Genomic DNA, 115,343 nt, shown 5'->3' with positions numbered 1-115,343 from the left:
CCAGGATCAGCTTCGTCTGGACGTCCTGCACGCTTTGCAGCAGCGTCAGCCGGCCCTTGTCGGCAAGGTACCTGTCGACTGTCCCGGTTTCCCCGCGGAAAATGCTGTAAACAGGCACCCCAAGTGCAGCTGCCTCTCGATTCATCGTCCCACCGCCGCTGATCACCACATCCGAGTGCCAGATCAGGTTTAACCCGTCGACAACAAGTTCAGGGATCAGTACTTTGCCGCTGCGAAAAAGTTCCGGCCACTTCTCCCTGATCTCCGCACCCTGGCGCTCGTTTCGCGGCAACAGAACCATGCGCACTTCATCACGGGCTGTCACCTGCTCCATCACCGCTTCAAAAAGCTCGTCAGTCTGATGCCTGTGATAATGAGCCTCCGTTGCAGGCGGTCGGACAGTAACGGCGATTTCCCCTGACTTTATCCCGAGTTGTTGCAGGATTCCAGCTGTCGGCGTGAAGTCAGGTACATAGACATCTTCCTTGATCCCTGGATACTTGCCGACATAGGAATGCTTGCGAAGGGAATGCTCCGGTATCACCTCGGGCACTATCACGGCATCGGGATGAACAAACGGCAGCCGTTTGGCATGCTCGTAATCAAATATCAGTGCCGACGGGATGCCCAGCATGTTCGCCACCAGCAACTGGGAGCGCGAACCATGGGACAGAGCGAGATGGGGTTTCTCGCGTATTGCCGTTGGTCCCAGTTGTATGGCTCTCACTGCAAGGCCAAGAACTTTAATCAACTTGTTTTTGCCGTAATGACGCCCTATCCGCCTGTATGGGACTTTCAGGAGATCAGCAAGGCCGCAAACCTGGAAACAGTCTCTGGCTGTAACAACCACCCCATACCCCTTTCTTTCCAGTTCCTTGATTATCGGTCTGAAAAATGGGACGTGGGGCGAATTATCAAGGTCGATCCATATCTTTTTACGAGTCCTCATAACAACGCCTCGTGGGGTATAACATTATGATGCTCCTCAACCTCAATGTCCGAACCAAACCATGATCCGGTGCCTTTCGTGGAAGCTTTGGTAATCGGTGATCTTTCACATTTGTTCGCGCCCCTCTTTTCTATTTTTCCGGAGCAGCTACGAAGCTGGCCAGAACTCTCACGGAATCGACGCATCTCTTGATGAAAGGCTTGAAATCATTGAGGGCAAAAACGGCAAATACATGGGGTGCCAGGTAAGGACGCGCAAAAGAGAGAAGACTGCACCCTGGTTTTCCGGTCAGTCGCCCCACATCCTTGAACTCGTCGATCCAATAGATGTTTTCCCGCAAGATGGGCGGGAAATCGATAGAAGGCACCTTTCCATCAACCAGGTGCCGGTACTGGAACCAGGGAAAGTTGATGCCGCAGCGGAGAGCCAGCAGGGCCGAGCGGTTGTGCCGTCCATTGATCTCCATGAGTTTGTATGTTCCATCCCTGGGGTCTTTTTTGAATTCAGTGCAGGCATAACCGCGAAACCTCAACGCTCGCAGGAGCCTGCGTCCGTATCCCGCAACCTCAGGTACATCCTTGCTTTTTACAACGGAAGGAACACCAAAGCCAGGAGGTGCCAGCCTTACCTTCTCGGCTGTAAATTCAACCAATGCTTTGCCCTCCCAGAAATAGGCGTTATAGTTGATCCCCCTGGTATCGTCACCGGGGATATACTCCTGAAGCATTACGCCGATTCCCGCGTTTGCAGCCTCATCATAGGCTGCAACGAGTTCTCCCTTGCTCTCCACCTTGACCATCTTCTTTCTGAAGGCTTCAAAATAGCGGTGGCTCTGTCTTGGTTTGACCAGACACGGATATATCACCTTCGAGGCAAAGCGCTCCACATCCTCCTTGCTTGAGGGAACGAGGGTTCTCGGAACCGGGATTCCCTCTCGCTCTGCCAACTCGTAGGTATACTTCTTGTCAATGAAAAGTTCGGCAACGCTCCAATCGGTACATGCAACAATGTAATGCTTCTCCAGCACCGCCAGGTACCGTGAAACAACCGACAGTGTTGCATCATCCGCAGGCACGAGAATCTGCTTTTCGCTCGTAGCCAGGCTCACCAACAGGGCAATGAACTGCTCCTCGTTTCTTTCCGGATGCGGAGCAGATACACGCTTACTCACATATCTGGAAACATAGCCCATGTCCTGCCGCTGGTAATAGACATTGGTAATCGGAACCCCCATCATGCCCAGGGACCTGATCACGCCAAGGGCTGTAGTATGGGATGAAAGAATGACTGCGGCGACCTCAGGCCGGTGCTGCCCGTCGCAGTCGCCCTTAGCCTTCGTCATGTCCATTGAACCACCGCCTTGTTCATCGATGATTCACAGGAAACCTGGTCGGCTGCAGAGATTGTCCGTTTGACGAGACGTCCGTAACAGAAGCTGGAGACGTCCCTGGGCAGCACGTGCCAATATGCCCCCCGGTATCTCGATGCGACATACTCCAGCAATTCCTCGTAAAAAGCGACCGGGTACTCATCGCAAGCGGGCCTGGTCCCATTTAAACTCATATAATCCGGGTGCACGTTAAGCAGAGCCATCCCCCCCTGTGCAGCAATCCAATCCAGCTTCCTTTTCCATATGTCTATGGTCTTTTCCTTGAGGAGGACAAACAGGGTGAAGTCCTGGGGCAGTGTATATGGCAGCTCCATATAGCCTTGCCCACAGCCGTTGCCCGGCACATGAAAGGGGAAAATGGTACCCACGCCATCGGGCTGCGGTTCAAAAGGATCAGTGTCGAATGTAGAGGAGTCATACTCCATATCCAGTTGGCGAAGCCAGTCAAGGTTGTGATACATGCATGGCGAGCGAAAGCCAACGGCTCCCCATGCCTTCAAAATCCTGTTGATCTGCACGGCTTGCTGCCTGAAGGAATCCTCTGATTCGTACAGTTGATGGTCATGAACAAGCCCATGAAGCCCCACCTCGAATCCTCTGGCAACCAGACGACGGCGAAGGATCTTTGAAACCGGGTAACCCTTACCGACAAAGTTGAAAGAGGAGCGAAAACCAAGGCCGCTTTCAAGGTTCGCAAGCATCATGCAGCGGTCACGGCCCCGAACAGCCTCCACATCATGGGTTAAGACAAAAGCAAACCGCTTTCCCTGAGGCCATCCTGTCCACCCCGCAGGCTTCTGACCGGTATTATGGTCTATGGGCCAGATATCACTGCATTGCCTGAGTCTGCCGGCCATATTCAATCGCCTGATCCAGATCTGCAGCTCTCTGGGAATCCACGGTTTGAGCTTATAATAGACTCGGCGCGTGACCGGTTTTGTCGTAGAAATCATGATCAGCCCTTGTGCCGGTACAACAGTGACCCCAGCGTTTTCAGCAGGGGGATGGGAAGCTTGCCAAGCAGCCGGGTGTAACGGCTGTCCAGCTCGATTTCTCCTGGCACGAAACTGTCTCTGCGCAGATCATATCTGTAGTAATGTATGGTAGTTTCCCTTGTGCCCCAGCCGTTTTTGAACTGTCGCAACCCGTTGTTTCCCGGGTCCGTCCTGCCAAAACAGAAAGACTCGAACCCATTTCTGCAGAACCATTTGATCGCCTCCCATATCACCAGGTTATTAGGCCTGAGATGCTGATGGGTATCGTCCGATGCCCCATATTTGTAAACTCCGGTCCTGCCGAAATGAAAAAAGACCGAAGCTGCGATCGGCTTTTTCCCGCAGCTCGCCAGCACGATGAACCCTTTTCCCTTTGCTATCACGTGTTCACCTACGTTCCTGAAGAAACGGTCCGGCTGTGGTGGCATTCCGTGCTTTTTGCGGGTGATGCAGTTAAGACGTTGGAACACCTCCAGGGCAGCAGGTGTGTCACATATGTTAATTTCCACTCCTGCCGCATTCGCTTTCTTGATGTTTTGCTTCGTGCTGCCCCTGAAGCGTCTGTAGACTTGCTGTTCGTCTGGGGAGAGCTCCAGCACATGACCCAGATAGGAAGCCGATGCCGTTGCAGACGGGAGAAATTCCCCCGCTCCCCTTAACTCTATAGTTTGCCATCCTGCCTTTTTGCCGTAGGCGACAATGGATTTGAGCAAATGGTCAAACTGTCGCTGATCCCCGGCAATGGGCCTGCAATAATCGGTAAAGGCCAAAGAAACCCCCCGACATCCGGTAAGGATGCTTTTCACCTCCATGACAGGAATGACCGCTTCGAGCCTGTCACTGCCATACAAGACAAAGTAGAGGGGAGTGTAATCGTACGATTCCGAGAGAACGCGGGCCCAGCCGGTGGTGTGAAAAAAGGAGCAGCCCTCCAGAGAAAGCAGCAGATCGTCCCATTGTGGGTGTTGGAGAGGATCGATAATAGCCAGGGAAAGCTGGGACCCGTTCGCACAATCACCTGTTGAATCGGGTATCGCCAATGCCTTCTCCGCCTGATTGTCCCGCTGATAAGGCATTATCTCCCACCCGGCGAGCGACGTATGAATTTTTTGATCACATCGGCCGTATGTTCGATCTGTTCCTCCTTCAGCTCCGGGAACATGGGCAGGGAAACTGTTTCATCCGCGCATTTTTCCGCCACCGGAAAGCTCCCTCTCTTCTTGCCCATGAATTTGTAGGCACCCTGAAGATGGACCGGAACAGGATAATGAATGCCGCTGGCAATGCCCTGTTCCTTGAGGGCATCCATGAATGCTTCGCGATTCTGCACGCGGACCGCGAATATATGGTAGATGTGACGGGCGTAGTCCAATTTTTCGGGCAGCACTACGCTGTCTACCCCCGCCAGATGCCGTCGATAAAGCCCGGCGTTCCTGGCGCGCCCATCATTCCAGGAGTCGAGGTACTTCAGCTTCACGCCCAGCACGGCGCCCTGGAGCCCGTCCATCCTGCTGTTCACCCCAATCATGGCGTGGGAGTATTTCTTTGACTGGCCATGGTCGCGCAACATCTTGATCTTCGCTGCCAATTCGTCATCATGGGTCACTACTCCGCCGGCTTCACCGTAAGCCCCCAGGTTCTTGCCGGGATAGAAGCTGAAGCAACCGGCATTGCCAATGGATCCTGCCCGTCTGCCCCGGTATTCTGCCCCGTGCGCCTGGCATGCGTCTTCTATCACATAAAGGCCGTGCGTATTGGCAATCGCCATGATCGGGTCCATGTCAGCCATCTGCCCGTAGAGATGTACCGGAATGATCGCCTTGGTTCGCGGCGTGATGGCCCTCTCAAGCTGGGCAGGGTCCATCGTATAGCTCCGTTCATCGACATCGACGAAAACAGGGGTGGCGCCGCAAAGACTAATGGCCTCGACCGTGGCTATAAAGGTATTCGGAACGGTAATGACCTCGTCCCCCCGACCAATGCCCAGAGCCATGAGCGCAAGCCAGATCGCTTCGGTACCGCTGCCCACACCAATGGCATGCCGGCATTGGCTGAATGCGGCAAATTGATCCTCGAAACGCTCCACGAATGGTCCTCCGGAGAATGCCGTTGCATTCAGGACATGGCGGATTGCGGTTTCAATTTCTTCAGATATTGATTGATATTGGCTCTTGAGATCGAGAAACGGGACGTTCATGTTTTGACTCCTCTTTCCCCAGTATTTTCAGAAGTCGCGCCGGATTCCCGGCAACGATCGCGTTAGCAGGAACATCTTTGGTCACCACGCTGCCTGCTCCGACAATGGCATTCTCACCAATGGTTACTCCGCATAGAAGGGTCGCACTGGAACCAATGGAGGCCCCCTTTTTTATCAGCGTGGTATTGCATTGCCAATCCGCCTCTGTCTGCAGTTTTCCGTCGCCGGTAGTCGCCCGTGGATAGAGGTCGTTGATGAAAGTCACATTGTGTCCAATGAATACATCATCTTCTATGGTTACGCCTTCACAGATGAATGTATGGCTGGATATCTTGCAGTTGCTGCCGACAAAGGCATTTTTCTGTATTTCCACAAATGCGCCGATCTTTGTATTGGCACCTATGGTACAACCATACAGATTTATGAATTTTGAAAGCTTGACGTTACTGGCCAGTATTACATCGTCGGCTATGCAAAGAAATTCTGTCATAGGGACATCCTCCATTGTAGTGATCTAAAATACTTCAGAGGTAAAAGTCATAGATAAGCAAGTTCACCCCCTTTTTTCAGGGACTTGATTATAGCTTCCAGTATCTTCACCGTTCTCAAACCTGCCGCACCATCGTTTATGGGAGTAAGGTCGTTTTCAATACATTGAATGAAATATTCTGCCTCATGGCTCAATGCCTCTATCTGGTCAATTTTCGGTGCCCACATATCACCTGAACGGTAGTTGATCCGGGTTTTATAGGACATTTCTTTCGTCAAATCTCCTTCGATGCCCTTGTCGTACACTCGGATCTTTTCGTCAGAGACAAGATCGTTCCATACAAGCATCTTTTTCTGGGCCCCTAGCAGAGTGGTCCGTATCTTGACGGGCGAAAGCCAGTTGACATTGATGTGGGCCAGGAAGTTATCGGGGTAATACAGGGTGATGAAGGCCAGATTCTCGAGTTCATCGTAAAAGTGGGAAATACCTGTGGCTGTCACTGCACTTGGCGATTTTCCCGTGAGAAAATCAAGTATGGCAAGATCATGAATGGCCAGGTCCCAGACAACATTTACGTCCCTTTGGAAAAGGCCAAGATTGATTCTGGTCGAGTCGAAATAGTAGAGTTCGCCCAAGGTATTGTCATCTATGAGTTCCTTTATCTTTTTCACCGCACCGGTGAAAATGAACGTGTGATCAACCATCAGTTTCAGATTTTTCTTTTCTGCCAGTTCAAGCAGTTCTTCTGCCTGTTCAACGGAAGCAGTGAAAGGCTTTTCGATGAAGACATGCTTCCCATTATTCAGTGCCATCCGGGAAAGCTCGAAGTGTGTTGAAACAGGTGTCGTCACAGCTACGGCATCAATGTCCTTGTCCGCCAGAATCGTTTTGTAATCCTGTGTCGTGACCATTCGGGGATACTTTTTTGCGGCACGACTGAGAGCCTTCTCTTCCAGATCGCATATGGCCACGACTTTTGCTCCGGGAGCTTCATTCAGGTTGCGGACGACATTCGGCCCCCAGTAGCCGTAGCCGATAACACCGATGTTCAGCATCTAGATGCTCCTTTCTTTCTTAGCAGTGTAATTAAAACCATGTCAGCATGCCCCCTTGCCCCTGACCACTGCCATTGGGGTCAGGAGCATGAGTTTTAAATCAAGCCAGAGGGACCATTCCCTAATATATTTGAGGTCGAGACGCACCATGCCGTCAAAGGTCGTGGAGCTGCGCCCTTTCACCTGCCACATGCCGGTCAGTCCCGGCTTTATTCCCAGGATACGGTGGCGGTGCCATAGCGCATAGTTTTCCAGCTCATAGGGAATCGGCGGTCGTGGCCCCACCAGAGAGATGTCTCCCATGAGAACGTTGAAAAATTGGGGAAGTTCGTCAAGGCTCGTTTTTCGCAAAAATCGTCCTACCGCCGTTACCCGTGGGTCATGCTTGATCTTGTAAAACTTCTGTGAGCCGCTGCTATCATTGCTCCGGTCATCGCCTTCCTCGATGAGTCTTTTTACATACTGACGGTGAATGGCATCATCGTTATTGACATACATTGACCTGAACTTGAGGAAGGTGATCTTTTTCCCGTACTGTCCGTACCGTTCCTGTCTGAAAATGACCGGCCCCTTGGAATTGAGCTTAATCGCCACCGAAATAACCGCAAACAAAGGAGAAAACAGTATTAGCCCCGCAACACTGCCGATAATGTCGATCAGACGCTTAATGATGGCCGACCCCTTGCGCGAATCATTGCTTTTGAGAACATCGGGATAGAACAGCAGACTGAACGGTTGGCCCTGCTCAGATATATTGTTTTCGGGAAAAATCTGGAAGGAAATGGAGATGTGTTTCAACGGAATTTTATGCAACTTTTCGGCGACCTTAGCCTGGATCTTCTTTGTTACCGGGGCTATGGCGTCCATGGCAATATCCGTTATAAGCACACCGATTGTGGAGGATCGCTTCACCCAGCCTCGCACATCCGTTTCACGGACTGATTCCGATACTATGTCAACTACTTTGCCGGCTATGCCAGTTCCAGCCGTTACGAGGCGATCCTTGAATTCCACCAACATGAGGACGAACGGTCTGTTTGAACGTTCCGATCTTTTCCGCTCGCGGCATAATGCCTCAGTGAAATACTCCTCGCTGTAGATGCCATACTCACGATCTATGAACCCAACACCGCTTGTCAGTTGCATGTCTTCCTCCTGGCCTTTCCAGGGATCCGGTGCTGCCTGGATTTAGACGGCGCAAACCTTTCTCAGAGACGCTTGTAAATGAACTCCGGTATGTGGAATCTTCGCCTGTTGAGGATGATCCCCATCAAGTTCCCGCCATTTCGGCTGATTTTTTCCTTCAGGCTCTCTGCCACCAGCCTTGATGTTTTATCTGCCTCGACGACCATGACAACGCCGTCTGCATAGCGTGACAGCGCGATGCTGGTGGGGGAAGTCGTTCCCGGCGAAGAATCGATGAGCACCATGTCGAATTGTTCCCGCAGCTGGGCGAATACTCCCAAGGTCTCCTCACGGTCATGGACCCTTGGGATCAATGCATGCTGAGCCGACAGTGGTGAAAGAAAAAGGCTTTTGTCAGCCACAGGAAAGCAGACAGTTTGCTTCTGTCCATAGCGGGCTGCGGAACAATCAACCTTGAAAAAGAGGTGCTGCGTGGGGTTATGGTGTGCAGCATCTATTATAAGTACCTTTTTGCCGAAATTTGTGATGGCTGTCTGGGCAAAACGGCGGACGATGGTCGAGACCCCTTCCCTCTCCCCGGCGGCAATAAATTGAATTATCTTCCTTGCCGGTTCGGGAAGCAGGTAATCGATGTTCTGATGGAGATTGTACATCTCAGCATCGGTGCCAATTGTCTTGTAGTCACTTTGATTGGCAAACCCTGGCGCCGATCCAGGCAGTGGCGGCTTCACATCCGAACCGGGGAAGATTTCGGGTCTCTTATCATTGTTTGCCTGCTGCAACGCTTCATAAATATTGCTCATCACGGTTCTCCTGACATAATGCAGCTGAGTGTTCTGAACTGATCAGTTATCAGGGGGAGGAAATGCGATCTTTTCCCCCTCTTTGATCTGGTCTCTGTCAAGAATCTGCGGATTAATATCCAGCACCATCCCGATCAGCCGGTCATTGACGGAGCCATAAGTCTGGTTGACAAGACGCGCCAGTGTGTCCCCTTTTCTGACAACCTTGGAAACAATCAGTTTCTTTGGCTCTTCCAGTGACTGCACATTGGCACTACCAGGCGGCAATGGGGCAACTGGAGCAGCCGGCTGCGTCCTTATCTGGCCCTGCATGTTCTTCGCAGCAAAGGCTGACTGCACCACTCGCGCCACATCATCGGCAAAGACGAACAGGACCATCATTGCCGCCACCAGCGACACAACAGCAAGATTTCTCCTTGATGCGTTGTTAACAGGCCTTACGCTGGCTGTTTCCCTAATGATCTCTCTGGCTAACTTCTGTGTCACCCTTCTTTCCTGCCTGCCGAAAGAAGTAATGAGACAGTTGTCGCACAGGGTGTTGATGACCCGTGGAATGCCATTTGCTTTGCCGATGATCTCCTTCAATGCTCCAGCGGTGAATATTTCGGCACCATGGACAGCTGTTTTTGACAGCCTGTGCCGAATGTACGCAAGGCTTTCTTCTTTCGTCAGCGACTGAATAATCGCCCTGATGGCAATCCGCTGTTTGAGCTGCCGCAATAAATGACCGTCCAGAATGTCATCCAGTTCAGGTTGACCGCATAAAACGACCTGGATCAGCTTGTCCGCTGTCGTCTCCAGGTTTGAGAGCATGTGCAATGCTCTCAAGGTCTCAACCGGCATGTTCTGAGCTTCATCAACTATCAGAACGACGTTCGCCCCACGCTTGTACAGGTCAATCAATATCTGATGAAGCTCGTTAACCATCTCGAAGACTTCTTCCGAACCGGGAGAAAGGCCCAGGTTCCGGAATATGGTCTTCAGCAGCGCTTTGAAGGAAAGGTTCGCGTTGAAGATATAGATGATCTTCAGGTTCGAGCCATACTTGCTTTCCAGGAACGATCGAATGATGGTAGTTTTGCCCACCCCGATTTGCCCGGTAATTGCCACAAAGCCCTTTCTCTGGACGACCCCGTAGATGATCGCTGCCAGAGCTTCCTTATTTGAATTGCTCAAAAAGAGCAGATCTGGGTCAGGGGTTATGTTAAACGGCTCTTTTTGCAGATTGAAAAAGTCCAGGTACATGTCCTAGCCTTCCTCATTGCAGACGACCGCAAGGACCGGCACTCCCAGGAGTCTTTCGACGGCAAGGGGATTGGAGAACGTTCGTGCTCTGGACTCGGACAGGAAGGCGACCCCGACACCAGAAATGCACCCAAATACAATACCGATTGCCGAGTATAAAAGTTTATTGGGTTTGACCGGGTTCCCCGACACAGCTGCATCCTGAATGACACTGATGTTGGCAATTTTCAGCCGGTCCATGTTTTCCGCTATACGGGCCTCCTCGGTTTTAGTCAGATAGATCTGGTAGTTCTTCTCATTCAACTGCTGATCGCGCTTCAATTCCTGTAGTCCTTTTTCGCTCAAGTCCAGTGATTGAATGTTCTTGTCGACCTGGCGCAACTGCTGGCGCAATGAGGCAAGTCTTCCTTTCTGTGAAGTGAGTTCCGTTTCCGCCTTGATAAGTTCCATTTCAACGTTCTGATAAATGACATTACTGCTTTTGGCCTTTCCGTATATGTCTTCTTCCTGTTCCTTTATGAAATTTTTTACCAGTTCGGTTTCTTTGCGGATATTTGCCACCAGTACATTATCGTCCTGATATTTTTTCAATAATTCGTGCTCTTCCAGTTGCAGTGCCAGTAACCGTGACTTTGCGTCCACCACTATGCGATCACGCTCCGAGTTGGTATATCGGGTTTTGCTCTCCGAAATACCCTTCAACTGCCTTTTCAGATAAGCGATCCTCTTTTCCGATTCATAGATGGAGTGTTCTGAGTTCTTGAGCAGTGTGTCCAGACCGAACCGCTGTTCCAGCAGCAGGGTGCGCTGTTCGTCGAGGGAATACACCATGTGGGCCTGTTTGTATGCCTGAAGATTCTGTTCCGAATCTCTCAGTCTTGTCTGATAGGTTGCCAGCTGCTTTTCAAGGAATGAGGATTTCGGGTCGCTGTATACCTGGAGATGCTTTTCCTTGAAAAGCTCGATCAGAGTATTGACCACCTTGGCCGCCACTGCGGGATCTGTGTGTTGAAAAGACACCATCAGCACATTTGATTTTTTTACCCCTTCGACAGTGATCTGTTTTTCCAGATTCTCAGCCGCAACATCAAGCGGATTCATATTGCCTGACACATTTTTTGAGAGCTCAGGATATATCTTGTCTATTCCCACTCTCGTAACCACATTTTTCATCATTGCGTTATTTTTCAGTATCTGAATTTCGGATGTCGTCAGCTCTTCTTGGTTCACTGATAGTACAGGTTTACTGCTTTCACTAAGTTCAGATCTGTTAAGATATTCACGACCGATCTTTAGCAATACGCTCGCCTTTGCTTCATAGACTGGAGGTTGCATGAATGCAATGCCAATTGCAGTTGTGGTGACAATAGTAAAGACAATAAGTATTACTGTCTTGTACTTGAATATCACAGTTAGAGCTTCCTTGAGAGTGAAGCTGGAATTTTCATGGCCATAAATCGAGTTTTGCATAATGATCCTTTTTGTTTTATTCGCTGATCACGGACCTACGCCGACACCGAACGGCACCGGTACCAGTTTACGAATGTGCTGATCCACCCATAGATCGATGCTGGCTATATTCGATTTGGGCACCAGGACCACGTCATTGGGCAAGAGAACGATATTCTGCATGTTGTCACCATCTTTGAGGATGCGTTTCAGATTTACAGGTGTGGTCACGAATGAATTATCCCCACCCCTTCTGATGATGAAAACCTCATCAAGGTTGGCTGTATCCTTGAATCCTCCTGCCTGTGATATTGCCTGAATGACAGTCATGGAGTCATTTAGCCCTATAAGCCCTGGTTTATTGACTTCACCATCGACGAATACTTTCTGAGCTGTAAATGATCGGACTATAATGGATATTTCCGGCTTTCTGATCAGGGGGGCATACTTGGTGGTGAGTTGTTCATTAAGTTGAGCCGGCGTCATACCTGCAACCATAACTTCTTTCACCAGTTGCAGAGAGATCCGTCCATCAGGACGAACTGCAACCAGCTCATTAAGTTCCGGATTGTAGAAAAATTTGATATCTAGCTGGTCACCCCGTTGAATAACATACTCCTGAAGAGCATTGGCGGGTGAAAGGACTGGTAACTGGGCTGAAGGAGGCTTACTGCGGCCGGACATGCATGCAGATAAAAGAAGCAGGACAAAGAGCAGGCTGAAGAAATGAGTCCGTTTCATAAGTTCCTTTACAAATGTCGGGAATTTTTAGCGGAACGCCGTAAAACCGGGACAAATGGAGCGCAGTCAATTAAATTAGAGAATAATAATTTAACTATTTTTCATACTACTACCATATAAGCCCATGTCAAGGAATCCAGGACTGTTGCAGAAACTTCGCGAAGAATCAGCAAGTTCGCCAAATCCCTCTCTGCCGCAAAAGTGACTTCCGTCACATCAAATTAAAGGCCCTCCCCGTACTCTTGTAATCTCTACTCTGCCCAACAAAACCCTGTGCCACAAACGTCTGGAGGTATCACCAACGTGCTCGTATCCAAAAAGCTTGGGTTCAAAGGTGTTCTGCGTCTCTCTCTGATATTAAGTGCATTGTTTCTCATGGCATCGTCTCTTTGTGCCGGGCATGCCATGGCAGCCCAGACAACACTGGCCTGGGATCCACCCACCACCTATGTGGATGGAACACCCCTGACCGCTGTGGGAGGCTACCGAGTCTACGCCGGAACTGCGCCGGGCAACTACTCACTCAACTTCGACGCAGGCACCGCCACCTCCTACACCTTCACTACCTTAAGCGATGCCACCACCTATTACTTCGCCGTCAGCGCTTACGATACTACCGGGCTCGCCAGCGCCCTCTCCAATGAACTGCTCTATGCCACCCCTGCGGCTCCGGTCCCCGTCTTTACCCTGACTGCCTCAGCCGGTGCTGGAGGTTCCATAACGCCGCCAGGCTCCACCATCATCTCCCAGGGGATGTCCCAAACCTATACCATCACCCCCGCCGCCGGCTATTCCATTGCCGCTGTGCAGGTTGACGGAGCCTCAGTGGGTACCGCCTCGAGTTATACCTTCAGCAACGTGAACGCCAGCCACACCATCCAGGCCACCTTCACTGCGGTCACAGCCGCCACATCCTTTGCCGTTGACTGTGGCGGAGCAGCGTACACCGATGCCGCCGGAACGATATATGGCACCGATAAAGCCTTCAGTGGCGGCAGTACCGGCAAAACCACCGCAGCCATTGCCGGCACGACGGATGACCTCCTGTACCAGAGCGAACGCTGGGGAAATTTCTCCTACAGCATTCCCGTGGCCAACGGCAGTTATACCCTGACGCTTAAATTTGCCGAGATATACTTCTCCTCAGCCGGCCAAAGGGTTTTCAGCGTCACTGTCAATGGCCAGACCGTGATCAGCAACCTGGACATCTATGCCAAGGTGGGCAAAAACACGGCCTATGATGTGGTTATTCCGGTGAATGTCACCAACGGCGCCATCAACATCGGGTTTACCAGCACCAAGGACTACGGCAAGATCAGCGCCATCAGGATCGTCCCTTCGGCGCTCCTGTTTGCCACCAACAGCGGTGGTGCCCAGTTCACTGACTCCACCGGCAACCCCTATCAAGCAGACGGCAATTTTAAGGGTGGCTATGCGGCCAAGACAACAGCAGCCATCGCCGGCACAACCGACGACACCCTCTACCAGAGCGAACGCTGGGGAAATTTTTCCTACACCATCCCGGCCGCGAACGGCAACTACCTGGTGACGCTGAAGTTCGCGGAGATATATTTCTCCGCCGCCGGCCAACGGGTATTCAACGTGGCCATCAATGGGCAGACGATGATCAGCAACCTGGACATTTATGCGAAGGTGGGCAAAAACACTGCTTATGACGTTTCGGTGCCGGTGGTGGTAACTAACGGAGCCATCACCATCACCTTCACCAGCACGAAAGACTACGGCAAGGTGAGCGCCATCCTGATCCAAAAGATGTAGACCTGCGATGCAATGCACTAGCCCCCTCGGTTCGCCGAGGGGGTTTTTTATTCTTCAGCATTTGCAAGGAAGGCAGTCGGGCGTGGGGAGTGAGCGACGAGCCGCAACGGCGAGCGGACACCCGCCGTGTATGGAACGGAACAGGGTTAGCCTAAGCATCGTGCGGCATGACGCGGACAGCACCGCAAGCTCCGCAGCTGTGGCGACAGAGCAAACGGACGACGTCGCGACTGCCTTCCATTTTCCATGAATTCCAACAGAGGCCTCTTATCATTTGCCATGTCTCATCTTTTTGGCTATATTCCCACCAGAAACGCCAAAGGTGAGAAATGGCAAAAAAAGACTACCGCAACAATCTTATCGAAACGGCCACCCGTCTCTTTGCCGAGCGTGGCCTCAACGGAGTCAGCATCCGCGAGCTTTCCAAAGCCGCCGAGGTCAGCATTTCCATGATCTCCTACCACTTCGGCGGCAAGGAAGGGCTCTATTCCCTGGTTCTCCAGGAGCAATTCGCCTGTTTCGAACAGATCGAGGCTATTAGGGAAATGCAGGATAGCCCCGTGGCAAAGATCGAGGCCTACATCCGCTGGAGTATCAGGCGTTTCAGGGAGTATCCCTATCTGATGCGCTTCTACACCAGCGAGCTCACCAATCCCACCCCCTATTTCGCCACCATCGTAGATCCGGCCATCAAGAAGATCATCCGTATCCTAATGGAAATCATCGAGGAAGGAACCTGCCTGGGCCATTTCCGCAAAGGGCTCGGGGCCGGAGATACGGTGCTGGCCATAGTCGGCATGGTCAATTACTATTTCCTCAGCACCCTTGCCACCCGCGAGATCGTCAGTCATTCGCCTGAGCGCGATGATGAAGTGATCCGCCACTACATGGACCTCTTCGGCAAAGGAATCCTCGCCTAATAGCAAAGCGTTGCACACCGCGGCCATAGCCCGCCCGCTACCTTGTCAATTGTATACAATTTCATTGCAGCCTCTTTTTTAAGATGTTAATATCCCAGAATTCGAACGAACGTTCGACCTGCAATATGATGCAGAAATTTCTTTCGGAAGAGGAGTAGGCAGATGTCGGAAATTCATGACAGAATCAGAAAAACAAGCCTCCACGCCAAGATCACCACTGTGGATAAGGTCATTCCCCTGTTCAAGAACGGAATGAACATCGGCTGGTCCGGCTTTACCCCGGCAGGTTACCCGAAACAGGTGCCCATAGCCCTGGCCGACCATGTGGAAAAAAACGGCCTGCAGGGAAAACTGAAATTCAACCTTTTCATCGGCGCATCCGTTGGAGTGGAGACCGAAGACCGCTGGGCATCGCTCAACATGATCGACCGCCGCTGGCCGTACCAGACCGGCAAAAATATCCAGGCAGGCATCAACGAAGGGCGCATCCGCATGGGGGACCGTCATCTCTCCATGTTCGCCCAGGATCTTGGTTACGGCTTCTACACCAAGGACAACGGCGGCCGTCTCGACATAGCCATCCTTGAATGTTCGGCCATAACCGAAAACGGCGGCCTGGTTCTCACCGCCTCCTGCGGTGCAGTACCGGAGATTGTGCAGATTGCCGACAAGATCATTATCGAAATCAACACCGCCATCCCCAACTTCGAGGGGCTTCACGACATCATCGAACCGGTCAATCCCCCCCACCGTCTCCCGTTCCTGGTCAGCCGGGTCGATGACCGCGCCGGTTCGCCCTATGTGCGCATCGACACCGATCGCATCGTCGCCATTGTGGAATCCAAGAACCCCGACAACGGCCGTTCCTTCAGCGAACAGGACGATACCTCCAAAGCCATCGCCGATAACATCATCGATTTCTTCAAGTTCGAGGTGGATAACGGCCGCCTGCCGAAAAACCTGCTGCCGCTGCAATCGGGGGTCGGCTCCATCGCCAATGCCGTCATCGGCGGCCTGGCCAATGGACCGTTCAGCGGCCTCAACGTCTGGACCGAGGTGCTCCAGGATACCATGCTCGATTTCTTCGATTCCGGAAAGCTGGACTTCGCTTCCACCGTCTCCCTCTCCTTCTCAGTTGAAGGTTTCAAGCGCTTTTACGCCAACTGGGACAAATACAGCAAGAAAGTCATGATGCGCCCCCTGTCCGTAGCCAACCATCCGGAGCCGATCCGCCGCCTGGGCTGCATCGCCATGAACACCCCGGTCGAGTTCGACATCTACGCCCATGCCAACTCCACCCTGGTGGGCGGAACCCGCATGATCAACGGCATCGGCGGCTCCGGCGACTTCCTGCGCAACGCCTACCTGTCCATCATGCACACCCCGTCGGCCCGCCCCACCAAGACCGATCCGACCGGCATCACCTGCGTTGTGCCCCACGTCCCACACGTGGACCACACCGAGCACGACCTGGATGTACTGGTCACCGAGCAGGGTCTTGCCGACCTGCGCGGCCTCGACCCGAAAAGCAGGGCAAAGCTCATCATCGACAAGTGCGCCCACCCCGATTACAAGCCGCTCCTCCAGGAATACCTGGACATGGCCACAAAGGATTGCATCGCCAGAAAAGCCGGCCACGAGCCGCAACTCCTGGACCGGGTCTTCAAGATGCAGGTCAACCTGGCCAAGAACGGCACCATGAAGATCGACAACTGGGACATCTGAGAATAGATTACAAACAGACAAAAAAAGGAGCGTTCCCGCGGGAGCGCTCCTTTTTTGTTTTGCAACCGTTAACACACAGGCGTCAACTCTTACATTCTCCCTGGATTGCTTCCAGCCCCTTGCAGATTTGACCAGATATTGCTTCCACCTCTGCCAGCCGTTGCAACGCCTCTTCCTGCTGGCCTTTCCGCGCGGCGATAACCGCTTCCTTGGCCAGGGTATGAATCCTCTCGTGGGGAGCTTCAATGGCTCTGAAGCTAGCAGTTTTGCCGCACGACTCCATACCCTCGCTGTAATACCATTTGCCGAAGCGACAGTTACGGTGGTCGGGAAGCTGCGCAGGATCCAGCTCCTGATGACCGTTGACGGCAGCTCCCACCTTGCCGACGAATAGCTGGTGGTCTGATTTTGCCAACTGCAGGATAAGCAGCTTGCTCCCCTTTGTCTTAAAGGCAGCAGTGCCGTTTCTCAGGCTTTCGCTGGTCTGGTTCAAAGCACTCGCCTCCCGCAGCACATCTGCCGACATTATCTCCATTTCACGGGCTATAGTGCTTGTCCTTTCCACATTGGCCGCCACATCGGAAGCTGTCGCCGACTGTTCTTCAACGGCCGTGGCAATCTGGACGATCTGGTCACGCACGGTCTGGACTTGGACAACGATGCCGTCCAAGGCCTCCTCCACCTTGCCGATAAAGCCGGTGGCCCTTTCCACCTCCGCTGAGGCGCTATCCATGGATACGGCAGTTCTCTGGGATTCGTCCTGGACCATGGTGATCTTTGTGCCGATCTCCCGTGTCGCTTTAATGGTCCGCTCGGCCAGCGCCCTTACTTCGTCTGCGACAACGGCGAATCCCCGCCCCTGTTCCCCGGCCCTTGCCGCTTCTATAGCCGCATTCAATGCCAGGAGGTTGGTCTGGTCGGCAATATCGGAGATCACTTCCACCACCCCGCCGATTTCAGTGACCCGGTCGTTCAGCCCGCTGACCATGTCGGCCAGTTCCTTATTGCTGACAAGAACGCGATTTATGGCTTCAACTGCATCGGCAGCCACGGTTTTTCCTTGTTGAGCTGTCTGTAGGGCGCTTCCGGAAATATTGGAAGCGTTGGCAGATGTCTGGGAAATCTCGGCTATGGTAAGGCTCATCTCTTCAGCGGCGGTGGCGATCTGGGTCGCCTGCTCCGTCTGACGCCTGGCCCCGTTGGAGGTGTTCTCTGCACGGTTTTTCAGGATGGCTGTGGTGCCGCCCAGACAAGCTGTCGTTTGCACGACTTCATCGACCACATCATGAAACTTGCCGACAACACCTCTGAAGGATTGTTCGAGCCGTTCTATCTCGTCCTTGCTGCCTAACGTTCCGTTCTCTTGACCCTCAACGATGAGACATCCTGCCTCAACGTCGGCAGCCATTCCCTGCATCTGGTTCACCGCATTCATGATCGACCGTCTGATCATGAATGCCGCCACCAGGACAAACAGACCGGCGACTATGACGAATACCATTGTTGCCAGAACATATACAGAGGTCTTGCGTGTCTCTACGATCTGTTGGGCCATGCGCTTTGCCACCTGCAGCTGCATTTCCTGGGTTAACCGACCTTTTTCCACAATTTTCCCCACAACATCCGTCTGCTCGCTGATTGACCTTAGACCGCCGGCAACCATGGAAAAGGATAGGATGTTGAGAGCAACCATGATGGCTGCAAGAAAAATGATCAGATACAGTTTTTTCCCCAGGGTAACCTGCATTACTACCTCCGATAAAAGTTATTACTGGACCTTGTTTCATCAATCGGAAGAAAATGAGCAACGCTTGAGGGAATAATCGCAGGAAATCGTAACCAGAAAGAAATGAATCAGAGGCAGAGAGCAATATTCAGCCCATGCTCCCCATGCTGGCCAGGGCATATATGAGTTGGGGCTGGTATGAGGGCAAGGCTCCTCGATACATGAGGATCGTCCCGCTGCACGGAGCAAAACCCCACTTGCGCAGGAGGAAGGCCGCATCGTCATTGGAATCGGGCACATCGAGAAATATCTCTGCTGGGCCTGCCACCGTCAAAGCCTGTTCCAGCAGGTCTTCCGCTGCTACAGTATTGCGGCAGCTCCATGGCCCCAGTTGCAGCGCCCCTTCCGTACCCTGTACCATGCAGAAACCATCGGCAGTTCCCACCACCGTCGCCTTCGCAGCTATTGTGTCCAAAATGAGGCGCCTCGTATCCCCCCATGCATGGCGATCGAGTGATTCAATGTCATCCGGCAAGTAGTTGGCCGGTGTGGCTGCGGCATCGGGGATACCGCTCCCACGCCAGCGGCTGATCCGGTCTATGGCAATGAAGCCCAGCTTTTCATAAAGAGGCTGCCCGGCCCGGGAAGCAGTCAGCCACATGGTCTTCACTCCCGCCCGATCCAGGGAGTCCATGGCCTGCTCCATGAGAAGGCGGCCGTACCCACGGCCCCGGCAATCCTCCCGCACGAGGAGATTGCCGATCCAGCCGCTGTTTACATACTTCACCGAGGTAATGAAGCCGGTCGCAATGCCGTCGGTGCTTGTCGTCCAGCACCCCTGCGGAAAATGCTCCAAGAGGAAGTCGAACTCCCATGATCCGCATCTCCAGCCCTCTTCAGCCGCCCACGAGAGGAAAAGGGGCACATTACCGAAGCGAAATGGCTCAAGCATCACTTCAGGCCGCACAACCCACCTCAGCAGGCTTGAAATCGTTGCCGATGAGGCCAACCGCATCGGCACGGCACTGGCGGCAATGCCGGAACTGACCGATGATCTTTTCGTTTGCTGCCCGTACCTCCTCAAGCTGTGCGGTGGTCGGCGGTTGATGGGAAGCAAAATCCGCTTGTGGTATAAGTGGCAGCACGTTCATGACCATGGCCCCCAACTCCTTGACTTTCGCGGCAATCAGCGGCACTTGGTCTTCGTTGACCCCAGGAATGAGCACCGTATTCACCTTGATAGTCATGCCGTACTCAGCGGCCTTCCTGAGGCCGGCAAACTGGTTGGCGATGAGCATCTCCACCGCATGGGGACCGCTCAGCTTTCGCCCCTCGTAAAGAATATGGGAATATATCTTTGCGCCGACCACAGGATCGACGGCATTGATGGTCACCGTCAGGCTGTGCAGCCCAAGTTCGTTGAGGAGGCCGATCTTTTCCGGCAGGAGCAGTCCGTTGGTGCTCATGCACTTGATAAGATGGGGGAATTCCTTGCCGATGAGGCGAAAGGTCTCGAATGTCTCCCCATTGGCCAGGGGGTCGCCGGGACCGGCAATGCCGACCACCTTGATCATGGGGCCGAGCAACTCGCTTGCCATCACCTCCCGCACCTTGACCAGGGCCTCCTCTGGGGTCAGTAGGCGGCTGGTGACACCGGGACGGGATTCATTGGCGCAGTCGTGACGGCGGGAACAATAACCGCACTTGATGTTGCAACGCGGCGCAACGGCCAAGTGCATGCGACCGTTTTTCTGATGGTTGCCACCGAAACATGGATGACCCTGAATATTTTTTCGCTCCGAACATAAATGTGCCATAGGCCTTCCTCTCCTTTGAACGTTCACAAAAAAAGCCCGGCAGGATATCTCCCACCGGGCTTCATTGCGCTCTTATTCGGAATACGCCGCTGTATTCCTGTATTCAGTTTCTCATTATATTGCCAGGATCATGCCAGCCGCTCCACATGGCGGTTTTACAGCAAACCGGTAAAACAGCACCGGGAATCGCCTGCTGAAATCCACCATCCTGCCGGATTTGCCGTCAGAAATGATCATTCTTTAAGCATTTCATGGTTCCGCAGGAGATTTCTCCTTTGCGGACAGGGGCCGTCCACACGGCATGTTAAATGTAAGGGATGGATGGGAAAGGAGACCACCATGGCAAAAACAATGGACGGAACTGCATTCGTGACTGCCGACGAAGCGGCAGAGCTATTGGGAACGACGGCCGTGCAGGTGCTGATGTTGATACGACAGAAGGCCGTGATCGGAAGCCTGGTCGAGGGGGAATGGCTGATAAACGCCGATTCGGTGCGGCAATGGCTGGCTGCCCCCGCCGCGAAGAAGCAGCTGAAAAGCTGTGCCGGCTCCTGCGCAGGTTGCAACTGCTCATGAATTATCAGCAGCAGGAACTTTTTTCCCGCAGCCAGGCGGCTTTTGTGGGCCTTGCCATCGGCGATGCATTGGGAGCGCCGGTGGAGTTCATGACTGCGGGAGAGATCAAGACGAAATACGGCATCCTAAAGGATATTGTCGGTGGCGGCTGGCTGCGCATCAAGGCCGGACAGGTTACCGACGATACCCAGATGACCCTCTGCGTTGCCAGGGCCATGGTTGCGGAAGGTGGCATGTCTCTCCGGGCCGTCGCCGACAATTTCGCCGCCTGGCTCAAATCCAGGCCCATCGATGTGGGAGACACCTGCCGCAAGGGGATCAGGAACTACATGCTGAAAGGGACACTGGAAACCCCATTCAACCAGTGGGATGCCGGTAACGGCGCCGTAATGCGCATCCTGCCGGTGGTTCTGGCAAACTTGGGAAATGATGGGGAACTGGAAAGCCAGGTGGTCGCCCAGGCCCATCTCACCCACAACCATCCCCTCTCCGACTCGGCCTGCATCTGTCTGGGCAGGATGGTGTCCCACGCCGTCTGCGGGTACTCCAAGTCACGCCTGCGCAAGGAGGTGGATGCACTGATCGCGGCCCACCCCGCATTCCGCTTCGATCCATACAAGGGACTGGCCACCGGCTACGTGGTGGATACCATGCAGACCGTGTTTCATCATTTTTTCCGGGGTAGCAATTTTGAAGAATGCCTGGTGAGTACGGTGAACCAGGGGGGGGATGCCGATACCACCGGCGCCATCATGGGCATGCTGGCCGGCGCCTATTACGGTATGGAGAACATACCGCGACGCTGGCTGAAGAAGCTGGACAGGAAAGTGAGGGAGGAGGTAACGATGCTGGCCGGGCGCCTGGTGCGGCTGTCATCGGCTGTCGATTTACCGTCCATCCGGCATACGCTGGAGGGCAGCTGAACGGAAAGCGGCCGCCAATATTACTGCGCAAGATTGAGTCGCGCCTGATGATTTAGCAAAAGCCTGGGAGCATGCTCCTGGGCCTTTTGCGTTTTGGGGATTACGGGCCTCTTTTATTTTTTCCCATTGAGTTGGGCAAATATTTGGTGTAGTGATGGTGGTGCTGCTGCAGGCGACCGGCATCTGTATGGTGGGTTTGAGGAAAAGAATCTATCTGTAGATGCAATGGATAAGCAGCAAAAGGTCAATTTTCATCTATGGGTAGATACTGGATTGGCATCTAAATGTAGATCCTTGCATATACATATAGATACTTGCATCTAGCTGTAGATGCATCACTCTAACTGGTCAATAACTTGTTATATGAAGAAAAGAGGAGAATGTGATGGAATCTACAGAAGGCTTTTTCTCGGAAGAGCGAACTCGACGTGCAATACAAACATTTCTAGCTAACTTGAAGGAATTACAAGCGACTGACCAGTTTGAACAGGAGCGGAATAAACATATTAGCTTAATCCTAAACAACATGTTTCGTAACGCAGGTCAGTGGGAAAGCTATAGTTCCGTCAACATCGGCTGGATTGGCAGACATTTTGTCTCCGATCTGTTAGATGAAAAGGCTACTCAAAGCAAAGAAGCAATAGATGACATCTATGCCATATGCTACAGATTCTTGTTAGAGTTATATCTCACAATGAAAAGCGATCTAGCCTTGGAGTACGAAGAAGCAAGAAGATTTGCTACTCAAAATCTTGAATGTTTCTCTGCTAATGCAAGACGGCAGATTGAATTTGCTACAAAGGACATGCCTATAGGCATTCTCAAAAGTCTAATTAATCATGAAAACATCGAAAGTATCATTAATTTCAATTCAACTATCGAAAATGCCAAAAACCTTAAAAAGGATTGGGACAATGAGCTAGAGTTAAAATTAAAAGAAGTAGAACAATTAAAAAACAATCTTGAACAGTATAAATCTGCTTTTAATTTTGTTGGGTTGTTCCAAGGATTTGATGACTTATCAACAGAAAAGAAAGCTGAAAAAAGATCACTACTCTGGTGTCTAAATGGTCTCGGAATGTTAGTAATATTGCCTGTGGCCTTTGAAATTACATATATCCTAAGTAATATAGAAAAACTTGATCAACTAAAAGGTTCATTAATTATTTTATTAATGCCAACATTATCTTTGATGGCTATTCTTATTTACTATTTCAGAATTTTACTTATGAATTTCAACTCGGTTAAATCACAATTACTTCAACTTGAACTGAGAAAAACGTTATGTAGATTTATTCAGAATTATGTTGACTATTCAACTGAGATCAAGAAAAAAGATAAAGAGTCACTAGCAAAATTCGAAAATGTCGTGTTCTCAGGGCTGGTTATGAGTGATGAGAAGCTACCGAGCACTTTTGATGGAATTGACCAGTTAGCTGCACTCATAAAGTCAGTCAAATCAGGCTGAATATAACTAAGCGCAAGACCGGCCCTAAATCAGGCCGGTCAGCTCTCACACGTTATGCAAATTGGGAACGTAGAACAGAAAGAAGCAATAAGTTGAGCACGGAAACTGCTAATGCCAGAAAAAAACACCAATGTAACTGATCTAGTTGTGTCAGTTTTTACCTCCAAGGAAATTATTATTGCAGCTATAGGCGGCGTCATTGGAACATTTGCAGCTCCATGGACTAAGTGGAAGTTTGAACAAGAAAAAATACGACTCGAAAACAGAAAAGAAAAAATCAGAAAGTGGCGCGAAGAGATCGACAGATCGGAAAATTATGTTTCCTTCCAAGACACCGAGACCTTTCATTATCTTAAAACAAGAATTCCAAGTAGTGAGCTTGAAGGATTTAGCTCTATCTGGAGAACATAGGCTGCCGATCGCATTAATCCAAACCCTGAAAAAGAAAAGCTTGGGCGCTTCCATGAAGAGGTCTCCAAAATAGAAAAAGAGTGGAAGATAATTTGAGAAATGTGCATAGCCAAGTCCTTTGACCTGAAGAGATAAAAGGGCCAAGTCCCAAATCTCTAATTTTGACTTTGGAGACGCTTGACCCCTAGTAGTACGCCAGAGCCGTTATCCCAGTGAAAGATAAACATAAAATCGATTTAAATCAAAGCGGTTGCAGTTGGAGTCCTAGCACACACATCGCTGCCAAAATGACCTTGAACCCCTTCAAATTCGGCATTTGCCTCACACCGTACAAGGCACAACCCGCACCCGGTACTCCCCGCCAATCACCATATACTCCCCCTCCCCTTTCATGATGCTGTTAGGAAGCAGGTCATTGTAAAAGAAGACCTTGCTCAAGGGCACCTGCACCTCCCAGACGGTGAAGCCGAATTCCCAGGCCCGCTCCTCCACCGAAGTGAACGATGAAAGGTTGTTGATGCGCACCAGCTGCTGCCTTTTGCCCATATTTTCCAGCACGTCGTGCTCATTGGCATCGAAGGTACCGCGGTAGAGGGTAAGCAGGCGCTTTTCCGGGTAGCGCCTTGCCAGTTCGTACTGGCCGTACTCGTAGAGAAGATCCAGCTGGGAGTTGATGGCATTGGTGCGGGCGCTTCCTTTGGTCCGATCCATGACAAAGACCATGTATTCTTCGCTGTGAATCCCGGAGATGCGTATCTTGTGGAACGTTGGGGGAAGTCCCATGCGGCTCTCAACCCAGCCCTTGAGGACGGCACCTTCCACGGAGTTGGAGTCCATCATCCACCCCCGCAGAAAGCGGAGATAGCTGTTCTTGATGCTTTTCCTGGCCATGTCCGTGGACTGGCTCTGCCACTGGTGGAGCTGGAACTTCACCGACATGTAGTCGTTGAAGACCAGCGCCCGTTCTTCGGGAGAAGTGAGGGCATCGAGCTTCTGGAAGAGAAAGCGGTTCGCCTGCCTGACTCCCTGGATTTCCAGCGGCTGCGGGTGATCGTTGAAGTGCCGGGACGCAATGACCCAGGGGGGGAGATTGCACTGATTGAAAGAGGTATTTTCCATTGATAAAATAACGTTCGAAGTTCGAGGTTGAAAAGCCTTTCACTCTTCACTCTTTAAAGCATCTTGGCCAGCTCAAGCAGGGTCGGCTTGATCGCTCCGTCGGCCACGAATACATCCAGCCCGAGGCGCTCCATCTCCATTTGCGGTGCCTGGCCGATCTGGGTGCAGACCACCGCCCGACACCCGGCCAGGGCCTCGGCAATGGCGGACAGCAAGTGGCCGCGCATGGGGTGGTCCTGGTCCAGTGAGCAGTACCGCTCCACCTGCTTTTCATCCACCAGCTTCGCCTCGCCGTCGGCAACGTCATAAATAAGGAAGCGCTCGGCATGGCCGAAGTGCTGGTTGATTTCTTCTTGGTCTTTCGAAGCTACGGCGATCAGCATATCTCCTCCTTCAAGGGACGAAGATTTCCGGAACCTGGTGGCGTTTTTGCTGCGAAGCCCGTTGTGCGACGTGGCGCTGCCACGCCTCCGCCAGCCTCCTCGCAAAGCCTTGCCAGAACCCGAAACTCTTCGTCCCATTGGTGTTTTTTAGCTTTTAACTCCGGCTGCGGATTTTGCGGCAAGAGCAAGGCAGACAAGTCCTGACGCGAAGGCATAGTACCCAAAAATCGGGCATAAACAGGGCTATGCCGCACAAGGAAGGGCGCAGGCGAACGCCACTATTGCCCAAATGCCACAGCCGTTTCTTCTAAGCAAGGACCGGCTCAAAGGAGAAGCACTTCTTCGAACACGTCCTGCCGCACGCCTGACACCCGATACAATTGTCCGGATTCGCCACCCGCATGTACATCTTCGCCGAATCGTCCTCGTCCACCTCTTCGAAGGCCAGTACGCCGTGGGCGCAGACCTTGAAACAGCGGGCGCAGCCGATGCAAGTTTCCTCATCGATTGCCTTGATAAATTCGGGGGTGTATTCGGTCTTGTTTCTTCTTAGTCCTGTAATGTAGGCCATGGTTGTTTCCTCCGTTTTTTATTCATCCAGAAAGGATGCGCTGGTATTTTTATTCATCGCCTTCCGCAGCCAGGGGGGTGGTGTACCCCTAAGCACCTCCTGCAGTTTGCCAACAATCTCGGCAACCGGCACCTCCACATTCGTCTTCATGGGATGGATCTTCCGCGCCACCAGCTTGGCCGCCGCCGGGCCGCCGATCTGCATGGTGTAGACGATGGAACAGTCGGCGATGGCATTGGCCCGGGCGGCAATGCGGTCCTCCTCATCCTCGCAGGTGGTGATGGCCCCCACGCTGGTCACGAAATGGGCTTCCTCAGGCCCGATCTCCCAGACATGGAAGCTGCTGGTCTGGCCGAAGTGCTCGTCGATAATGTCGCCGGTGCTGCTGGTAAATGCCACTTTCATATATGCCTCCAGTGGTTGTGTTTTTCGTGCTACAAACCGCTCGTTCAGTTATGAGAAAGCTTCTGGAGTTCTTTTCCGTTCTCCTGAAAGATGTTTGCCACCTCGAAAATCAGGTTCAACGTCCCACGATACCCTACCCACATCTTCTGGTGGGCGCCCAGGCGGTCGAAAACCGGGAGACCGGCCCGCAGGTGGGCTTTTATCCCCAGCTTTCCCGCTGTCTGACGGCCGTTAGAATTAGCCACCAAGAGGTCCGCCCCCTTTGCTGCGGCCTCCAGGTCCTCCAGGTCGCCGACGAAGACCTTAACGCTGGGCAGGCCGTCAAGGCCACGGGTCCTGGTAGCGGAAAGCGCCGCCTGAATATCGCACCCCATGCCGGCGAGAAAGCCGGTTAACGTCTTCAGGTTGTCGGCCTCCAGGGCCAGGGCTACCTTCTTTTTACCGAACTGGTAATGGCTGTCCACCATGGCATCGGTGAGCCGGCTGCGCCAGCGGCGATGCTTTTCGGGGATCGGCTGGCCGCTGATCGCCGCCAGCGTATCCATGAGCATATCCACCTCTTTCAGCCCCGTAGCAGAAGTGAAGCCGTAGGCAGGAATACCGCAGCGCTCCTTTAGCTTCAGCGCCGCCCTGGCCAGAGAGTCTCCCACATAGATGGTTGCCGCACTGCGCCCCGCTCTCCGAATCGCATCAACGCCGATGCCCCCGGTGGAAAGGGGCGAGACGGTGTCGTCGATGTGGCCATCCAAGGCGTTGGAAATATCCGGAATCACTACCGGCGTGAGGCCGAAAGACTCGATGATCTCCTTCAACTCTTCCACGTCGGCGGGTGTCAGGTGCACTCCTGGGAGCAGGTTGATCTGGTCGGGAATGATTGGCTCGGCCGTTTTTTCCACCAGGGTCTCAACGATGGCCTCAACGGCCGCGGCATATCCTTCCTGCATGGAGCCGCAGTAGTCGGGGGTGGAGGCCCAGACGACCGGAATGTGGTCGTATTGCGGGTTGTCCCGGCGGAAATGGACGATGGCACTGTGGACGTCATCCCCCATGGTTTCCGTCAGTCCCGAGGTCATGACCCCCACCACCCCCGGGGTAAACTTTTCCATCACCCGACCAAGTCCTTTCTTCAGGTTTTCCCAGCCACCGAAGATGGCGGTGTCTTCGCTCATGGCGGTGGAATTGAGGGCGATAGATTCCTTGAAATGCCGCGACAGCTGCAGACGAATGAATGTGGAACATCCCTGGGCGCCGTGGAGAAGCCCGAGCATGCGGTCGATGCCGAGAAAAGCCAGGGTTGCCCCCAGCGCCGGCGAGTTTTTCTGGGGATTGACGGTAGCCGGCTTCGTCGGCACCTTGACCCGTGACCGGGAAAGGTCTTCCCCAAGGAACCGCTCCCCGTGGCCGGCAGCCAGCGCCACATCGGCAACTAGTTCGCTTTTGTCTTTCTCCCAGGGAGATTTGGCGTTCAGCGCAGGCCATATGGGATTGTTCACCGTCAGGTCCAATTGTTTGGCAAAGGTCACCATACCTTCATAACCGGCGTAGGGATGGGAACGGCCGTGATTGATGTCCAGGAAGGGGGTTCTGGTTTTCAGGGCCAGGAACTTGGTCTTGCCGCCGGCGACGATCAGGTCGGGCATCTTCTCCGCCATGACCTGGAGCAGTCCCGCGGTGGATGTGTCCTCGATGATCTTGGCATCCTGGTGCATAAGGCCCTTCATCCGGTAGAAGTCTTCAAGGGTTGAATTCTGGGTGCCGGCGGCCAGGATCTCCACCCCAAGCTCCCGCAGGGCGTTGACCATGGACCAGGTCTTGACCCCCCCGGTGAAGAGCACCGCCCGTTTCCCTTCCAACCGCGACCGGTATGGAGCTATGGCTGCCCGGCACCTACCTTCCTCCTCCGCGATGAGCTTCTCCACCCGGTCCTGCATGACCCGCTTTTCCAGTCCCCCCACCGCGTCGTCCAGCTCACGGGCGATGTCCCGAAGGGCCTTGGCCGTATCTGTCATTCCGTAGAAGGACTCTTCGATATAGGGCATGCCGTAGGTCTTCTGCATCTTTTTCGCCAGGTTGGTCAGGGACTTGGAGCAGATTATGACGTTGAGCCTCGCCCGGTGGGCATAGCGCAGCTCTTCGAACCGGGCGTCGCCGGAAAAGCAGGAAAGAATCCGGATGCCGAGCCGGTCGAAGAGGGGCTGCATCCCCCACAGGTCACCGGCTATGTTATATTCGCCAATGAGATTGATGGCATACTCCCCCACCACCGGCGGCTCGGCGGTACCGATCACATACTTGTAAAGGATCTCCCCGGCCAGGCGGTTGCCTATGTTTTTGTCGCCGATGAAACCGGGGGTATTCACCGGAATGATGGGTGCCGGTACTTTCTCCGAAGCCGCCTTGCAGACCGCCTCCACGTCATCGCCGGTCATGGCGGTAACGCAGGTGGCATAGACGAAGATTGCCTTCGCCTCGGGGTACCGCCCCGCCACATCCAGGATTGCCTTGTAAAGCTTCTTCTCACCGCCGAAAACCACGTCATTTTCCAGCATTTCCGTGGTAAAGCCGCGACGATATAGCTGGGAACCGGATGAACGCGCGCCGCGGTTGTCCCAGGAATTGCCGGCGCAGGCAATGGGGCCATGGACCAAATGAATGACGTCGGTGATGGGCATGAGGACGACGCGTGCACCATCGTAGGCGCAACTGCGCTCGGTCCCCTCCCCCGGCTCCGATTTCTTGCAGAACTTGGGCGCGCCCGCATCATTGGTCTTGCAATCGGTCACGTCGTAGTAATCGGGCTTTGCCATAGTTTTTTCTCCCTTTCAAGAATGTGCTGCCTTAAAAAACAAAAGGCGCCCCATCTCGTGAAATGGTTGGCGCCTTTGCCAATTCTCTATGCAGGTTGTTCCTTTCCGTATTGGTTCAGCATTTGCCATGCCAAAGGTGGTCGCCCCACTTTCCCATTACTTTTCAATGGGTTACCTATATTCACTTCTATCGGGCCAGCCGTTTGTATGCCTATTTATTCAGCAGAGTTGCTTCCAGAACCCCAGTTTTCATTGAATAGTATTAACAATCAGGTATAGTTCTTAGGAAGCAAAAAGACTCAACTACAGGAAGCGGGGGGAACATGGCCAGCATACGCATTCATCTCTGGACTGCAACGCTCTGCCTTGGGTTATCCATATCGGTGGCCTGGGCCAAGGAAGACACCATGGCCAAGGCGAAAGATCTGTTCAAACCGTTGCCAACAAAGGCTGCAGACATTAAAGGGAACCCTGCTACGCCTGCGAAAACGGACCTGGGTAAAAAGCTCTACTTCGATCCGCGCCTGTCTGCATCCTATCTCATCAGCTGCAATACCTGTCATAACATCGGTCTCGGAGGTGTGGACCTGCAGGAAACCTCCATCGGCCATGGCTGGCAGAAGGGGCCGCGCAATGCGCCGACGGTCTTCAACTCGGTATACAACGTGGCTCAATTCTGGGATGGGCGGGCAGAGGACCTGAAGGCACAGGCAAAAGGGCCGATGGAAGCGCCGGTGGAGATGCACAACACGCCGGAGCGCGTCGTAGAAGTACTTAAAAGCATTCCCGGATATATGCAACCATTTAAAAATGCGTTCCCTGCCGAAAAGGACCCGATCACCTACGACAACGTGGCAAAAGCCATCGAGGTGTTCGAGGCGGGACTCCTGACACCGGATTCGCCCTTTGACCGGTATCTGAATGGGAACCGGCAGGCGCTGAAGACAAAGGAGGAAGAAGGGCTCTCCCTCTTCATAAACAAAGGCTGCGCAGCCTGTCATGGCGGGATCAACGTGGGAGGCGCAGGGTATTTCCCCTTTGGGGTTGCCGAGGCGCCATCAACGGAGATACGGCCGGCCGCCGATACCGGCCGCTTCAAGGTCACCAACACCTCCAGCGACAACTATGTCTTCCGCTCCCCTTCACTGCGCAACGTGGCACTGACCGCCCCTTACTTCCATTCGGGCAAGGTCTGGAAATTGTCGGAAGCAGTGGCCGTCATGGGATCGGCACAGCTGGGCATCAAGCTCAACGACCAGGAAACTGCTGCCATCAGTACATTTCTCCAGACCCTGACCGGAAAACAACCGAAGGTCGAATACCCGATCCTTCCGCCAAGCTCGGACGGCACGCCGCAGCCGGTCATCAAGTAAAATCTTCTGGTGAAAGCAATCCAAAAGGGGCATCGCCGGTGAGGTGATGCCCCTTCTTCATTTAAAAATAATTGGAAAGCGGATGTGGCTACCATGCCTCCCTGTTCAGGCCGAAGTCCTGAGGGTGAACAGCCAGGTCAGGAATCCTCCATCGAGAAATTTAGTGTCCTCGAAGCCTGCTGCATCAGTTCCTTCACATCTTCAACGGTATCCGAGTTCAAGATAGTATTTGTGTCGGCAAGCCCTGGAGGTTGCCGGAAGCAATCATTTCTCCAGTGGATAGCCGGCCTGCCGCCAACCGGACATGTGCCCGTCCAGCAGGTCCACATTACGGTAGCCGTAAAATCCGAGCAACCCTTTGGCAATCTGTGCACGTGGCCCGTGTTCGCAGGTGACCACCAGTTCGGCATTTTTGTCAGCCGGGAGACGGGCCAGCTTCAGGAGGATCTTCCAGGCCGGCGCATGGATCGCACCAGGGATATGCCCGGCTTTGAATTCAAATCCGGTCCGCACATCAACGACTGCCGGTGGTGTCCTGGAATTTTTTCTTTTCAGCAACTCTTTGGGCTGCATGTTTCCATCTCCTTATGTTGCTCAAAGCGGCAAAAGTCCCTGTGGAAACAGATGGTGAAGGTTCAACAGCCGATATGGCAATGGCTTTACGACCGGCTAGCGCAACAGCCCCACCTTTTTCCTCACAGAGACAAGGAGGCGTTGTACCGTGCCTCGGGAGACCTCCATGCAGGCTCCTGCATGCTCCAGGGTCTTTCCTTCCCCGTCACAAAGGTGCAGCGCCTCCAGTTCATCCTGCTCAATAAGAATGATATCCGGGTCTTCAAAAGGTGCCCCGGCGGGTTTATAGACCGCTGAGAACCTGCCACGATAGGGGCAATTGCATTATCTTACCTTACGAGGGCGCGACATCGCTAATGGGAACACCCGTGGCCATGGCCGTGCCCGCCGCAGGTGTGGCCCGGGAGATATTCCTGCAGTAATCCTTCCTTCAGCATCAGGATATTGTCGGCAACTGAACCGTTCTGGGCTTTGAATGCCCGAATGCCGGCAGCATTTAATTTATACAGCGCCCCTCTGCCGATGCCGCCGACAACGACGGCATCAACATCATGCCCGCCGAGGCCAGCCAATGGATTGCACGCACCAGCCTGGTGAATGCGGTTTCCGTTGTCAATCGCTTTGAACTCGTTTGTCGTGATGTCCACGAGCAGAAAGCCCGGTGCAGAACCGAAATGATCGAAAACGCGACTTGCCAGCCCCGTGTTTTCGGCTATGGGAAAACAGACTTTCATGTGCATCCTCCTTAGTTCAGGTGCCGACCTGGCACCACTCAGATCCTTCAGCCGCCGCTGGAACAGGAATGTGCCGGTGCAGCATTGCCTGAGGAAAAAGCGGAAATTTCCTTTTTGACCTGGTCTGAGCCACAGGAAGGGCATGTGACTACCCCTGCCTCTGCTCCTTTCTGCAACTTTTCGAAGTGATGACCACATTTACGACAAGAATACTCGAATATCGGCATAAATGCTCCTTCAGTTGATAAATTCATTTTTTTGAATGTATAAGCATTTTTGTGACAAGTCAATCCGGAATGGCGATGGGATGTTGACAAAAAAGGGACTCCTGGGAGCCCCCAGACTAATGATAGGTTCATACATACCGCAGGCAGGCTCAGTAGGCTCTCCCTCCTGAATAGCGACAGACCTGGAATGGCTGTTGTGTACACATCCACACCTTCGGTCAATCGGGCTACTGTCCCTCAAAGATGCAATCATGGGCTCATGGCTGATGACCTCGATAGCCCTTGTAACTGGTTATTTTTCCATACATTTCTCCTAAAAAAATACTACCCATCCCCGCATTTTCTTTACAAGCACATTTCCATGCTCAGCAGTATTAGGCAATAATCAAACAGGATCGTTCTACCGCTCATTGCTTTTACTGTCGTACCTTACAATCATCAATACTGTTACAGGAGATCAAATATGCACTCTCGGCGAAACATCAAGCAGCATGGCGGCAACAAGGTACTACTGAATGTCAGTAGAGAGGAATAATCATCATGAATCGACTTCTTATATTGGCATACGCTTGTATAGTAATGTTGAGCACAACTACCATAACTGAGGCGCAAACCATGCAAAATCATCTGAATGCAAAGCAGCGAGCCATCATCCCCATCGCCGCTTTCACCGCCAACGGGGACCTTTCCAGGTTGAAAACGGCCTTGAGTGAAGGACTTGATGCCGGACTGACCGTGAATGAAATCAAGGAAATTCTTGTCCAGCTTTACGCCTACGCAGGCTTCCCCCGGAGCCTGAACGGCATTGGCACGTTCATGGCCGTTATGGACGAGCGCGGAAAAAAAGGCATCAAGGACGAGATGGGCAAGGAAGCCAGCCCGATGCCGACCGGAAAAAACAGCCTTGAATCAGGCACGAAAAACCAGACAAAGCTGGTCGGCCAACCTGTGACAGGGCCGCTGTATGATTTTGCCCCTGCCTTTGACCGGTTCTTGAAAGCCCACCTCTTCGGCGACATCTTTCAGCGCGATGTGCTGAACTGGCAAGACCGGGAATTGGCAACAGTGGCCGCTCTGGCAAGCATCGAGGGTGTTGATCCCCAACTGCAGGGGCATATGGTTATCGGCATGCACAACGGCCTGACGCCTGGGCAACTTCGGGAACTGGTAAACCTTCTGCGAATCAAATGCGGTGGAAAGGTTGCGGATAATGCCGAAGTCGTGCTTGATCAGGTCTTGAAAAACTCCAAGGAGAAAAATATGGGGCAAATACACGATGATGCAGCCAGCGGCGGGGTATTCCCACGGGGAAATTTGAATGAAGCATATGCCCGGTATTTTACCGGCACCAGCTATCTTAACATGCTGTCAACGGAAAGGGTTGTTATCGGCAACGTAACCTTTGAGCCCGGCTGCCGCAATTTTTGGCATATTCACCATAAGGGCGGGCAGATCCTTCTGGTGACAGGGGGACGCGGCTGGTACCAGGAATGGGGCAAACCCGCCCGGGAGCTGCACGCCGGTGACGTGGTCAATATTGCCCCGGAAACCAAGCACTGGCATGGAGCCGCAAAAGACAGCTGGTTTTCTCATGTAGCGGTGGAAGTTCCGGCTGAGGGTGGTTCCTCCGAATGGCTGGAGCCGGTTTCGGACGAAGAATACCAGCAATTACCGTAACATTTTCCCAAGGCCAACGTCGGTGTGCTCCCTCTCAAAAGAATTTTTGATATTAGATACTGATCGAAAGGATGAATGATATGGCTAAAAAGGTACTGGTGCTCTCCGGCAGCCCCAGAAAAAACGGCAACTCTGAGTTGTTGTGTGATCAGTTTATGCGCGGTGCAACCGAAGCAGGGCACCAGGTGGAAAAGATAAACGTGCGGGAAAAACGGATTAACTACTGTACCGCCTGCGACGCCTGCCAGAGGAATGGCGGCACCTGCGTACAGAAGGATGACATGGCGGAAATCCTCGACATGATGATTCAGGCCGATGTCATCGTCATGGCCACTCCGGTCTATTTCTACACCATGAATGCCCAGCTGAAGACGCTTATCGACCGGACCTACGCCCGCTATACCGAGATCAGCAACAAGGATTTCTATTTCCTCATGACCGCTGCGGTTGGTAACAAGAGTCTGCTGGAAAGAACCCTGGAGTCGTTACGCGGCTTTACCTCCTGCCTCAGCGGAGCCAAGGAAAAGGGGGTCATCTACGGGACCGGCGCCTGGAATGCAGGTGACATCAGGAAAAGCCCGGCAATGGGTCAAGCCCATGAAATGGGGAAAAGAGCATAGCGGGGACTGGTCAATTTCAATGGAGGCTGTCATGGAGAGAGAAAAGAAAGAACCCGGCAAACCTGACGGAGGGACAACCCTTACCCGCCGGGAGTTCCTCAGGGATATGGGCGTAGCCGGAGGCGCAGTGGTTCTGGCCGGCCATTTCGGTGTACATGGGCTGGCGTGGGCCATTTCGGGGGAGCCTGAGCTTAAAATGGTTCTGGTGGATTACGGCAAATGCACCGGATGCAGGACGTGTGAAGCGGCCTGTTCCTCGCGCAACCGGCCCGCATCGGTCAACGGCCGGGAACTGCCGGGGCTGGGAAATCCCCGCTTTGCCAACATCCGTGTGCACCGCTTCAACCCGGACGTGGATGTGCCAAGCGTCTGCGCCATGTGTGCCGATACCCCCTGCGTCAAGGCGTGCCCGGTCAAGCCGGACAAAAAGAGCGGCCGACGCGCCCTCTACCGGGATCAGGCGACCCATACCATCCACAACGACCCCGCCAGGTGTCTCGGCTGCCGCAGTTGTGCCAAGGCCTGCGCGACCCAACGGACCGGCGTTATTACCCCCGACTCGGCCACAGGTAAGCCGGAGCGGATGTGCACCCTGTGCGGCGGCGACCCGCAGTGCGTCAGGCGGTGCCCCTTTGGAGCGCTTTCCTATGTGGAGGTGCGGCGTGACCGGAAATTTTATGGCCAGCGAGCGGAAAAAATCGCGGCTGAACTGGCGAAAACCTGGTACGGAACGGTAGATTTGGGAGGTGTAAAATGAGCGGAACACCGGGCTATTACGGCCAGATACTGGACATAAACCTTTCCACCGGAAAGATTACCAAGATGGCGGTCCCCGCCGAAGACCTGGAAAAATTCGTCGGCGGCCAAGGGCTCGGCATGAAGATCCTCTGGGATCGCCTGAAAAAGCCGGGAGTAGACGCCCTCTCCCCTGAAAACCCGCTCATCTTCATGCCCGGGCCGTTCTCCGGGCTCCCGGTACCCTCCTCGTCCCGGACCTGTGTGGTGACCAAATCCTCCATCACCTCGCCGATTGAATCCGATTACCACCATGCCTCGACCGTGTCCTACTCCAATATGGGGGGATTTTTCGGTCCCGAGATCCGCTTTGCCGGGTATGACGGCATCGTCATTACGGGAAAGGCAAAGGAGCTCTCCTATGTGGTCATCGACGACGCCAAGGTCGAGATCCGCGACGGGAAAAAGTTCAAGGGGATGCGCACCGATGCCTTTGACAAGGCAATACTGGCGGAGCTGGGAGATAGGCGATTCAAGACGGTCTACATCGGGCCGGCCGCCGAGAATCTGGTGCCCTATGCCAGCATCCTCCATACTGCGGGGCGGGCGGCCGGCCGGGGTGGAACCGGTTGCGTCATGGGTTCCAAGAATCTGAAGGCAATCGCGGTAAAGGGGTCCGGGCAGCCGGGGGTCGCCGACCACCAGGGTTTTCTTGCCGCCCTTGAAAAAGCCAGGGGCGCCCTCTACAAATCCGCTTTTGCCAAATCATGGGCAGAGCAGGGAACCGCCCGGGCCATCGTCGGCAACAGCAACGCCGGCACTGAAACGGTCCGCAATTACCGGGAAGGAACCTTTGCGGAGGCCGACAAGATCGGCGGCGATGCGGCCCGGCGTGATGTCTGGGTAAAGGACATCGCCTGCTACTGCTGCCCGCTTGGTTGCAAGAAAAGCGGCCTGACGAAAGGCAAATACGGCGGCATCGTCCACGACGGACCCGAGTACGAAACCGGCGTCATGCTCGGCTCAAACCTGCTGATTTCAGACATGCCCGGCCTACTGAAGGCGATTACCACCATCGATGATCTTGGTCTGGACCAGATCTCCACCGGGAACGTCATCGGCTTTCTTATGGAGGCGTATGATCGGGGGCTTATCAATCGCGGTTTTCTGGACGGCATCGATCTCACCTGGGGAAATGTGGATGCAACGCTGGCCATGATCGAGAAGATCGCCGCCAAGGAGGGGGTAGGAGCCCTGGCCGCCGAAGGGGTGCGGGCGCTTTCATGGCACATCGGCAAAGGGAGCGAGAAGTTTGCCATCCAGGTGAAGGGGCTTGAGCTGGCCGCCCATAACATCCAGGCCAATCAGCCCCGGGGATTGTCATACGTCACGGCCTCCAGGGGAGCCTGCCACATGAGCGGCGACAACATAGCCATGCAGAACAGGCGGGCCATGATGGATTCGACCGGCATGTGCTTTTTCCCCACCTTTGAACCGGCGCTGGAAGAGCCCATGTTAGCCCTGCTCAGCGCCATAACCGGCCGGAAATACGACAAAGCAGAGTTCGAAAAGACGGGCGAACGGATCTTCAATCTGGAGAAGCTATTCAACTACCGCGAGGGATTCCGCCGTGCGGACGACCAGCTCCCCGACCGCTTCTTCGAGGATGCCTTCTCCATCGGACCGAAAAAGGGGGCGGTGCTCGACCGGAACAAGTTCGATTCCATGCTCACCCAATATTACACAGACCGGGGCTGGGATCCGGAAACCACCCAGCCCGGAAGCGCAAAGCTGAAAGAACTGGGGCTGGAGGCGATCAGCAGAGCAATTTGACTTCAGCAAAAGGAGGAGTGAATATATACGCCCCTGCCGGTGGCCAAGTAACTATTTGGAGGAAACGGCACTCACGCCAGCCGCAAACGGTACCCCACCCCCAGCTCGGTGATGATGTAGCGGGGACGGGAGGGGTCCTTTTCGATCTTGCGCCGGAGATTACTGATGTTTACCCGCAGAACATGGGGCTGTTCCAGATAGGCGGCGCCCCAGATCTGCTTGAGGATCTGGCCGTGGGTCAGGACCTTTCCCCCATGGACAACCAGAAGACGCAGCAGGTCGTATTCGGTGGGGGTCAGTTGCACCTCCTGGCCGGCAACCGTCACCCGGCGCAACCCAAGGTCCACCTCAAGCTCTTCGATACGATAAACAGGTTCTGGTGCCTCCTGCAATGATCGCCGCAGCGACGCCCGGATACGGGCCATCAGTTCGGCAACGCCGAATGGCTTGGTAAGATAGTCATCGGCACCCGCATCCAGGGCGGCAACCTTATCGTCCTCCCGCTCCCGCACCGACAGCACGATGATCGGCACCGATGACCACTCCCGTATCCGCCTGATCACCTCGACGCCATCCATATCCGGTAGCCCCAGGTCGAGGAGGACGATATCCGGTTTGACCGCGGCAGTGGCAGCCAGGGCACTGTGGCCATCCCCTGCCAAATGGACCGAGAACTCCTCCGGGCTCAATACGGTCCGCAAAAAGCGTTGAATGGCCGGCTCATCGTCAACCACGAGAATTCTGGGTAAAGCTGTTTTGCTCTCCATAGCTTGCAGATCTCTCTCTGACAGCGTACTTAAACGGCAGGCAGCCTTATGACGACACGCAGGCCGCCGTCGGTGCGGTTCTCGGCGCGGATAACGCCTCCGTGAGCCTCGACAATCCCCTTGCATATGGTAAGCCCCAGGCCAGTGCCGCCGGTCCCCTCGGGCACCGGAATCCGGTAAAACTTGTCGAATATCCTCTGCAGGTCGGCCTCGGGAACTCCCGGTCCCTGGTCGGCGATTTCCATGGTGAGCATAGAGCCGTCGTCCCTTGCCGACAGGGTGATACTACCGTCGGGAGATGAGTACTTCAAGGCGTTATCCAGCACGTTGACCAGCACCTGAGTCATCAGGGCCATATCCATGAGTATCAGAGGCAATCCGTCCGGTATCCGCACGTCAATGGTTCTGGCACCCATTCTAGGTTCTATGGCGGCCAGGGCGCATCCCACAAGATCCTGAACATCGTTCGCTTCCTTGTTCAGCTTGATCGCCCCCGCCTCCAGCCTGGTCATGTCCAGCAGGTTACCGACGAACCGGTTCAGGCGACCTGCCTCTTCCCATGCCGTTACCAGCAATATCCGCCGCGCATCCTCTCCCAGAGTCTCCCCTTGTTCCAGGAGGCTGCCCAGAGCCCCCGATATGGACACCAGTGGAGTGCGCAGGTCGTGGGAAATGGAGTTGAGCAGTGCCCGCTCCAGCCCCTCCCGTGCCTGCAGTATCTGGGCCTGCTCGGCCTGCTCCACTAGGTGCACCCGCTCGATGGCCATGGCAATCTGACCGGCAAAAACCTCCAGCAAGCGCCGCAGCCGGGAGGATGGCGGTCCAGCATATCCCCGGCGTAGCGCCAGTACTCCCAATGTATTGGCCAAGGCAGAGAGGGGAAGAAATGTGAAGCCTGAACTGCTGAAGGATTCCGTCCCGTTGCCCGCCCCACGGCGGCTCTGGAAGCTCCAATGGGCGATCCGCTCTTCTTCATCCTCCAGACAGAGATTTTCGCTGACAGCGACCAGTGCCAGACCATCGCCGCTGCGGACCCAAATGGCCACCTTGGCCTTCAGGCTTTCTTCCAGATTCCGCCTGGCAGCGAGAAAAACGGCCGGCATGTCGGCAGCAACGACCAAATCACGGGTGAGGTGGTAGAGACTTAGGGTCTCCGTTTCCCGTTCCTGCAGCGCCTCCGATCGCTCACGCACCTTGGCGACCAGAGAACCGATGACGACGCCGACAATGAACAACCCGATAAAGGTAATTAAATACTGGGTATCGGCAATACTGAAGGAGAAGCGCGGTGGTACGAAAAAGAAATCGAAGGCAAGTACACCGAGAAACGCGGCAAGCACTGCCGGTCGCAGCCCCAGCGTAATGGCCGCCAGCACCACGGCCAGCAGGTAGACCATGACCATGTCGGTGGGATTGATGAACGGCCTGATCGCCTGGCAGGTGAGGGAGGCGGCGATCACCAGACCGATGCTTGCCAGATAGACGGATATGCCGCGCATGCCTTTCATGGAAGCCATAACCTTTTACAATGGGATTATCCCTGAGTGTACATCAACCAAATCGTTAGCAAAGCCTTTTCTTCAGATCCTCACCCTGATCGGCAGAATGACCGTGGTAAGCCCGTCCCATTGGAGGCGGCGCTGGATGGCGAACGCGGTCTCATTGTGGAGCATCTTGTGGTAGAACTTTTCCAGGCGGAAGGTAAGCTGGCCAGTAAATACCGTGGAACGTGGGAACACTTCCGCTATCTGGCGACACAGCTCCGTTGCGCTCTCCACCACATCGGTCGCCACCGCCATCCGGTAATCGGCGGCAAAGCCCAGGCGGCGGGCCAGATTCACATATTTTTCGAGTCCCTCCTTTACTGACTGCTCCAAAGCGGCCATCTCCTCCCTCCCTTTGAACGAGCCGGAGTCGATCATAGCCACGGAAACGAAGATGACATTTTTATAGGTTTTGGGAAAGGTAGTAAGGATGGAGAGCAGGGTATGCACGCCGAAGCCGCTGTAGCCGGACACCAACTGGATGGCCGTGGGATCGGCGTGCTTGACTGGGGCGGTGTTGACCGGACCGGAGGTGGGAAAATCCAGGAGCGTCTCGTCCAATTGGGCCATGCCGCGCCTGACCCTGAGATAATGCTGCTTGATCAGATAGCAGAGGCCGATGACGATGGAGGTGATGAGCAGGGTCATCCATCCCCCCTCGGTGAATTTTTCAAAGATGGTAATGGTCAGGATAGTAACGCAAAGAACAAGCCCCACCAGGTGCACGGAGAGATGGCGTATCCACTGTGGATCCTCTTCCCTGCGCCGGATGAAGAAGCGGGACATGCCCAGCTGGGACAGGGAAAAGGTGATGAAGACGTTGATGGAATACATGACCACCAGCGCCGACACGGAGCCCCCCGTATAAAACAGCAGGGCAATGGCGGCAGTGCCCATCAGCAAAATGCCGTTACGCATGGTGAGCCGCTCGGAAAGGGCGGCGAAGCGGTGGGGAAACCAGGAATCGATGGCCATGTTGGACATGACCCGCGGGCCATCGACGAAACCGGCCTGGGCAGCCACCAGGAGGAGCGCACCTTCCGAAAAAATGGTGATGAAGGCGATCCACCGTCCCATGGGCCAGCTGCTGAAGAGGGCATCGGCGACAACTGCGTTGAGGGTTTTCCCTTCCACCGGCTTTACGGCCATGAGCAGATAGCAGAGGAGCAGCACCCCGGCAGTGAAGGCGAGGGAAACCGCCATGTAGACCATGGTTCGCTTCCCCGTCTGTACCCTCGGCTCGCGCATGATCTGCAGGCCGTTGGAAACGGCCTCTATGCCCGTATAGGTGCCGCCCCCAAGGGAGTAGGCCCTGAGGAAAAGGAGCATGATGCCGATCATGCCGATGGATGAGGCATCGTGGCGTATGCCGCTGCCGAAGTCGTTGAGCACCGGCGCGAACCGTTCGGCATGGATAGATACCCCGTAGACGAGCATGATCAGGTGCGTCACCACAAAGATCATGAAAATGGGCGCCAGCACTGTGACCGACTCCTTGACGCCGCGCACGTTGAGAATGATGAGCAGGATGGTCAGCAGGCAGGCGACCGGCACCTTGTAATGATGGTACGAGACCGGCAGATAGCTGAAGATGGCATCGCAGCAGGAGGCGATGGAGATGGTGATGGTCATCACATAGTCCACCAGCAGCGCGCTGCCCGAAACGACCCCCGCCTTCTCACCCAAAAGATGGGTCGCGACGATGTAACCGCCCCCCCCATGGGGAAAGTGCTCGATGATACGGGAATAGGCATAGGAAATGATGAAGACTGTCAGCGCCGTGAAGGCCGCCAGGAGAAGCGCCAGATAGGTATGGGAGCCTAAGGCGCGAAACGCCTCTTCAGGACCGTAGGCGGAAGAAGAAAGCCCGTCGGCACCGAGTCCGACCCAAGCCAGGATCGGAATAAGCGACATGGTGTGGAAAAGCTGGGGATCCTTGAGATGCTTCGGCCCTCCCAAAATTGTGCGGATGCACCGCTGTAACCAGGATTCAGCAGCTGGCTTCTTATCGTTCATGACAGTTCCCTTTCTGCGACACCTGAACGCCGCAGAAAATATCCTACCGGTAAACATATCAAGACGGGCTCAAGATATGGGCAAAGCGTGTCAAGAAGGTATCAAGAAGCAGAATCATCCCACATAACATAAAAGCAAAAGGGACACCCGCCGGCATCAGTGGTGTCCCTTTCTTGTTCATATCCCATTTTTCAGGAGCGCGGATTTCTTGTCCTGGCAAGGCTGTCGAGGGACCGCGCGGAGACGTGGCAGCGCCACGTCGCACAAGTGGTTCCGAAGACTTACGCAGCCAGGGCGAGAAAGTCGCGCTCCTGCTAGCGCATCATCTCGAAGTGCTGTTCATCGCACCTCTCATCCTTCAAATCGATGAACTTGTTGCAGATGGTGGAGACCATGTTGATCACCCCCTGGTAGCCGATAATCGGGTAGCGGTGCAGATTGACCCGGTCATAGATGGGGAAGCCGAAGCGGAAGAGCGGGATATCGGCATCACGGGCGATGAACTTGCCGTGGGTGTCGCCGATGAGGGCATCGACCGAATCGGTCATGAGCAGGCTCCTCAGATGCCAGAGGTCCTTGCCCATGTAGATCTTGCCCTGTTTGCCGAACTCGGAGGTATCCAGGAGCGCCTGGAGTTCCTTCTCCACCTTTTTGCTCCCTTTGCTGCAGAGGATGTGGTAGGGAACCGCCCCCATCTCCAGCAGGAAGGAGATGTAGCCGAGAAGCTGGTCCGGGTCTCCGTAGAGGGCGAACTTTTTGCCGTGGATGTACTGATGGGCATCGGTCATGGCATCCACCGCCCTCCCCCGCTCCGCCTTCAGGCTCTCCGGCACCGGCTTGCCGGTCAGCTCACTGATCTTCAGCAGCAGAGCATCGGTCTTGGCGATCCCCAGCGGCATGGGAAGAGCGGCATGCTTGCCCGAGTAGTTTTCCTTGACCCAGGCAAAGGTCTTGGTGGCGGAGAATGGCCCCAGGTTGAGGGTGACCTTGCCGTTGATGGAGTCGGCCGCATCCTCCAGCTTGGTGCCGCCGGGATAGAGGCGGTAGGTGCCGTCCAGTGGGGAATCGAAGACCTCGGAAATGTCGCCGAGAATGGTGTAGGGAACGCCGAAGGCCTCGAAGATCCGCTTGTACTCCCGAAAGTTGCCGGTGTTGGCGTCGAAACCGGGAATGAGATTGATCTTGCCGGTGCAGCGCCCTTCCACCTTTTTCCCTTCCGTCAAGGTCTGGAGAATGGCCAGGAGCATGGCGTCATAGCCGTGGATATGGGAGCCGTTGAAGCTGGGGGTGTTGGCAAAGGGCACCGGCATGTCGGCAGGGACAATCCCCTTGCCGCGGGCATTCTTGATGAAGGCGGTCAGGTCGTCGCCGATGATCTCCGGCATACAGGAGGTGAAGATGGAGACCATCTTCGGTTTATAGAGGGCGATGGCGTTTTCCAACCCCTCATGCAGGTTGTTCTGGCCGCCGAAGACGGCGCCGTCCTCAGTCATGGAATCGGACACTGCCGGTGCCGGTTCGCGAAAATGACGGTTGAGGGTGGAACGGTAATAGGAGGTGCACCCCTGGGAGCCATGGACGAAGGGGAGCGACCCTTCGAAGGCGTGGGCCACCAGCTCGGCGCCCAACGGCTGACAGGCATGGGGTGGACAGACCACCAGCGCTTCCCGCTTGAAATTCAGTTCCTTGTATTCCTCGGTGTTGATCCAGCTTGCCACCCGCTCGATCTCTTCGGCGGGAGTTTCTGTAACCGGCTTGACAGCCAGACCTAAATTGTTAGCCATAATACTTCTCCTTTTCACGGGGACTCATCCGTCACACCGCCGATTTAAAAAAAACTACCGGGGTCCGATTTTCGAGTCAGATTGGCGGCGCCAAGGAAGAGCGCGGAGGCCTAGCAGCGCTAGGCCGCACAAGCGATGACGCGGGCAACTCCGATCTGGCCGAAAAGCGGGCGCCGTTATAAAGGCGACTTCACCAATTGCCACGTCGGTGAATTGACCGCCATATCAATATCCCTGGCAAAAATGGGGAACCCCTTGTACCCATGATACGGCCCCGAATAATCCCAACTGTGCATCTGTCTGAACGGCAGGCCCATTTTCTGGAAGACATACTTCTCCTTGATCCCGGAACCGATCAGGTCCGGCTTCAGCACATGGGCGAAATGCTCCATCTCGAACTCGGAAGCATCGTCGTAGACGACGGTAGCATCGGGCATTTCCGGCGCGGTCCGGTCGTAGTCGTCCGTATGGGCGAATTCGTAACCACTACCGACACAGAGCATGCCCAGGTCCTCATAAGCACCGATGGTATGGCGGGGACGGAGGCCACCCACGTAGAGCATGACCTTCTTCCCTTCCAGTCGGGGACGCACTTCCTCTATCACCGCCTGCATCTGGGGATCATACTTGGCAATGACCGCCTCCACCTTCTCCTTGATGGTGTCGTCGAACAGCTCGGCCAGTTTACGCAGGCTTTGCTTGATCTTGGTGGGGCCGAAGAAGTTGAGTTCGATCCAGGGGATGCCGTACTTTTCCTCCATCACCTTGCACATGTAGTTCATGGAGCGGTAGCAGTGGATGACATTCAGCCGCACCTGGTGTGTGGCAGCGATCTTCTCCATCTCGCCGTCGCCGGTCCAGACCGACTTCACATTGAAACCGCACTCTTCCAGAAGGGGTTTGGTTGACCAGGCATCGCCGCCGATGTTGTATTCGCCGATCAGGGCGATATCGTAGGGTCCGATCGGCTCGGAGAATTCGCGGGTCTCGATGATGTAGTCGCGGATGGTGTCATTACTGATATGGTGGCCAAGAGACTGGGAAACGCCACGGAACCCCTCGCAGTTGCAGGGAATGATGGGGATGTCCAGTTCCTTGGAGGTTGACTTGGCCACGGCGTTGATATCGTCGCCGATGAGCCCCACCGGGCATTCGGAGAGAACCGAGATCCCTTTAGCAAGGGGAAACAGCTCCTTGGCCTCCTTGAGCAGCACCTTCAGTTTCTTGTCACCGCCGTAGACGATGTCCTTCTCCTGGAAATCGGAGGTGAACTGCATGCCGAATTGATCGACGCCCAGCTGGCCGGTCATGAGGTTACGCCGGGTTCCCCAGGAGTACCAGCCGCAGCCGACCGGGCCGTGGGAAACGTGAACCATGTCGCGGATCGGCCCCCAGACAACACCCTTGGCGCCGGCATAGGCGCAGCCACGAGCCGACATGACGCCGGGTACGGTTTTCTTGTTGGATTTGACGCAGGCGGAACCACTGGCCTGGTCGTTCGGCGCCAGGTGCGGCGCCCGTTTCTTCTTGCCTTTCTCGGGGTAGGCTTCCAGGGTCTTGTCGATCATCTCCTGGGTTGATTCTTTGGTGATGCCGTCTATTTTAGTTATCGCATGTGACATAAACGATCTCCTCTGTTTCGTTATGGACCCCCCTCGCTCCCCTCTATTCCATATAGGGGAGCGAACAAAGTGAGCAGGGGGTGGAGCTCTTCGGTACGGTGAAATAAGTCAAGTAGCGCCTGACAGCCTTTATTCCAGGTTGCAAATTGGTTTAAAAACCTACTGGCGAACGATTTTGGAGTCAGCCCGGTAGCTCCCGAGGCGAGCCGCGGAGGGGTAGCAGCGCTACCCCGCACAAGGACGAGGCGAAGGGCACTGCCGGGATGGCCCAAAAGCGTTCGTCACCCTACTTTGCAGCAGCTTCGGCTACTCCGACGATGCTCTCATCTTCCGCTTCCATTATGCCGAATTCCATAAGGAGATCTTCCAACTCCTCCATCTCCAGCGGTGTCGGCACCACCAGCATCTTGTTCTCGGCTATCTTCTTGGCCAACTGGCGATATTCCTCAGCCTGCTTGTGCTCGGGGGAATATTCTATAACCGTCATCCTGCGCAGCTCCGCCCTCTGCACCTGATTATCGCGGGGAACGAAATGAATCATCTGGGTGCCGAGCTTGGCAGCCAGGGCGCTGATCAGTTCGTATTCCTTGTCGGTCTTCCTGGCGTTGCAGATCAGGCCCCCCAGACGTACCTTGCCACTTGATGCGTACTTCAGGATACCCTTGGCGATATTGTTGGCGGCATACATGGCCATCATCTCGCCGGAGCAGACAATGTAGATTTCTTCCGCTTTATTTTCCCGGATCGGCATGGCAAAACCGCCGCAGACAACATCACCGAGAACATCGTAGAAAACGAAGTCCAGGTCGGGGGTATAGGCGCCGTTTTCCTCAAGGAAGTTGATGGCGGTAATGACGCCGCGGCCTGCGCAGCCCACGCCCGGCTCGGGACCACCGGATTCGACGCATTTGACGTCACCATAGCCCACTTTCAATACGTCCTCCAGTTCCAGGTCCTCCACCGTCCCCAGTTCGCGCACCAGGTCCATAACCGTCGCCTGGGCCTTGGCGTGAAGGATAAGGCGGGTTGAGTCCGCCTTGGGATCGCAGCCGACAATCATCACCTTTTTGCCGAGGGCCGCAAGCCCTGCCACCGTGTTCTGGGTCGTGGTCGATTTGCCGATGCCCCCTTTGCCGTAGATCGCGATCTGTCTCATGTTTTTCTCCTTTCGTGGGCGGCGCCGCTTTCGCGCCCTTCGCACTCGTCTCGGTCATCGGAATCCTCGATGTAGCGCTGCTACATCTGCGGTTCCTCTTCCTCGTCGAGCACGAATCATCGCAAAATCGTCGCCGCTGCACCTTTGGTAGTTTGTGGGGCAACAAAAAAGGCGCCCCATTTTTTCAATGGTGGCGCCTTTGCCGGTGACTTTATGAATACTGCAGCGTATTCTTATACCTGATTATGGGATTACCTACTTACCGGCTCAATTTGCATTGCTTGTGCCAAAAAGAATAGTTGTTGTTTTTCAGCATTTTACCATTTGATGTTTCACTGCCGGTTTAAGAAATCCGATGGACCTGCTGTTTTTTTCATCACCTCTGAGCTCAAGCGGCCAGGTTATCAGCCCTGTTGTGGTAGAGCCTGGAAAGATCAGTGTCGGACAAAGGCTTCTTGTTCTGCTGCGCTGCAGAGCGCACCATGACCAGAAGTTTCCTGGCTTCTTCCCGCGACAGGTGGATACCCATTGATCGGTACCGTTCCATGATGCCGCTGGCACCAGAGTGCTTGCCCACCACCAGGTGGCGCCGAAGCCCCACATCCTGGGGATCGAACCCCTCATAGTTGTGGGGATCCTTGATGACCCCATCCGCATGGAGCCCAGATTCATGGGAAAACACCCGCTCCCCAACCACTGCCTTCCAGGGGGGCACCGGCCGCCGTGAGGCCTTGCCGACCAAACGTGAGATGTCATGGAAGCGGCGTGTATCGATGCCGGGATCAGTGCCACAGGCAAGCTTGAGTGCCATCACCACCTCTTCCAGGGCCGCATTGCCCGCCCGCTCTCCCAGGCCGTTGACGGTGGTATTGACAAAGCGCGCCCCGGCCTTGATGCCGGCAATGGCATTGGCCGTAGCCATACCCAAATCGTTATGGGTATGGACCTCCAGCTCCAGCCCGGGCACCCCGCGGCGCAGTATGGATATATTTTCGAACATGGTGAACGGATCGAGAATGCCGAGGGTATCGCAGTAGCGGAAGCGATCGGCGCCGAATTCAACGGCAATGGCCATCAACTCCAGGAGAAAGGAAAGATCAGCCCGGCTTGCATCCTCGCCCCCCACCGATACATAGAGCCCGTTTTTTTTGCAGAAGTCCAGGGTCCGTTTCAGTTGATCCTTGACCCACCCCCGCTCTTTGCCTAATTTACGTGCAATCATGATATCGGAGACGGAGAGAGAAATATCCACGGCGCCGATGCCGCAGGCAAGGCTCGCCTCGATGTCTTCCCTGACCGCCCGGTTCCAGGTAATGAGCCGCGCCTTCAGCCCCAGATCTACCAATGCCCGGATCGAGTCCCGTTCCTCCTCTCCCATGGCGGGAATGCCGCATTCCAATTCCCCGACCCCCATTGCGTCGAGCATGCGGGCGATGGCAAGCTTCTCTTCCCTGCTGAAAACAACACCGGCCGTCTGCTCCCCGTCACGGAGGGTGGTATCATCGATAACAAGCTGGCTGTTCATTCCATCCACGACAGGCTCCCTTCAGACAAAAACGCCCCGGGAAGGGTTTCCCAGGGCGCCGTTGCCGCTGTAGCTCTTTCAGCTGGTGATTTTTCTTTAGCATAAGCCATGCCAGCCCCTTCCAGACCGTCATAATCCCTACAGCCTTTATTTTAGCGGCGAAATCAACTACAATCCGACCATGGATGCTGCACAAAAATTAATCACCGTTCCCCTTCGGGACTTCGCCTTGCCGGTACCGATCCGGGGGAGCATCGAAGCCCTGTCGGGCTATGGGCGCGCCGCGGCCGAGGGACAGGAAATACACCAGAAGGTGCAGAAAAAACGGGCGAAAACCGACCCGTCATACCGGGCTGAAGTTGCCATCAGCGCCTGCTTCCAGCGGGAAGGATATTGCTTTAAGGTGGATGGTCGCATGGATGGCCTTTTTAAAACCGATCCACCCCATATCGAGGAGATAAAATCGACCTTCAACCTGGCCGACCTCGCCCGACGCCTTGAAAATCAGCCATTCGACCATCCCTACTGCCTGCAGCTCCTGTGCTACGGCTATTTTTACCGGCTGCAGCACGGCGTCACTCCCCATTTATCCTTTCATCTGGTCTCGTCGCGCAGCTCCGCTTCATTGGATATCCCCCAGCAGCTGGACATTCCCCTCTACGAGCAATGGCTGGAAGCACGGCTCGACGAGCTGGTAAGCGAAGCGCGCCTGGCCGAGAAGCGGGCCGCCCGGCGGCGAAAAGTCGCTGCCGGGTTCGCCTTTCCCTTCCCTGTCCCGCGCCCCGGGCAGGATGCCCTCATGGAAACAATCGAACAGGGAATGCGAGCGGGAAAACGGATGCTTATCCAGGCGCCGACAGGGCTGGGCAAGACCGTGGGCGTGCTCTACCCGGTGCTGAAGGAAGCCCTGAAAAGGGGGCAGAAGGTCGTCTACATCACCCCTAAAAACAGCCAGCACTCCCTTGCGGAAGACGCCGTTCGCCGGTTCCATGACAAGGGTTCCCCGCTCAAATCCCTCTCCATCACCGCCAAGAGCAAGATCTGCTTTAAGGACGAGCCGCTGTGCAACCCCGACTATTGCCAGTACGCCAGGGATTACTACACGAAACTGCATGAGAACGGCATCCGTGACCTTCTTGCCCGTAGGAGAAAGCTGAAAGCCCGCATCTTCAGGGAGTTGGGGGAGCACTACCAGGTATGCCCTTTTGAATTGCAGCTCGAAGGGATGGCAGAGGCGGATGTGGTTATCTGCGATTATAACTACGTCTTCGGCCCGAGATCGGCACTGGGGAGCATCACCACCGCCGCCATCGGCCAATCCGGCAAGGCGAACCTGGTCATCGACGAGGCCCATAACCTCCCGTCCCGGACCATGGATTACTATTCGCCATCACTGTCGGCGGCAGTCCTGGAGAGGATGCGCCCGGAAATCAGTCAGATGGCGCCTCGTTTCCGCCGGGAGGGGGAGGATCTTCTCGACGGATGTCTTGGCATCGTTGCCGGTTGTGGCCGGGGAAGCAAGAGGGCTGCGGTGATCGCCCCACCGGTGGAGGCATTTCTCGAACAGGATGTGCGGCTGCGAGGCCTGCTGACCCGTTACCTGGAGTCCGATGCGGAGATCCAGCCCAGGGACATCATGCTCCGGCTCAGTTTCTACTGGTCCGAATTCGCCAATGGCCTTGCCTATGCCGCCGACCCTGATCAGCCCGAATTCTTCGTTACCTGGCAGCCGGGGGGCATGGTCAGAATAACCTGCTGCGATGCGTCTCGCCTGATCAACAGGTGCTATGAAGACTATCAGCAGGTGGTCGCTTTTTCCGCAACCCTCAAGCCCTTCGAATATTACGCCGCCCTTTCGGGCCTGGAGATCGACAAGACTCTTACGGCAGAATTCCCCTCCCCCTTCCCGGCAGAGCGACGTAAGCTGCTGTTCATCCCGCAGGTCTCGACCCGTTATAGCCGACGTGAACGTAATTACGCCAAGATCGCCGAGGCCATCGTCCGCATCGTCTCCCTGCGCCGGGGCAATTATTTCGTTTTCTTCCCCAGCTTCGATTTTCTCCAAAGGACGGCGGCACTCTTCCATCCTCCAGCCGGATTCTCCCTTATCCTGCAGGAACGCAACATCAAGGCCCATCAGATGGAAACGATCTTGGAGACATTGCGGAACGGCGACGAGGCAACGGTGGTCTTTGCCGTCCAGGGGGGCTCCCTTGCCGAAGGGATGGACTATGCAGGAGATATCGCCATCGGCGCCTTTGTTGTCGGCCCTCCCCTGCCCACCTTCGACCTGGAAAGGGAGGAGATGCGGCATTACTATGAGCGGCGGTATGGGGCCGGCTTCGACTATGCCTATGTCATTCCTGCCATGGCCAAGGCCGTTCAGGCAGCGGGCCGGGTTATCCGCTCCGAGACAGACCAGGGATTGATCGTCCTCATGGACGACAGGTTCGCCGAGACGAGCTACAGCCGCGCCATGCCAGCCGACTGGTTCCGGACAAGCGTGATGGAACTTACTTCCGGCAGTATCCTACGGGATGTGGAGGCGTTCTGGCTTGGCGGCGACGCCGACAACGCCCTCGCCGCCGAAAATCTCCGTTCCTCTGATGGGTGATGCCAGACCTCCAGGACCAGCTCAGCGATGTTGCAATAAGGGGCGACTTGGTTAATATTAAAAAGTATCCATTTATATCACCGCTTGCGACGTCTTAATCACTCTCGCCCCCTGCAACATCAGACGATTTCACGGAGAGAGGACCATGAACTCTGAATTAAAAAAGGAATTCGGTTCCTATACCCCGACGGAGTTGAGTGAGCTGTATGGCCGAGATCCCGACCTGTTCGACGATCTTGCCGCAGATGCCATCAGCAAAGCCTGCATCGGCAGGACTCCCGAGGAAACGGTGAAGCTTCGGCAAATGCAGTGGACCATAGACGGACAACTGCGGAAAGCAAGGACACCCCTTGAGAGAATGCACATCATGGAGAATATCTTTTATGATCGGGTATACGGGGAGGATGGACTGCTGGCGAAACTGGCTACCGGATGGACTCAGGTCCTTCGCGCCGGGAATTTGTACAGGAAGTCAGGACTGCACTTGTTGAAAAGATAGGTCACCTTAAGAGGCTGATGATGGATATGGGGGAGAGCAGGCCTTAATCGGTCAAGACGCCCCCACCAGTGTAATCAGGTCGAGCAGACGGTTGGAGTAGCCGCTCTCATTGTCGTACCAGGCAAGGATTTTCACCAGATTATCCCCTACGACACTGGTGAACGGAGCATCGAGAATAGTGGAGTACCTGCACCCCTGAAAATCCGTGGAGACGAGCGGTTCTTCACTTATACCGAGTACCCCTTGCAGCGGTCCTTCTGCTGCCGCAGCAAAAGCAGCGTTGACGGCAGCGGCATCGACCGCGCGACCCAACTCCGCCACCAGATCGATATTGGCTACGGCAGCAGTCGGCACCCGGACGGCCATGCCGTCTATCCTCCCCGCAAGCTCCGGCATGACCCGTACCACCGCCTGGATGGCGGTCGTTGTGGTGGGAATGATGGATTGTGCGCCCCCCCGGCTCCGCCGCAGGTCGCCATGGGGGCTATCGTGGAGGGGCTGGTTGTTGGTATAGGGATGAACCGTGGTCATCAGCGCTTTCTCAATGCCGAAGGCCTCGTGGAGCACCTTGAGGAGAGGCGCCAGACAATTGGTGGTACATGAGGCGTTGGAAATGATCAGGTGACGGTCCGGATCGAACAGATGATCGTTGACCCCCATCACCAGCATCAGGTCTGCGTCGGCCGAAGGGGCGGAAATGATCACCCTCCCGGCCCCGGCACTGAGATGCAAAGCTGCTGCGGCCCGGGTGGTGAAACGGCCCGTGGCTTCGATGACCACATCCACCTTCTCTTCGAACCAGGGAAGATCAGCCGGCGAAGCATGGTGCAGCAGGCGTATCCGATGCCCATCAAGGACCATGACATCGCCGCGCAGGGTAACGGTGCCGGGATAGACCCCATGGGTGGAGTCATATTTGAACTGGTGAATGACCGTGGTGGAGTCGGCAAGATCGTTGATGGCAACTACTTGGATGTGGGGCTGAGCCAGGGCCTGGCGAAAGGCGGTCCGGCCAATGCGACCGAAACCGTTGATGGCGACCCGCACCGGGCGCCGATTTGCATTTTTACTGTCCATGGCTCTACCAGTATCATAATGAACACCGATTGGCAACATGGACGCTGGCTGCAATTTGCTCGCAACCCCTTACATTCAGCTTGAGTTATTTCTTCAGGGAGGCCTTACCATGAAAGAAATCGGATTGCGCCCACCGGAACTGTCCCTGGTTGCCGGGACCCGTGCCATGCTCGGGGCCGGTATCGCTTTACTGCTTGCAGAGCGGCTGGATAAGGAGCAACGCAAGGCGGTCGGCTGGACGCTCTTTTTGACCGGCCTTATCTCAACGGTCCCCCTTGGAATAATGATCTTCGGCAAACGGGATTGATCTTTGGCTGCTATACTTACTCCATGGAGCTCTCGGACAATGCCAAAAAGATCCTCAATGCGCGTTACCTGTTGAAAGACGAAACGGGAAAGGTCATCGAATCGCCCGAGGAGATGTTCTGGCGTATTGCAAAGACCGTTGCCCGGGCTGAAACGTCTTTCGACGAAAATGTCCGGTGGTGGGAAGAGCAGTTCCATGAGCTGCTCTCATCTCTCAGGTTTCTGCCCAATTCCCCTGCCATTATGAATGCCGGCAAAGAGGGGGGGCAGCTGGCCGCCTGCTTTGTCCTGCCGGTGGAAGATTCCATTCGGAGCATATTCTCGACGCTGAAAGATGCCGCCCTTATTCTGCAAACCGGTGGCGGGACGGGCTTTTCCTTTTCCCACCTGCGACCGATGGCCGATGTTGTCCGCTCTACCGGCGGTATAGCAAGCGGTCCGGTCTCGTTCATGAAGATATTCAACACGACGACGGACGTCATCAAACAGGGGGGTGCGCGACGTGGGGCCAATATGGGCATCCTTCGTGTGGATCACCCGGATATTCTGGACTTCGTCAGAATCAAGCGGGACGCAGGGGAATTGGCCAATTTCAACATCTCCGTTGCCGTAACCGATGCCTTCATGGCGGCACTGGAGAAGGATGAACCCTATGAAGTGATCAATCCGCGCAATGGAAGGGTCGTCGAAAAACTTGCAGCCAGGACCGTTTTCGATGAAATAGTGGCCAGCGCCTGGGAAACAGGCGATCCAGGGCTCATCTTCATTGACCGGATCAATCGCGCCAATCCAACCCCCAATGTGGGAACCTTCGAAAGCACCAATCCATGCGGCGAACAGCCACTCCTCCCCTATGAGGCGTGCGTTCTCGGTTCCATCAATGTGGCGAAGTATTTCAGAAACGGCGGTATCGACTACGGCTCCCTGGAAACCGATGTAAAAACCGCAGTCCGCTTCCTGGATGACACCATTGAGGTAAACAGCTATCCGACCGAGGCCATCGAACTGATGCACCGGGGGAACCGGAAGATCGGACTGGGTATCATGGGATGGGCTGACCTGCTGGTTCTCCTGGGCATTCCTTACAATCATCCTGAGGCCTTTGCCAAGGCACGGGAGGTAATGAAGTTCGTTCAGGAGGCATCGAAAAGGGCTTCCAGGGAACTGGCTGCCTCCCGCGGGCGCTTCCCAAATTTCCCCGGCTCCGTCTATGATCTACCCGGCGCACGGCCTCTGCGGAATGCCACCACAACCACAATTGCTCCGACCGGGACCATTTCCGCCATAGCAAACTGTTCGGGCGGTATTGAGCCTTATTTCGCTCTTGCCTATAAACGATTCGTCCTGGATACGGAGCTTACCGAGATTAATCCCCTGTTCATTCAACTGGCGAAGGAACAGGGATTTTACTCGGAGGATTTGCTGCAGGAAGTCTTAAGGAAGGGTTCCGTAAGCAGAATCACCGGCATTCCATCCCCCATGAAAGGCTTATTCCGTACCGCCCTTGAAATTCCCCCCGAAGATCACATAGAAATGCAGGCAGCCTTTCAGAAATATACCGATAATGCCGTTTCAAAGACCATCAATCTTCCCCACCGGGCTAAAAAAGAGGACGTGGCACGGGTATTCGCCCTTGCCTACCGGAAGGGCTGCAAAGGGATAACCGTCTTCCGCTACGGCGCCAGGAAAGGCACCATGGCCAAATTCGCCGACGTGGATTGACAGCCATTCTATGACAGAAGGAGGGACTCGGCAGGTTTTTTCCGCCTTGCATTCCTAGATCGAATTCCCGACAATCCACTGCTTCAATGCATGCATCCGGCGACCTGAAGCAGTTACCGTATGGCCGTTAACCAGCTCAAGGACAACGTATGGTTCTTCTGCCGGCGGTTGCCCCTCGGCAATTTTAACGACTTGGTCCAGATTGATAATTTCACCATTGTCAACTACGGCGAATCTCATTCCGGAAGCCCCCTTATGATTCTTTCCTCTCTTCGACCGCCTGCTGCTGAGCTTCGGCCAGCTTCCTCCAGGTCAGTCCTTCCGTCGGAATAAATCCATCGGGATCGTCCATGAAACTGCTTTGAAATCCCTTGATCGCCGACACTGTCTGGTCTCCGCATGCGCCGTCGTCAGGCCCTGGATCGAAGCCTGCCGTCTTTAGAATCCTCTGCACCCTCATGACATCCTGTTTGAGGTTCGCTCCATTTATGCCAACAGAATCCGATAACGCGCCCATAGTGTCCTCCCGATCATATCGGCGTGGTAGCTCATGATTCGCGAAGCCTGTTGCCGCACGCGGTACACTCCCAGCCGAACTCCTCTGTTGGTGGATAGCCGAAAAACTCCATGCCACTCCACGCGGTCCACCTGAACGTTCTCTCTTCTTCACAAACGGAGCAGTACAGAGAGGTCTTTTGCCCGATTTCCCTATCCTTGGAGTGCGCCATGCTTTCTCCCGCAACTCTGACTACTTCTGCTTAAGAAAGGTCCCTCGTCAGCTTTTCTTGCTGGTCTTTGCGTAGAAGGCAGTGTACTGCTGCACAACCGGTCCTCTGCAGTTGGGGCAGATTACCGCTCCCTTATCGTGCTCGGAGATGTTCATGTTCATGGAGAACCGGTTCGCACACTTTTCGCAGCGATACTCGTAGGTCGGCATGTCATCCTCCCTGAGATGGGTATGGTTTGAAATGAGTTGGAGGCTATGCCCCTTCAGGATAAATGCTAGAGGACATTACCGGTTTGTCAACGGCAGGCGGGTGTGGAGATCGATCGACGCCAGGCCAGGTTTGGGTCAGAGTGATTTCAATGGGAGGCATAGGTTGGATCAGGACGAAGGTAAAGAATGGGTACACTGCCTCCTTTCCTCTGGGCGAGCAAAAGAAAGGAGGCAGTGTGGGCAAACGGTTCTAAGGCTCAGACTCTAAGAAAGCAGCAACTTAGAAATAACTACCCTCTGCACTTCATTCGTCCCCTCGTAGATTTCGGTAATCTTCGCATCCCGATACATCCGCTCCACCTCGTAGTCGGCAATAAACCCATAGCCGCCGTGGATCTGGATTGCTTCTTTCGTGACATAGGTGGCAGCCTCGGAAGCGAGCATCTTGCACATGGCCGATTCCATGGTGTAGTTCTTCTTGCTGTCCTTCAGGCAGGCGGCCTTGTAAGTCATCAGTTTGCTAGTTTCGATCCGGGCATACATATCTGCCAGCTTGAACTGGATCGCCTGCAGATCGCAGATGGGCGCCCCGAACTGCTTGCGCTCCTGGGAGTAGGCCAGTGCACGCTCGAAGGCCCCTTCGGCAATACCGAGGGCCTGGGAAGCGATGCCGATCCGGCCGCCGTTCAAGGTGTCCATAGCGATCTTGAAGCCCTGCCCTTCCTGACCGAGCAGGTTTTCCACCGGAATCCGGACGTTGTCCAAGGCGAAGGCGGTGGTATAGCTGCCACGGATGCCCAGTTTCTTCTCGTTCTTGAGGATCTCAACCCCCGGAGACTGGAGATCTATGATAAAGGCGGAAACCCCTTTATGCTTGAGGCTGCGGTCCGAGGTGGCAAACAGCACGCCGGTCCCCTTGTAGCCGCCATTGGTGATGAACATCTTCGAGCCGTTGATGACGAAGTGGTCACCATCCCGTTTGTAGGTGGTGGCAATGGCTCCGGCATCGCTCCCCGCATCCGGCTCGGTGAGTAGGAAGCATCCGATGATCCGGCCGGTGTTCAGGTCCGGGAGCCATTTCCGTTTCTGCTCCTCAGTGCCGAAGGTGTAGATCGGGCCGCAGGCAAGGGAGGTATGGGCGGAGATGAGAACACCGCTTGAACCGCAGGCCTTGGAGACCTCTTCGACGACTATGGCGTAGGACAGCATGTCCAGCCCAGCTCCGCCGTATTCATCGGGGAAATAGCTGCCGAGAAAACCCATCTCCCCCATTTTCCTGACCAGACTGTCGGGAATCATGTGTTCCTCGTCGATCTGCATGGCAATGGGTTTTATTTCCTTCTCGACGAAGTCGCGAACGGCGTCCTGCAATACTTTATGATCCTGGCTCAATTCGAAATTCATTGTTCTCCTCCCAAATGTTGTTTATGCAGGAACAGCCTGCGCTTTTTTTCCATTTTCTCCGGTGTAATTACCTCATTGGTCAATACTCCACCATGGGGTTATATTTACCCCAGCAGTTCTCGGGTGTTGATTCCCGAAATTCGCCCATGTTCAGTCTCCAGCCTGTTAAATGATGCTGTGATGCTGGATGATGGATTGACAGCTCCGATGTGCTGCAAGATAACGGGCATCCTCGGCGTAGGTAATGGGATAAATCTGCGGCACCGGCCGATGGACCAGGTCCATGTCCACGTTGACGAAGGTAAAAAGGCACGAATTGGACAGAGCCTTGCTGGTCCGGTCCCGGCTGATCCGCTCGATATTTGCCTCCACACAGACAAAGCTGCCGCTGGTATAGACAACCCGGGAGGTGAAATGCAGCTTGTCACCCATCCGGACCGGGTGGAAGAAGTTGATCCGGTTCACTGCTGCCATGATGGAACGATCCGGTGCCACCAGTTCCGAGCAAATTGCGGAAAGCTCGTAGGCCCGACGGATCAGGTACCCCCCGAATATCTTCTGGGGCACGTTCTCCTGTTCCGGATACATCCGCTCCCAGGCATCGGCAACCAGCCTGCCTGCCGGCATGCCGCTGAAACCGGGCTGTTCCTGGGCCATGTGCAAAGCTGCAAGCATCTCGTATTCATCCCGGGACGGCGGTTCGGACAAGAGCAACTGCTGCTGCCGGTATTCGTCCCTGGCGGCCACCGCTTTGCCGGCTCTGGACTGCTCAATCTCGTCGCAATATTCCAGCGGCGGCAGAGCCACACTGACCGCATCGTCACCAGTTCCGGAGCGGGCCACCATGGTAAAGTAGCAGGAGGCGATGTGATTTGCCGGCTCACCCGGCTGCTCGACTCTTATGCCGATCTCCAGGGAGCTGCGTCCCACGTGGTTGATCCGGGCATGAAAGACGATGTCACGGGTGACATCGGCCACGTGGCGAATAAAGATATTATCGATGGCGGCCGTCACTACTCGCGCATCGGGATAGGTGCGGCGAACATAATTCAGCGCCGCCCGCTCCGCCACCAGGTCCAGTATCTCCAGCAAGAGACCGAAGCGGAGGTTCCCCTGCAGCGGCTCGTCCACCACCATGAAGCGGCGGCGCAAGGCAAGGTCGGAGCTGAGTGGCAGGGTTTCGTAGTAGGATGTGTCATTGGGTCGGGTCATCGGCGAACTCCTTAGGTCGCGATAATACTAATTTTCATATCTGGAATGGTTGCCGTGGCTTTGGGAGAGAGTGACCGAGCCGTAGCGGCGAGCGGACACCCGCCGTAGTCCGGTTACGGCAGCATGTGAGCCAGATAAGTATACCACCCCTACATGTTCCGCCTGTATTCACCACCAACCTCATACAGCGCACGGGTAATCTGCCCCAGTGAGGCGTATTTCACCGTTTCCATCAGCTCACCAAAGATGTTGCCGCCGGTAACCGCCGTGTCCTGAAGGCGTTTCAGGGCAAGCGGCGCCTTGTCCTTGTTTCGTTCCTGGAAAGCCCGCAGGTTGCGGATCTGCTGCTCCTTTTCCTCAGGCGTTGCCCGGGCCAGTTCGCCGGGAACCTGATACCCCTCCTGGTCAGCGCGGGGATTGAGGAAGGTATTGACGCCGATGATGGGCAGCTCGCCTGAATGCTTCCGGTGTTCGTAGAGCATGGACTCATCCTGGATCTTGGACCGCTGGTACTGGGTCTCCATGGCGCCGAGCACCCCACCCCGCTGATCTATCCGCTCGAATTCCGCCAGCACCGCTTCTTCCACCAGGTCGGTCAGCTCATCGATGATGAAGGCACCCTGTAAAGGGTTCTCGTTACGGGCCAGCCCCAACTCCTTGGTGATGATCATCTGTACCGCCATGGCCCGGCGCACTGACTCCTCCGACGGAGTCGTCACCGCCTCGTCGTAGGCATTGGTATGCAAGGAATTGCAGTTGTCATAGAGGGCCATCAACGCCTGCAGGGTTGTGCGGATATCGTTGAAATCCATCTCCTGGGCATGGAGGGACCTCCCGCTGGTCTGAATGTGGTACTTGAGTTTCTGGCTCCGATCATTGGCGCCGTAACGTTCCCGCATGACCACCGCCCAGATACGCCGCGCCACACGGCCGATCACAGTATATTCAGGGTCGAGACCGTTGGAGAAGAAGTAGGAAAGGTTCGGGGCGAAATCATCAATGTGCATGCCCCGGGACAGGTAATACTCCACATAAGTGAAACCATTGGAAAGGGTGAAGGCCAGCTGGGAGACGGGGTTTGCCCCCGCCTCGGCAATGTGATAGCCGCTGATGGAGACGGAATAGTAGTTTCGCACCTGTTTGTCTATGAAGTACTGCTGGATGTCACCCATCATCTTTAGGGCAAACTCGGTGGAGAAAATGCAGGTATTCTGTCCCTGGTCCTCTTTGAGGATGTCAGCCTGGACCGTGCCCCGGACCCTCTGCAGGGTGCAGGTCTTGATCTCTTCATACTCTGCCGGCGACGGCTCCCGCCCCTGGACAGTTCTGAACCGATCCAGCTGCTGTTCGATGGCGGCACTGAAAAACATGGCCAGCATCATGGGCGCCGGGCCATTGATGGTGATGGAAACGCTTGTGGAAGGGGCGCAGAGGTCGAAGCCCGCATAGAGTTTCTGCACGTCTTCTACGGTACAGATGGAGACGCCGCTCTCCCCCACCTTGCCGTAGATGTCGGGTGGATAGTCGGGGTCCTCGCCATAGAGAGTAACGCTGTCGAAGGCCGTCGAGAGACGTTTGGCACCGTCATCCTGGCAAAGGTAATGAAAACGGCGATTAGTCCGCTCCGGTGTCCCTTCGCCGGCGAACTGCCGCTTGGGGTCCTCCTCGGCCCGCTTTAAGGGAAAGACCCCAGCGGTATAGGGAAAACAGCCAGGCACGTTCTCCTTCATGCTCCACTTGACGATTTCCCCCCAGTCCTCATAGTCGGGGACACAGACCTTGGGGATTCGCGAACCGGAAAGGGAGGTGGTGAAGAGTTCGGTGCGAATTTCCTTGTCCCGCACCTTCGTCACCAGGGCATCCTGACGATAAGAGGCCTTAAGGGAAGGCCAGCCTTCGATGATCTGCCGCGACTCGCCAGTGAGCTTCCCATCATAAGAGCCGATCAGCTGATTCAACTCGGCGACACCCGATTCCCCCTTCATCAGCCCCTTGGTCCCCTTCAGCTGAAAGAGGGTCCGGGCAATCTTTGCCTGTTCGTCTGCGGTTTTCCGGTAGTTGCGCACCGTATGGACAATCTCCCCCAGGTAATGGACCCGGTCCGGGGGAATTATGTAATTTTTCAGACTCTCCCGCTGGGTGATCTCAAGGCTGGACTGCCAACCGAGCTTTTTCTTGTCGTTGAGGCAATCCAGGACCGCTCTGTAGAGGACATTGGTGCCCGGGTCGTTGAACTGGGAGGCGATGGTGCCGAAGATGGGAAGTTCTTCGTCACCCGCCTCGAACAGGTTGCGGTTACGCCGGTACTGCTTGCGCACGTTGCGCAGGGCATCCTCCGCCCCCTTGCGCTCGAACTTGTTCAGGGCCACCAGATCGGCAAAATCGAGCATGTCGATCTTTTCCAGCTGGGTGGGGGCGCCGAATTCACAGGTCATCACATATAGCGACACATCGGCGATCTTGACTATCCCGGCATCTCCCTGGCCGATGCCGGAGGTTTCGATGATGATCAGGTCGAAGCCGGCCCCCCGCACCACGTCAATGGCGTCTTGAATGGCGGCAGAGAGCTCAGAATGGGAATCGCGGGTGGCCAGGGAGCGCATATAAATACGGTCGCTGTTGATGGAGTTCATCCTGATCCGGTCACCCAAAAGGGCGCCGCCGGTCCGCTGCCGGGATGGGTCCACCGCCAGGATGGCCACGCTCTTCTCAGGAAAATCCCTGATGAAGCGGCGCACCAGCTCATCAGTGATGGAGCTTTTTCCGGCCCCGCCGGTGCCGGTTATCCCCACCACCGGGACCTCTCGCCCCAGGGTGCGGATTCGCTCCCGAACGATGCCGTAGCCTTCGGAATGCTCATGAACGGCCTGCTCGGCCAGGGTAATGAGCGTATTGACGGAGCGGATATCCCGCTCCTGCAGCCGCTCGATCTCCGTTTCCACATTGCGCTCAGGGCTGAAGTCGCACAATCGCAGCATATGGTTGATCATCCCCTGCAGTCCCATGCGCCGGCCATCCTCCGGGGAGAAGATCTTGCTTACACCATAGGATTCGATCTCGCAAATCTCGTCGGGAACGATAACCCCGCCACCACCACCGAAAACCCGGATATGGCCGGCGCCCCGCTCCTTCAGCTGATCGCAGATATATTTGAAAAAGGCCACATGACCACCCTGATAGCAGCTGACTGCTATCCCCTGGGCATCTTCCTGGATGGCCGCGGTTACGATCACGTCCACTGAGCGGTTGTGCCCCAGGTGGATCACCTCAACCCCGGAGGCCTGGAGCATTCGTCTGATTATGTTTGTTGAAACGTCATGGCCGTCAAAGAGGCTGGTAGCTGTGACGAAACGAATTTTGTGCTTGGATTGGTAAGGTGCTACAGCGGCTGTGTGCATAGCATTTCTCCTCGTTGCTTTGTTACTTGAAGATGTCAAACGGTGCAGGGACCAAATTTTAAACCTCTGTTATTATTCCAGCTGCCATGTCAATCGACACGGAGATTCGAAGCTGGTTTCCATTTTCACGTCATTCTTTCCATTTGCTGTGACCGGCGATGCCAATAGCCTGTAAAACCAGCTTCTGCGGGGAGATACTCCCCAATATACGGGTAATGACCTTGACGTTATTGTTAACGAACAGAGGCTGATAGCTAAGGCTTCAATTTTATGGTCAGCACCGTTATCCTCGTCTATCATCGGATTAGGAGACAGATGAGTACTGCTTGAAGATAAAATATAACCAGTTTACGTTTATGTCAATCTAAAATAAAACATTTTTATACCTAAGAACAAAATGCCTTGTCCTGCGTTTGTCGTAAAACAAGCAAGAACAGCATTCAGTTGACAGGGAATCAAATATGGTCTAAAAAATTAAGAAATTTACGTAAAGGTGAAAAACTGATGAATCAATTGAAGGCAGGCGAAGAAGTTGTATCCATAGGAGAGCTGGCGAAGATATATGGCCTGACGACCAGGACGCTGCGATACTGGGAAGAAGTGGGGATTATCGAATCGGTGCAGCGGCAGGATGGTGCTACCAGAGGTTTTACCCCCTACTACGTCAGAAGAATAAAATTCATTCTGAAGCTGAAGGAACTGGGGCTTACCATTAGGGAGATGCAGGACCTCTATTCAGCCTATGGCGAAGCGAAGCAGACTGACAAGGTGATTCCGCGCCTGATCGAGATTCTCGACCAGCACATCAATAAAGTGGACGAGAAAATGGCGCAGTTGGCATCCCTAAGGAAAGATATCGTCGATTACCGGCAGAAGATGGTCGAGCGGTTCAGGCTGAGCAAGCAATGAGCAAGCCGGCTGCGCCATTGCCTCAATAATGCGCCAAAGTATCTCCAGCAACCATAGGACATCGCTCCTCGAAGGTGAGGTGCAGCCCGGCTAGTCTTACCATGTGGGAACGCACTTATAATGAGTGAGGAAGTCGCGAATGGTATGCATATCATCTATAGACAGGGTGAGAAACTGAATACCCATTCCAGTAGGCAACGCTGCTTTTTTGGGTGTATCAGGCCCGTTTGTCCAAGCAACCTTGGCTCTACAGGCAATTGGATATTCTTTGCCAGGTAACTTGAATTCCACATGGAGTAGCGTTTCAACTGGGAGAAGATCGGCTGTTTCCAAATATAATCCACCGATACTCATATTGACTGAATAGCCACGCAACAGTCGTTTTTCATTAGTTCCACGAAAGATTGCAATGCGAACTTCGTACCTGGTTTCAACTTTTTGTTCCTGATTGCTGCCGATAATTGTCATTAGTCATCCCTCGATGCGAACCGCCTAAGTGAAAGAAATAGGCACCAGACCTGTTGAACGCTATAATGCAGGTCAGGCCAGAGCTTACGCCCAAGAGGAGACTGTGCAACTTACGAGCCCATGGTTTTCGGTGCCTATGGTGGCGAAACTGCCGCCCGATACCGCCCATGGAGGTATGCCCGGAAATGCTTTCATGTTCACACCCCTATATCTTCATTCCACAGTTCAGGTCTTTGCCGAATAAACTCCTCCATCATACCAATACACTGCTCGTCTTGCAGCACTTCAACAGTCACATCACGAGACCTGAGGAGTTCTTCTTCCCCCATAAACGTGCGGTTCTCCCCGATTATGACATGCGGTATCCCGTACAGGATAATGGCACCGCTGCACATGGGGCAAGGCGAGAGAGTGGTATAAAGCACACAGTTCCGATATACAGAGGCAGGCTGGCGCCCAGCATTCTCCAGAGCATCCATCTCACCATGCATAATAGCACTTCCTTTTTGTACTCTCCGGTTATGGCCCCTGCCGATAATCTTGCCTTCATGCACTATAACTGACCCGATTGGTATTCCGCCTTCTGATAGACCGGTTTGAGCCTCTTCCAGAGCTGCTTGCATGAATTGGTCCATGTGAAGTTCCTCTCAGAGTTTAGTGTGACATGCACCAAACAGTAATACAGGTCTGGTCACAAAGCTGTTGTCTCAGAGTATACATTTCGCCTATCTCCATCGCAAAATCCCCTACCCATTTGATAAAGGGAAGACGATGTGGACAAGCCCTATGTCCACCTAAGGAAAGCTACTATTTCTGGACCTGCAGAAGATTGGTGATAATAAGGTCAGATCAGGGGTTGACCGGCGTCCCTGCCCCGGCGATAACGGTTTGCATTTCAGGGGTTAGCTGGATGACCAGTTCGGCATTGACGGCACGGGACGTGGCATCCGCAATGATGCTGGGAGTGGCGCCGAATATCCGTGCCGCGGCAATGGCGTTTCCCCGTGATGTGGTCGCAGGCGACACTGGCGCAACGGCGGGATCAACGTTGGTGACGATTATCGAGATGGTGTTGTCACTGTTGCGGTATATCCTGAAGGTGCGGAACTGCTGCGGAAAGTCTCTGAGCGATGCCGTTTCGACTTCCCAGAAGCTGCGGGTAGGATCGGTAGGATGGATCTGTGGGGTAATGGTATTCATGTGGCGATGTCCGGAGATCCACATGATGAGATTCGGATAGTTCTGCAATATTGCAAGGAGAGAGGTATCGCTCACGACGGAGGTGGCGCCGGGATACGGTTTGGGAATGAAGAGAGACATGAATGGCGGCGACGAGGCAACCTGGACAGGATCGATAACCAGATTTTTATAGGGCCTGAAGGGGATATGTGCCGCAATGATCATGAGCTGGTTATTGTCCTGCCCTCCCTGGAGCTCGTTCTTGAGCCAGTCGAGGCGGGCCTGATCGATACAGCCGGCGGCGTAGTTGGGCTGGCCCGGCCCCTTGCAGGTGTCGTCCAGGACGATTATCTTGACTGGGATTGCAGACTTCGGCATGAAGCTGTAACAGGCAAAGTCGTTGTCCAGGTTGGCCTGGGTGAATCCGTGGCCGACCGGATTGGAGGAGGTCGAAAAGAACTCTTTCATCCAGTTGAGAGTCGTCGATCTACGTGTCGCAAGTGAGCGGCGATCTGGATCGGCAACAACTGTCGGCGGCGTGGCAAAGTTTTCCTGCGGCCCCGACAGGATAACTGCCCCGAGAGGATCGGCACCGTCGATCACCCCCATATAATAGCCGGTTCTGTCCACGGCACCTGACGATGGATCCGGGCTGTTGTCCATATTGAGGACCTGGTTAGAGACGTGGGCCGCCAGGGTTTTTTCATCTTCGCAGGATGACCCCATCCAGAACTGGTCATGATTGCCGATCACCTGGTACCAGGGAATCGACTTGTCCAGGCCGGCGGCCTGGAAAGGCTTCTGATAATCGATGGTATCGGCTCCGATGTGGGAGCCGGAACTGGGGGTGATGATTTTACCGTCGATGACGTCGATATACCATCTCAGCTCGTTGTATTGCGTATTGTTGGTGGCATCACCGAGGGAAATCCCGAAATCGAAGGGAGTTTTCTTATGCAGGGCATTGATCGTCTGTATTGCCGCATCCAAAACGTGAGTCGATGCCAGAAGAACGGGAGAGAAAGCCGACGACAATCCGTAAGAGGCGGGGCCATAGGACTGCATCCACCCGACATAGAGCGGCTGGGCGGGAGATTCCTTGTCCGCGATGTGGATGTCGGTCATGGCGAAGAACGACAACAGAAGGGCGGCATTGGGCGCACCGGCATAGTCGGGAGCAATAGACTCCCATTTCGTGCAGGGCAGGCCCGGCCCGATGCGCCAGGCACTGTACCCGAATTCCCCATAAAGCTTCAGGTCCCGCGGATTGATCTGCGGCTCGGCGGAGGAAACCGGAACAGGAAGGACCTGCTTCTGGACCGTGGTGTACACATCTTTAGAAATGGGCCATGGTGCCGGACTGCTGGTGGTAGTGCTGTTACCGCATCCGTAAATGGTCGTGCCCATATAAATGCTGGCCAATGTTCCCACCGAGTATTTCATGAAGTTCCGGCGGGTGAGGACCGATGCAACTGTTGTGTCCCCAGTGGTTGGGATTTCCTCGTTCCTGTTTGCCTTGGTTTTTGCCATGATGGCTCCTGTAAGTTTTTCAACAACCTGATATTAAAGTCAGAACACTGGCGCCGTTGCCGGCAGACTGGCCGAATCTATTCCCTCGCACAGCGCGTTATCCACCGAGACATTGCCCTGTGTATCGAGCGTCACCGTCCAGATGGTGTCGTAATCGGCACTCGGCCAGGTGGTCGGGAGGAGCAGAAGATTGCTGCCGCCATATTTGGAGAGGAGGGCATTTATCAGCGGCTTGATGCGTGACGACTCCCACGCCAGCAAAATGGTCTTATTGGAAAAGGCACCGCCGGTAAAAAGATAATCACTGGCCAGTTGCGGCTCGTTAGGGTCCATTAGGCCAAAGCTTGATACCAGTTGGTACGGAAGATTGTTGGCGATAGCATAGGGCATTATGGTTAATGAGGGCCTGACGTAGGCAATATTGGCCACCCCCGTAAAAGCCCATTGCCCGGGGTCGATGGATAAGGCCATATCGGGATTGATTTTCCCCCGCAGGGCATTAGGAAGCTCCAGCGCCCGCCATTGCCCGGCCCCCACGTAGTTGCCGTCTTCGAAATGGAATATGGAATCGGGATGCGCCTCGGCGTGTCGTACGATATATACTTTCTGATTTTTATTGATGTTTGTCGGAGTAACTGCGCCGTCAACCCCTCCTGTTCGGGCGGTGCTCAAATAGGGCTGCAGCGCGTATGAGCAGGCAGTCTGCGTCACCGGAGCGGGGAGCGTGGGATAGGCAGCTGAAGGGTTCAGGTTGGCGTTGTAGAAAAACAGGCTGGCATTACCGGCTGGAGGAATTGACAATGCATAAACGACATTGGTCCCCATGTAGGTCTTGGGAACGTCAAGGTTGTATCCGCGCTGACCGTTTATCTTTGCCATCAGGGCACTGATAGTCTCCCAAGGTGCCGAAAAGATGTAAAAGCCGGGCTTCTTGCTGTTGATGATGCCTGACACCAGGGCGTCGTTGTTCCCTCCGGTGTTGTTGAAATCAAGTCCGGTACAGTCAGGGCAGTATGAAGCCGGCACGGCGACTCCGGAGGGTACCGCCCCCGGAGCATACGCAGAATAGAGGGGATAGCTGTTGGCAGTATAGGTTGTCCCGGCAGAATCAACCGGCAGAGTAAACTGGTTGAGCAAGGCAAACTGCTGCATGAACCAGATTCCAGCCATGTCGGGATAGCCATTGGCCGTCTGAAGATGCGTCATGGGTGTCAGCGTGTATATGGCCGTTACATCCTGATCCCCCAGCACCTTCTGTTTCAGATAGGTGGCCAAGAGGAGCGACCGCTGCAAGCCTTGGCTAGTAAGATTTGCGGTATCGGGGTTGATGTCGCCCGCCGTGTGATAGGCCAAGTCGGGGCTGCTCACGAAGATCAGGTTGACGTTGTCGCCGCTCAGGGAAGCGGTCGCCACATTACTGCCATCACTGCCGTTGCATCCGGCAAGCAGCGACAGGATAAGTATCAGGAACAGCCGCACCGTAAAGCATCTTCTTTTCATGTCTTCCATCCCTCCTTTATCTCTGGTTCAAGAGCATCAATAGGAGTTCACGCAGCCGATAAAGCCCTGCTCATCGACATGGCCGGCACCGCACCAGTACACCGGCCAGGTCTTGTCGGTAATGGGATAAGACATGGCGCCGCTGGGCACGGTGTAATCGTGCCCGGAAAAATAATAGCCACGGTAAAGCTGCTGCTTTGAACTGTCCGAGTGTAGCAGGGGATACAGTTTGGACAGGGAATCATTGAGGCCACCCTGCATCAGATACGCCATTGAGAAGGTGTAATAGCTGCCGAACTGCCCCGGCATGGTGGCGAGATCGTAGTTCAGGGACGTATAGTCGCTGGCCTTCAAAGTCTCGTGGGAAAAGGTGAAGATCCTGTAAGCGGGATTATCGCCGAAATACGGAGCTATGCTGGGAGTTGTGACCGCCACATTATCGGACGAGATGATCCGGTATTCGTCCATGTGGGTATGCGCAGCAAACGTCTGTGTGACAAGGCCGGGATATTTGGCAAGTATCTGCAGGAAAGTCGCCTGGTAACCCTGGTCCCACATCAATACCGCACTGGTTATGTGACCGTCAACGTCAACGGTTCGCGCAGTCGAGTATATATCCACACCAGGAGGCACATGCATCAGGAGCCACACCTTCTTTCCCTTGGCCTGGGCCGAGGCAAGCGTCGTATCGAGCCAGGCCAGTTCCGCAGCTACCGCAGGGCCGGTGGTGGCAGTGGTGAAATAGGCGTTGGAGGGGGAAAACTCGAAGGTGTTGAGTCCGATCACCATGAGATTCGTGCCCTTAGGTTCCGCGGCGTAGTATCCTCCGCTTGTGAACGACTCGGTAAACGCCTGGTGATCCACCGCACCGTTCACGAACTGCGTGTAATACAGCTCCGCCGTCGCGGCGAGAAAACTGCTGTCGGGTCCAAGTCCCGTGTAGGAATCGGCATTGCCAAGCGCAAACAGGACCGGCGTATCGCCCGCCGCCCCCCTCACCTGCTGCATGAAAAATGACATCGTCTTGTCGGTAAAGGCTTTCATGGCTGCGACATCCGCGTCGTTGCGCGGGCTTGTGGTGCCATTGATCTGCTTATAGAACTGTTGCGGAAGGTAATGCCCAAGGATGTCGCCGGTAAAGATAATGAATGGGCTGCCTCCCCGGTTTTGCTTTATACTGGAGAGGGCCAGGGCAAGCAGGGGGTAATTGGTATCGGCTCCCCATGCGGAAGGAGCGGTAATAGCCGAGGTCCTGAAGATACCAGCCCACTGGCCTGCGTCGGCAGCATTAAGCGCCGGGAAAAGAGTCGGGTCATAAAAAGGATTGAAATGGACGTCGGTGAAAACTATGACCGTGCCAGTTGAACCGTTCCCGCTACCGCTGCAGCCCACCACCATCAATGGCAGAAGCAGGAGAATCATCACAACAAGATTCTTGACGCCTTTACTTTTCATGTTGAGTACCCTTTCAGTTTAATGCGGCTGTATGGAAGACAGGTGCTGGGTCAGCTCTCCCTTTTACAAATTCAATGATGTTTAGCTATTCGGCGGGGCTGGGGATGAGGTTTAGTTCTTTTATTCAATTCACATTATGGAACTGCCGCGAAGTAGTTGCTTCTTATCAACATCTCATATAAGCTGGGCAACGAGCATGTTTCACATTATCAAGAAAGGTAGGCAGAATAACTTGAATTATGCCGGCAGATTGAATCGCCACTGGTTTCCTAGACACTCCTGAGTTATAAAAGAAGACCTCGGGAGGGAGACCATCAACCTTCAACAGCAACCTTGCCTGAAAATGTTGATACATGGCGTGGGTTATCTGAACCGTCAAGAGTGTAACTAGTAATGGGATTGTCCTGCTTAGGTAGGAGGTACTGCAAGGTAGGTATTCATATTAGTCGCAACAAAAGTCGCAACAGATAAGTAAAAGAAAAGGGGCTACATTGAATGTAGCCCCTTGAAATTATTTGGTTGCGGGGAGAGGATTTGAACCTCTGACCTTCGGGTTATGAGCCCGACGAGCTACCAGACTGCTCCACCCCGCGGTAACTTAGTGTTTATATACCAACAGCCTTTGCCTTGTCAACTAAAAGTTTGGTGTTACCTGTTTTTTATCCGCTGCCTGACTACTTCAAAGAGCATGATCCCGCCGGCAACCGAAGCATTGAGGGAGTTGATGCCCCCCTGTAGCGGGATCGACACCAACATATCGCACTTCTTCTTCACCAGCGGTCTGATCCCCTCCCCTTCGCTGCCAATGACCAGTGCCACTGCACCGGTGAGCTTCTGGTCATAGATGGAATCGGGTGATTCACCTGCTGCACCGTAGATCCAGAAACCCGCCCCTTTCAATTCATCCAGCGTCTGAGCTATATTGGTTACCTCTGCTACGGCCACGGTCTCGACAGCACCGGCGGAGGCCTTTTCCACTGTTGCCGTCACCCCCACCGCACGATCTCTTGGAATAATGACGCCATCTGCACCGGCACAGGCGGCGCTGCGAATAAGGGCTCCAAGGTTGTGGGGGTCCTGCACGCCGTCAAGGACCAGTAACAGGCCATTGCTGCGAACAGTGTTCCTCTCCAGTATATCAGCCAGTTGGGCATAGGCAAATCGCTCGATGCGGAGTGCGACACCCTGGTGGTGGTCGGTGCCGCAAATGCGGGCCAGGTCACGTTTGTCCCGATGGCGCACCGGAACCCGCTTCTCTTCTGCCAGGTCGAGTAGCTTTTCCAGGCGCCGATCATGGCTGCCGGCGACAAAAAGTTCGAAGGCTCTACGTTTGCCGCGGAGAGCCTCCATAACCGAATTGAGCCCGTAGATAATTTCGTCTTTCATCAATTTCCCAATCTTTACGTGAAGATGATGCTGCAAGCACACCGGAGCCGCGGGCATCGCTCCACCGGCGCTGCGTCAGCCGGCGACAATCTCGGCAATTATGGCTTCTGCCGCTTCTGTCGGGCTCGGCGCGGCGGAAATGGGACGACCGATGACCAGGTAATCGGCACCGGTCTTTACCGCTTCCACAGGGGTCATGATTCGTTTCTGATCATCGGCGGCAGCAAAGGCAGGGCGAACCCCCGGGGTCACGATGAGAAAATCGTTGCCGCAGGCCTCGCGAATCAGGGGCACCTCCTGGGGAGATGCGACGACGCCATCGATGCCTGCTTTTTTGGCTAACGTCGCCAGCTTCACAACCATCTCCGGCACCGGCAGGTTTATTCCCACATCGCGCAAAGTCTGCTCGTTCGACGAAGTAAGAATCGTAACCGCCAGCACCTTTCCCCGCTCGCCCCCCTTGAACTCCTTGTCCAAGGTCTCCACCGTCTTGGACATCATTTCGTAGCCACCCAGGGCATGCAGATTGAACAGTTTCACTCCCATGCGAGCGGCTTCCAGGGAGGCCATGGCCACCGTGTTGGGAATATCGTGGTATTTCAGGTCGAGAAAGACCTCGCCGCCATATTTCTGGATCATCCGTACCACAGCCGGCCCACAGGCCGTATAGAGCTGCTTGCCCACCTTGAACATTCCCACGTGAGGAGAAAGCAGGTCGGCCCATTTTTCCACGTCGCTGAACTCATTCACGTCCAGGGCGAAAATGATCTTTGCCCGTGCTTCTTCTCTGGTCATTGGATTCCCTGTTTCAATGCCGCACTGACGGCAGATTTCACCTTTTCCACAGCTTCGCCTATGGTGACCAGCTCAACCTCTCCGCTCCGGCGACACTTCAGCTCCACTTTACCGTCGGCCAGGTTCTTGCTGCCGACGACGATGCGCAGGGGAATGCCGATCAGGTCCGCATCCTTGAACTTGAAACCGGGGCGCTCGTCCCGGTCATCCAGCAGGACTTCCACTCCGGCGTCGGCAAGCTGGGCGTAGATCGACTCCGATGCCTCCCGTACCACATCCTCCTTCATGTTGAGGGCGGAGATGATGCAGTGAAACGGGGCAATGGGAATGGGGAAGATGATGCCGTTTTCGTCGTGGTTCTGTTCGATACAGGCGGCGACAGTCCGGCCGATACCGATCCCGTAGCAGCCCATGAAGATGATCTGCTCTTTGCCGTCCGCATCCAGGTAGGTTGCTTTCAGGGCCTTGGAATACTTGGTACCCAGCTTGAAGACGTGTCCGACCTCGATGCCCCGCCACATCTCAAGCGTCCCCCCCTGGCAGCGGGGACAGGGGTCACCGAGCACCACGTTGCGGATATCGGCAAAGGTGGTGACGGCGAAATCCCGTCCCAGGTTGACGTTCTTGTAGTGCAAGTCCTTGGCGTTAGCGCCGGTGACGAAATTCTTCATTCCCTGCACCGCCAGGTCGGCAACTATCTTGGCGTTGAGACCTACCGGTCCGGCAAAGCCGGTGGGTGCGCCGGTAACCTTGATAACCACCTCTTCGCCAGCCATTTCCAAAGTATCGCAACCAAGGATATTCTTCAGCTTGATCTCATTCAATTCGTGATCGCCACGCAGAAGCGCCACCACCGGTTCGTTGTCCGCCAGAAGCACCAGTGTTTTGACCAGAGAAGATTCATGGACGGCAAGGAAGCCGGCGACCTCTTCGATACTTTTCTTCCCGGGAGTCGCCACCTTTTCCAGCTCGCGGGGATCGGCATGCTCGGCGACCATCGACTGCCGTGCTTCGGCCTTCTCCACATTGGCGGCATAGTCGCAGGCGGTGCAGGAAACAATGGCATCCTCTCCCGACTCGGCCAGTACCATGAATTCATGGGACCAGGAACCGCCAATGCTGCCGGTATCCGCCTCGACGGCTCGGAATTTAAGCCCGCAACGCTCGAAGATGCGCCGATAGGCCTGGTACATTTTATCATACGAAATATCCGCTGCCTTTTCGTCCACGTCGAAGGAGTAGGCGTCCTTCATGATGAACTCTCGGCCGCGCATGAGGCCGAAGCGGGGCCTGATTTCATCCCGGAATTTCCCCTGGATCTGGTAGAGGTTGAGAGGCAACTGCCGGTAGCTCTTCACTTCGCGGCGGACCAGATCGGTAATGACCTCCTCGTGGGTCGGTCCAAGGCAAAATTCCGTATCCTTCCGGTCCTTGAAGCGAAGCAGCTCCTTGCCGTACTGCTCCCAGCGGCCAGACTCCTGCCAGAGCTCGGCAGGCTGGACGGTCGGCATCAAAAGCTCGATTGCCCCAGCCCGGTTCATCTCCTCACGAACGATGTTCTCCACCTTGCGGATGGAGCGCAGCCCCAGGGGGAGATAGTCGTAGACTCCCGCTGCTAGCTTGCGGATCATCCCCCCGCGCAGCATGAGCTGGTGTGAGATCACCTCCGCATCGGAAGGGGTCTCCTTAACAGTCGGTATGAAATACCGCGAATAACGCATAAATAAAGGTCTCTCTTTCGCTATGGAAACGGCGCAAAGGGCGCGCCTTCACTCTTCACTCTTCACTCTTCACTCTTCACTCTTCACTCTTCACTCTTCACTCTTCACTCTTCACCGCATCAAGCACTTCCGCCACCAGGGCGTCGGCAAGATTACCTTCCGGCACCTTGCGCAGAATCTCGCCGTGCTTGAAAAGGAGCCCTTCTCCCCGTCCGCCGGCCACGCCGAAATCTGCCTCCCGGGCCTCCCCCGGGCCATTGACCACACACCCCATCACAGCCACAGTAATGTGTTTATCGACCCCGGAAAGCCGCTTCTCCACCTCTTCGGCAACCTTTATCAGATTGATCTGGCAGCGGCCGCAGGTGGGACAGGAGACAAAGTTGATACCGCGCTGCCTGATACCGATGGCTTTGAGGATCTCATAACCGACCCGCACCTCGTCCACCGGGTCGCCGGTAAGGGAAACCCGCATGGTATCGCCGATACCGTCGGCTAGAAGGATGCCAAGCCCCACCGATGACTTGATTGTGCCGGAAAAAATGGTGCCGGCTTCGGTGATGCCGATATGGAGCGGATAATCGACCGTCCGGGAAAGGAGGCGGTAGGCGGATACGGTTTTGAGCACGTCGGAAGCCTTGAGAGAGATCTTGATCTGGTCATAGCCCAGGTCTTCAAGTATCCGCACGTGGCCCATGGCCGACTCCACCATGGCCTCGGCGGTGGGATGACCGTATTTCTGCAGCAGTTCCTTTTCCAGTGATCCGGCGTTGACGCCGATGCGGATCGGCACCTGGCGTTCGGCGGCGCTCTTCACCACCTCGGCCACCTTCCACTGATCGCCGATATTGCCCGGATTTAGTCGCAGGCCGTCGATGCAGTTCTCCAGGACCTTTAAGGCCAGCTTGTAGTCGAAATGAATATCAGCGATGACCGGAATGGGACTCTGACTCTTGATTCGGCCAAGGGCGACAGCAGCGTCCATATCGGGTACGGCACAGCGCACCAGCTCGCAGCCGGCATCATTCAGTCTCCGGATCTGCTCCAGGGTAGCCGCAACATCACGGGTGTCAGTGCTGCACATGGACTGGACGGAGCATGGAGCATCCCCGCCTATTTTTACATTGCCGATGGTTATCTGTTTGGTGGCTTTTTTCATAACGGCGCATCTTATCGGAAGGAGTGAGGAAAAGTCAAGAAATGAGACGGAAATCTGCTTGTTGCAAGAGAAGTCCATAAGAAAGTATTTGGGGATATTTTCCAGAGAAAGCAGGCGGGGCGTCGGGAGTAAGCGGCGAGCCATAGCGGTGAACGGACACCCGCCGCATGTGGTACGGAGTAGGGACCCACTGTTTTGGAACCGTGCGGCATCCACCCGCGGGCGGCACTGCGAGGTCCGCAGCTGTGGACGACAGAGCGAACGGACGACGTCGCGACTGCCTGTCTTTTCCCCAAAATTTCAGGAGGAAAAAAATGGCCGGGATCGCTCCCGGCCCTTCAGGTGGTTGCAGTTAAACGAGACCGTGGGCAACCATGGCATCGGCAACCTTGATGAAGCCGGCGATGTTGGCACCGACCACGTAGTTTCCGGGGGCGCCGTACTCCTCTGCCGTGTCATGGCAGAGCTGATGGATGCCGACCATGATGCCTTCCAGTTTCTTTTCGGTGAAGTCGAAGCTCCAGGAGTCGCGCTGAGCATTCTGCTGCATTTCCAGGGCCGAGGTTGCGACACCGCCGGCATTGGCTGCTTTGCCCGGGCCGTAGGCGATTTTGGCATCGAGAAAAACCTTGATCCCTTCGGGAGTGGTGGGCATGTTTGCCCCTTCTCCGACGGCAATACAGCCGTTTTTGACCAGGGTTTTGGCATCCTTGCCGTTGATCTCGTTCTGTGTAGCGGAAGGCATGGCCACCTGGCAGGGGATGTCCCAGATATTGCCGTTGGCAATATATTTGGCGTCCTTGTGGTAGTCGGCGTAGTCCTTGATCCGCCGACGCTCAACTTCTTTCAGCTGTTTGATCAGCTCCACATCGAGCCCCTTCTCGTGAACAATTACGCCGTTGGAATCGGAGCAGGCGATGCACTTGCCGCCAAGCTGGTGGATTTTCTCGACGGTATAGATGGCGACATTGCCTGAACCGGAAACGAGGCAGGTCTTCCCGGCAAAGGATTCCTTTCTCACCTTCAGGGCTTCATTGATGAAGAAGGTCGCACCGTAACCGGTCGCTTCGGGACGTACCAGAGAACCGCCCCATTTCAGCCCTTTACCGGTCAATACCCCCGCTTCCCAGCGATTGGTGATCCTCTTGTACTGGCCGAACATGTAGCCGATTTCGCGGCCTCCAACGCCAATATCACCGGCAGGCACGTCGGTGTGCTCGCCCAGGTGGCGGTAGAGTTCGGTCATGAAGCTCTGGCAGAAACGCATGATCTCGTCATCGGATTTCCCCTTGGGGTCGAAATCCGATCCCCCCTTGCCGCCGCCGATGGGCATGCCGGTAAGAGAGTTCTTGAAGATCTGCTCAAAGCCGAGAAACTTGATGATGCCGAGATAGACCGAGGGGTGGAAACGGAGGCCGCCCTTGTAAGGGCCTAGGGCACTGTTGAACTCTACCCGGAAGCCGCGGTTGATGTGCACCTGGCCATTGTCGTCCTGCCAGGGTACCCGGAAGATGATCTGCCGCTCAGGCTCGCAGATTCGCTCGATGATTTTGCGCTCAAGGTATTCGGGGTGCTTCGATATGACGGGGTTCAGGGACTCCAGTACCTCAGCGACTGCCTGGTGGAATTCCACTTCCCCGGGGTTCCTCTTCAGGACCTCCTGGTACATTGTTTCGAGTTTTTCATCAATTTGCGGTGACATCAACTCCTCCTTCATGGGAATGGTATGGGACAGCACTGCAGGCAGCCCCGCAAAACGACTACCTTTTATGCATCATCTGCACCATAATTAGGCAGATGATAAAATATTGTGCAAAAGCTCCTGTTTCAGTTTATATTTCAACAATTTATACTGCCAAATATTAGAACAACTGCTCATTATTTATTCAAAGCAGTCCTCAGTGTGATTACTTTTTCTACACTTTAATTTACATGTCTACACCAAATCCGCCATTGACAGATCTTTTATTTTACTATTTAGTAATTCCATGAAAAAAAATACCCATTCGACTTCCCCTGCAAAAAAAGAAGGCAACAAGCCGAAGGTCGGCCAGATGCTGGAGCTGGCCATTACCTCCATGAATGACGATGGTTTTGGCGTTTCCTGCCATGAGTCAACCACCATCCTCATTGCCGGTTCTCTTCCGGGAGAGACGGTCCGGGCAAAGGTTTCCTATGTGGGAAGAAGAGAGACCTTCGCGGCTCTTGCAAAAATAATCAAGACTTCACCGGAAAGGGTCGCTCACCCCTCATGCGATAAGAGCTCATGCGACGGCTGTCCATTGATGCAGATGAAATATTCTGCACAACTCGCCTGGAAACAACGGCTCGTTACCCGGTTCATTCGCAGATACAAGACCTTGGAGAAGGCCGCGCTGCATGAGGTGATTCCTTCTCCCCGGCAGCTTCACTACCGCAATTCGGCCAAGCTGGTGGTTGCCGGCAAGTTTGCCGATCCGGTCATCGGCATCTACCGCCGCAACAGCCATGAAGTTCTGGACGTCACAGGCTGCGCGGTGCACCACCCGCTGATCGATAAGGTCATCGTGGCCGTCAGGGCAGGAATCAAAAAGGGAAAGGTCCCCATATACAATCCTAAAAGCCAGATGGGCCTCTTGCGCTACCTGGTTGTCAGGGTTTCAGAATCCGAAAACCGGGCAATGGTCATATTTGTCACCGCAGAGCGGAGCTACAATGAGCTCCACCACCTGGCCAAGCATCTGCGAAATACGGTACCAGAGGTGGGCGTCATCGCCCAGAACGTCAATGGATCGCAGGGAAACGTCATCCTTGGCCAAAAGGATTATTTCATCACCAAGGAACAGGTTCTGTCCGCAACCCTTGGAGACACGAGTTTTCTTATCTCGCCCCGCTCGTTCTTCCAGATCAACAGCGGCAGCGCCCGTATCATCTACGAAAAGGTCCGCGAGTGGGGTGGTCTCACCGGCACCGATAAGGTTCTCGATCTCTATTGCGGTATCGGCGGCATCTCACTCTTTCTGGCGAGGCAATGTAAGGAAGTGATCGGCATTGAGGCAGTGGATGCTGCCGTGGCCGATGCCGAGAAGAATGCCCAGCTGAACGGCATCGGCAACTGCCGGTTCATGGCGGGAGACGTGGCAAAGCTTATTGAAGAAGTGGGAGAGGACGGCAAAAAGGTGGATATGGTGGTTCTCAACCCGCCGCGAAAAGGGTGCGACGAGCAGGTCCTGAAAAAGGCTGCTGCCCTTGCGCCGGCACGGATCGTCTATGTGTCCTGCTCGCCGGACACGCTTGCCCGGGACCTGAACCTGCTGCATGGGCTGGGTTACCAGACAGGTGAAATACAGCCGGTGGATATGTTCCCGCAGACGCCACACGTGGAAAACGTTGCACTGCTGATCAAAAGCGGTAGCCAAAATCCCGCTGGCCGCCGATAATCATTCTTCAAGGACCTGCAGCGATTTTTTCTGAACGGTGGCCGTCTCGATGGCTTTTAGCGCTTCCCTGTGCCCGGGGTCGAAGGAGAGGATACTTTTCCAGGTCCTGATGGCCGGGTCCAATTCACCCCGCCGGTATTCCTGCATGCCCTCATCCATAAGTTTGGCGGAGCATGAATCCAGATAAATCTTCACCCTTCTTGCGCTTGGTTTTACCTTCCTGCGCAATGATGGTTCTGCCGGATAGGTAGCAAGGGCCAATTTGAACAGCTGCCCGGCTGCCAGATGCTCGTTGCGCGCCATGGCCTCTTCGCCAGTCTCCAAAAGGCCGTTTACAGCGGCAACAAATTCTTTTTCCATCCCAGAAGGAGACAGATTCGGTTCCCGCCGTCGGGTCATGGTTTCCAATGCTTGGCGATACTGTTTTTTTTCCAAAAAATATGTAACTTTCTTCTGCATTGCCGATACCTGCCGCTCGTGTACCGGCTGCTGCGGCTTTTCTGCCTTCCGTAAATTCCCTTCAGGAGTGGAACAGGCTCCCAGAACCAGTAGAAGGATCAGGAGAACTATCTGCCTGAAAAAGCCCGTCATGCCGACAGCCTGAGCATCAACTGCGGAATGGCATGGCTCGGCTGCCCCAGTGACTTGACGAAAAGGCTGGCCAGCGTCGGCTCGAATTGCGAGCCGCTGTAGCGAAGAATCTCGTTCACGGCAATGGAGGAAGGCAAGCCGCTGCGATAGGGGCGCGAAGTAGTCATGGCATCATAGGCATCGGCGATGGCGATGATCTGGGCAAAGAGCGGGATCTCTTCCCCCTTCAATCCTTCGGGATAGCCTTGGCCGTTGAACCATTCGTGGTGATGGAGAACGGCGGGAACAAACCGCTGAAGCGCCCGGGAATGACTGAGAATTTCCGCCCCATGGCGCGTATGCAGCCTGACCATGGTCGATTCTTCCTCATTGAGCGGACCGGCCTTTTTCAGCACCTTGTCCGGTATTCTGATCTTGCCCAAGTCGTGAACCAGGGCAGCTACCTCGAGATCGCGCAACGCTTCGTGTTCCAACCCCAATTGCTGACCAAGCATAACCGACAGTGCCGCAACGCGTGTGGAGTGGCGCAGGGTGTAATCATCCCTGGCATCGATGGATGTGGCGAGAATTTTTACCGTTGCCAGGTAAGATTCTTCCAGGCCGCGGGCATACTCTTCCAGCTTTTCCTGCTGATGGGCGATGACCCGCGCCATCTGGTTGAAGTTGTTCGTCAGATCTCCCAATTCGTCATGGAGTCTGACTGTCAGCATCCCTTGATAATTGCCGGAACGGAGTTGGGAAACACCCTCATGAAGCTTCTTGATGGGTATGGTGAAAAATCCGGCCAGGTAATAAGATGCCAGAACTGCTATAACGAGAATCAATGCGGAAGCGAACATCACCTTGCGGCGGGCGTCCGCCCGGGCCTGCACCAGGGAGGCACCATCTATGGCGAGATGTAATGAGCCGATCTGTTTTGCTGCGAACCTGATGGGAGTAATGAACTCGTAGGCAGTCACCCCCCCCCTGCTCCACTGGGTGATCAGAGTGCCGTCCTCATCCCTGCTGATTACTTTTTCCGGCATTTTCTGTTCGTATCGTCCGCCGCTCTTCTTCAAGTCGCTGTGAGCAGTAATGATTCCCGCATGATCCACGGCCGCCACATAAAAAATATCGGGCTGCCGCTCCTTGAGCTTTGAGACAAGGTTATCGACCACCAGACGGTCTCGGGCAAGGAGCCCAAACCCGGCCGTGTTGGCCGCCCCCCTGGACAAGGATGTACCTCGCTTGACCATCTCGCCCAAAAGGAACCGGTCCATGATGCCAATGACCGCCAGGGATGATGCGGCTATAACTGCCGTCACCAGCAAGAAGGTAATCAGAGAAAGTTTGAACCTGATGCTCAGAAACGGCAAGCCTTGCCCTCCCCGCAACCGGTTGAACAGTGTTGACAGGACTTTATAACAATATCTATGGGGTTTGTCCATTAATTTGCTTATTAAAATAAATTTTAAATACAAAAAAACGGGGCATACCAGCTTGGGCATGCCCCGTTTCCTCCCTTATATGATGTGGCCGGTTATTTTCTAAGAACCTTGACCACTGCGGAATAGTCTTCTTCGCCACGGCCATCGTTCACCGCCTGCTCGTACAGTTTGCAGGCCGTTTCTGCTCCAGGAAGGTCCAGGTTAGCCTTTCTGGCAGCATCCATGACCAGATGGAGCTGCTCGTGCACATATTTCAGGGCCAGGTTGCGGCTGAAATCCCCCCGTGCAATGCTGCGCCCCTTGGAATGGAACAGGGGCGACGCCACGCCGCCCGAATCGAGTACCTCAAGAATCTTGTCAGCGGCAAAGCCGAGTTTTTCGCCGAAAACGATCCCTTCCGCCAGGGACTGCATCAGTTCTGCCTGTACCAAGTTGACGATGAACTTCATCCTGGTAGCATCGCCTATCTTGCCGATGTGAATGATGTTGAGACCGAAATAGGAGAACGTTTCACGACACCGGCCCAGTAGTGAAGGGTCTCCACCGGCGAGTATGGTTACCAAGCCGTTTGCGGCATGTTCCTTGGTTCCCCAGACCGGCGCTTCCAGGAACAGGACCCGGCGCTTTACGGCTTCATCGGCAAGTTTGAGGGTGGTTTCCAGGGAATGGGTTCCCATGTCCACTAGGATGGTCCCGGGATCGAGCCCTTCGAGAACACCGTCCTTGCCGAAGACGAAGGTTTCAAGGCCATGGCTTTCGGGAAGGATAACGATCACCAGATCTTTCCCTTTGGCAGCTTCGCTTGGCGTCGCAGCAGCCTTCGCACCGAGCTTTACCAGCTCTTGTAACGGTTCCGCGTCGTCGTCGTAAACAGTGAGGTCATAATCCGCCTTCGTCAGATTGGCAGCCATATGCCTGCCGACAGTACCCAGACCGATAAAACCAAGCTTTCTCAACATAACTGGCCTCCCGCGTAATAAATTACATCTGTCATGTCATGGATATGAAGTGTACAACCTCTCAGCCACCGAGACAAGCCATAATAGATAAAAAAACACAACAACGGCAGCTTTATCGGGACTTCTTCACCCCTACCCGGTTGCACATCCCGATCAGCGGACAGGTGGAGCAGACCGGCGACACGGGAAAGCACTGGTTCTGCCCGAAGGTGACCAATAGATCGTTAATGATGAGCCAGTACTCGGCAGGCAGCTTGTTCCGCAAAGCCTGTTCGGTCTGCTCCGGGGTTTTGGTCCGCACGTATCCCCAGCGGTTGCAGATGCGGTGGACGTGGGTATCGACACAGATTCCGGGCTTGCCAAAGCCCAAGGTCACCACCAGGTTGGCGGTCTTCCTGCCGACTCCCTTGAAGGAAAGCAATTCATCCAGGTCATCGGGCACCCGCCCCTGGTATCGATCCACGAGCGCCCGTGCTATATCCCTGATCTGGGCCGCTTTTACCCGGAAAAATCCCACCGGATAAATGGCCTTTTCAATTGTGTCAAGGGACAGCGCCGCCAATTTGCCCGGCGTATCAGCCAAAGCAAAGAGCCTCTCAGAAGCTGCCGCAGTGGTCTTGTCCTGGGTTCGAAGGGAAAGGATACATGAGATCAGAACCTTGAACGGGTTTCCTTCCCGTTGCGAAACAATGGTGACCGCCGGGCTTTGCCAGGGTTTGACCATTTCCTGAAGCAGGGAAATCGCCCGGTGAATCTCCGCATCCGTCAAGCCAGCCCCCTGTTCTTGAAGATGCGCATCAGAAGGATGCCCAGTATGGACAGGGACAAACCGACGCAGAGGAAAAGGTAACCCATGCTGCTCCCGTCTCCCAGTCCGAAGAGATCACGGCCATGCATGAAAAGAATCAGTCCGAGACCAGCAAAAGTGGAGACACCACCGATAATGTACAGAACCAACGCCAGGACCGCCAACGCGATCCCCTGTTTTTTCGCCATGAAAAACCCTCTGAATGTGTGATTGCCCCACGAGGTCGCATTCTACTGTATGCAGGAGATCAAGGCAACAGTATTAATCAGGGATTTCTACGGTTGCCTTTCTGCCGATTAGAGTTTATATGTTGAGTGCGCCAGCTATCTGCGAGAAAGGTTTCCAACACCATGATAGATCTACATATGCATTCCACCTATTCCGACGGCGTCTACAAACCGGCCGAACTGATAGCCATGGCTGCAGCAAAAGGGTTGAAGACCATAGCCCTGGCCGATCATGACACCGTGGACGGTATCGACGAGGCTCTCGAAGCAGGCCGCAGACATCACGTGGAAGTGATTCCGGCCGTCGAACTATCGGTTCAGTTCGAGACCTACAAGGACGTTCACCTTTTGGGATACCTCATCGACCACCGCGATTCTGCTTTTCTCCGCAAGCTTGCAGAATTTCGCACGATCCGGGACCGGCGGGGTCAGGCCATCATCGCCAACATCAATCAGAAACTCGGCCAGGAGAATAAAGAGATCATTTCCTACGACGAGGCGATGAATTTGGCCGACGGCGCCTTCGGCAGGCCGCATATTGCCCGGGTACTAGTGAACAGGGGCTACGCCCGGGACATGCAGGATGCCTTCGAACGCTACCTTATCCCTTGCGACGAACCGAAGCGTTATTTTCCCATGGACGAGGCACTGGCCGAAATCGACAGACTGGGTGGGATTGCCGTGCTGGCCCATCCCACCAGCGTCAGCGAAGAGCGAAAAACTCTTGCCGCCGTCATAGGAAAGCTTGCGGAAATGGGGCTCAGGGGGGTAGAGGCACACAACAATATGTGCAACGCCGATGAATCGGCTTTTCTCGTCAGGCTTGCCGAAAATCTTGGGCTTGCCGTTACCGGCGGCTCCGATTTTCACGGCATCGAGCCAGGCATCGAAATGGGAACGGGGCGAGGACAGCTGGCCATTCCCCACACGCTGGCAACTGCTCTGAAGTGCCTGCACCATACGGCATAGCTGCAGAACGAAAAAAGGCCCCTCGTTGAGGGGCCTTTCCTATATCGGACTCTAGTATGGGATCAGACGAAATTACTCCCGGTGATGCTGATAGTTCATCACCTGCAGATCGTCGTCAACCCCCTTTACCCCTTTGACCTTCTCGGCAATCCTCACTGCCTCCTCCCGCTCTTCGTCATCATGCACGTGCCCGGTCAGTGAGATTTCGCCGTCCATGCACTCGATCTTGAAGTGGAGGCTGTCGATCTTGCCAGATTTCAACAGTGCCACCTCCACCCGCTTGCGCAGGATGAGGTCGCCCAGATGCGAGGCCAGCTCGGCCTCCCCTTCTTTCAGCTTCGGGTCCTTTGCCGCTGCAACAATGGCCTCGACAATGGCGCTTTTGGACAATTTGGATGTATTGAAGACCAGGTCATATTCAAAGGGACTCTGCCAGTCCCTGTCGAAATAAAAATGGGTAAAGCCGCCCCGCTGGTGGTCGCTCCTGCGGATCAGGTCCCGGGCCAGGTCCGGATCAATCCACTCACGTTCGGCCAGGTTTTCGACCCGCTCCTCAAAGGGGGCAATGATGCGCACCCGCAGGACGTTGGTCATGCCGTCAAGAAGATATTGGGCTCCCCTGCCGTAAAGCACCACATTACCTTTCCGGGCAGCATCCATGAGAACCAATTCCATAGTGCTTAGGTTGGCAGCCTGCAGCCTGTCTTCGGCAGTTATATAGGCAGGAGGTTTTTCATCGATCCTCTCCAGAATATCTTCAGCAAGGCCGTAACTTTTTGCCAGCTCGGCGATTTTGGGGCCATCGATAAGGGTGTATTTCAATTTTTTCGACAGTTCCTTGGCCATTGCATATGCCCCGGTCCCCATCTGTCTGGATATGGTAACGATTGCCATGCTCATCTCCTTTCATGAGAAAAACAGCCGAATAGTAGCATGTAAAAATTCCGTATACAAGAAATTTGGCGATTCGGCATCCCTTGCCCGGCCCCTGATCAGGTAAAACTGACCTTTTTGACCCCCGCCAGCAGAGCAATCCTGTCGATCAGGGTAAAAATCTCGTTGCGGCTATTCAGCTTCAGGTCGTATTCCAGGTGAATCAGCTTTTCCTCGATGTTCTTCTCAACTCTGGCGGCGGTTATCTCCAGCCTGTTCTTGCCGATCAGCGCTTCCAGATCGCCGATCAGCCCTTCCCTGTCGGCACAGGAGACCTTTACCGTGGCGTAGACATCACGGGCGAGAATACGCTCAATTCGCTTCAGGAGGAGCAGACTGATCAGAGAAATACCGGTCACGACAACGGCAATGCCGAAAAGACCGATGCCACAGGCAATGCCGATGGCAGAAGCTATCCAGAGACAGGCCGCTGTTGTCAGCCCCCTGACGGATGCATTTTCCCTGATGATGGCACCGGCGCCGAGAAAGCCGATCCCGGTCACCACCTGGGCCGCAACCCTTCCAGGATCGACTCCCACCGGCAATGTACCGCTGAAGTCACCAAAAATACGGTAGAATTCGATGGAAGAGACGACAAAGAGTGATGAACCAAGGGACACCAGGAGATGGGTTCGGAAACCTGCGGGCCTGCCGTGAACCTCTCTCTCCAGGCCGATGATCCCACCCAGAAGAGAGGCGAGGAGAAGCCGTATTACCATTTCAACATCGACAGCAAAAGACATGTGGCTTCGTTCTCTCCATTATCAGCTGATTTTCAGATCTAGGGTCACGGTTTTCTCCCTACCCCCGTAACTTATGACGAGCGGCAGGCGCATGTGCCCGTTGTCGAGAATTTCCGCATGGCCGAGAAAGGAGATTTCCGGTTCCGCTCCTTCACCGGCCGATGGAAGGGAAACGGGCTCAGGCTCGGCTACAAGCTCCTCTTCAATGTCATATCCACCCATTTCTCTTTCATCAGTTGCCGCACCTGCCGGGGATATAGCCGCATCTAAGGAAGGCTCCAGGCCGGCCCGCTCTTCGCGAAGCTTTTTCAGCACCATTTTCACCAGGGTCAGGAGCGCGTTGAGGACGCCTTCCCCCTTGGTTGCGGCGACGGGAACTCCCGGGCGATTACGGGGATTCAGCACCCGCTGCATCTCATCCACCGGGACGGCGTCGGCCTGATCGCGCTTGTTATAGGCAAACACCAGAGGAATATCGGAAATGGACTGGCCAGAGCCCTTCAGGTATTCATCCAGATTCTGCAGGCTTTCCCGGTTTGCGGCCATTCTCTCGGGGGATGAATCGGCAACGAAAACGATGCCGTCTACCCCTTTCAGCACCATTTTCCATGGCGCGGGGCCAGACGGTTCCCCTTTCAGGGTGTATATGTGCAAGCGGACGTTATAGCCGTTCACATTGGCATCACCGGGAGGGGTAAAATCGAAAAAGAACATCCGGTCGGACTGGACGTTCATGGTCTTCAGCTGCCCCCGGAACTCCGGTTTCAACTTGCCGTAAACATGGTTCACGCTGGTCGTTTTCCCCGCCAGTCCGGGGCCGTAATAGACCAGTTTTGCGTTTATTTCCCGCTTGTTGCTATTGACCAGAGCCATTGTGGCGTCCTCCTAGCCTTTTTTGCTTTTGTTCAGCAGAACCCGGCGTGCCTGGGTGGCAATGACCGAAGAAACGTTCTTGCTTTTTGCCAGCCCCGAAAGGTCCTTGTCGCTCAGCGTTGCCATGAAACGGAGCGCCGCTGCCAACGGCGTCTTGCTGTTTTCCACCAGAGCCTTCCGGATCATGTAGTTCTTGGTCCATTCCTTGTTTGCACAGATCAGGCGGACGATCTCGTCATTCTGGATTTTGGATTTCGAAATGGCAAGAATTTCCGCCTCGGTAATGCGTGGATTTTTAACCACCGCACCGGAAACGAGCTTGTTGGAGTCTTTGATAAGTATCGACCGCCATTCCTTGTCGCCGGTCAGTGACATCTTTATTTTTTCCGACACCCCCAGCTGCTGGGAGAGCTGGTATTTCGATTTGAATGCCTCATCTTCTTCGTTTACGGTTTCTTCATCGGCGGCCTCGGCGTCTCTATCCACATCATCAGCGGTTGCGGAAGGATCCGCCTGTTCCGGGGCGCTCCCCCCCTGCAGATTCGGAATCCCCTTCTCCGCAAGATATGCCCTAGTAGCCTCGCCACAATTTTGATGCTGCGTTATCTCCTCCGCCACAGCCCGCTTCAGAAAATGGAGCCGGGCGATGACGTCGAGGATCTTGGTATTGGTTTCCGGGTGGTGCACAACCTGGCGGAGAACATCCTCGGGCAGCTCCCGCAGGGATTTCAGGGCAGTCTGCTTTATTTCACCGTCAGGATCGTGGGCCAGGAAATACAGGAGCACAACCAGATCCGAAGCGCCAAGAGAGACCCGGCCGCAGGCTGCCTTGAGCTTGACATCCCGAGGGGAGCCGGGCTGTACATAGGGGGCAGCCGCGGCAGACATTCGCAGGGTAATTTTCTGCGTCACTTTTTCGCCTGTTTCGCCCCGGTCTTGACGACAGCCATAGCGATACCGCTTTTCTTCAATTTGTCCGCTACCTTGCGGGCCTCATCCGTGCTGGCAAAGCTGCCCGCCGTTAGATATGTGACGGGGATCTTCACGTTGCTCTTTTTCATCACCAGTCGGATTCCCTTGTCGAAGAGCCGGTCCTGTTCAATAGCGGCACGCCCTTCCTTCAGGTACGATCCTGCATAAATGGCGTATTTGCCGTTCTCCTGGATGATGAAGGCGTCAGGAACCTTGGCATGAAGCTGCTCCAGGTCGGTATCCGCCGATTGACGATCGGGATATTCTGCGTAAAAGAGCCTGTTCATGGGTTCTTGCTTCATCAACTTGTGGCGGACCGGCTTCAGGCCGACTTTTTTCAGTTTTGCTTCTGTGGAAGCCACTTCGTCGGCGAATGCGATGTCGGCGGTTTTCAGGCTGAAAGCACCTGCCGGCCTCTTGCGTTCCGGCTGCTGCTTATCCACTGTCGGGATGACCGTTTTGCCGGCAGCACTGGCCGATTTGGGGGCAACCGGAGCTGGTGCTTTCTCTGCTGCCTTGGCTGGAGCAGCCTCTTTGGCCACCTTTTTAGCGACTGGTTTCTCACCAGCTGCTGCGGGTTCTTTCACGGGGAGTTTTTTGGGGGCAGGAGCCTCGTTTTTAGCGGCTTTAACCGATTCAGCTTTGGTCGGCGCCGGTACAGCCGCCGGCTTCTGTTTTCCCGCAGTCTGAGTAGTGGCTGGAGACACCGGTGCAGAAGCAGCAGGAGCAGGAGCCGCAACTGGAACAGGTTGATCGGGTTTGGCCGCTGTCTGCGCTTGTGGTTCGGCCTGGCGGGGTGGCATCGGTTTTTTTACCTGAGCCGGCTGTTGCGGCTGGGGCTGGGACGCCTCTTCACGAGGCTTGATCAACCCGGTGAAAAAATAGATGTAGGCGCCGACGGCTACCAAGAGGAGCAGGACAAGAAGCTGAGCCTGGCTTTTCCCCTTTGTTCCCTTAAGTTCGTTACTTTCCTCTGAATCCCCTGAAAACTGCTTGGACATCGTCTCACTTCCTCCTCATGCTAATGGTTCGCGTGTTTCTGATTTGCGGCAGCTTCGCTGACGATCTTCTGGGCGAGATGCCCCGGTACCTCTTCGTAATGGGAAAACTCTGTGGTGAACAGGCCGCGGTCGCTGGTCATGGAGCGCAGGTCCGACGAATAGGCCAGGACCTCGGACATGGGAACGACCGCCCGTATGATTTGTGAGTTGGCTTTCGGCTCCACGCCGACAACCTTGCCCCGTCTTGAATTCAGGTCGCCGATGACGTCCCCCATGGTCTCTTCGGGCACGGTGATCTTCATGTTCATGATCGGTTCCAGCAACACCGGTTTCGCCGTTTCCATGGCCTTCTTCAAAGCGAGTGAACCGGCAACCTTGAAGGCCATCTCCGATGAGTCCACCGTGTGAAAGGAGCCGTCATAGAGTGACGCCTTGAAATCGACCAGTGGATAGCCGGCGAGGAAGCCTTCCTGGGAGGCCTCACTGATCCCCTTTTCCACTGCCGGGATGTACTGTCGCGGAATGACACCTCCGACAATGCGGTCTTCAAAGACGAACCCCTCTCCCCGGGTCAGAGGGCTGAACTCCACCCAGCAGTCGCCGTATTGGCCGCGCCCCCCCGATTGTTTCTTGTACTTGCCCTGAACCTTGACCGTCCCCTTGAAGGTCTCCAGGTACGGTACCTTCGGCGTCTTCAGTTCCACATCCACGCTGAATTTCCGTTTCAGCTTCTCGACAGTCACCTCAAGGTGCACCTGCCCCATGCCGGAAATTATCAATTCGCGGGTTTTTTCGTCCCGATGAACCTCAAGGGTTTGATCTTCTTCCATGAGCCGCTGCAGGGCGCCATGAATCTTGTCCTCGTCGTTTTTCGTCTTGGGCAGGATGGCATAGGAGATAACCGGTTGCATCGGTTTGGCCGGCTCGTAGATTATGGGCTTCTCCGGATCGCAGAGGGTATCACCGGTCAGGGTATCCTTCAACTTTGAGACGGCGACGATATCGCCGGCAACCGCCTGTTTGATCGGCTTCTGCTTCTTCCCTTCCAGTTCGTATATCTGTCCGATCCGCTCCATGCTCTCCCGGTTGGGATTATAGACGGTGGAATCGGAGTTGAGTGTTCCGGAATAGACCCGGAAAACGCTGATCTTGCCCGTATAGGGGTCGGATGTGGTTTTGAAAACCAGCGCAGAGAAGGGCTCCTTTTCATCCGGTGCCCGCTCTGCCAGCTCTCCGCTCTTGGGGTTGGTTCCCAGTACCTTGCCGCGGTCCAGTGGAGACGGCAAACAAGCGCAGATGTAATCCAGCAACTGGTTGACGCCGATATTCATTACTGCGGAACCGCACAGAACAGGCGTGAAAGTATAGCGAAGGGTACCGACACGCAGGCCGTCCAGAATCTCATCCTCCGTCAGTTCGCCCGCTTCCAGATATTTTTCCGTTAGGGAGTCGTAAGCCTCGGCAACGGTCTCAACCATCTGCTCCCTGAGCCTTTTGGCTTCGTCCAGGAACTCGGCGGGAATTTCTTCCTCGGAAAACGTGCCGGAGAGGTCCTTTTGGTAGCGATAGGCTTTCATTCTGATCAGATCGATGACGCCGCTGAAATTCTCCTCCGCCCCCATGGGCATCTGGACCGCAACCCCCTTGACCCCCAACACCTTTTCCATGTCGTCGATGGCACGCAGGAAGCTGGCCCGTTCACGGTCCATCTTGTTGACAAAGGCAATGCGGGGAACCTCGAATTCGTCAGCCCACCCCCACACCTCTTCCGTCTGGACCTTGACCCCCGAAATAGCCGAAAGAATGAGTACGGCTCCCCCCAACGCCCGCATGCAGGAACGGGTATCGGCGATGAAGTTGCCGTAGCCGGGTGTATCGACGATATGAATGGAATGGCCATTCCATTCGCAATGATTGAGGGAAGAGGTAATTGTGATCTTGCGCTTGACCTCCTCGGGCTCGAAATCCATGGTGGAGGTACCATCGTCCACCCTGCCCAGCCGGTCGATCATCCCCGCATTGAAAAGAATCGCTTCGGTTAAAGAGGTTTTACCGGCCCCGCCGTGAGCAACAACACCAAGGTTTCGCAACATTGCCGTGTCATACTTTCCCATACGCCCCCCCCTTGAAGTGAGATGTTCAATGCTAAACCGAGGCCGCAGGGAAAAAACGGACCTCGCTTAACTTTCCCGGTTTCTCTGGTACAGTATCCGCAGCCCTTCCAGAGTCAAATACTCATCCACTTCCTCGATGGTTGTGGATTCGGGTGCAATGAGACCCGCGAGCCCCCCGGTGGCGATCACCTTCGGATTTTCCTTTCCCTCCCCCTTCATTCTTGTCACGATGCCGTCCACCAGTCCCACATAGCCGTAAAAGATGCCGGCTTGCATGGAGTTGACGGTGTTTTTCGCCACTATTACAGGCGGCTTGGTTATCTCCACGCGCGGCAGTTTGCTCGCCTTTTGAAACAGGGCTTCCATGGAGATCACGAGCCCCGGGGCAATGGCTCCACCACAGTACTCACCCCGCTTATTCACGTAATCGAAGGTGGTGGCAGTGCCGAAATCGACGATAATCAAGGCGCCATGGTGTTTTTCATAGCCTGCAACCGCATTGACGATGCGATCGGCCCCAACCTCTTTGGGATTATCGTAATGGATGGACATGCCGGTTTTGATCCCGGGGCCGATCACATACGGCTTGAAGCCGAAGTATTGCAGTGACAGCTTCTCCAGTACGCCGGTTAGTGTCGGTACGACCGAAGAGATAATTATATCGGTAATGCGGGAAAAATCGATCCCCGCAAGCCTGAAAAGCTCGTTGACCAGGATGCCATATTCATCCGGTGTCTTGGATTTGTCGGTGGATATCCGCCAGTCCCTGACCAAGCGGCTCTCGTCGTAGATTCCCAGAACAATGTTGCTGTTTCCCACATCAATTACCAGAAGCACATTTCCCCCACAGCCATGCTTATAACAGTGTCACATCTCCAGAAAGGATCCGCTCTTCCCGGCCGTCCATATCGAGGAGCAGTGCGCCCATGTCATCGATACCATTTATGATCCCGATCACACTCCCGTTCTGGGCATCGATCCGGGCCTTGCGCCCGTGTAACTGGGAACGCGACAGCCATTCTTCCCGGACCGGTCCATATCCCAAGCGGAGATATATTGCGTAAAGTTCGTCAAGCTCCCGGAGGAGCGTGCAGATGAAGCGGTTCCGGTCCAGTTCCTCCCCGTTTTCCAGGTAGAGGGAACTGGCGGGATGGCGGAGGTCCGGAGGAAACTGCTCCCTGCGCATATTGATGTTGACGCCGATGCCGAGCACGACGAAGTTCACCTTTTCCGTTTCCGCGCTCATCTCGTTCAGGAGCCCGGCGATCTTCCGGCCATCGATAAGGATGTCGTTCGGCCATTTGATCCATGCCTTGAGGGGAGTGGTCAGCTCAATGGCCCTGGCTACGGCAACCACCGAAAGAAAGGTAAGCTGGGAAGCGGCGACCGGCGGCACTGCGGGTCTGAGCACCACCGAGCAGTAAAGATTGACCCCTTTTGGTGAGGCCCATGAACGGCCAAGCCTACCCTTGCCCCGGGACTGGGCATCGGCAATGACCACGGTCCCTTCGACGGTACCTTCTTCGGCAAGTCTGAAGGCGACGTTGTTAGTGGAATCGGTCTCGTCGAGACAGACGATCCTGGTGCCGATCCGCTCGGTCGAAAGCCCTGCCGCGATTTCGTCGGCCACCAGTCTTTCGGGAGAGGCCACCATGCGGTACCCTTTTGCCGGTACGGCACTGACGGTGTAGCCCAATTTCCGCAATCCTTCCACATGCTTCCAGACCGCCGTCCGGGAAATGCCGAGCATGGTGCTCAGTTCCTCCCCGGAAATAACCTCCCCCTTCCGCTCCCTGAAGATTTCAAGAATCCGTCGGTTTAAGGTTTGAGTGCCCTTGTCTGCGGTCTGGAGCTTTCCTTCTTTCAACACCCCTCCATGAGCATGGATATATCCATGGCCCGCACCGAATGGGTCAGGGCACCCACGGAGATGATATTCACCCCGGTTTCGGCAATCTGCCTGATCGTTGACAGATTGACCCCCCCTGACGCCTCGGTGAGAGCCTTGCCTCCTATCATGGCAACGGCTTCGACCATGGTCGCCACATCCATGTTGTCGAGCATGATGATGTCGGCACCCGCCGCAAGGGCTTCAGATACCTGCGGGAGGGTTTCCGTCTCCACTTCGATCTTCAGGGTGTGCGGTATATATGCCCGGGCACGGGTTATCGCCTCGGTGATGCCGCCGGCAGCGGCAATATGATTTTCCTTGATGAGAATGCCATCGTAGAGACCGGTGCGATGATTGATGCCGCCGCCGACTCTGACGGCATACTTTTCCAGCATCCTCAGGCCTGGTGTGGTTTTGCGGGTGTCCACCACGCGGGCGCCGGTCCCACGGACCGCTTCCACATAGGCGGCAGTCTGGGTAGCCACTCCGCACATGCGCTGCAGGAGATTCAGGGCAACCCGTTCCCCCTGGAGAAGAAATGCGGCATCACCGGATATCTCCGCAATGATGGATCCTTTGCCGATACGGGAGCCGTCGGCAAAATGAGCTTGGAAGGTGATCGAACGGTCGAGAAAATGGAAGACACTGGCAGCCACCTCTATGCCGGCCAGGACAAGATCCTCTTTGGCCTTGAGGACGGCACACATCGTCCGTTTTTCGCCCATTACGGCCTGGGTGGTGAGATCGCCGGTATGAATATCCTCCATGAGGGCGTTTTCTATAATTGCGTCCAGCCCGATCATGTATTGTCTCCCATTTTTATTTTAGTGGCTTTTTATAACACAGCTCAACCCCGCTCGCAACCGCTAATACACGGTCGTTACATTGCCATCGGCCGCCGGTTTCAACCACATCGGCACACGGCAGGAGTTATACCCTGCTAATGATTTGACTAAACGGGACTGTTGCAATAAAATGACCGAGTCATGCCAAACCCGTTCATGAAAATAAAATCATTTTCACCACCATTGACTCTTGTTCAACGGTTAATTGCGGGTTATGTGGCCATGGCTTTCTTTACCGTCGCCGCCATTATCTTCTCCATCATCGGCATCTACTCCATCCACAACATAGCCACCGACATTGCCAGAAAAGATCTGGCCATACTCAGTGCAACGGGCAAGCTCCGGGAAACCCTCCAGGCCCAGGAGCGATATGCCGCGAAATACCAGATATTGAAAAGCCCTGAATTTGCTGAAATGTTCCGCAGCAGGGAGATCGAATTCCTGGACCTGCTGCAGAAGCTGGGAAAAAACCGGCAGCAGCCTGACGTCCCTCCTCTGGTCAAAAGTTATGCCACATACAGGTTGAACATCGGCAAGCTGTTTTCGGGAAAAGGGGACCAGGAGGCGCTGAAAGATGCCACGACGCAGGTCTACAACGACATCGATCTCATTTACAACAACACCAGAGAACAGCTTAAGACAAAGCTACAGGCGGCTGACCAAAAAGAAACCTCCACCATCGCCTGGACCATCGTCCTCTCCCTGACAGGATTCCTCCTGGGACTAATTGTCGCAAGCCTCTTCATCTATAACGTTTCCACCGCCGTCAGAAGGCTCAAGACGGCGACCCACAAAATCGCCGAAGGGGACTTCGACTACGACCCCAAAATAAAGGCCCATGACGAAATCGGCGACCTGGCAAGGGATTTCATCAGCATGGCTGCACGGCTCAAGGTTCTGGAACAGGTGAGCCTGGATGCCAGCCCTCTGACCAGACTGCCGGGCAATATCGCCATCGAAGGAGTTCTCAACAAAAGGCTGCAGGATGACGTACCTTTTGCCGTCTGTTACGCCGACCTGGACAACCTGAAGGCCTACAACGATCACTACGGCTACATTAAAGCGAGCGAGGTCATTAAAAAGGCCGGCGAGATAATTTATCGAGCGGTACAGGAGAAAGCGGAAGAGGATGCATTTGTCGGCCACATCGGCGGCGACGACTTCATCATGGTTGTTGCCATGGAAAACGCCGTTCCCGCATGCGAAACGGTCATAAAGATGTTCGACGAAGAGATTCGCAACCACTATACCTCCGAGGACCTGGCCAGGGGGGCGATCGATGCGGTGGACCGCTACGGGGTGCCGCGCATCTTTCCGATCATGACCATTTCCATTGCCATTACCATCTGCCGGAAGGGGGAGTTCGATTCCGCTGTGGCCATCGCCAAGGCAGCTGCCGAAATCAAGGATTACGTCAAATCCATGCCGGGGAGCAATTACCTGATAAACCGGCGCAAGGTCAAAAGATGAAAAAGATAGCGCTTATCCTGTTCATGGCGTTGAGCGCCTGCACAACGGGCAGGGAAGGAAGCGGCATTCTGAACCTGGACCGGAACAGCGACTTGGCCCATGCGGTCAGGCTGTACGAAGAGGGTAAGGAGCAGGAAGCGGAAAAGCGCCTTAAAGAGGTGGTAGCACAGAAAGGGGTGGCGGGAGTGACCGACGAGGCCCTCTTCCGCCTGAGCCTGATGCAGTTGAAATCGGGTATTGTCAGAGAAGACCTGGAGCAGCCGCTGATCCGGCTGGAAACACTACAGCGCAATTATCCTTCAAGTCCATGGGCACGGCTGGCAGCACCACTGGTGGCGGTAATCAAAGAGACCCAGCGCCAGAACAGGGAGATCAGAATTCTCGTCCGGGAGAACCGGGAGTTGTCCGGCCTCAGAGGGCAGAACTTTTCATTAATAAAGGAGAACAAGGAACTCAAGAAGACCATCGAGCGCCTCAAATATCTGGACATGGAACTGGAGAAGAAGCCGCGCAGGCGTTGACCTCTTTATTGCCGCCACTCCATAGGTACGCCTGCCCTTGACGCCTCGGCATTCAGCTCCTGTAGTTTCTGATCCAGCTCCTTTATCCGCGCTTCATCCCTTTCAATGTCGGCATTCAGCTCGTTATAGGCGGTCCGATCGCTGCCCCGCTGGTAGATAACCCTCTTCCGCCTGAGCGTCGCCAGTTTTTCCCGCTTTGCAGGGAGCCCTTTCTCAATCTGCTTTTTTTCCTCGCGCAAGGTACCAAAGCGGGACCGCCACATGCCCTCGTCATTGCGGACCGGCTCCATGCCCACATCGGTTGCCTGCCGCTCGTGTTGCCAATCGGACGGCACCGTCGCAGGGGTAACGGTGACCGAGCCGTCGTCGGACCCTTTCATTCGGGCCTTTTTCTGATATTTGCGCGGAATTTTGTCGGCATTGTCAGTGAAATGAATTACTCCGCTGTCGTCCACCCACTCGTACACTGCAGCCGCCGATGGTGATGCAGGCAACAACAGCCAGACCGACAACACGGCAAAGCGTAGGATACCCATGACCAACTCCCCCGGTAGAGGCTTGAACAGCCTTTCTCCATAAGTACAATAGTATTGACGATTCACAAGTCTGAGTGTATAGTCAAAAACCTCAAATTCAAACAAAAAAAATTTCTCATAAAGGAGTGCATCATGCAGCTTCGCTTTACCATCCTGGCACTACTCGTTCTTTTTGCCAGCCCACTGTCGGTCCAGGCAAAAGAGACCAAGGACATCCAGTTCAAGTTTGCCAATGCCGACCCAGTCGTATTCAGCCATGACGTTCATCTGAAGCAATACAACAACAACTGCCGGATCTGCCACAACGCCATTTTCGACCTGAGAAAGCGCCGTCACTTCACCATGGCTGAGATGGAAAAAACCAAATCCTGTGGTGCCTGTCACTCGGGCGTCAAGGCCTTTAGCGTTGCCGATGAAAAATCATGCACCCGCTGCCACAAAGGTAAACCGCGGAATATTACCTACAAGGTCAAAGGGGCCACCGATGTCGTATTCAGCCACAATTCCCACATCAGCACCCTGGGCGGGAAATGCAAGAGCTGTCACAATGGCAAGGTCATAACCGGCAAAGAAGGGCATGTTACCATGGCCCAGATGGAAAAAGGAAAAACCTGCGGTGCCTGTCACAACGGCAGCAAGGCTTTCACCGTTGCCGGCAACTGCGGCAACTGCCACAAAGGTATGACCCCCAAAGAGATCACCTTCAAGCCCAAAGGCATAGAGCCCGCGAGCTTCAGCCACAAAATCCATACGGGAATGTTCAGCTGCAAGGATTGCCACACCAGGGTGTTCCCATTCAAGGCCGGCGCCAAACATTATACTATGGCAGAAATGGAAAAGGGCAAATCCTGTGGTTCCTGTCACAACGGCAAGGAAGCATTTTCCTCCAACGGCGACTGTGACAAATGCCACAAAGGATTCAAGCCTGGCAAGATCACCTTCAAGACCGACTCCGGTGATGCCACCTTCAGCCATGATTTTCACCTGGGAATGTACAAGTGCATCGACTGTCACACCAAGCTTTTCCCTTACAAGAAAGGGGTGAAGCACGCCACCATGGGCCAGATGGAAAGTGGTGCGTCCTGCGGTGCCTGTCACAATGCCAAAGATGCCTTCTCGGTGACTGGAGACTGCGAGAAGTGCCACAAGATGTAACAGATTGTCCCGCGATGAACATTTAACAGAAAAGGCGAAGCTCCGGCTTCGCCTTTTCTGTATTCCGCTGTCGCAGATGATGTCGGATCAATTCAATGCATTGGGAGAATTCATCATGCAATACTTCAGAACGCTTTGTCTGGTGTCGATGTTTCTCGTCTCTTTCGGCTGCGGCAACACGTGCCTTGCCGCAGCCAATCCTGTCCTGAGCGAAGTACGCATTTCCGTCCCCGGTTCCAACGCACAACACGTGGAAATCATCGCCGACTCACCCCTCACATACACCTATTACCGGATGCCTGACCTGCTGAAGGTCGTCATCGACCTTGCCCTCACCGATCCGGGGCAAATAGATCCGGTCATTACCGGTTCCGGCCTCATATCCAAAATCAGCGTCGAACGGAAAGAGGCGGCCAACACTTTTTCCTTAACCAGGATCGTCATCGATTTGGTGACCGATGCCGATTATGCGGTTCATGCGGACGCCGGCAGCCGCTCAAGGCTGCTCGTCACCCTGAAGCCGAAGAAGGCTTCTGCCGCCGTAACCGGGATAAGGGAAGATGGAGAAAAGCCGCCTGCCAGCCTCCCCGAGGCTGCCGAAAAACCAGCCGCTGCGCTCACTACCGCGCCAGTTGCGGTGTCAGCCCCGGCACCGATAGCCCAGCCGGCAGCAGCAGCCATACCTGTTTCCGCCTCTGGCACAGCAGTGGTCCTATCGCCCCCTGCCCAACCAGCGTCCCCCGTCTCTTCCCGGCCGATACTGGTCCCGGTTGTGCCCCGCCCCGATCCATCCCGTACCATAAACGGCATCAGGATCAGCAGAAATGCTCTGGAGATTACGGCTAATTCAAGGCTCGATGACTATAAGGCCTTTACCCTCATCGATCCCCCACGGCTGGTCATAGATGTGCCCATGAGTAAAGCCCCACTGGCAGCAAGAGAAATTCCCCTGAAGCGCTTCGGACTGTCAAAGGCAAGGATCGGCAACTACCCCGACAAGGTTCGCGTGGTGTTCGATGCCGATGGTGACACTTTCCCTGCCTACCGAATTGACCGCAATGGGAAAGGTCTCTCTATCGTTTTTCCGGAAAAGAAAGTGAAATGATCGTTGGGTTTGATGCCGGCCAGCCTTGACAATGCGCCTCCACATGATTAAATAGATTTTATAATCTCATGGAGGTCATGAAAAATGCAGGCGCTTTATCCCCTCGAACTTGTTCAGGAACAGATCCAGTTGCTAAAGTCGAAGCTGAAGACCACCGGAAGTATACAAGAAAAAAACGTTTTGTTCAGGAGGCTGGTAAACCTTGTTGGCGTGATGGAGTTTCTACTGACCATTAACAAGCATTAGAAACATTGCATCGCAATTGACATGGGGGGCGGAGAGCCGATTCAGGCTATCCCGCCCCCCCTTTCGTTTCCTCCTGATATATTGGTGGCCAATGGCGTGAGCGACGGGAGAATACCCTCTCCTCCACATCGAAAAAATGTGCTTGCTGCCATCGGCCTTGCCGCTCCTTCCTCTGGGCAAACTCAAACTTGTTTATCTTCTTGCGCTGCTGCCGCCTTCTCGACATGACATCCTCCTGGTACAAGTCGTTTTCGTTGTGCAAAAACAAATCCAATGGTAAAAGCTTGGTTCATCTGCCAATGGTGATCTTTGAACAGTAAATGGCGGTTAATACACAAAGGAAAGTCGTTAATATGCAGTAATGTTTCGCAGGTGGCCTTCACTCCAGCTTTTTGTCGATGCCCGCCCGGCCATCGTCGCATTCCTCCTCCGGCTGTCCCGGCCTGCTGTAGCGGGCATCGCTGGTTGCGCTAACACAGATAGGTGCCTGTTCCTCCATGGCTCCGTCTGCGGCGGGAACATGGTCGTGTCGTCTTCCCCCTTCTGAAGGCACATCCCCTTCCACCGGGCGCCACTCGGCCATGTTCCGGTAGATGGCAAAGCGCTCGGATATCTCCTGCTCCAGCTGTGCCCTGAGCTCCCGCGATGCCTCGGGATTATTCTTCTCAAGCGCCGCATAGCGGACCTCCCCCGACAGAAAGGTCTGGAGCGAGCCGTCAGGCTCACTGGACTCGAAGACGAAGGGATTTTTACCCTCCCTTCTCAGGAGGGGATTGTAGCGGTAAAGGGGCCAGTAGCCAGATTTAACTGCAAGCTGGGTCTCCTCCATGGATTTGCCCATACCCTTCCTCAGCCCTTGGTTGATGCAGGTGGCGTAGGCGATAACCAGGGACGGCCCCGGATAGGACTCCGCCTCCACCAGCGCCTTGAGGGTCTGGTTCTTGTCCGCCCCCATGGATATGGAGGCCACATAGACATAGCCGTAGGTCATGGCCATCCGTCCCAGGTCTTTTTTAGCCGTGCGCTTTCCCGCCGCTGCAAACCGTGCGATGGAGCCTAAGGGGGTTGCCTTGGAACACTGCCCCCCCGTGTTGGAATAGAGTTCCGTATCCAGGACGAGGATGTTAACGTCGGCACCGGTGGAAATGACGTGATCGAGGCCGCCGAAACCGATGTCGTAGGCCCAGCCGTCGCCGCCGAAAATCCAGATGGATCTTTTGGTAAAGAGGTCGGCCGACGCGGCAATCTCCCGCAGCAGCGGGTTATCCTTGCCGGCCTTGGGCAGCAGCTCTTTGAGATGATCGCCGTAGCGGCGGGAGAGGACCGGGTCCTCCATATGCTCCAGCCACCTCCCGAGGGGTTCCCGCACGGCCTCGGCCAGGCCCGCCGCCAGTGCCTCCCGCACCCTCTCCGCCAGGTGAGCGCGCCGCTGAAAGATAGCCATGTGGTAGCCAAAGCCAAACTCAGCCGCGTCCTCGAAAAGGGAATTGTTCCATGCCGGCCCGTATCCATCTGCATTGGCCCGATAGGGACTTGTCGGCGCCGAAGCGCCCCAGATGGACGTGCAGCCGGTGGCGTTGGCAATCATCATCCGCTCTCCGAAGAGCTGGGTCACCAGCTTGACATAAGGGCTCTCGCCGCAGCCGGAACAGGCGCCGTGAAACTCCAGGAGCGGCTGCTGGAACTGGCTCCCCTTCAATGTCTCCCGCTTCACCAGATGTCCCTTTGGCGCCAAAGATTCGGCAAAGGTACGGTTGACCTCCTGCACCGCTGCCTGGGTGGCGATCGGCTTCATCACCAGGGCCGAAACCTTTGCCGGACAAATATCGGCGCAGTTGCCGCAACCCATGCAATCCAGTGGGTAGACCTGGATGCGGAAGCGCTGCCCTTGCAGCTCCTTCCCCACGGCGGCCAGCGTCTCGAATGACACCGGTGCCCCGGCCATTTCTTCCTCCGTCGCCAGAAAAGGACGTATGGTGGCGTGGGGGCAGACGTAGGCGCACTGGTTACACTGGATGCAGTTCTCCTTGATCCATTCCGGGACATTTATTGCCACCCCGCGCTTTTCGTAACGGGATGTGGAAACGGGGAAGACCCCGTCCGGGGAGAAGGCGGAAACGGGCATGTCGTCCCCTTTCTGGCGCAGGATGGGGAAGATGACGTCACGCACGTATTCGGGCATCTGCTGCCCCAGGCGGAAGTCGAGGCCCCGGTCGTCCGCAGCCTCCCGCCACGATGCGGGGTATTGGATCTCCACCAGGCTTTCCATGGCCAGGTCCACCCCATGGATATTCATCTCGACGATCCGTTCCCCTTTTTTGCCGTACTCGCTCCGAATGGAATCCTTGAGCAGCGCCACCGCCTGCTCGAAAGGGAGCACCCCCGACAGCTTGAAAAAAGCGGTCTGCATGATCATGTTGATGCGCCCGCCCAGACCTGCCGCCGCGGCAATCTTCACCGCGTCCACATTGTAGAATCGGATCCTTTGCGCGGCAATGGTGCGGCGCATTGCTGCAGGCAGGTTTTCCTCCATCGCCCCGACACTGTTCCAGGAGGAGTTGAGCACGAATATGCCCCCTTCACGGATACCGTCCAGCACATCGTAGATCTGTACATAGGGCGCCTTGTGGCAGGCAATGTAGTCGGCCGTATCCACCAGGTAAGCCGACTGAATGGGACGCTGGCCGAAGCGCAGGTGTGAAACGGTAATGCCTCCGGATTTCTTTGAATCGTAGGCGAAATAGGCCTGGACATAGAAGTCGGTATTGTCGCCGATTATCTTGATGGCGGTCTTGTTGGCGCCGACGGTGCCGTCGGCCCCCATGCCCCAGAACCGGCACTGGATTGTCCCTGGAGAAGTAGTGGAAAGGGTTCCCACGACCGGCAGCGACAGGTTTGTAACGTCATCCTCAATGCCGGTGGTGAAATGGCGCTTGCCCGCCGCGCCCTTCATGTTGTCGAAGACACTTTTGGCGTGCACCGGCCGAAACTCCTTGCTCCCCAGGCCGTAGCGTCCGGCATAGAGCTGCGGGATGCGCCCCCCTGCCTCGATGAAGGCAGCGCAGACATCCCCATAGAGCGGCTCTCCCAGTGCGCCCGGTTCCTTGGTACGATCAAGGACGGTCACCCGGGCCGCCGACTGGGGAATTGCGGCCACCAGCGCCCGGGCATCCAGGGGACGGAAAAGCCGGACCTTCACCAGCCCGACCCGCTCCCCTTTTGCCTGCAGGTGACTAACCACCTCCTCAAGGGTCTCGCAGGCCGACCCCATGCAAACCACCACCCGTTCCGCTTCCGAGTGCCCAACATAATCAAACAGCCGGTACTGCCTGCCGGTCACAACCCCTACGGTCTCCATGGCCCGGGTGACAATCGCGGCTGCACTCTGGTACCAGGGATTGGCCCGCTCGCGCCCCTGGAAATATATATCGGGATTCTGGGCCGTCCCCCGCAACTCGGGATGCTCGGGATTCATGGCCCTTTTGCGGAATTCATCAAGTTTTCCCCGGTTCACCAGCCCTGCCAGCTGATCGTACTCCAGGACCTGGATCTTCTGCACTTCGTGGGAGGTGCGGAACCCATCAAAAAAATGCAGAAAGGGCACGCTTGCCTCCAGGGCCGCCAGATGAGCGACCAGGGCCAGGTCGTGGCATTCCTGCACCGAAGAGGAGCACAGCATGGCAAAGCCGGTGGCCCGGGCGGCCATGACATCCTGGTGATCGCCGAAGATTGAGAGGGCATGGGTGGCAAGGGCTCGGGCCGAGACATGAAAAACCCCCGGCAGCAGCTCCCCGGCAATCTTGTACATATTGGGAATCATCAGCAAAAGCCCTTGGGATGCGGTGAATGTCGTCGTCAGCGCTCCGGCCACCAAGGAGCCATGGACCGATCCGGCGGCCCCCGCCTCAGATTGAAGCTGGCGAATATTGAGGGTCTGGCCGAATATGTTCTTCCGTCCCTGGGATGCCCACTCGTCAGCCACTTCCCCCATGGTGGATGAGGGGGTGATGGGATAAATCGCCGCCGTTTCGCTCAAGGCGTAGGCCACATAGGCTGCAGCCGTATTGCCGTCCATTGTCTTCATCTTGATAGCCATGGTCGCCCCTGTGAAGCTGCAAATGCTGCAAACCGGCAAACCTGAGCCGGTGCCGCTGAGGTTATAACTAACAGACTATCAAATTAAAATTAACTTACAATTCTGGTTTTGCCTGCTGGGACACTCCCTTAACCAAAGAAGCCAAGGGTTGGATGTTGCAGATGGTCTCCATGATGTTACAATGCATAATTAACAGCTATTAATTTTGAAACATTTTATTGTTCGACTTCGCCTCTTCGGCGTTCATCAGCATCAACCACCACTTACCAAAAGGGAGGTCACCATGGAAGTTAAAACCCGGCTCGGAAGAATGATCATCACCTCATTGCTCCTCGGAGCCACGTACCTGGGCGGCTGCGCAACAATGGAAATGGGAAAAGGAGAAGCCGCAAAGACGACCACCAAGGCGCAAGCAGTAGAAAGCGATTTGAAGCAGACTCTTGCGCAGGTGGATGCAACCCAGGCATCCCTGGATAATCTCATCAAGCCGGGCCAGGCGGACGTAAAAAGCAAATTGGATACCTATTCAGCCGATGTGAAAAAGATGGATAAAATGGCCAAAGAATTGGAGAAAGACCAGGCCAAATTGCAGGAGCAGCAGCGGGATTATATTGCCGAGTGGGAAAAGAAGGAAAGCACCTATACCGATCAAAAGGTACGAGAAGCCAGTAGCGAGCGCCGTGCCGCATTGAACAACGCCTATAACGAAGTACCGAAGGCCAACAGGCAATTCCAGGATGCACTCAACTCATATCTGTCCCAGATCAAACAGATACAGAGTCAGGTTTCCCTCGATCTCTCCACCAAAGGAATCGAGGCAATTACTCCTGCCGCCCAGAAGGCACTCAGTGAAGGGGCAAAACTCAAGGAATCGGCAGATCCCGTCATGACCGCCATGGATCGTGTAATGAACGAGATGGCACGTGAAGGTGCCGGCGCAGCAGCCGGCGGGTACTGATTATCCGTTGTGCAATACCTGAATATCAACCGGGCACGGCATTTACGCCGTGCCCGGATTCGTGTTGCTAAAAGAATGGGAGAAGCCCATCCAGCTTCCCTCTGTATGACCTCTGGTTTCAAAGATGCGCTATTTTGTTGATTTTCTTCTATTTATGCACAAGCAGGTAAGTATTTCAATATAGGCGCAGCACTTCATTACAATCTTATAACCTATGTCAATTCAATTTTATATTGACATATGATTTCAGACAGTTAGACATCCTGCCTATCCCTTGGGCACAATGCAAAAGTACTTGAGGAATCGTATACTTTTTTACCCTTATCCACAGCTTGAGGCAAATTATCCACAATTGTTGTTGATGATGTTGCTCTGACTCTCACCAACCTCTTCTTGTTTTTGCCTGAATGATCCCTCCAATCCATCCGTTCAAATCCGTGTGAAAACAGTATTTACCGATATAATTATCATAAGGGACCATCGGTACATTTTTACTGTCATCTGTTATGGATGCCAATTCTATGCCTTGTCATGCCCAGGAGGAGCCATGTTGTCGCAAAAGGATTATGAGGGTTTCCAGGCGGTCATTCGAGACAGTGCTTACCTTTCAAGCAATTTCGAGATATCAACAATTGATTACGTTGACCGGTTTGAGCGCATTTATCCCGACTACACAAGGGTTTTCATCAGGCATACACCAACCAACGTAACCGGTAAGTATATCGCCGGTTGTGCCGCATACTGGCTGCACATGCTGGAGCACGACATCGGGCGCGGCGTCTATTGAAACGGGTGAGACGACAGCCATAGGAGCAGAAATGGTCTTTCCATTCACTGGAGCACGGGGAAGGAAGGCCAGGGCAGGTTTCTTCCTGGGAGCTGCTTTCCTGGTGGGGACGGCGCCTGCCGCCGATGGGAAAGAAGCGTCCCCCTGCGACATCCGCTACGCCAGCGATGGGGCAATCCAGTGGACCTGTCATAAACTTGCGCGCAATGAGAGCCTGGAGAGCCTTTTCGGCGAGCGGTGGCAGGATGTGGCCCGTTTCAATCGTATCGACCGGCGCCATGCGCTGCCGGGGGTCGGCTTGAAGATACCGGAGAGACTGGAGGATGTTGAGGATTTTGCGCCGGTTCCCGCGGAGCTTGCCTACGATTTTCCCGACGAGGATCCGAAATACATTCTCATCGACCTGACGGAACAGTACCTGGGGGCCTACGAGAAGGGGCGGCTGGTCTTTTCCTCCCCCATCACATCGGGCAAATCCCGCTACATCACTCCGCCAGGGGAGTACCGCATCGACGCTTACAGCGGTAGGCATGAATCATCCCTTTATAAAATCGAAGGCACGGACCTCCCCTATCCCATGCACTACGCCCTGCGCTTCCTGGTGAACGAGAGGGAGGTCGAATACTGGATCCACGGCCGCGACATGCCGGGCTATCCGGCGTCCCACGGCTGTGTCGGACTTTACGATGAGGACATGCAGAAGGAGTACTTCGGAGAGCCGGAGTACCCACTGATGGATACGGCTCGAAAGCTATATGAGTGGGCGATAGGCCCGCATCGCGTTGAGGATGGAATTCATTACCTGAAGAAAGGCCCCAGGATGTTGATAATAGGTGAGCCCCCCGATGGGATCGACCACTCCCCGAATATGGCCCCCGGCCCCTGAAACCTCAGTTGGAGGAGAAAGGTGCTGCTGTTACATGCGAATCAGGGTCAGGACCTCTTCCAGCAGCTGCCACTGGACATGGCATCCTTCCGCCCTTCCGTCACCTGCTATTTCAATGTGATCCGGGTCCGGGTCGGATGGGTCTTGATAGCCCGTATAAGCCCGAACGATGGCGGCGACAATCACTTGGCGATTTTTCGCCGGGCACCATAAGTGGCGTGAGTCTCGGCAACGTTAACGACTTTACCTTCCTCAACCACATAGCAAGGGGTCTTCATTTTTTTTGCCAAAAGCCGTGCTGACTTCCCCGCTCTCTTCAGCGCCATTCCACATTTGCCAGATCAGAATTTTAGGGTTTTTCGTTTTTGTCAGCCATTATTCATTCCCCAATCGACCAGTTGCGGCCTCGCCCCGAGTTTGCCTGCTCCATTTGAGCCTGCAATGATGATGATTTTCTTGTCATGCATCTGTAGTGTCTTCCTCACCGTCCAGGTCCGTCTCAATCAGCTTCAACTGCTCCAAGGCACTCTGAAAGTCTTCGATGATATCCCGCAGGATCACCCCCGGCTCAGGCAGATTATCCGAGTCCTCCAGGCTTTCATCTCTGAGCCAGAAGATGTCGAGGCTCGCCTTGTCGCGGGCGATGATCTCCTCGTAGCTGTACGCGCGCCAGCGGCCGTCTGGCGAGCTCTCACTCCATGTGGGGGTGCGCTCGTGGCGGTTCGCCGGGTTGCAGAGAGTGACGAACTCGTCCAGGTCCTTCCGCTGGAGCGGATTGATCTTCAGGGTAAAATGCATATTGGTGCGCAGGTCGTAAATCCAGAGCTTCTTGGTCCACGGCGTTTCGCTGGCCGGTTTCTTGTCGAAGAAGAGGACGTTTGCCTTGACCCCCTGGGCATAGAAGAGCCCCGTGGGGAGGCGGAGCAGCGTGTGCACATCGCACTCGTGGAGGAGCTTGCGGCGGATCGTCTCCCCCGCGCCCCCTTCGAAGAGGACGTTGTCCGGCACCACCACCGCCGCCCGGCCGTGCTGCTTGAGAAGCGTCTTGATGTGCTGGACGAAATTGAGCTGCTTATTTGAGGTGGTGGCCCAGAAATCCTCCCGCTCGATGGTCTCCTTCTCGGTATAGGCTTTGCCGTCCTCGCCGATGATGGTGGTGCTGCTCTTCTTACCAAAGGGAGGATTGGTGAGGACCACGGAAAACCGCTCCCCTGGGTCCGACGCCAGCGCATCACCCACCGTAAGCGGCAGTTTTTCGCCACCGATGCCGTGGAGCATCAGGTTCATGGCGCACAGGCGGGCGGTCGAGTGCACCAGCTCCCACCCACGGAGCGACTTCTCGTTCAGGTCCTTTTTCTGGTCACGGTCGAGTTTGTGATGATCTGAGATGTAATGATAAGCAGAAAGCAGAAACCCGCCGGTGCCACAAGCCGGGTCGCAGACGGTATCTTCCGGCCCCGGCGCAGTCACATCCACCATCGCCTGAATGAGCGGGCGTGGCGTGAAGTACTGCCCTGCCCCGCTCTTGGTGTCCTGGGCATTCTTCTCTAATAGCCCCTCGTAGGCGTCACCCTTGACGTCGGCGTTCATCACCGACCAGTTTTCTTTGTCGATCAGGTCAACGATCAGGCGGCGCAATTTGGCCGGGTCCTGGAACTTGTTCTGCGCCCGGCCGAAGATGAGGCCCAGGAGCCCCTTCTCCTGTCCGAGCTTTTCCAGGATGTGACGGTAGTGGTCAAAAAGCTCGTCACCGTCCCGTTTCAGGAGGCTCGGCCAGTTGGACTCAGGTGGCACGGGGCTCTTCTGGTTGTACGGCGGTTTGGTCCGCTCGTGGGCCATCTTGAGGAAGAGGAGGAAGGTGAGCTGCTCGACGTAGTCGCCGTAGCTCATGCCATCGTCGCGGAGGACGTTGCAGTAGTTCCAGAGTTTTTGGACGATTGCGGCTGGAGTCATGTTATGCTATATCCTGTATCGTTATTTTATTGAGGGTACATGTTAGCAGCGCACTAGACTGGGGGTCTAGTGGTCGCAGCACGTCGGGCTCATAACCCGAAGGCCAGGCAATAGACGCGCTAGATTCAGGTTCTAGTGAGGGTTCTACAGACTCACCAGACTTAGGATCTGGTGAGTAGACGCACTGGACTCAAAATCAGTGCGTTAGACACAAGGGACTTAAAACCCCTCTACCGTAGCGAACCCCGCCAGTCATCCTGCATCACCATCCTGGCAGAATAATCCTTTTCTCGGTACATGACGTATCAATAGTGTTCCTGACCTCTTTTGACAGACGGTGTTCCTGCACGATGCGCTGCACTTCTTCAGCACGAATCACATCTACGAGAACTGAGCACTGTTGCAGGTCTTTCTCTTTCTTCGCCTCTCTGTCGCGTCCCGTGCGTCTCTGCGCGATGATCAATTTGTGCAGCACAAGGGCTTCTGGAGAAGGAATACGGAAATTGAAGTTGTCGACTACCACAGTGGCCGGTCGGATAAAAAGAAGATCAACGAACGGAAGCGGTTGAGCTGAAACTTGCCAAGGCGGAATGACAACGGAAGGAGGCCCTTCGCCTCCCCGTCGATGCGTGATGAACTCGACCTCAAAGGTTCCCTGAAGAAAAGTCTCTATCCCCAACGAATAGTCATGAATCGGCGTATACCCCAGACGCTCCAGTATTTGAGGTATTGTCTCGGTTGGTTTTGCCGGGACCTTCACGGCGTTGGCAACGGCAAAATCGATATCGTCCGTTGTCAAACCGTACGGAAGGGTAAAGTGAATGGTATAAACCAGCATCGGCCAGCTTCCGATAAGAAGGCCGTGGGTGAAAAAACCGATGCGATTCAGTTCCCGCAGAAGTTCCGATACTGGCTGAACGAAAGGCGACCTGTCTAAAGCTATCTCCACTACATTATCCTTTTTGTAGGATGGCATTCAAGGTGGCAATGCGCTTGTTGTTGGCTTTCAGATCTGCTTGCAGTTTCTTTCGTTTTTCCAGCGCCGGTTTAAGTTCTTCAGCCTTTTCCAGTGACAGGTGCTCAAAAATGACGCCCGACTCGCTACGATAGCGCAGGCAAGGATAGACGTATTCCTTGCCATGGCTGCGGACCTTTCTCTCACCGAGCGATCCCTTCGGCAACCTGTCCAACTCGCGGCTTATCTTCTCCACCACAAGCAGGCAGCGGTCACGCTCGGACTGCAACATCCTGAATATACTTTCGTCCTTTTTTTTCACCGGCATATTCCGCCTCTTTTTTGTACCAACTACAATAGCAAAATTAAATCTGTGTGGTACAAATTTTTGTACCAACATAACTACCATGTGTCAAGATTGTTGGTACAACGGAAGGTATCCTCCGGTCGAATGCAAGCTACGCTGGCGATAGTTGTCCGATCAGCTCCAGCATCTTCGTATCGGGGTTAAACCACTTTCCTTTCACCGAGGTCGGGCGTCGGTTAAGTTTCAGCGCAACGGCCAGCGGATCGCAATCCAGCACATGCACATCATGGATAAGCCAACTCAGATCTATATCCGCTGTCCTGAGCGAACCAAGTACCGAGCGGTCGGTGTTCCGGTCGAATTTGGCTGGTCCAAGCGCCAGGGCCACGCGCGCGATAACCGCTTCCGGAACATTTTGCGCCACGAGCGTTGCCAGGAACAACTCCCGGTGCAGTTTGCCGAGTTCGGCAAAATCCGCCTTCACCAGCCCCGGCAGAAAGAGGCAGTATCGGGTCTCGTCATGGCAGAACAAGACGCACTGGCGGCGGTCATAGGTGTAGAGATGGGCATGCCAGCTCCTCAGTGGGCTTGTTTCAGTTAAGGGCGTTGCGGAGACGTCCGGAAGCTTAACGGCGAGTTTTTGGGTGCAGTGGATTATCACGTTATGCTGCCTCGCCCGTAAAACGCCCGCTGCAATGTCGTCTGCCGCAGGCGCTCGGCACGTTTGAGGTTGGTTTCGATGGTGACTTCCAAGTCCTCAGAGACTGAGAGGCGGCGGTCGATTTCGTCAGCTATTTGTTGTTGTTCGGTTAAAGATGGCAACGGGACAGGAAGACCGCCAACCTTTCCTGTGCTGAGAGTATATAATCCTGAGGTCGAACTTGAAACTTCTCGAATATAATTTCGCCCATTAGCTGACAGCAACCAATAAAGCGTCCACTTAGGCAAACATGCCGGAGACAAGCGAATTTTTATCAAATGATTCTGATGCACACATGGTTCGATTGATCCTTCCCAAATCGCAACTCGACCAATTTGTTCTGGACTACCGTTACCCTCTACAATCAGCAAGTCGCCAGTAAGCACCAATAATTTCGCTAGTTCCCTTTCTTCGATGCCGATTTGCTCAATTTCATCAAGTCGAAGCTCATTTGCGTAGACATTCGCCACTCGAAGATATGGAAGTTGCAGGGGCAAACTTGCACGTTTTGGGTTCTTTGTTAATCCCCCGAACACATCTCCCAACTGCTCAACACTCGCCCACACCCATCCTTCCGGCAACTGCGGCAAATTCGCCGTATCAGGCCCGGCAGGCTCCTTATATTTTTTCTTCCACATATCATCTTTCGGCTTTATACCCTTCGCTTTCATCTTCGCCAACTCTTCGGCTTCCCAGTTCGCGCGGCGCTCGGCGAGGATGCGCTTGAGGAGCTGATCGGCAGGCTCGACATCTGGATGCTCCTTCCGCCACTTCTCGGTGAGTTTCCCTTCCACGGCAGTCTTCAGCACCGCCGCCTTGTACCGCTTGAGATTCGCCTGAATCCGCTTCAGCGCCGTTGCCGCCTCATCGAGGCGGGAGAACTGCATGTCAATTTCTGCTGCAATTGGCCTCTGTTGAGGAAGAGGCGGAAGTGGGAGAAGGATTTTTCCGAGGTTCTTACGTGATATGCGCTTGCGAGTACTTCCCGCCTCCATCGAGGCCACTGCTTTCCTGAAGGCTGGAGCATTCACGAAGTGCATCAGCCATTTGGTGTCAAACTCATCTTTCCCCGGCCGTGCAATCGCCACATCGACCACAGTTACGGCATCCTTAGCATCCCCCGGGAATATGCACGCGCGCCCAAGCGGGCCCGGCATCCGTGCAATAAGAACGTCTCCCTCTTTCAAAAACGTGCAGCCGAGCTCTTTAGCCTTCCTGAGAGTCAGGAAACGTTGCGACTTGTTGCGGTACTGGCCATCACCGATATCTGCCAGCTGAATGAGACGAACTTCGCCATCAGGGTCTTGGTCCTTGCTCTCTACCCAATCTCCATCAACAAATACGCCGTCCTTCCCGACGAGCTGAGGGATGGTTTTTAGCTGCCACCCTTGAGGCAAATTCTCCTTCTCTATCGTCAGAATAGCATCGTCAATCACGCCGCCAACACCTCATTCAACTCCTCCAGCATCCCCCACAACTCTTCTCCGAAAAGCTGATACACCTTCCCAATGCCGCCTTCAGCACGAAATGGCGACAGATCAAAATCATCCCGCTCGATAGAGAGGCTGGTAATGACGTGGTCCCGAATCATCTCGAGCCACCGCCGCTGTTCGTCCGTAAACGTCCGCCCCTGCTTCTCATGCCGCGCCAGCCATGCGGAAAACTGCTCATGCACGTGCTCGGCGAAGGGCTCCAGCACATCCTCCTGATGGAGGGCAAAGCGGACCAGCGAGACGATGTCGGTCCAGATCCTTCCCGCGCCGCGCCCTTTAACCTTCGCCTGTTCAAGCGCCGCGTAGGCGTCCCACAGCCGGTCGATCCGCCATAGATATGGCGGCTTCTCGATCATCTCGGCAAAGGCCTTCACGTCCCGGTCGGTCAACCGCTGCCGGTACGGGCGGCTGTAGAGAATCTGCAGCGCCGTGATCTCGTCCTTGTGCTCGGCGATGAACTGCTCGAAGGATTGCACCAGTCCCTTCGCCTTTTCCAGCGCGTCCGCCGAAAAGCCAGCCTCAATCAGCTCATCCTGTGTAACCCGGTCGATAATCTGCTCGGTCTCCTTCTGCAGCGCCAAGATCTTTTCCTTAACCGTCGAGTTACACAAAGGCCGCACCGCCTCGCAGATCAGGCTCTCCGCTGCCTTCTGTACCTGCGCAGCGTCAGGCTCGACAATACCAGGATTGTCTGCTATAGCCTTCTCCCTGTGCCGGTCGGGATCGAGTGCTGAAATCAGGCTGCCGGTGAGCGATTTCAGGCTCACCCCGCCAAGGACCTCGGCCATTTCTTTGCGCTGCCGCTCGTCCAGCCGCTTCTCCAACCGCGCCAGTCGCCCCGCGATTGACGAGACCACCTCCGGCTGCGTATTCCCAAGCGCCACCACCTGCAGGAGCTTTTCCAGCGGCACCGTCGGCTTCTTCTCCAGGGGCCGGGAATCGGTTTTGTCCTCCTCGCACACCCCAACCGCATCGACGATAACAAAATGATCCTTGGCTACGGCATCGGGAGTGACGGAGCGGAGGTCGTCGTAGCCGATGACCCGCACGCCGCGCCCCTTCATCTGCTCGAAGAAGGAGAGCGAACGGACCTGACGCATGAAGAAGACCACCTCCAGCGGCTTTATGTCGGTGCCGGTGGCAATCATATCCACGGTGACGGCGATGCGGGGCATGGGGCTGGTGCGGAACTCGGCAATCAGCTCCTCGGGTTTCCTGCCGGTGGTACGGTAGGTGATCTTCTGGCAGAAGTCGTTCCCCTTGCCGAATTCCTCCCGCACGATCTGTACGATGTCGTCGGCATGGGCGTCGTCCTTGGCAAAGATGAGAGTCTTCGGCACCCACTGCCGGTTGGGAAACATCTCCGGCAACGCCCGGTCGCGGAATGTCTGCACAACCTTGCGGATCTGGTCCACTGCCACCACATCCCGATCCAGTTGGTTAGCCGTATAGGCAAGGTCGTCGGAAAGGGTTTCCCAGCGCACCTTCCGCGTCTCCCGGTGTCGCATATCCACCTGCATCCCCGCCACGACGACGGAACCCTTTTCCGTTACTTTCGTCCGGATGCGGTAGACATCGTAGTTGACGTTGACCCCGTCTGCCACCGCCTGCTCATGGCCGTACTCCATCACCAGGTTCTGATTGAAGAAGCCGAAGGTCTGCTTGTTGGGGGTGGCAGTGAGGCCGATGAGAAAGGAATCGAAGTACTCCAGCACCTGCCGCCATAGGTTATAGATAGAGCGGTGGCACTCGTCGGTGACGATGATGTCGAAGGTTTCGGGTGGAATCTGCGGGTTATAGACCACCGGCGGGGGTTCCCGGAAGAGGTCGGCGTGGTCGAAGAGTGACTCCTCCTCAAGCTCCTGGTCGATCTCCTCCCCTCGCAGGATTGAATAGAGCCGCTGGATGGTGCAGATGCAGACCCGGGCCGTGGTGTCGATCTTCGGCCCCTGCAGGTGCTGGATGATATATTCATCGGTGAACTTGAAGTTGTTGTAGGGCGAGTCGTACTGCTGGAACTCCTTAAGCGTCTGCCGGCCCAGGTTTCCCCGGTCCACCAGGAAGAGGACCCGCCGGGCGCCAGCGAACTTGATGAGACGATAGATGAAGGATACAGCGGTAAAAGTCTTGCCGCTACCGGTTGCCATCTGGATCAAGGCGCGGGGGCGGTTGCCGGCCAAAGACATCTCAAGATTGGTAATTGCCTTGATCTGGGCGGGCCAAAGACCATCGGTCTTTAGGGGCGGCATGGTGCGCAAGCGCGCTCTCAGGGTGGGATTCCAGGAGTAGGCTGTCCGCTCGGCAGCTAGCCCCGGCTGGATCGCCTCGTTTGCTGACAGCCATTCGGCAAAGGTTTCCGGTTTGTGGAAGGAAAAGACCGGCCGAGAGCAGGCATCGGGGTCGAGACAGTTGGTGAAGCGAGTCTCAACGCCGGTGGACTGATAGCAGAATGGGAGTGGCTTTACCCAGGCAGGCAGGCCACCAGGCAGTCCATGGCGGTACTTCTCAGCCTGAACCTCAACTCCCGTGAGTGTAGCCCCCACGGCCTTCGCTTCCACCACTCCGACTGCCTTACCGTCCAGGTAGAGCAGATAATCAGCTTTGCCATGCCCAACTTGCATAGCATATTCTCGGATTGCAACCCCTCGCGCAGCGAAAATCTCCGGCGACTTGTAATCGCAAAGATGCCAGCCTGCCTGCTCCAGCATCTCGTCGATTTTTGTCCTGGCTAGCTGTTCGGGTGTTAGTGTCATAGGTCCGAATCGAAACAGATGTTATTTTTTGAGTCATCTATTGAATTTAATTGAAGTGTTTCGGAAATATAGGCCACATATTTGAAGGATTCAACCAGTTTAAGAATATAAATCTTTAATATAAGTGGGAGTGCTTTGACCTATTCTGAGTCAAAAAAAGAAATACAGAGTATTTCGGGAATCCCCGGTATCCGCTCATGGACAGCGCCAGGAGGCTCTTTGAATGGGCTACTGCCCCCAACCGGGACGACGGCAGGCTGCACCCACTGAAAAAAGGACCACGGGTCCTTATCATCGGCGAGCCACCCGGCACCACGGACGGTACCCCGAACCCAGCTCCCGGTCCCTAGCCTCTATCTCTCCGCAACCAGGGACCGTTCCCTTCCATCAAGTGGATCCGACAATCAAGAAAAAAAGAAACCTTTGGCCCATACCCCAACAAGTGCACCTAAGCCAATAACTGCAGGCTCAGGGATTTTGAATAACAACAGCACCAGACAAGCCACAGCCGTTATCGCCGTAACAAAGTCATAAATGGATTGCTGGCCTAATATAATTGATGCACCGGCGATGGCTCCTGAGGCTGCGGCCGTTGCGCCCATAATGAACCCCTTGAGCTTCTCATTACCTCGATGCCTGATGATATATCTGCCCAGAAAAAGGACAAAGAAGTAGACCGGGAAAAATACAGCCGCTGCTGCAACGACAGATCCCCAGAACCCGGCAGTCAGGTACCCGACAAAAGCCGCCGTAATAACCACCGGTCCGGGTGTAATGATCCCAACAGCCACAGCATCCATAAATTGCTGCTCGTTGAGCCAGTGATGCCCCTGGACAACCCCTTGGTGAAGAAAAGGGACGATTGCCAAACCGCTACCGAAGGTGAAAGCTCCGGCCTTTAAGAAGAAAAATAACAGGCTGGCGAGTTTAGAGACTGGGGGAGAACCAATTGGTAGCACCGCAAGAGCCATTTTTGCCGATTTCTCACTTTTGGTGAGCAGGTAGCCAATGATTCCGGCTACAACGAATAGAGCGGCTATTTCAGCCCGTGCGATCACGGTAATCATGGCAACGATGCCAAAAATGATCCACATGGAAGCCCGCCGGTGCACCGTCTTCAAGGCAAGGCGAACCGCCGACAGGGCGACAATGGCAATAACTGCCGGGCCGATCCCGTAAAATAAGGCCTGCACTATCGGCAAGCCCCGGTATCGTACATAGAGGACAGAGACAATCAGAACGATGAGAAAAGCAGGCAAAATAAAGACCACACCTACCAGAGATGCGCCGATGGTGCCGTGCCGCAGAAACCCGATCCACATGGCAAGCTGGGCCGCCAGAGGCCCGGGCATCATCTGGGCGAAAGCCAGACCTTCTGCATACTCCTGCTCGCTTAACCAGCCCCTGGGCACCAGGTCACGCTGCATGTACGCGGCAAGGGCAATGGGGCCGCCGAAGCCCCATGCCCCCAGGCGCAGAAAATACAGCAACAGAGCTACCAGAGTGCATTCTTTCTTGTGCTTCATTTTCACTCATTGTTGACCGACTGCCGTTTTCGTAAGGGCCTCCTGGACACCTTTAGCCAAAGTCTCCGGCTTTCCGCTGCCCCAGAAGTGCAGGAACATGATACGGGGCTCCTCATGGGTCATGTGGTTATGGATCGCGACAATGCTGATTCCTGCATTGCGTAAGGCCTTTAGGACGTTTTGCAGCTCCGATTCGAGCATGGCAAAATCGCCGTCCACCACCGCCTGTTTATCCGTACCGGCAAAGGCTGCCCAGGTGTTGATCCCCATCTCCTTGCCCACTTCGGTGCCATGCATACTGGCGGTGCGGCCAATGGTGACCTTGAAGACACCGTCTTTATATTCACCTTTGCCAAGAACGGTCTCCAGCTTGCTTGTCGTTAATTTTGACTTGGCAGGGTCAATACTTGTTTTTTTTGTCTGTCCTTTCCCTCCTGACGTTTCCTTTATGGCAGCAAAGACTTTTCCCACTGCGGAGGCCAAGTCCTCGTCTTTCCCCATACCACCTATATGCATGAACATGATGCGCGGGTTGTCGAAGGTGAAGTGGTTATGCAGTGCCGTCACATCCAGGCCGTTTTGAAGCGCCGCGTCCATCACCGCATCAACCTGGTCTTCCAGCATGACAATATCACCCATGACCATGGTCGCCTCGCCCGCTTTCTTGAAGGCGGCCCAGCACGTCAGCCCCATGGGTGGTGTCACTTTGGCCCCGGCAACCTTGGCTGATATATCCTTTCGAGGCAGCTGCACCTTGAATACCCCTTCCTTCTCGTTTGCCTTGCCTTTCAGCCCGGTCAGCTTTTCGATGATCGCAGCGCTTGGCAGCGCAGCCTCTTGGGCGTATGCCGTAGTTGCAAGGGCTATCATTAAGACAGCACCAGCAATTCGCAAATTGATCATGACCAGCCTCCTTTCTGTGAATTAATCCTGCTCCAAACAGGTCTTAATGCGGCGTAACCTGGTAATCATCGAAACAGGTAACTGAATCTGCTTTGGTCCAAAGTCCCACTCCACCGGCTTTAAAAGAATCGTCAGTTGCTTCTACAGCCAATTCGCCATTCAGGAAGCCGCGTATATGATTGCCTTTGACCTCCACGCGCAGTTCCTGCCATTTCCCGGAAACGACCTTGATCGACCCTTCCTTGATGGCGCTACGGCTTCCCCCCTTATAGCGGTAAATGTTGACGTTGTTCTCAAGGGCGTTCGCCCTGAGGATGTAATAGTTATCCTTGTCCTGAATGCGGAACAGGATGCCTGCAGCTTGGTCTTCACTGCCGGAGATCGGCTTGAATTTCACCGTAACAGTCACATCACGATATTTCTTGTCCCTGAGTAGAATTGCCGGATACTGCTCCACTCCCATCTGACACAGTGCGTTGGGCTTGCTCGGGGCATCCGCTTCCTTGCGCACGGCCCACTTTCCGCTGAAGACATGGGCTCCTGCAGGGAGACCTCCGACTTTATCGGCATCAAAATTCCATTGGGTCTTGTCTGCAGCAAAACTGCCTGAGCAGATTGAAACCACGAAGGCTATAACGAACCATGCCTTTACTATAGGGAATCTCATGTTCTTTCTCCTTTCGCTGTAGTTTGTTTATCTATTCCTGTCGTTTTGCCGAATGCCTTCAGGAGCGATCTGCTCAAGAGCAGTTCCATCATCTCATCTACCGTTCCCGTCCTTTCAATCCGACCGTTCTTCATTGTTGCCACTCGATGGGCCAATGCCGCTGCCTCTGCCGGGTCATGGGTGATATAGATGGTGGTGATCCCCAGCTTGTGCTGCAATGCAGCAAATTCCTGCAGCAGCTCGACTTTCAGGCCCGTATCGAGGTTCGACATCGGCTCGTCGAACAGGAGCAGTCGCGGATGTCCGACAATAGCTCGGGCAATGGCTGCACGCTGCTGTTCTCCCCCTGATAGCCTGCCGGGATGGACATCGGCGAAAGGCTCGATTTTAACAAGCTTCAGCACGTCGGCAATGCGGTCTGCCCATTCGGCTTTCGGTATCTTTGCCGAGGCGAGGACGAATCTCAGGTTGCCGGCAACAGTCAGATGCGGCCATAGGGCGAGGTCTTGGAATACGAAGCCTACCTGACGTTGATTAGCAGGTTTGATAATCCTCCCACCGTTAGCGACTCGTTCCCCCCCGATCCACACCTCGCCTTCGTCGGGAGCCTCAAGCCCGGCAATGATGCGGATAGTGGTTGTCTTGCCGCATCCGCTTTCTCCCAGCAGGGCGACAATATCACCGGTTTGCACGTCGATGGATAGGTCGTCTACCACCCTGCGGTCGTCAAAGCTCTTTGTTACGCCAATTAATCGTAAAAAAGCATTATCCATTTCAACGTACCCGGTGCCGTCTGTTTTGCAGAGGATTCTCTTTCAATAGAAAGACAAATGCCAAAAGCGGCACAAGAATGATGGTTGTCTGCATCAGCGCTAAAGCCGCAACATGGCTTGATGGTGCATTGGCTATCATGGTGTAGATATGGATGGGCAGTGTCGAACTCCCCGGAGGGGTCACCAGGACAGTTGCCCCAATCTCACCAAAGGCAAGGATGAACGCAACGACGATGGCAGCACCAAGCCCTATGGCCATTTGGGGCATGATGATTCTGGTGAACGTCCTTCCCCACTGCGCACCTGAGATCTCTGCCGCTTCTTCCAGTGAAGGGGAGATCTGCCGTACCGTGGCCGAAAGAATAAGAGCAGCGACCGGTAGCAATCGTGCTATATCAGGTCTTTGAAAAACTATTACTATTTGAGCCCCAGTAGGTACAGTTTTATGTTATGATGCTGCGCATAATTCTTTGATATTGCTGGAGAAAAAGTATGCGCGGGTTTGAAGAACAATCTGATGCTCTGTTTGTTTATGTATCCCCGGAGTCATTCGTTCCCAAGGATCATCCGCTTCGACCAATCAGACAGATGGTTGATACGGCACTGGAGAACATGTCGCCAGTATTCAGCCAGATGTATTCCCACACTGGTCGCCCTTCTATTCCTCCAGAGCGATTACTCAAAGCTATGTTGCTTCAGGTGTTGTACTCAATTCCCAGCAACGTCAAGCTGGTGGAGCAAATTCACTTCAGCTTACTCTTTCGCTGGTTCCTCGGATTAGGGTTGGATGAGGTAGTCTGGGACAATTCCAGCTTTACCACGAACCAGGAACGCCTCATTGAAACCGATGTTGCTGCCAGGTTTCTAGAGGAAGTCCTCGAACAAGCGAAGCGCAGGAAGCTGTTGTCAAAGGATCATTTCAGCGTTGACGGCACTCTGATCCAGGCTTGGGCATCTCTAAAGAGCTTCAAGCCAACAGATGATGATCAGGAACCGCCTGTAGGAAAGAACCCAGACCGTACCTTCAAAGGAGAGAAGATCTCCAACCAAACTCACACATCGACCACTGATCCTGAAGCAAAGCTGTACCGCAAGAGCCTCAATCAGGAACCGAAACTGTCGTTTGCGGCACATCTGCTTACCGAAAACCAAAATGGATTGGTTGTGATGAGCAAAGTTACACAAGCCGATGGCTTTGCCGAGCGAGAAACGGCCAAGGCAATGATCGGTAAGA

Annotated in this window: 104 protein-coding genes, 1 tRNA gene and 1 pseudogene (1 of these 106 running past the window's edge); 29 read left to right on the top strand and 77 right to left on the bottom strand. The window is 54.8% G+C overall.

Going from position 1 to position 115,343, the window contains the following annotated elements; all coding sequences use genetic code 11:
* The 12 genes from ML541_RS12920 to ML541_RS12865 all read right to left on the bottom strand — a co-directional run.
* Window positions 1-949, bottom strand: the 5' portion of a protein-coding gene (locus ML541_RS12920; RefSeq protein ID WP_243373450.1) for a DUF354 domain-containing protein. 98 nt of this gene lie to the left of the window's left edge; the window shows 949 of its 1,047 coding nt (coding positions 1-949); its start codon is at window positions 947-949; its stop codon lies off the left edge, out of view.
* Window positions 950-1,079: 130 nt separating this feature from the next.
* Window positions 1,080-2,297: a hypothetical protein gene (locus ML541_RS12915; protein WP_243373449.1), complete on the bottom strand. Its 1,218-nt coding sequence runs from the start codon at window positions 2,295-2,297 to the stop codon at window positions 1,080-1,082.
* Entirely contained in the window at window positions 2,288-3,043 is a 756-nt protein-coding gene (locus ML541_RS12910; protein ID WP_243373448.1) for a hypothetical protein, read from the bottom strand. Before ML541_RS12910 ends, ML541_RS12915 begins: the two co-directional genes overlap by 10 nt.
* A gap of 251 nt (window positions 3,044-3,294) precedes the next feature.
* Window positions 3,295-4,410, bottom strand: coding sequence for a GNAT family N-acetyltransferase (locus ML541_RS12905; RefSeq protein WP_243373447.1), 1,116 nt, complete (start codon window positions 4,408-4,410; stop codon window positions 3,295-3,297).
* Window positions 4,410-5,531 carry a DegT/DnrJ/EryC1/StrS family aminotransferase gene (locus ML541_RS12900; protein WP_243373445.1) on the bottom strand — a complete coding sequence of 374 codons (1,122 nt, stop codon included), beginning with the start codon at window positions 5,529-5,531 and terminating at the stop codon, window positions 4,410-4,412. The genes ML541_RS12905 and ML541_RS12900 overlap by 1 nt, the downstream gene beginning before the upstream one ends.
* Window positions 5,482-6,021, bottom strand: coding sequence for an acyltransferase (locus tag ML541_RS12895; RefSeq protein ID WP_243373443.1), 540 nt, complete (start codon window positions 6,019-6,021; stop codon window positions 5,482-5,484). Before ML541_RS12895 ends, ML541_RS12900 begins: the two co-directional genes overlap by 50 nt.
* Window positions 6,022-6,068: 47 nt before the next feature.
* Window positions 6,069-7,076, bottom strand: a complete 1,008-nt coding sequence (locus tag ML541_RS12890) for a Gfo/Idh/MocA family oxidoreductase (RefSeq protein WP_243373441.1) — start codon at window positions 7,074-7,076, stop codon at window positions 6,069-6,071.
* A 42-nt stretch (window positions 7,077-7,118) separates the two neighbouring features.
* A complete protein-coding gene (locus ML541_RS12885) occupies window positions 7,119-8,222 on the bottom strand; it encodes a sugar transferase (protein ID WP_243373439.1) in 1,104 nt (367 codons plus the stop codon).
* A gap of 62 nt (window positions 8,223-8,284) precedes the next feature.
* On the bottom strand, window positions 8,285-9,025 hold the full coding sequence (locus tag ML541_RS12880) for a hypothetical protein (RefSeq protein WP_243373437.1): 741 nt from the start codon (window positions 9,023-9,025) through the stop codon (window positions 8,285-8,287).
* 42 nt (window positions 9,026-9,067) lie between these two features.
* A complete protein-coding gene (locus tag ML541_RS12875) occupies window positions 9,068-10,270 on the bottom strand; it encodes an AAA family ATPase (RefSeq protein ID WP_243373435.1) in 1,203 nt (400 codons plus the stop codon).
* Window positions 10,271-10,273: 3 nt separating this feature from the next.
* Window positions 10,274-11,740 carry a GumC family protein gene (locus ML541_RS12870; protein ID WP_279342494.1) on the bottom strand — a complete coding sequence of 489 codons (1,467 nt, stop codon included), beginning with the start codon at window positions 11,738-11,740 and terminating at the stop codon, window positions 10,274-10,276.
* A 27-nt stretch (window positions 11,741-11,767) separates the two neighbouring features.
* Window positions 11,768-12,460, bottom strand: a complete 693-nt coding sequence (locus tag ML541_RS12865; RefSeq protein WP_243373431.1) for a polysaccharide biosynthesis/export family protein — start codon at window positions 12,458-12,460, stop codon at window positions 11,768-11,770.
* Between the two features lie 375 nt (window positions 12,461-12,835).
* Between ML541_RS12865 and ML541_RS12860 the strand changes: the two genes are divergently transcribed.
* From ML541_RS12860 to ML541_RS12850, 3 genes are all read left to right on the top strand, one after another.
* Window positions 12,836-14,239, top strand: coding sequence for a malectin domain-containing carbohydrate-binding protein (locus ML541_RS12860; RefSeq protein ID WP_243373430.1), 1,404 nt, complete (start codon window positions 12,836-12,838; stop codon window positions 14,237-14,239).
* A gap of 329 nt (window positions 14,240-14,568) precedes the next feature.
* Window positions 14,569-15,159: a TetR/AcrR family transcriptional regulator gene (locus ML541_RS12855; RefSeq protein WP_243373428.1), complete on the top strand. Its 591-nt coding sequence runs from the start codon at window positions 14,569-14,571 to the stop codon at window positions 15,157-15,159.
* Between the two features lie 162 nt (window positions 15,160-15,321).
* Window positions 15,322-16,884, top strand: a complete 1,563-nt coding sequence (locus ML541_RS12850) for an acetyl-CoA hydrolase/transferase C-terminal domain-containing protein (RefSeq protein ID WP_243373426.1) — start codon at window positions 15,322-15,324, stop codon at window positions 16,882-16,884.
* Window positions 16,885-16,966: 82 nt separating this feature from the next.
* Here the strand turns inward: ML541_RS12850 and ML541_RS12845 are convergent, their stop codons facing one another.
* From ML541_RS12845 to ML541_RS12835, 3 genes are all read right to left on the bottom strand, one after another.
* Window positions 16,967-18,631 (bottom strand): methyl-accepting chemotaxis protein, encoded by a 1,665-nt coding sequence (locus tag ML541_RS12845; protein WP_243373424.1) that lies wholly within the window; start codon window positions 18,629-18,631, stop codon window positions 16,967-16,969.
* A gap of 127 nt (window positions 18,632-18,758) precedes the next feature.
* Entirely contained in the window at window positions 18,759-19,577 is an 819-nt protein-coding gene (locus ML541_RS12840) for a GNAT family N-acetyltransferase (protein WP_243373421.1), read from the bottom strand.
* Window positions 19,567-20,427: a radical SAM protein gene (locus tag ML541_RS12835; RefSeq protein WP_243373420.1), complete on the bottom strand. Its 861-nt coding sequence runs from the start codon at window positions 20,425-20,427 to the stop codon at window positions 19,567-19,569. The genes ML541_RS12840 and ML541_RS12835 overlap by 11 nt, the downstream gene beginning before the upstream one ends.
* A gap of 339 nt (window positions 20,428-20,766) precedes the next feature.
* On the opposite strand from ML541_RS12835, the gene ML541_RS12830 reads away from it, so the two are divergent.
* The 4 genes from ML541_RS12830 to ML541_RS12815 all read left to right on the top strand — a co-directional run bounded on the left by ML541_RS12830 (window position 20,767) and on the right by ML541_RS12815 (window position 23,805).
* Window positions 20,767-21,003, top strand: a complete 237-nt coding sequence (locus ML541_RS12830; protein ID WP_243373418.1) for a helix-turn-helix domain-containing protein — start codon at window positions 20,767-20,769, stop codon at window positions 21,001-21,003.
* Window positions 21,000-21,926, top strand: coding sequence for an ADP-ribosyl-[dinitrogen reductase] hydrolase (gene draG / locus ML541_RS12825; RefSeq protein ID WP_243373471.1), 927 nt, complete (start codon window positions 21,000-21,002; stop codon window positions 21,924-21,926). Before ML541_RS12830 ends, draG begins: the two co-directional genes overlap by 4 nt.
* 385 nt (window positions 21,927-22,311) lie before the next feature.
* Window positions 22,312-23,394 carry a hypothetical protein gene (locus ML541_RS12820; RefSeq protein WP_243373417.1) on the top strand — a complete coding sequence of 361 codons (1,083 nt, stop codon included), beginning with the start codon at window positions 22,312-22,314 and terminating at the stop codon, window positions 23,392-23,394.
* Window positions 23,395-23,505: 111 nt separating this feature from the next.
* On the top strand, window positions 23,506-23,805 hold the full coding sequence (locus ML541_RS12815) for a hypothetical protein (RefSeq protein WP_243373415.1): 300 nt from the start codon (window positions 23,506-23,508) through the stop codon (window positions 23,803-23,805).
* A gap of 321 nt (window positions 23,806-24,126) precedes the next feature.
* On the opposite strand, the gene ML541_RS12810 is transcribed toward ML541_RS12815, so the two are convergent.
* The 5 genes from ML541_RS12810 to ML541_RS12790 all read right to left on the bottom strand — a co-directional run bounded on the left by ML541_RS12810 (window position 24,127) and on the right by ML541_RS12790 (window position 29,090).
* A complete protein-coding gene (locus ML541_RS12810; RefSeq protein WP_243373413.1) occupies window positions 24,127-24,924 on the bottom strand; it encodes an NAD(+)--dinitrogen-reductase ADP-D-ribosyltransferase in 798 nt (265 codons plus the stop codon).
* 53 nt (window positions 24,925-24,977) lie between these two features.
* Window positions 24,978-25,307 (bottom strand): NifB/NifX family molybdenum-iron cluster-binding protein, encoded by a 330-nt coding sequence (locus ML541_RS12805; RefSeq protein WP_243373411.1) that lies wholly within the window; start codon window positions 25,305-25,307, stop codon window positions 24,978-24,980.
* A gap of 307 nt (window positions 25,308-25,614) precedes the next feature.
* Window positions 25,615-25,878 carry a ferredoxin III, nif-specific gene (fdxB, locus tag ML541_RS12800; protein ID WP_243373409.1) on the bottom strand — a complete coding sequence of 88 codons (264 nt, stop codon included), beginning with the start codon at window positions 25,876-25,878 and terminating at the stop codon, window positions 25,615-25,617.
* A gap of 18 nt (window positions 25,879-25,896) precedes the next feature.
* The gene (gene nifX, locus ML541_RS12795; protein WP_243373407.1) at window positions 25,897-26,283 is read right to left on the bottom strand and encodes a nitrogen fixation protein NifX; all 387 of its coding nucleotides are present in this window, start codon (window positions 26,281-26,283) and stop codon (window positions 25,897-25,899) included.
* 44 nt (window positions 26,284-26,327) lie between these two features.
* The gene (locus ML541_RS12790) at window positions 26,328-29,090 is read right to left on the bottom strand and encodes a bifunctional nitrogenase iron-molybdenum cofactor biosynthesis protein NifEN (RefSeq protein ID WP_243373405.1); all 2,763 of its coding nucleotides are present in this window, start codon (window positions 29,088-29,090) and stop codon (window positions 26,328-26,330) included.
* A gap of 323 nt (window positions 29,091-29,413) precedes the next feature.
* Here ML541_RS12790 and ML541_RS12785 point away from each other — a divergent pair, with 323 nt between their 5' ends.
* Complete coding sequence (locus tag ML541_RS12785) at window positions 29,414-30,463, top strand: cytochrome-c peroxidase (RefSeq protein ID WP_243373404.1); 1,050 nt, start codon at window positions 29,414-29,416, stop codon at window positions 30,461-30,463.
* Window positions 30,464-30,727: 264 nt separating this feature from the next.
* Here the strand turns inward: ML541_RS12785 and ML541_RS12780 are convergent, their stop codons facing one another.
* The 4 genes from ML541_RS12780 to ML541_RS12765 all read right to left on the bottom strand — a co-directional run bounded on the left by ML541_RS12780 (window position 30,728) and on the right by ML541_RS12765 (window position 31,997).
* Window positions 30,728-31,036 (bottom strand): rhodanese-like domain-containing protein, encoded by a 309-nt coding sequence (locus tag ML541_RS12780; protein WP_243373402.1) that lies wholly within the window; start codon window positions 31,034-31,036, stop codon window positions 30,728-30,730.
* 96 nt (window positions 31,037-31,132) lie between these two features.
* Window positions 31,133-31,264 (bottom strand): sigma factor-like helix-turn-helix DNA-binding protein, encoded by a 132-nt coding sequence (locus ML541_RS12775; protein ID WP_243373469.1) that lies wholly within the window; start codon window positions 31,262-31,264, stop codon window positions 31,133-31,135.
* Between the two features lie 125 nt (window positions 31,265-31,389).
* A complete protein-coding gene (locus tag ML541_RS12770; RefSeq protein ID WP_243373400.1) occupies window positions 31,390-31,770 on the bottom strand; it encodes a NifB/NifX family molybdenum-iron cluster-binding protein in 381 nt (126 codons plus the stop codon).
* Between the two features lie 47 nt (window positions 31,771-31,817).
* Window positions 31,818-31,997: a zinc ribbon domain-containing protein gene (locus tag ML541_RS12765; RefSeq protein WP_243373467.1), complete on the bottom strand. Its 180-nt coding sequence runs from the start codon at window positions 31,995-31,997 to the stop codon at window positions 31,818-31,820.
* A gap of 615 nt (window positions 31,998-32,612) precedes the next feature.
* Between ML541_RS12765 and ML541_RS12760 the strand changes: the two genes are divergently transcribed.
* The 4 genes from ML541_RS12760 to ML541_RS12745 all read left to right on the top strand — a co-directional run bounded on the left by ML541_RS12760 (window position 32,613) and on the right by ML541_RS12745 (window position 36,862).
* Window positions 32,613-33,674: a carboxymuconolactone decarboxylase family protein gene (locus ML541_RS12760; RefSeq protein WP_243373398.1), complete on the top strand. Its 1,062-nt coding sequence runs from the start codon at window positions 32,613-32,615 to the stop codon at window positions 33,672-33,674.
* A gap of 80 nt (window positions 33,675-33,754) precedes the next feature.
* On the top strand, window positions 33,755-34,294 hold the full coding sequence (locus ML541_RS12755; RefSeq protein WP_243373396.1) for a flavodoxin family protein: 540 nt from the start codon (window positions 33,755-33,757) through the stop codon (window positions 34,292-34,294).
* 31 nt (window positions 34,295-34,325) lie between these two features.
* Window positions 34,326-35,051 carry a 4Fe-4S dicluster domain-containing protein gene (locus tag ML541_RS12750; protein ID WP_243373395.1) on the top strand — a complete coding sequence of 242 codons (726 nt, stop codon included), beginning with the start codon at window positions 34,326-34,328 and terminating at the stop codon, window positions 35,049-35,051.
* Entirely contained in the window at window positions 35,048-36,862 is a 1,815-nt protein-coding gene (locus tag ML541_RS12745; RefSeq protein ID WP_243373394.1) for an aldehyde ferredoxin oxidoreductase family protein, read from the top strand. The genes ML541_RS12750 and ML541_RS12745 overlap by 4 nt, the downstream gene beginning before the upstream one ends.
* Window positions 36,863-36,933: 71 nt before the next feature.
* On the opposite strand, the gene ML541_RS12740 is transcribed toward ML541_RS12745, so the two are convergent.
* The 7 genes from ML541_RS12740 to nifV all read right to left on the bottom strand — a co-directional run bounded on the left by ML541_RS12740 (window position 36,934) and on the right by nifV (window position 47,276).
* On the bottom strand, window positions 36,934-37,629 hold the full coding sequence (locus ML541_RS12740; protein WP_243373393.1) for a response regulator: 696 nt from the start codon (window positions 37,627-37,629) through the stop codon (window positions 36,934-36,936).
* A 29-nt stretch (window positions 37,630-37,658) separates the two neighbouring features.
* Window positions 37,659-39,137, bottom strand: coding sequence for a DUF4118 domain-containing protein (locus tag ML541_RS12735; RefSeq protein WP_243373392.1), 1,479 nt, complete (start codon window positions 39,135-39,137; stop codon window positions 37,659-37,661).
* Between the two features lie 72 nt (window positions 39,138-39,209).
* Window positions 39,210-41,189 carry an APC family permease gene (locus ML541_RS12730; RefSeq protein WP_243373391.1) on the bottom strand — a complete coding sequence of 660 codons (1,980 nt, stop codon included), beginning with the start codon at window positions 41,187-41,189 and terminating at the stop codon, window positions 39,210-39,212.
* Between the two features lie 314 nt (window positions 41,190-41,503).
* Window positions 41,504-42,973 carry a nitrogenase molybdenum-iron protein subunit beta gene (gene nifK, locus ML541_RS12725; RefSeq protein ID WP_243373389.1) on the bottom strand — a complete coding sequence of 490 codons (1,470 nt, stop codon included), beginning with the start codon at window positions 42,971-42,973 and terminating at the stop codon, window positions 41,504-41,506.
* Window positions 42,974-43,149: 176 nt separating this feature from the next.
* Window positions 43,150-44,595, bottom strand: a complete 1,446-nt coding sequence (gene nifD / locus ML541_RS12720) for a nitrogenase molybdenum-iron protein alpha chain (RefSeq protein WP_243373387.1) — start codon at window positions 44,593-44,595, stop codon at window positions 43,150-43,152.
* Window positions 44,596-44,881: 286 nt separating this feature from the next.
* Complete coding sequence (nifH, locus tag ML541_RS12715; protein ID WP_243373385.1) at window positions 44,882-45,751, bottom strand: nitrogenase iron protein; 870 nt, start codon at window positions 45,749-45,751, stop codon at window positions 44,882-44,884.
* A 388-nt stretch (window positions 45,752-46,139) separates the two neighbouring features.
* On the bottom strand, window positions 46,140-47,276 hold the full coding sequence (gene nifV, locus ML541_RS12710; protein WP_243373465.1) for a homocitrate synthase: 1,137 nt from the start codon (window positions 47,274-47,276) through the stop codon (window positions 46,140-46,142).
* Window positions 47,277-47,457: 181 nt separating this feature from the next.
* Here nifV and ML541_RS12705 point away from each other — a divergent pair, with 181 nt between their 5' ends.
* Window positions 47,458-49,890, top strand: a complete 2,433-nt coding sequence (locus tag ML541_RS12705; RefSeq protein ID WP_243373383.1) for an ATP-dependent DNA helicase — start codon at window positions 47,458-47,460, stop codon at window positions 49,888-49,890.
* A gap of 145 nt (window positions 49,891-50,035) precedes the next feature.
* Window positions 50,036-50,389, top strand: a complete 354-nt coding sequence (locus tag ML541_RS12700) for a DUF3135 domain-containing protein (protein WP_243373381.1) — start codon at window positions 50,036-50,038, stop codon at window positions 50,387-50,389.
* A gap of 51 nt (window positions 50,390-50,440) precedes the next feature.
* Here the strand turns inward: ML541_RS12700 and gap are convergent, their stop codons facing one another.
* On the bottom strand, window positions 50,441-51,466 hold the full coding sequence (gene gap, locus ML541_RS12695; protein ID WP_243373380.1) for a type I glyceraldehyde-3-phosphate dehydrogenase: 1,026 nt from the start codon (window positions 51,464-51,466) through the stop codon (window positions 50,441-50,443).
* Window positions 51,467-51,575: 109 nt separating this feature from the next.
* Between gap and ML541_RS12690 the strand changes: the two genes are divergently transcribed.
* Entirely contained in the window at window positions 51,576-51,773 is a 198-nt protein-coding gene (locus tag ML541_RS12690) for a hypothetical protein (protein ID WP_243373379.1), read from the top strand.
* Window positions 51,770-53,494 (top strand): adenosylcobalamin-dependent ribonucleoside-diphosphate reductase, encoded by a 1,725-nt coding sequence (locus ML541_RS12685; RefSeq protein ID WP_243373378.1) that lies wholly within the window; start codon window positions 51,770-51,772, stop codon window positions 53,492-53,494. Before ML541_RS12690 ends, ML541_RS12685 begins: the two co-directional genes overlap by 4 nt.
* Before the next feature lie 54 nt (window positions 53,495-53,548).
* Here the strand turns inward: ML541_RS12685 and ML541_RS12680 are convergent, their stop codons facing one another.
* The 6 genes from ML541_RS12680 to icmF all read right to left on the bottom strand — a co-directional run bounded on the left by ML541_RS12680 (window position 53,549) and on the right by icmF (window position 60,445).
* Window positions 53,549-53,734, bottom strand: a complete 186-nt coding sequence (locus ML541_RS12680; protein ID WP_243373377.1) for a hypothetical protein — start codon at window positions 53,732-53,734, stop codon at window positions 53,549-53,551.
* A 13-nt stretch (window positions 53,735-53,747) separates the two neighbouring features.
* The gene (locus tag ML541_RS12675) at window positions 53,748-54,011 is read right to left on the bottom strand and encodes a peptidoglycan-binding domain-containing protein (protein WP_243373376.1); all 264 of its coding nucleotides are present in this window, start codon (window positions 54,009-54,011) and stop codon (window positions 53,748-53,750) included.
* A gap of 258 nt (window positions 54,012-54,269) precedes the next feature.
* Window positions 54,270-54,431: an FmdB family zinc ribbon protein gene (locus ML541_RS12670; protein WP_243373375.1), complete on the bottom strand. Its 162-nt coding sequence runs from the start codon at window positions 54,429-54,431 to the stop codon at window positions 54,270-54,272.
* Between the two features lie 264 nt (window positions 54,432-54,695).
* The gene (locus tag ML541_RS12665; RefSeq protein WP_243373370.1) at window positions 54,696-55,835 is read right to left on the bottom strand and encodes an acyl-CoA dehydrogenase; all 1,140 of its coding nucleotides are present in this window, start codon (window positions 55,833-55,835) and stop codon (window positions 54,696-54,698) included.
* A gap of 165 nt (window positions 55,836-56,000) precedes the next feature.
* A complete protein-coding gene (locus tag ML541_RS12660) occupies window positions 56,001-57,047 on the bottom strand; it encodes an acyl-CoA thioesterase (RefSeq protein ID WP_243373368.1) in 1,047 nt (348 codons plus the stop codon).
* Between the two features lie 149 nt (window positions 57,048-57,196).
* Window positions 57,197-60,445, bottom strand: coding sequence for a fused isobutyryl-CoA mutase/GTPase IcmF (icmF, locus tag ML541_RS12655; RefSeq protein ID WP_243373365.1), 3,249 nt, complete (start codon window positions 60,443-60,445; stop codon window positions 57,197-57,199).
* 504 nt (window positions 60,446-60,949) lie between these two features.
* On the opposite strand from icmF, the gene ML541_RS12650 reads away from it, so the two are divergent.
* Complete coding sequence (locus tag ML541_RS12650; protein ID WP_243373363.1) at window positions 60,950-61,354, top strand: MerR family transcriptional regulator; 405 nt, start codon at window positions 60,950-60,952, stop codon at window positions 61,352-61,354.
* Between the two features lie 96 nt (window positions 61,355-61,450).
* Here the strand turns inward: ML541_RS12650 and ML541_RS12645 are convergent, their stop codons facing one another.
* The 11 genes from ML541_RS12645 to gdhA all read right to left on the bottom strand — a co-directional run bounded on the left by ML541_RS12645 (window position 61,451) and on the right by gdhA (window position 74,249).
* Window positions 61,451-61,822, bottom strand: a complete 372-nt coding sequence (locus ML541_RS12645) for a PilZ domain-containing protein (RefSeq protein WP_243373362.1) — start codon at window positions 61,820-61,822, stop codon at window positions 61,451-61,453.
* 197 nt (window positions 61,823-62,019) lie between these two features.
* Window positions 62,020-62,457, bottom strand: coding sequence for a nucleoside deaminase (locus ML541_RS12640; protein ID WP_243373361.1), 438 nt, complete (start codon window positions 62,455-62,457; stop codon window positions 62,020-62,022).
* A 214-nt stretch (window positions 62,458-62,671) separates the two neighbouring features.
* Complete coding sequence (locus ML541_RS12635) at window positions 62,672-64,531, bottom strand: TIGR03768 family metallophosphoesterase (RefSeq protein WP_243373360.1); 1,860 nt, start codon at window positions 64,529-64,531, stop codon at window positions 62,672-62,674.
* Between the two features lie 39 nt (window positions 64,532-64,570).
* Entirely contained in the window at window positions 64,571-66,031 is a 1,461-nt protein-coding gene (locus tag ML541_RS12630) for a hypothetical protein (RefSeq protein ID WP_243373359.1), read from the bottom strand.
* A gap of 36 nt (window positions 66,032-66,067) precedes the next feature.
* Complete coding sequence (locus tag ML541_RS12625; protein ID WP_243373358.1) at window positions 66,068-67,486, bottom strand: hypothetical protein; 1,419 nt, start codon at window positions 67,484-67,486, stop codon at window positions 66,068-66,070.
* 516 nt (window positions 67,487-68,002) lie between these two features.
* A tRNA-Met gene (locus ML541_RS12620) sits at window positions 68,003-68,079 on the bottom strand.
* A gap of 55 nt (window positions 68,080-68,134) precedes the next feature.
* The gene (gene rlmB / locus ML541_RS12615; RefSeq protein WP_243373357.1) at window positions 68,135-68,872 is read right to left on the bottom strand and encodes a 23S rRNA (guanosine(2251)-2'-O)-methyltransferase RlmB; all 738 of its coding nucleotides are present in this window, start codon (window positions 68,870-68,872) and stop codon (window positions 68,135-68,137) included.
* Window positions 68,873-68,947: 75 nt separating this feature from the next.
* The gene (gene pyrF, locus ML541_RS12610; protein WP_243373356.1) at window positions 68,948-69,667 is read right to left on the bottom strand and encodes an orotidine-5'-phosphate decarboxylase; all 720 of its coding nucleotides are present in this window, start codon (window positions 69,665-69,667) and stop codon (window positions 68,948-68,950) included.
* Window positions 69,664-71,388: a proline--tRNA ligase gene (locus tag ML541_RS12605; RefSeq protein ID WP_243373355.1), complete on the bottom strand. Its 1,725-nt coding sequence runs from the start codon at window positions 71,386-71,388 to the stop codon at window positions 69,664-69,666. Before ML541_RS12605 ends, pyrF begins: the two co-directional genes overlap by 4 nt.
* A gap of 97 nt (window positions 71,389-71,485) precedes the next feature.
* A complete protein-coding gene (gene ispG / locus ML541_RS12600) occupies window positions 71,486-72,547 on the bottom strand; it encodes a flavodoxin-dependent (E)-4-hydroxy-3-methylbut-2-enyl-diphosphate synthase (RefSeq protein WP_243373354.1) in 1,062 nt (353 codons plus the stop codon).
* A gap of 352 nt (window positions 72,548-72,899) precedes the next feature.
* Window positions 72,900-74,249, bottom strand: coding sequence for an NADP-specific glutamate dehydrogenase (gene gdhA, locus ML541_RS12595; protein ID WP_243373353.1), 1,350 nt, complete (start codon window positions 74,247-74,249; stop codon window positions 72,900-72,902).
* A 286-nt stretch (window positions 74,250-74,535) separates the two neighbouring features.
* On the opposite strand from gdhA, the gene rlmD reads away from it, so the two are divergent.
* Window positions 74,536-75,966 (top strand): 23S rRNA (uracil(1939)-C(5))-methyltransferase RlmD, encoded by a 1,431-nt coding sequence (gene rlmD, locus ML541_RS12590; protein WP_243373352.1) that lies wholly within the window; start codon window positions 74,536-74,538, stop codon window positions 75,964-75,966.
* Here rlmD and ML541_RS12585 read toward each other — a convergent pair whose 3' ends face one another.
* The 5 genes and pseudogenes from ML541_RS12585 to ML541_RS12565 form a co-directional block, all read right to left on the bottom strand.
* Window positions 75,967-76,557: a hypothetical protein gene (locus tag ML541_RS12585; RefSeq protein ID WP_243373351.1), complete on the bottom strand. Its 591-nt coding sequence runs from the start codon at window positions 76,555-76,557 to the stop codon at window positions 75,967-75,969. It abuts the gene before it with no gap.
* The gene (locus ML541_RS12580) at window positions 76,554-77,912 is read right to left on the bottom strand and encodes an HD domain-containing phosphohydrolase (RefSeq protein WP_243373349.1); all 1,359 of its coding nucleotides are present in this window, start codon (window positions 77,910-77,912) and stop codon (window positions 76,554-76,556) included. The genes ML541_RS12585 and ML541_RS12580 overlap by 4 nt, the downstream gene beginning before the upstream one ends.
* A 164-nt stretch (window positions 77,913-78,076) precedes the next feature.
* A pseudogene (locus tag ML541_RS12575) lies at window positions 78,077-78,946 on the bottom strand (NAD(P)-dependent oxidoreductase); the annotation flags it as partial.
* A 109-nt stretch (window positions 78,947-79,055) separates the two neighbouring features.
* Window positions 79,056-79,712, bottom strand: coding sequence for an endonuclease III (nth, locus tag ML541_RS12570; protein WP_243373346.1), 657 nt, complete (start codon window positions 79,710-79,712; stop codon window positions 79,056-79,058).
* Window positions 79,709-79,939 (bottom strand): hypothetical protein, encoded by a 231-nt coding sequence (locus tag ML541_RS12565; protein WP_243373344.1) that lies wholly within the window; start codon window positions 79,937-79,939, stop codon window positions 79,709-79,711. Before ML541_RS12565 ends, nth begins: the two co-directional genes overlap by 4 nt.
* 162 nt (window positions 79,940-80,101) lie before the next feature.
* On the opposite strand from ML541_RS12565, the gene ML541_RS12560 reads away from it, so the two are divergent.
* Window positions 80,102-80,947: a PHP domain-containing protein gene (locus ML541_RS12560; protein WP_243373342.1), complete on the top strand. Its 846-nt coding sequence runs from the start codon at window positions 80,102-80,104 to the stop codon at window positions 80,945-80,947.
* A gap of 72 nt (window positions 80,948-81,019) precedes the next feature.
* Here ML541_RS12560 and ML541_RS12555 read toward each other — a convergent pair whose 3' ends face one another.
* The 9 genes from ML541_RS12555 to nadC form a co-directional block, all read right to left on the bottom strand.
* Entirely contained in the window at window positions 81,020-81,841 is an 822-nt protein-coding gene (locus tag ML541_RS12555; protein WP_243373341.1) for a cytidylate kinase family protein, read from the bottom strand.
* A gap of 98 nt (window positions 81,842-81,939) precedes the next feature.
* Window positions 81,940-82,623, bottom strand: coding sequence for an MgtC/SapB family protein (locus ML541_RS12550; RefSeq protein WP_243373339.1), 684 nt, complete (start codon window positions 82,621-82,623; stop codon window positions 81,940-81,942).
* Window positions 82,624-82,644: 21 nt separating this feature from the next.
* The gene (locus ML541_RS12545) at window positions 82,645-83,496 is read right to left on the bottom strand and encodes an ADP-ribosylation factor-like protein (RefSeq protein ID WP_243373338.1); all 852 of its coding nucleotides are present in this window, start codon (window positions 83,494-83,496) and stop codon (window positions 82,645-82,647) included.
* A 12-nt stretch (window positions 83,497-83,508) separates the two neighbouring features.
* The gene (locus tag ML541_RS12540) at window positions 83,509-84,408 is read right to left on the bottom strand and encodes a hypothetical protein (protein WP_243373337.1); all 900 of its coding nucleotides are present in this window, start codon (window positions 84,406-84,408) and stop codon (window positions 83,509-83,511) included.
* The gene (locus ML541_RS12535; protein ID WP_243373336.1) at window positions 84,405-85,469 is read right to left on the bottom strand and encodes an SPOR domain-containing protein; all 1,065 of its coding nucleotides are present in this window, start codon (window positions 85,467-85,469) and stop codon (window positions 84,405-84,407) included. Before ML541_RS12535 ends, ML541_RS12540 begins: the two co-directional genes overlap by 4 nt.
* A 20-nt stretch (window positions 85,470-85,489) precedes the next feature.
* Window positions 85,490-87,583 carry an elongation factor G gene (gene fusA / locus ML541_RS12530; protein ID WP_243373335.1) on the bottom strand — a complete coding sequence of 698 codons (2,094 nt, stop codon included), beginning with the start codon at window positions 87,581-87,583 and terminating at the stop codon, window positions 85,490-85,492.
* Window positions 87,584-87,649: 66 nt separating this feature from the next.
* A complete protein-coding gene (locus ML541_RS12525) occupies window positions 87,650-88,420 on the bottom strand; it encodes a type III pantothenate kinase (protein ID WP_243373334.1) in 771 nt (256 codons plus the stop codon).
* A gap of 19 nt (window positions 88,421-88,439) precedes the next feature.
* Window positions 88,440-89,450, bottom strand: a complete 1,011-nt coding sequence (locus ML541_RS12520; RefSeq protein WP_243373333.1) for a biotin--[acetyl-CoA-carboxylase] ligase — start codon at window positions 89,448-89,450, stop codon at window positions 88,440-88,442.
* Window positions 89,447-90,277, bottom strand: a complete 831-nt coding sequence (gene nadC / locus ML541_RS12515; RefSeq protein ID WP_243373331.1) for a carboxylating nicotinate-nucleotide diphosphorylase — start codon at window positions 90,275-90,277, stop codon at window positions 89,447-89,449. Before nadC ends, ML541_RS12520 begins: the two co-directional genes overlap by 4 nt.
* 264 nt (window positions 90,278-90,541) lie before the next feature.
* Here nadC and ML541_RS12510 point away from each other — a divergent pair, with 264 nt between their 5' ends.
* Both ML541_RS12510 and ML541_RS12505 read left to right on the top strand, forming a co-directional pair.
* Window positions 90,542-91,789, top strand: a complete 1,248-nt coding sequence (locus ML541_RS12510; protein ID WP_243373329.1) for a HAMP domain-containing protein — start codon at window positions 90,542-90,544, stop codon at window positions 91,787-91,789.
* Complete coding sequence (locus tag ML541_RS12505) at window positions 91,786-92,310, top strand: tetratricopeptide repeat protein (RefSeq protein WP_243373327.1); 525 nt, start codon at window positions 91,786-91,788, stop codon at window positions 92,308-92,310. Before ML541_RS12510 ends, ML541_RS12505 begins: the two co-directional genes overlap by 4 nt.
* Window positions 92,311-92,315: 5 nt before the next feature.
* Here ML541_RS12505 and ML541_RS12500 read toward each other — a convergent pair whose 3' ends face one another.
* Window positions 92,316-92,846: a DUF4124 domain-containing protein gene (locus ML541_RS12500; RefSeq protein ID WP_243373325.1), complete on the bottom strand. Its 531-nt coding sequence runs from the start codon at window positions 92,844-92,846 to the stop codon at window positions 92,316-92,318.
* 132 nt (window positions 92,847-92,978) lie between these two features.
* Between ML541_RS12500 and ML541_RS12495 the strand changes: the two genes are divergently transcribed.
* Together ML541_RS12495 and ML541_RS12490 are read left to right on the top strand one after the other, a co-directional pair.
* Window positions 92,979-94,001 (top strand): cytochrome c3 family protein, encoded by a 1,023-nt coding sequence (locus ML541_RS12495; RefSeq protein ID WP_243373323.1) that lies wholly within the window; start codon window positions 92,979-92,981, stop codon window positions 93,999-94,001.
* A 115-nt stretch (window positions 94,002-94,116) separates the two neighbouring features.
* Window positions 94,117-95,106, top strand: a complete 990-nt coding sequence (locus ML541_RS12490; RefSeq protein ID WP_243373321.1) for an AMIN domain-containing protein — start codon at window positions 94,117-94,119, stop codon at window positions 95,104-95,106.
* A 428-nt stretch (window positions 95,107-95,534) separates the two neighbouring features.
* Here ML541_RS12490 and ML541_RS12485 read toward each other — a convergent pair whose 3' ends face one another.
* Together ML541_RS12485 and nifJ are read right to left on the bottom strand one after the other, a co-directional pair.
* A complete protein-coding gene (locus ML541_RS12485) occupies window positions 95,535-95,774 on the bottom strand; it encodes a hypothetical protein (protein WP_243373319.1) in 240 nt (79 codons plus the stop codon).
* Window positions 95,732-99,448, bottom strand: a complete 3,717-nt coding sequence (nifJ, locus tag ML541_RS12480) for a pyruvate:ferredoxin (flavodoxin) oxidoreductase (RefSeq protein WP_243373317.1) — start codon at window positions 99,446-99,448, stop codon at window positions 95,732-95,734. Before nifJ ends, ML541_RS12485 begins: the two co-directional genes overlap by 43 nt.
* 283 nt (window positions 99,449-99,731) lie before the next feature.
* On the opposite strand from nifJ, the gene ML541_RS12475 reads away from it, so the two are divergent.
* The 4 genes from ML541_RS12475 (at window position 99,732) to ML541_RS12460 (ending at window position 102,292) form a co-directional block, all read left to right on the top strand.
* A complete protein-coding gene (locus ML541_RS12475) occupies window positions 99,732-100,406 on the top strand; it encodes a hypothetical protein (RefSeq protein ID WP_243373315.1) in 675 nt (224 codons plus the stop codon).
* A 547-nt stretch (window positions 100,407-100,953) separates the two neighbouring features.
* Entirely contained in the window at window positions 100,954-101,193 is a 240-nt protein-coding gene (locus ML541_RS12470; protein ID WP_243373313.1) for a hypothetical protein, read from the top strand.
* Window positions 101,194-101,224: 31 nt separating this feature from the next.
* On the top strand, window positions 101,225-102,079 hold the full coding sequence (locus ML541_RS12465) for a L,D-transpeptidase (protein ID WP_243373311.1): 855 nt from the start codon (window positions 101,225-101,227) through the stop codon (window positions 102,077-102,079).
* A gap of 21 nt (window positions 102,080-102,100) precedes the next feature.
* Window positions 102,101-102,292, top strand: coding sequence for a hypothetical protein (locus ML541_RS12460; protein ID WP_243373309.1), 192 nt, complete (start codon window positions 102,101-102,103; stop codon window positions 102,290-102,292).
* A gap of 246 nt (window positions 102,293-102,538) precedes the next feature.
* On the opposite strand, the gene ML541_RS12455 is transcribed toward ML541_RS12460, so the two are convergent.
* From ML541_RS12455 to ML541_RS12430, 6 genes are all read right to left on the bottom strand, one after another.
* On the bottom strand, window positions 102,539-104,032 hold the full coding sequence (locus ML541_RS12455; RefSeq protein ID WP_243373307.1) for a class I SAM-dependent DNA methyltransferase: 1,494 nt from the start codon (window positions 104,030-104,032) through the stop codon (window positions 102,539-102,541).
* 262 nt (window positions 104,033-104,294) lie between these two features.
* Complete coding sequence (locus tag ML541_RS12450; RefSeq protein ID WP_243373306.1) at window positions 104,295-104,981, bottom strand: GSU2403 family nucleotidyltransferase fold protein; 687 nt, start codon at window positions 104,979-104,981, stop codon at window positions 104,295-104,297.
* A gap of 4 nt (window positions 104,982-104,985) precedes the next feature.
* Window positions 104,986-105,315: a hypothetical protein gene (locus tag ML541_RS12445; RefSeq protein ID WP_243373305.1), complete on the bottom strand. Its 330-nt coding sequence runs from the start codon at window positions 105,313-105,315 to the stop codon at window positions 104,986-104,988.
* A 130-nt stretch (window positions 105,316-105,445) separates the two neighbouring features.
* Window positions 105,446-105,955, bottom strand: coding sequence for a hypothetical protein (locus ML541_RS12440; protein WP_243373304.1), 510 nt, complete (start codon window positions 105,953-105,955; stop codon window positions 105,446-105,448).
* Window positions 105,952-107,430: a restriction endonuclease subunit S gene (locus ML541_RS12435; protein WP_243373303.1), complete on the bottom strand. Its 1,479-nt coding sequence runs from the start codon at window positions 107,428-107,430 to the stop codon at window positions 105,952-105,954. The genes ML541_RS12440 and ML541_RS12435 overlap by 4 nt, the downstream gene beginning before the upstream one ends.
* Window positions 107,427-110,240 (bottom strand): type I restriction-modification enzyme R subunit C-terminal domain-containing protein, encoded by a 2,814-nt coding sequence (locus ML541_RS12430; RefSeq protein WP_243373302.1) that lies wholly within the window; start codon window positions 110,238-110,240, stop codon window positions 107,427-107,429. Before ML541_RS12430 ends, ML541_RS12435 begins: the two co-directional genes overlap by 4 nt.
* A gap of 197 nt (window positions 110,241-110,437) precedes the next feature.
* On the opposite strand from ML541_RS12430, the gene ML541_RS12425 reads away from it, so the two are divergent.
* Entirely contained in the window at window positions 110,438-110,590 is a 153-nt protein-coding gene (locus ML541_RS12425; RefSeq protein ID WP_243373301.1) for a hypothetical protein, read from the top strand.
* 54 nt (window positions 110,591-110,644) lie between these two features.
* Here the strand turns inward: ML541_RS12425 and chrA are convergent, their stop codons facing one another.
* The 5 genes from chrA to ML541_RS12400 are packed head-to-tail and all read right to left on the bottom strand — an operon-like array spanning window position 110,645 to window position 114,494.
* Window positions 110,645-111,766: a chromate efflux transporter gene (chrA, locus tag ML541_RS12420; RefSeq protein ID WP_243373300.1), complete on the bottom strand. Its 1,122-nt coding sequence runs from the start codon at window positions 111,764-111,766 to the stop codon at window positions 110,645-110,647.
* Window positions 111,767-111,772: 6 nt separating this feature from the next.
* Complete coding sequence (locus ML541_RS12415) at window positions 111,773-112,669, bottom strand: DUF1259 domain-containing protein (protein WP_243373299.1); 897 nt, start codon at window positions 112,667-112,669, stop codon at window positions 111,773-111,775.
* A 43-nt stretch (window positions 112,670-112,712) separates the two neighbouring features.
* On the bottom strand, window positions 112,713-113,336 hold the full coding sequence (locus tag ML541_RS12410) for a family 16 glycoside hydrolase (RefSeq protein WP_243373298.1): 624 nt from the start codon (window positions 113,334-113,336) through the stop codon (window positions 112,713-112,715).
* Window positions 113,333-114,109 carry an ABC transporter ATP-binding protein gene (locus ML541_RS12405; RefSeq protein ID WP_243373297.1) on the bottom strand — a complete coding sequence of 259 codons (777 nt, stop codon included), beginning with the start codon at window positions 114,107-114,109 and terminating at the stop codon, window positions 113,333-113,335. Before ML541_RS12405 ends, ML541_RS12410 begins: the two co-directional genes overlap by 4 nt.
* Window position 114,110: 1 nt before the next feature.
* A complete protein-coding gene (locus tag ML541_RS12400; RefSeq protein ID WP_243373296.1) occupies window positions 114,111-114,494 on the bottom strand; it encodes an ABC transporter permease subunit in 384 nt (127 codons plus the stop codon).
* A gap of 107 nt (window positions 114,495-114,601) precedes the next feature.
* Here ML541_RS12400 and ML541_RS12395 point away from each other — a divergent pair.
* Window positions 114,602-115,343, top strand: a 742-nt coding sequence (locus tag ML541_RS12395; protein ID WP_243373295.1) for an IS5 family transposase, incomplete at its 3' end; no start/stop codon positions are given.

Origin of the sequence: Geotalea sp. SG265, from assembly GCF_022808985.1 — a bacterium.
In the GTDB taxonomy this organism is placed as follows: domain Bacteria; phylum Desulfobacterota; class Desulfuromonadia; order Geobacterales; family Geobacteraceae; genus Geotalea.
Note: the sequence above shows the minus strand (reverse complement) of the source record. Positions and strands in the feature narration are given on the sequence as shown.

What these genes read in the sequence shown, in the direction of transcription:
- ML541_RS12490 (WP_243373321.1), top strand. Translation starts at nt 94,117, where the DNA reads ATGCAATACTTCAGAACGCTTTGTCTGGTGTCGATGTTTCTCGTCTCT.
- ML541_RS12790 (WP_243373405.1), bottom strand. Translation starts at nt 29,090, where the DNA reads ATGGCAAAGCCCGATTACTACGACGTGACCGATTGCAAGACCAATGAT.
- ML541_RS12640 (WP_243373361.1), bottom strand. Translation starts at nt 62,457, where the DNA reads ATGGACCAATTCATGCAAGCAGCTCTGGAAGAGGCTCAAACCGGTCTA.
- ML541_RS12500 (WP_243373325.1), bottom strand. Translation starts at nt 92,846, where the DNA reads ATGGGTATCCTACGCTTTGCCGTGTTGTCGGTCTGGCTGTTGTTGCCT.
- ML541_RS12455 (WP_243373307.1), bottom strand. Translation starts at nt 104,032, where the DNA reads ATGACTCCAGCCGCAATCGTCCAAAAACTCTGGAACTACTGCAACGTC.
- ML541_RS12845 (WP_243373424.1), bottom strand. Translation starts at nt 18,631, where the DNA reads ATGCAGGTTACCCTGGGGAAAAAACTGTATCTGATCATTTTTCTTGCA.
- ML541_RS12850 (WP_243373426.1), top strand. Translation starts at nt 15,322, where the DNA reads ATGTCGGAAATTCATGACAGAATCAGAAAAACAAGCCTCCACGCCAAG.
- ML541_RS12865 (WP_243373431.1), bottom strand. Translation starts at nt 12,460, where the DNA reads ATGAAACGGACTCATTTCTTCAGCCTGCTCTTTGTCCTGCTTCTTTTA.
- ML541_RS12830 (WP_243373418.1), top strand. Translation starts at nt 20,767, where the DNA reads ATGGCAAAAACAATGGACGGAACTGCATTCGTGACTGCCGACGAAGCG.
- nifV (WP_243373465.1), bottom strand. Translation starts at nt 47,276, where the DNA reads ATGAACAGCCAGCTTGTTATCGATGATACCACCCTCCGTGACGGGGAG.
- ML541_RS12690 (WP_243373379.1), top strand. Translation starts at nt 51,576, where the DNA reads ATGAAAGAAATCGGATTGCGCCCACCGGAACTGTCCCTGGTTGCCGGG.
- ML541_RS12565 (WP_243373344.1), bottom strand. Translation starts at nt 79,939, where the DNA reads ATGGCGAAAAAACAGGGGATCGCGTTGGCGGTCCTGGCGTTGGTTCTG.
- ML541_RS12560 (WP_243373342.1), top strand. Translation starts at nt 80,102, where the DNA reads ATGATAGATCTACATATGCATTCCACCTATTCCGACGGCGTCTACAAA.
- ML541_RS12700 (WP_243373381.1), top strand. Translation starts at nt 50,036, where the DNA reads ATGAACTCTGAATTAAAAAAGGAATTCGGTTCCTATACCCCGACGGAG.
- ML541_RS12770 (WP_243373400.1), bottom strand. Translation starts at nt 31,770, where the DNA reads ATGAAAGTCTGTTTTCCCATAGCCGAAAACACGGGGCTGGCAAGTCGC.
- ML541_RS12410 (WP_243373298.1), bottom strand. Translation starts at nt 113,336, where the DNA reads ATGAGATTCCCTATAGTAAAGGCATGGTTCGTTATAGCCTTCGTGGTT.
- ML541_RS12740 (WP_243373393.1), bottom strand. Translation starts at nt 37,629, where the DNA reads ATGGAGAGCAAAACAGCTTTACCCAGAATTCTCGTGGTTGACGATGAG.
- nifX (WP_243373407.1), bottom strand. Translation starts at nt 26,283, where the DNA reads ATGAAAGTGGCATTTACCAGCAGCACCGGCGACATTATCGACGAGCAC.
- ML541_RS12915 (WP_243373449.1), bottom strand. Translation starts at nt 2,297, where the DNA reads ATGGACATGACGAAGGCTAAGGGCGACTGCGACGGGCAGCACCGGCCT.
- ML541_RS12730 (WP_243373391.1), bottom strand. Translation starts at nt 41,189, where the DNA reads ATGAACGATAAGAAGCCAGCTGCTGAATCCTGGTTACAGCGGTGCATC.
- ML541_RS12895 (WP_243373443.1), bottom strand. Translation starts at nt 6,021, where the DNA reads ATGACAGAATTTCTTTGCATAGCCGACGATGTAATACTGGCCAGTAAC.
- ML541_RS12900 (WP_243373445.1), bottom strand. Translation starts at nt 5,531, where the DNA reads ATGAACGTCCCGTTTCTCGATCTCAAGAGCCAATATCAATCAATATCT.
- ML541_RS12550 (WP_243373339.1), bottom strand. Translation starts at nt 82,623, where the DNA reads ATGTCTTTTGCTGTCGATGTTGAAATGGTAATACGGCTTCTCCTCGCC.
- ML541_RS12675 (WP_243373376.1), bottom strand. Translation starts at nt 54,011, where the DNA reads ATGGGCGCGTTATCGGATTCTGTTGGCATAAATGGAGCGAACCTCAAA.
- ML541_RS12625 (WP_243373358.1), bottom strand. Translation starts at nt 67,486, where the DNA reads ATGAAAAGTAAAGGCGTCAAGAATCTTGTTGTGATGATTCTCCTGCTT.
- nifK (WP_243373389.1), bottom strand. Translation starts at nt 42,973, where the DNA reads ATGGCTAACAATTTAGGTCTGGCTGTCAAGCCGGTTACAGAAACTCCC.
- rlmB (WP_243373357.1), bottom strand. Translation starts at nt 68,872, where the DNA reads ATGAAAGACGAAATTATCTACGGGCTCAATTCGGTTATGGAGGCTCTC.
- ML541_RS12835 (WP_243373420.1), bottom strand. Translation starts at nt 20,427, where the DNA reads ATGGCACATTTATGTTCGGAGCGAAAAAATATTCAGGGTCATCCATGT.
- ML541_RS12645 (WP_243373362.1), bottom strand. Translation starts at nt 61,822, where the DNA reads ATGACAATTATCGGCAGCAATCAGGAACAAAAAGTTGAAACCAGGTAC.
- ML541_RS12545 (WP_243373338.1), bottom strand. Translation starts at nt 83,496, where the DNA reads ATGGCTCTGGTCAATAGCAACAAGCGGGAAATAAACGCAAAACTGGTC.
- nadC (WP_243373331.1), bottom strand. Translation starts at nt 90,277, where the DNA reads ATGATCGGGCTGGACGCAATTATAGAAAACGCCCTCATGGAGGATATT.
- fusA (WP_243373335.1), bottom strand. Translation starts at nt 87,583, where the DNA reads ATGGGAAAGTATGACACGGCAATGTTGCGAAACCTTGGTGTTGTTGCT.
- ML541_RS12820 (WP_243373417.1), top strand. Translation starts at nt 22,312, where the DNA reads ATGGAATCTACAGAAGGCTTTTTCTCGGAAGAGCGAACTCGACGTGCA.
- draG (WP_243373471.1), top strand. Translation starts at nt 21,000, where the DNA reads ATGAATTATCAGCAGCAGGAACTTTTTTCCCGCAGCCAGGCGGCTTTT.
- ML541_RS12585 (WP_243373351.1), bottom strand. Translation starts at nt 76,557, where the DNA reads ATGACGGGCTTTTTCAGGCAGATAGTTCTCCTGATCCTTCTACTGGTT.
- ML541_RS12890 (WP_243373441.1), bottom strand. Translation starts at nt 7,076, where the DNA reads ATGCTGAACATCGGTGTTATCGGCTACGGCTACTGGGGGCCGAATGTC.
- ML541_RS12555 (WP_243373341.1), bottom strand. Translation starts at nt 81,841, where the DNA reads ATGGCAATCGTTACCATATCCAGACAGATGGGGACCGGGGCATATGCA.
- nifJ (WP_243373317.1), bottom strand. Translation starts at nt 99,448, where the DNA reads ATGGCTATCAAGATGAAGACAATGGACGGCAATACGGCTGCAGCCTAT.
- ML541_RS12510 (WP_243373329.1), top strand. Translation starts at nt 90,542, where the DNA reads ATGGCTTTCTTTACCGTCGCCGCCATTATCTTCTCCATCATCGGCATC.
- ML541_RS12505 (WP_243373327.1), top strand. Translation starts at nt 91,786, where the DNA reads ATGAAAAAGATAGCGCTTATCCTGTTCATGGCGTTGAGCGCCTGCACA.
- ML541_RS12465 (WP_243373311.1), top strand. Translation starts at nt 101,225, where the DNA reads ATGGTCTTTCCATTCACTGGAGCACGGGGAAGGAAGGCCAGGGCAGGT.
- ispG (WP_243373354.1), bottom strand. Translation starts at nt 72,547, where the DNA reads ATGAAAAAAGCCACCAAACAGATAACCATCGGCAATGTAAAAATAGGC.
- ML541_RS12885 (WP_243373439.1), bottom strand. Translation starts at nt 8,222, where the DNA reads ATGCAACTGACAAGCGGTGTTGGGTTCATAGATCGTGAGTATGGCATC.
- ML541_RS12660 (WP_243373368.1), bottom strand. Translation starts at nt 57,047, where the DNA reads ATGACCCGACCCAATGACACATCCTACTACGAAACCCTGCCACTCAGC.
- gap (WP_243373380.1), bottom strand. Translation starts at nt 51,466, where the DNA reads ATGGACAGTAAAAATGCAAATCGGCGCCCGGTGCGGGTCGCCATCAAC.
- ML541_RS12650 (WP_243373363.1), top strand. Translation starts at nt 60,950, where the DNA reads ATGAATCAATTGAAGGCAGGCGAAGAAGTTGTATCCATAGGAGAGCTG.
- ML541_RS12760 (WP_243373398.1), top strand. Translation starts at nt 32,613, where the DNA reads ATGCAAAATCATCTGAATGCAAAGCAGCGAGCCATCATCCCCATCGCC.
- ML541_RS12815 (WP_243373415.1), top strand. Translation starts at nt 23,506, where the DNA reads ATGCCAGAAAAAAACACCAATGTAACTGATCTAGTTGTGTCAGTTTTT.
- ML541_RS12680 (WP_243373377.1), bottom strand. Translation starts at nt 53,734, where the DNA reads ATGAGATTCGCCGTAGTTGACAATGGTGAAATTATCAATCTGGACCAA.
- ML541_RS12755 (WP_243373396.1), top strand. Translation starts at nt 33,755, where the DNA reads ATGGCTAAAAAGGTACTGGTGCTCTCCGGCAGCCCCAGAAAAAACGGC.
- gdhA (WP_243373353.1), bottom strand. Translation starts at nt 74,249, where the DNA reads ATGTCACCGCAAATTGATGAAAAACTCGAAACAATGTACCAGGAGGTC.
- ML541_RS12670 (WP_243373375.1), bottom strand. Translation starts at nt 54,431, where the DNA reads ATGCCGACCTACGAGTATCGCTGCGAAAAGTGTGCGAACCGGTTCTCC.
- icmF (WP_243373365.1), bottom strand. Translation starts at nt 60,445, where the DNA reads ATGCACACAGCCGCTGTAGCACCTTACCAATCCAAGCACAAAATTCGT.
- ML541_RS12805 (WP_243373411.1), bottom strand. Translation starts at nt 25,307, where the DNA reads ATGCTGATCGCCGTAGCTTCGAAAGACCAAGAAGAAATCAACCAGCAC.
- ML541_RS12745 (WP_243373394.1), top strand. Translation starts at nt 35,048, where the DNA reads ATGAGCGGAACACCGGGCTATTACGGCCAGATACTGGACATAAACCTT.
- ML541_RS12705 (WP_243373383.1), top strand. Translation starts at nt 47,458, where the DNA reads ATGGATGCTGCACAAAAATTAATCACCGTTCCCCTTCGGGACTTCGCC.
- ML541_RS12415 (WP_243373299.1), bottom strand. Translation starts at nt 112,669, where the DNA reads ATGATCAATTTGCGAATTGCTGGTGCTGTCTTAATGATAGCCCTTGCA.
- ML541_RS12785 (WP_243373404.1), top strand. Translation starts at nt 29,414, where the DNA reads ATGGCCAGCATACGCATTCATCTCTGGACTGCAACGCTCTGCCTTGGG.
- ML541_RS12635 (WP_243373360.1), bottom strand. Translation starts at nt 64,531, where the DNA reads ATGGCAAAAACCAAGGCAAACAGGAACGAGGAAATCCCAACCACTGGG.
- ML541_RS12880 (WP_243373437.1), bottom strand. Translation starts at nt 9,025, where the DNA reads ATGAGCAATATTTATGAAGCGTTGCAGCAGGCAAACAATGATAAGAGA.
- ML541_RS12735 (WP_243373392.1), bottom strand. Translation starts at nt 39,137, where the DNA reads ATGAAAGGCATGCGCGGCATATCCGTCTATCTGGCAAGCATCGGTCTG.
- ML541_RS12665 (WP_243373370.1), bottom strand. Translation starts at nt 55,835, where the DNA reads ATGAATTTCGAATTGAGCCAGGATCATAAAGTATTGCAGGACGCCGTT.
- ML541_RS12445 (WP_243373305.1), bottom strand. Translation starts at nt 105,315, where the DNA reads ATGCCGGTGAAAAAAAAGGACGAAAGTATATTCAGGATGTTGCAGTCC.
- ML541_RS12765 (WP_243373467.1), bottom strand. Translation starts at nt 31,997, where the DNA reads ATGCCGATATTCGAGTATTCTTGTCGTAAATGTGGTCATCACTTCGAA.
- fdxB (WP_243373409.1), bottom strand. Translation starts at nt 25,878, where the DNA reads ATGGCCTACATTACAGGACTAAGAAGAAACAAGACCGAATACACCCCC.
- rlmD (WP_243373352.1), top strand. Translation starts at nt 74,536, where the DNA reads ATGAAAAAAAATACCCATTCGACTTCCCCTGCAAAAAAAGAAGGCAAC.
- ML541_RS12905 (WP_243373447.1), bottom strand. Translation starts at nt 4,410, where the DNA reads ATGCCTTATCAGCGGGACAATCAGGCGGAGAAGGCATTGGCGATACCC.
- ML541_RS12425 (WP_243373301.1), top strand. Translation starts at nt 110,438, where the DNA reads ATGGACAGCGCCAGGAGGCTCTTTGAATGGGCTACTGCCCCCAACCGG.
- nifD (WP_243373387.1), bottom strand. Translation starts at nt 44,595, where the DNA reads ATGTCACATGCGATAACTAAAATAGACGGCATCACCAAAGAATCAACC.
- nifH (WP_243373385.1), bottom strand. Translation starts at nt 45,751, where the DNA reads ATGAGACAGATCGCGATCTACGGCAAAGGGGGCATCGGCAAATCGACC.
- ML541_RS12495 (WP_243373323.1), top strand. Translation starts at nt 92,979, where the DNA reads ATGCAGCTTCGCTTTACCATCCTGGCACTACTCGTTCTTTTTGCCAGC.
- ML541_RS12750 (WP_243373395.1), top strand. Translation starts at nt 34,326, where the DNA reads ATGGAGAGAGAAAAGAAAGAACCCGGCAAACCTGACGGAGGGACAACC.
- ML541_RS12860 (WP_243373430.1), top strand. Translation starts at nt 12,836, where the DNA reads ATGGCATCGTCTCTTTGTGCCGGGCATGCCATGGCAGCCCAGACAACA.
- ML541_RS12875 (WP_243373435.1), bottom strand. Translation starts at nt 10,270, where the DNA reads ATGTACCTGGACTTTTTCAATCTGCAAAAAGAGCCGTTTAACATAACC.
- pyrF (WP_243373356.1), bottom strand. Translation starts at nt 69,667, where the DNA reads ATGACCAGAGAAGAAGCACGGGCAAAGATCATTTTCGCCCTGGACGTG.
- ML541_RS12605 (WP_243373355.1), bottom strand. Translation starts at nt 71,388, where the DNA reads ATGCGTTATTCGCGGTATTTCATACCGACTGTTAAGGAGACCCCTTCC.
- ML541_RS12475 (WP_243373315.1), top strand. Translation starts at nt 99,732, where the DNA reads ATGGAAGTTAAAACCCGGCTCGGAAGAATGATCATCACCTCATTGCTC.
- ML541_RS12405 (WP_243373297.1), bottom strand. Translation starts at nt 114,109, where the DNA reads ATGGATAATGCTTTTTTACGATTAATTGGCGTAACAAAGAGCTTTGAC.
- ML541_RS12430 (WP_243373302.1), bottom strand. Translation starts at nt 110,240, where the DNA reads ATGACACTAACACCCGAACAGCTAGCCAGGACAAAAATCGACGAGATG.
- ML541_RS12910 (WP_243373448.1), bottom strand. Translation starts at nt 3,043, where the DNA reads ATGATGCTTGCGAACCTTGAAAGCGGCCTTGGTTTTCGCTCCTCTTTC.
- ML541_RS12810 (WP_243373413.1), bottom strand. Translation starts at nt 24,924, where the DNA reads ATGGAAAATACCTCTTTCAATCAGTGCAATCTCCCCCCCTGGGTCATT.
- ML541_RS12870 (WP_279342494.1), bottom strand. Translation starts at nt 11,740, where the DNA reads ATGCAAAACTCGATTTATGGCCATGAAAATTCCAGCTTCACTCTCAAG.
- ML541_RS12485 (WP_243373319.1), bottom strand. Translation starts at nt 95,774, where the DNA reads ATGCGACGATGGCCGGGCGGGCATCGACAAAAAGCTGGAGTGAAGGCC.
- ML541_RS12535 (WP_243373336.1), bottom strand. Translation starts at nt 85,469, where the DNA reads ATGTCCAAGCAGTTTTCAGGGGATTCAGAGGAAAGTAACGAACTTAAG.
- ML541_RS12630 (WP_243373359.1), bottom strand. Translation starts at nt 66,031, where the DNA reads ATGAAAAGAAGATGCTTTACGGTGCGGCTGTTCCTGATACTTATCCTG.
- ML541_RS12470 (WP_243373313.1), top strand. Translation starts at nt 100,954, where the DNA reads ATGTTGTCGCAAAAGGATTATGAGGGTTTCCAGGCGGTCATTCGAGAC.
- chrA (WP_243373300.1), bottom strand. Translation starts at nt 111,766, where the DNA reads ATGAAGCACAAGAAAGAATGCACTCTGGTAGCTCTGTTGCTGTATTTT.
- ML541_RS12780 (WP_243373402.1), bottom strand. Translation starts at nt 31,036, where the DNA reads ATGCAGCCCAAAGAGTTGCTGAAAAGAAAAAATTCCAGGACACCACCG.
- ML541_RS12855 (WP_243373428.1), top strand. Translation starts at nt 14,569, where the DNA reads ATGGCAAAAAAAGACTACCGCAACAATCTTATCGAAACGGCCACCCGT.